At 69.2% G+C, this 109,146-nt stretch carries 104 protein-coding genes and 1 rRNA gene; 76 read left to right on the plus strand and 29 right to left on the minus strand.

Annotation, left to right across the window (positions count from 1 at the left end; translation table 11 throughout):
- Window positions 1–111: 111 nt before the first annotated feature.
- On the minus strand, window positions 112–1,392 hold the full coding sequence (gene aceA, locus VMD91_12305; GenBank protein HTW84846.1) for an isocitrate lyase: 1,281 nt from the start codon (window positions 1,390–1,392) through the stop codon (window positions 112–114).
- Window positions 1,393–1,660: 268 nt separating this feature from the next.
- Between aceA and VMD91_12310 the strand changes: the two genes are divergently transcribed.
- Window positions 1,661–2,719: a CAP domain-containing protein gene (locus VMD91_12310; protein ID HTW84847.1), complete on the plus strand. Its 1,059-nt coding sequence runs from the start codon at window positions 1,661–1,663 to the stop codon at window positions 2,717–2,719.
- Here VMD91_12310 and VMD91_12315 read toward each other — a convergent pair.
- Window positions 2,716–4,002 (minus strand): prepilin-type N-terminal cleavage/methylation domain-containing protein, encoded by a 1,287-nt coding sequence (locus VMD91_12315; protein HTW84848.1) that lies wholly within the window; start codon window positions 4,000–4,002, stop codon window positions 2,716–2,718. The genes VMD91_12310 and VMD91_12315 overlap by 4 nt on opposite strands.
- 42 nt (window positions 4,003–4,044) lie before the next feature.
- Window positions 4,045–6,315 (minus strand): penicillin acylase family protein, encoded by a 2,271-nt coding sequence (locus VMD91_12320; GenBank protein HTW84849.1) that lies wholly within the window; start codon window positions 6,313–6,315, stop codon window positions 4,045–4,047.
- A 238-nt stretch (window positions 6,316–6,553) separates the two neighbouring features.
- On the opposite strand from VMD91_12320, the gene rpoC reads away from it, so the two are divergent.
- Entirely contained in the window at window positions 6,554–10,348 is a 3,795-nt protein-coding gene (rpoC, locus tag VMD91_12325) for a DNA-directed RNA polymerase subunit beta' (protein ID HTW84850.1), read from the plus strand.
- Window positions 10,349–10,399: 51 nt separating this feature from the next.
- Here rpoC and VMD91_12330 read toward each other — a convergent pair whose 3' ends face one another.
- The 4 genes from VMD91_12330 to VMD91_12345 all read right to left on the minus strand — a co-directional run bounded on the left by VMD91_12330 (window position 10,400) and on the right by VMD91_12345 (window position 16,149).
- Window positions 10,400–11,872: a diguanylate cyclase gene (locus tag VMD91_12330; GenBank protein ID HTW84851.1), complete on the minus strand. Its 1,473-nt coding sequence runs from the start codon at window positions 11,870–11,872 to the stop codon at window positions 10,400–10,402.
- A gap of 75 nt (window positions 11,873–11,947) precedes the next feature.
- Window positions 11,948–13,942 (minus strand): S9 family peptidase, encoded by a 1,995-nt coding sequence (locus tag VMD91_12335; protein ID HTW84852.1) that lies wholly within the window; start codon window positions 13,940–13,942, stop codon window positions 11,948–11,950.
- 33 nt (window positions 13,943–13,975) lie between these two features.
- Window positions 13,976–15,124: an enolase C-terminal domain-like protein gene (locus VMD91_12340; GenBank protein ID HTW84853.1), complete on the minus strand. Its 1,149-nt coding sequence runs from the start codon at window positions 15,122–15,124 to the stop codon at window positions 13,976–13,978.
- Window positions 15,121–16,149: a LacI family DNA-binding transcriptional regulator gene (locus VMD91_12345; GenBank protein HTW84854.1), complete on the minus strand. Its 1,029-nt coding sequence runs from the start codon at window positions 16,147–16,149 to the stop codon at window positions 15,121–15,123. The genes VMD91_12340 and VMD91_12345 overlap by 4 nt, the downstream gene beginning before the upstream one ends.
- 87 nt (window positions 16,150–16,236) lie before the next feature.
- On the opposite strand from VMD91_12345, the gene VMD91_12350 reads away from it, so the two are divergent.
- From VMD91_12350 to VMD91_12375, 6 genes are read left to right on the plus strand one after another with little or no spacing between them, the layout of a single operon-like run.
- On the plus strand, window positions 16,237–17,076 hold the full coding sequence (locus VMD91_12350; GenBank protein HTW84855.1) for an ABC transporter permease: 840 nt from the start codon (window positions 16,237–16,239) through the stop codon (window positions 17,074–17,076).
- A 17-nt stretch (window positions 17,077–17,093) separates the two neighbouring features.
- Window positions 17,094–18,092 (plus strand): ABC transporter substrate-binding protein, encoded by a 999-nt coding sequence (locus VMD91_12355; GenBank protein ID HTW84856.1) that lies wholly within the window; start codon window positions 17,094–17,096, stop codon window positions 18,090–18,092.
- Entirely contained in the window at window positions 18,089–18,889 is an 801-nt protein-coding gene (locus VMD91_12360) for an ABC transporter ATP-binding protein (GenBank protein ID HTW84857.1), read from the plus strand. Before VMD91_12355 ends, VMD91_12360 begins: the two co-directional genes overlap by 4 nt.
- A 3-nt stretch (window positions 18,890–18,892) precedes the next feature.
- Entirely contained in the window at window positions 18,893–20,062 is a 1,170-nt protein-coding gene (locus VMD91_12365; protein ID HTW84858.1) for a Gfo/Idh/MocA family oxidoreductase, read from the plus strand.
- Window positions 20,062–21,234 carry a DUF993 family protein gene (locus tag VMD91_12370; protein HTW84859.1) on the plus strand — a complete coding sequence of 391 codons (1,173 nt, stop codon included), beginning with the start codon at window positions 20,062–20,064 and terminating at the stop codon, window positions 21,232–21,234. Before VMD91_12365 ends, VMD91_12370 begins: the two co-directional genes overlap by 1 nt.
- Complete coding sequence (locus VMD91_12375) at window positions 21,234–22,097, plus strand: sugar phosphate isomerase/epimerase family protein (GenBank protein HTW84860.1); 864 nt, start codon at window positions 21,234–21,236, stop codon at window positions 22,095–22,097. Before VMD91_12370 ends, VMD91_12375 begins: the two co-directional genes overlap by 1 nt.
- Here the strand turns inward: VMD91_12375 and VMD91_12380 are convergent.
- From VMD91_12380 to VMD91_12430, 11 genes are all read right to left on the minus strand, one after another.
- Window positions 22,033–23,793, minus strand: a complete 1,761-nt coding sequence (locus tag VMD91_12380; GenBank protein HTW84861.1) for an aspartyl/asparaginyl beta-hydroxylase domain-containing protein — start codon at window positions 23,791–23,793, stop codon at window positions 22,033–22,035. The two genes, VMD91_12375 and VMD91_12380, sit on opposite strands and share 65 nt — an antisense overlap.
- On the minus strand, window positions 23,793–23,975 hold the full coding sequence (locus VMD91_12385) for a hypothetical protein (protein HTW84862.1): 183 nt from the start codon (window positions 23,973–23,975) through the stop codon (window positions 23,793–23,795). The genes VMD91_12380 and VMD91_12385 overlap by 1 nt, the downstream gene beginning before the upstream one ends.
- Before the next feature lie 14 nt (window positions 23,976–23,989).
- Window positions 23,990–24,640, minus strand: coding sequence for a hypothetical protein (locus VMD91_12390; GenBank protein HTW84863.1), 651 nt, complete (start codon window positions 24,638–24,640; stop codon window positions 23,990–23,992).
- Between the two features lie 502 nt (window positions 24,641–25,142).
- Window positions 25,143–25,940, minus strand: a complete 798-nt coding sequence (locus tag VMD91_12395; protein ID HTW84864.1) for an SDR family oxidoreductase — start codon at window positions 25,938–25,940, stop codon at window positions 25,143–25,145.
- 17 nt (window positions 25,941–25,957) lie between these two features.
- Window positions 25,958–26,854 carry an NrfD/PsrC family molybdoenzyme membrane anchor subunit gene (gene nrfD / locus VMD91_12400; GenBank protein ID HTW84865.1) on the minus strand — a complete coding sequence of 299 codons (897 nt, stop codon included), beginning with the start codon at window positions 26,852–26,854 and terminating at the stop codon, window positions 25,958–25,960.
- Window positions 26,851–27,663, minus strand: a complete 813-nt coding sequence (locus tag VMD91_12405) for a 4Fe-4S dicluster domain-containing protein (GenBank protein ID HTW84866.1) — start codon at window positions 27,661–27,663, stop codon at window positions 26,851–26,853. The genes nrfD and VMD91_12405 overlap by 4 nt, the downstream gene beginning before the upstream one ends.
- Window positions 27,663–30,875 (minus strand): formate dehydrogenase, encoded by a 3,213-nt coding sequence (gene fdh / locus VMD91_12410; protein ID HTW84867.1) that lies wholly within the window; start codon window positions 30,873–30,875, stop codon window positions 27,663–27,665. The genes VMD91_12405 and fdh overlap by 1 nt, the downstream gene beginning before the upstream one ends.
- Window positions 30,876–30,903: 28 nt before the next feature.
- Window positions 30,904–31,602: a 1-acyl-sn-glycerol-3-phosphate acyltransferase gene (locus VMD91_12415; protein ID HTW84868.1), complete on the minus strand. Its 699-nt coding sequence runs from the start codon at window positions 31,600–31,602 to the stop codon at window positions 30,904–30,906.
- A complete protein-coding gene (locus VMD91_12420) occupies window positions 31,599–32,438 on the minus strand; it encodes a carotenoid biosynthesis protein (GenBank protein ID HTW84869.1) in 840 nt (279 codons plus the stop codon). Before VMD91_12420 ends, VMD91_12415 begins: the two co-directional genes overlap by 4 nt.
- Window positions 32,435–33,565: a glycosyltransferase family 2 protein gene (locus VMD91_12425; protein ID HTW84870.1), complete on the minus strand. Its 1,131-nt coding sequence runs from the start codon at window positions 33,563–33,565 to the stop codon at window positions 32,435–32,437. Before VMD91_12425 ends, VMD91_12420 begins: the two co-directional genes overlap by 4 nt.
- 43 nt (window positions 33,566–33,608) lie before the next feature.
- Entirely contained in the window at window positions 33,609–34,016 is a 408-nt protein-coding gene (locus VMD91_12430) for a hypothetical protein (GenBank protein HTW84871.1), read from the minus strand.
- 177 nt (window positions 34,017–34,193) lie between these two features.
- Between VMD91_12430 and VMD91_12435 the strand changes: the two genes are divergently transcribed.
- The 3 genes from VMD91_12435 to recQ are packed head-to-tail and all read left to right on the plus strand — an operon-like array spanning window position 34,194 to window position 38,160.
- Window positions 34,194–35,423: a hypothetical protein gene (locus tag VMD91_12435; protein HTW84872.1), complete on the plus strand. Its 1,230-nt coding sequence runs from the start codon at window positions 34,194–34,196 to the stop codon at window positions 35,421–35,423.
- A gap of 38 nt (window positions 35,424–35,461) precedes the next feature.
- Window positions 35,462–36,274, plus strand: coding sequence for a hypothetical protein (locus VMD91_12440; GenBank protein ID HTW84873.1), 813 nt, complete (start codon window positions 35,462–35,464; stop codon window positions 36,272–36,274).
- Window positions 36,275–36,324: 50 nt separating this feature from the next.
- A complete protein-coding gene (recQ, locus tag VMD91_12445; protein HTW84874.1) occupies window positions 36,325–38,160 on the plus strand; it encodes a DNA helicase RecQ in 1,836 nt (611 codons plus the stop codon).
- A 16-nt stretch (window positions 38,161–38,176) separates the two neighbouring features.
- Here the strand turns inward: recQ and VMD91_12450 are convergent, their stop codons facing one another.
- Window positions 38,177–39,133 carry an NADP-dependent oxidoreductase gene (locus VMD91_12450; GenBank protein ID HTW84875.1) on the minus strand — a complete coding sequence of 319 codons (957 nt, stop codon included), beginning with the start codon at window positions 39,131–39,133 and terminating at the stop codon, window positions 38,177–38,179.
- Window positions 39,134–39,325: 192 nt separating this feature from the next.
- Here VMD91_12450 and VMD91_12455 point away from each other — a divergent pair, with 192 nt between their 5' ends.
- The 4 genes from VMD91_12455 (at window position 39,326) to VMD91_12470 (ending at window position 45,440) form a co-directional block, all read left to right on the plus strand.
- A complete protein-coding gene (locus tag VMD91_12455; GenBank protein ID HTW84876.1) occupies window positions 39,326–42,544 on the plus strand; it encodes a TonB-dependent receptor in 3,219 nt (1,072 codons plus the stop codon).
- Window positions 42,545–42,554: 10 nt separating this feature from the next.
- Complete coding sequence (locus VMD91_12460; protein ID HTW84877.1) at window positions 42,555–43,226, plus strand: response regulator transcription factor; 672 nt, start codon at window positions 42,555–42,557, stop codon at window positions 43,224–43,226.
- Between the two features lie 46 nt (window positions 43,227–43,272).
- On the plus strand, window positions 43,273–44,709 hold the full coding sequence (locus VMD91_12465; protein ID HTW84878.1) for a HAMP domain-containing sensor histidine kinase: 1,437 nt from the start codon (window positions 43,273–43,275) through the stop codon (window positions 44,707–44,709).
- Window positions 44,710–44,786: 77 nt separating this feature from the next.
- Window positions 44,787–45,440 carry a DUF892 family protein gene (locus tag VMD91_12470; protein ID HTW84879.1) on the plus strand — a complete coding sequence of 218 codons (654 nt, stop codon included), beginning with the start codon at window positions 44,787–44,789 and terminating at the stop codon, window positions 45,438–45,440.
- Between the two features lie 3 nt (window positions 45,441–45,443).
- On the opposite strand, the gene VMD91_12475 is transcribed toward VMD91_12470, so the two are convergent.
- Window positions 45,444–46,007: a DNA-3-methyladenine glycosylase I gene (locus tag VMD91_12475; GenBank protein ID HTW84880.1), complete on the minus strand. Its 564-nt coding sequence runs from the start codon at window positions 46,005–46,007 to the stop codon at window positions 45,444–45,446.
- A gap of 113 nt (window positions 46,008–46,120) precedes the next feature.
- On the opposite strand from VMD91_12475, the gene VMD91_12480 reads away from it, so the two are divergent.
- From VMD91_12480 to VMD91_12520, 9 genes are all read left to right on the plus strand, one after another.
- Window positions 46,121–47,512 (plus strand): MFS transporter, encoded by a 1,392-nt coding sequence (locus VMD91_12480; GenBank protein ID HTW84881.1) that lies wholly within the window; start codon window positions 46,121–46,123, stop codon window positions 47,510–47,512.
- Window positions 47,505–48,284, plus strand: a complete 780-nt coding sequence (locus VMD91_12485; protein HTW84882.1) for an alpha/beta hydrolase — start codon at window positions 47,505–47,507, stop codon at window positions 48,282–48,284. Before VMD91_12480 ends, VMD91_12485 begins: the two co-directional genes overlap by 8 nt.
- Before the next feature lie 114 nt (window positions 48,285–48,398).
- Complete coding sequence (gene rpsL, locus VMD91_12490; protein ID HTW84883.1) at window positions 48,399–48,842, plus strand: 30S ribosomal protein S12; 444 nt, start codon at window positions 48,399–48,401, stop codon at window positions 48,840–48,842.
- 21 nt (window positions 48,843–48,863) lie between these two features.
- Complete coding sequence (gene rpsG, locus VMD91_12495) at window positions 48,864–49,334, plus strand: 30S ribosomal protein S7 (protein HTW84884.1); 471 nt, start codon at window positions 48,864–48,866, stop codon at window positions 49,332–49,334.
- Window positions 49,335–49,355: 21 nt separating this feature from the next.
- Window positions 49,356–51,464 carry an elongation factor G gene (gene fusA / locus VMD91_12500; GenBank protein ID HTW84885.1) on the plus strand — a complete coding sequence of 703 codons (2,109 nt, stop codon included), beginning with the start codon at window positions 49,356–49,358 and terminating at the stop codon, window positions 51,462–51,464.
- Between the two features lie 55 nt (window positions 51,465–51,519).
- Complete coding sequence (gene tuf, locus VMD91_12505) at window positions 51,520–52,722, plus strand: elongation factor Tu (protein ID HTW84886.1); 1,203 nt, start codon at window positions 51,520–51,522, stop codon at window positions 52,720–52,722.
- Between the two features lie 16 nt (window positions 52,723–52,738).
- Window positions 52,739–53,047, plus strand: coding sequence for a 30S ribosomal protein S10 (gene rpsJ, locus VMD91_12510; protein HTW84887.1), 309 nt, complete (start codon window positions 52,739–52,741; stop codon window positions 53,045–53,047).
- Window positions 53,048–53,082: 35 nt separating this feature from the next.
- Window positions 53,083–53,508 carry a hypothetical protein gene (locus VMD91_12515; GenBank protein HTW84888.1) on the plus strand — a complete coding sequence of 142 codons (426 nt, stop codon included), beginning with the start codon at window positions 53,083–53,085 and terminating at the stop codon, window positions 53,506–53,508.
- A gap of 56 nt (window positions 53,509–53,564) precedes the next feature.
- A complete protein-coding gene (locus tag VMD91_12520; protein HTW84889.1) occupies window positions 53,565–56,435 on the plus strand; it encodes a SpoIIE family protein phosphatase in 2,871 nt (956 codons plus the stop codon).
- On the opposite strand, the gene VMD91_12525 is transcribed toward VMD91_12520, so the two are convergent.
- Window positions 56,428–57,651 (minus strand): acyl-CoA dehydrogenase family protein, encoded by a 1,224-nt coding sequence (locus tag VMD91_12525; GenBank protein ID HTW84890.1) that lies wholly within the window; start codon window positions 57,649–57,651, stop codon window positions 56,428–56,430. The genes VMD91_12520 and VMD91_12525 overlap by 8 nt on opposite strands.
- A gap of 74 nt (window positions 57,652–57,725) precedes the next feature.
- On the opposite strand from VMD91_12525, the gene VMD91_12530 reads away from it, so the two are divergent.
- The 4 genes from VMD91_12530 (at window position 57,726) to nadC (ending at window position 62,065) form a co-directional block, all read left to right on the plus strand.
- On the plus strand, window positions 57,726–58,634 hold the full coding sequence (locus VMD91_12530) for a hypothetical protein (GenBank protein HTW84891.1): 909 nt from the start codon (window positions 57,726–57,728) through the stop codon (window positions 58,632–58,634).
- An 85-nt stretch (window positions 58,635–58,719) separates the two neighbouring features.
- Window positions 58,720–59,718, plus strand: a complete 999-nt coding sequence (nadA, locus tag VMD91_12535; GenBank protein HTW84892.1) for a quinolinate synthase NadA — start codon at window positions 58,720–58,722, stop codon at window positions 59,716–59,718.
- Window positions 59,715–61,235 carry an L-aspartate oxidase gene (locus VMD91_12540; protein HTW84893.1) on the plus strand — a complete coding sequence of 507 codons (1,521 nt, stop codon included), beginning with the start codon at window positions 59,715–59,717 and terminating at the stop codon, window positions 61,233–61,235. The genes nadA and VMD91_12540 overlap by 4 nt, the downstream gene beginning before the upstream one ends.
- The gene (gene nadC, locus VMD91_12545; protein HTW84894.1) at window positions 61,232–62,065 is read left to right on the plus strand and encodes a carboxylating nicotinate-nucleotide diphosphorylase; all 834 of its coding nucleotides are present in this window, start codon (window positions 61,232–61,234) and stop codon (window positions 62,063–62,065) included. The genes VMD91_12540 and nadC overlap by 4 nt, the downstream gene beginning before the upstream one ends.
- A gap of 46 nt (window positions 62,066–62,111) precedes the next feature.
- Here the strand turns inward: nadC and VMD91_12550 are convergent, their stop codons facing one another.
- The gene (locus VMD91_12550) at window positions 62,112–63,017 is read right to left on the minus strand and encodes a manganese catalase family protein (GenBank protein HTW84895.1); all 906 of its coding nucleotides are present in this window, start codon (window positions 63,015–63,017) and stop codon (window positions 62,112–62,114) included.
- A gap of 161 nt (window positions 63,018–63,178) precedes the next feature.
- Here VMD91_12550 and VMD91_12555 point away from each other — a divergent pair, with 161 nt between their 5' ends.
- From VMD91_12555 to VMD91_12680, 26 genes are all read left to right on the plus strand, one after another.
- The gene (locus VMD91_12555) at window positions 63,179–64,471 is read left to right on the plus strand and encodes an Nramp family divalent metal transporter (protein HTW84896.1); all 1,293 of its coding nucleotides are present in this window, start codon (window positions 63,179–63,181) and stop codon (window positions 64,469–64,471) included.
- A gap of 183 nt (window positions 64,472–64,654) precedes the next feature.
- A complete protein-coding gene (gene rplC / locus VMD91_12560) occupies window positions 64,655–65,287 on the plus strand; it encodes a 50S ribosomal protein L3 (protein HTW84897.1) in 633 nt (210 codons plus the stop codon).
- Complete coding sequence (gene rplD / locus VMD91_12565) at window positions 65,287–65,946, plus strand: 50S ribosomal protein L4 (protein HTW84898.1); 660 nt, start codon at window positions 65,287–65,289, stop codon at window positions 65,944–65,946. The genes rplC and rplD overlap by 1 nt, the downstream gene beginning before the upstream one ends.
- Window positions 65,947–66,255 (plus strand): 50S ribosomal protein L23, encoded by a 309-nt coding sequence (gene rplW, locus VMD91_12570; protein ID HTW84899.1) that lies wholly within the window; start codon window positions 65,947–65,949, stop codon window positions 66,253–66,255.
- A gap of 1 nt (window position 66,256) precedes the next feature.
- Complete coding sequence (gene rplB / locus VMD91_12575) at window positions 66,257–67,084, plus strand: 50S ribosomal protein L2 (protein ID HTW84900.1); 828 nt, start codon at window positions 66,257–66,259, stop codon at window positions 67,082–67,084.
- 2 nt (window positions 67,085–67,086) lie between these two features.
- A complete protein-coding gene (rpsS, locus tag VMD91_12580) occupies window positions 67,087–67,362 on the plus strand; it encodes a 30S ribosomal protein S19 (protein ID HTW84901.1) in 276 nt (91 codons plus the stop codon).
- 1 nt (window position 67,363) lies between these two features.
- The gene (rplV, locus tag VMD91_12585) at window positions 67,364–67,915 is read left to right on the plus strand and encodes a 50S ribosomal protein L22 (protein ID HTW84902.1); all 552 of its coding nucleotides are present in this window, start codon (window positions 67,364–67,366) and stop codon (window positions 67,913–67,915) included.
- Between the two features lie 2 nt (window positions 67,916–67,917).
- Window positions 67,918–68,955: a 30S ribosomal protein S3 gene (gene rpsC, locus VMD91_12590; protein HTW84903.1), complete on the plus strand. Its 1,038-nt coding sequence runs from the start codon at window positions 67,918–67,920 to the stop codon at window positions 68,953–68,955.
- Window positions 68,956–68,958: 3 nt separating this feature from the next.
- On the plus strand, window positions 68,959–69,393 hold the full coding sequence (rplP, locus tag VMD91_12595) for a 50S ribosomal protein L16 (protein HTW84904.1): 435 nt from the start codon (window positions 68,959–68,961) through the stop codon (window positions 69,391–69,393).
- Window positions 69,390–69,611 (plus strand): 50S ribosomal protein L29, encoded by a 222-nt coding sequence (gene rpmC / locus VMD91_12600; protein ID HTW84905.1) that lies wholly within the window; start codon window positions 69,390–69,392, stop codon window positions 69,609–69,611. The genes rplP and rpmC overlap by 4 nt, the downstream gene beginning before the upstream one ends.
- On the plus strand, window positions 69,598–69,882 hold the full coding sequence (gene rpsQ / locus VMD91_12605; protein HTW84906.1) for a 30S ribosomal protein S17: 285 nt from the start codon (window positions 69,598–69,600) through the stop codon (window positions 69,880–69,882). Before rpmC ends, rpsQ begins: the two co-directional genes overlap by 14 nt.
- 2 nt (window positions 69,883–69,884) lie before the next feature.
- A complete protein-coding gene (gene rplN, locus VMD91_12610) occupies window positions 69,885–70,262 on the plus strand; it encodes a 50S ribosomal protein L14 (GenBank protein ID HTW84907.1) in 378 nt (125 codons plus the stop codon).
- 1 nt (window position 70,263) lies between these two features.
- Complete coding sequence (rplX, locus tag VMD91_12615; protein ID HTW84908.1) at window positions 70,264–70,632, plus strand: 50S ribosomal protein L24; 369 nt, start codon at window positions 70,264–70,266, stop codon at window positions 70,630–70,632.
- A gap of 2 nt (window positions 70,633–70,634) precedes the next feature.
- Window positions 70,635–71,201: a 50S ribosomal protein L5 gene (gene rplE, locus VMD91_12620; GenBank protein ID HTW84909.1), complete on the plus strand. Its 567-nt coding sequence runs from the start codon at window positions 70,635–70,637 to the stop codon at window positions 71,199–71,201.
- The gene (locus VMD91_12625) at window positions 71,201–71,386 is read left to right on the plus strand and encodes a type Z 30S ribosomal protein S14 (GenBank protein HTW84910.1); all 186 of its coding nucleotides are present in this window, start codon (window positions 71,201–71,203) and stop codon (window positions 71,384–71,386) included. The genes rplE and VMD91_12625 overlap by 1 nt, the downstream gene beginning before the upstream one ends.
- Before the next feature lies 1 nt (window position 71,387).
- Window positions 71,388–71,789: a 30S ribosomal protein S8 gene (rpsH, locus tag VMD91_12630; protein ID HTW84911.1), complete on the plus strand. Its 402-nt coding sequence runs from the start codon at window positions 71,388–71,390 to the stop codon at window positions 71,787–71,789.
- An 8-nt stretch (window positions 71,790–71,797) separates the two neighbouring features.
- Window positions 71,798–72,346 carry a 50S ribosomal protein L6 gene (gene rplF / locus VMD91_12635; GenBank protein ID HTW84912.1) on the plus strand — a complete coding sequence of 183 codons (549 nt, stop codon included), beginning with the start codon at window positions 71,798–71,800 and terminating at the stop codon, window positions 72,344–72,346.
- Window positions 72,346–72,711 carry a 50S ribosomal protein L18 gene (gene rplR / locus VMD91_12640; protein HTW84913.1) on the plus strand — a complete coding sequence of 122 codons (366 nt, stop codon included), beginning with the start codon at window positions 72,346–72,348 and terminating at the stop codon, window positions 72,709–72,711. The genes rplF and rplR overlap by 1 nt, the downstream gene beginning before the upstream one ends.
- Window positions 72,712–72,829: 118 nt before the next feature.
- Complete coding sequence (rpsE, locus tag VMD91_12645) at window positions 72,830–73,339, plus strand: 30S ribosomal protein S5 (protein HTW84914.1); 510 nt, start codon at window positions 72,830–72,832, stop codon at window positions 73,337–73,339.
- 5 nt (window positions 73,340–73,344) lie between these two features.
- Entirely contained in the window at window positions 73,345–73,863 is a 519-nt protein-coding gene (gene rplO / locus VMD91_12650; GenBank protein ID HTW84915.1) for a 50S ribosomal protein L15, read from the plus strand.
- Window positions 73,863–75,161: a preprotein translocase subunit SecY gene (gene secY, locus VMD91_12655; protein HTW84916.1), complete on the plus strand. Its 1,299-nt coding sequence runs from the start codon at window positions 73,863–73,865 to the stop codon at window positions 75,159–75,161. Before rplO ends, secY begins: the two co-directional genes overlap by 1 nt.
- Before the next feature lie 117 nt (window positions 75,162–75,278).
- Window positions 75,279–75,938, plus strand: a complete 660-nt coding sequence (locus VMD91_12660; protein HTW84917.1) for an adenylate kinase — start codon at window positions 75,279–75,281, stop codon at window positions 75,936–75,938.
- A complete protein-coding gene (map, locus tag VMD91_12665) occupies window positions 75,935–76,738 on the plus strand; it encodes a type I methionyl aminopeptidase (protein ID HTW84918.1) in 804 nt (267 codons plus the stop codon). Before VMD91_12660 ends, map begins: the two co-directional genes overlap by 4 nt.
- A 272-nt stretch (window positions 76,739–77,010) precedes the next feature.
- On the plus strand, window positions 77,011–77,388 hold the full coding sequence (gene rpsM, locus VMD91_12670) for a 30S ribosomal protein S13 (protein ID HTW84919.1): 378 nt from the start codon (window positions 77,011–77,013) through the stop codon (window positions 77,386–77,388).
- 169 nt (window positions 77,389–77,557) lie between these two features.
- A complete protein-coding gene (locus VMD91_12675; GenBank protein ID HTW84920.1) occupies window positions 77,558–79,903 on the plus strand; it encodes a methyl-accepting chemotaxis protein in 2,346 nt (781 codons plus the stop codon).
- 3 nt (window positions 79,904–79,906) lie between these two features.
- Window positions 79,907–80,722 (plus strand): methyl-accepting chemotaxis protein, encoded by an 816-nt coding sequence (locus tag VMD91_12680; GenBank protein HTW84921.1) that lies wholly within the window; start codon window positions 79,907–79,909, stop codon window positions 80,720–80,722.
- Here VMD91_12680 and VMD91_12685 read toward each other — a convergent pair.
- From VMD91_12685 to VMD91_12695, 3 genes are read right to left on the minus strand one after another with little or no spacing between them, the layout of a single operon-like run.
- Window positions 80,719–81,672, minus strand: a complete 954-nt coding sequence (locus VMD91_12685) for an ornithine cyclodeaminase family protein (GenBank protein HTW84922.1) — start codon at window positions 81,670–81,672, stop codon at window positions 80,719–80,721. The two genes, VMD91_12680 and VMD91_12685, sit on opposite strands and share 4 nt — an antisense overlap.
- Window positions 81,672–82,520 carry an NAD(P)-dependent oxidoreductase gene (locus VMD91_12690; protein ID HTW84923.1) on the minus strand — a complete coding sequence of 283 codons (849 nt, stop codon included), beginning with the start codon at window positions 82,518–82,520 and terminating at the stop codon, window positions 81,672–81,674. The genes VMD91_12685 and VMD91_12690 overlap by 1 nt, the downstream gene beginning before the upstream one ends.
- Window positions 82,517–83,365 carry an NAD(P)-dependent oxidoreductase gene (locus VMD91_12695; protein HTW84924.1) on the minus strand — a complete coding sequence of 283 codons (849 nt, stop codon included), beginning with the start codon at window positions 83,363–83,365 and terminating at the stop codon, window positions 82,517–82,519. The genes VMD91_12690 and VMD91_12695 overlap by 4 nt, the downstream gene beginning before the upstream one ends.
- Before the next feature lie 207 nt (window positions 83,366–83,572).
- Between VMD91_12695 and VMD91_12700 the strand changes: the two genes are divergently transcribed.
- Genes VMD91_12700 through VMD91_12710 form a run of 3 tightly spaced genes read left to right on the plus strand, consistent with a single transcriptional unit; the run spans window position 83,573 to window position 86,795 of the window.
- Window positions 83,573–84,097, plus strand: coding sequence for a hypothetical protein (locus tag VMD91_12700; protein HTW84925.1), 525 nt, complete (start codon window positions 83,573–83,575; stop codon window positions 84,095–84,097).
- Window positions 84,094–85,407, plus strand: a complete 1,314-nt coding sequence (locus VMD91_12705; protein ID HTW84926.1) for a papain-like cysteine protease family protein — start codon at window positions 84,094–84,096, stop codon at window positions 85,405–85,407. The genes VMD91_12700 and VMD91_12705 overlap by 4 nt, the downstream gene beginning before the upstream one ends.
- Window positions 85,408–85,418: 11 nt before the next feature.
- Window positions 85,419–86,795, plus strand: a complete 1,377-nt coding sequence (locus VMD91_12710; protein ID HTW84927.1) for a hypothetical protein — start codon at window positions 85,419–85,421, stop codon at window positions 86,793–86,795.
- Here the strand turns inward: VMD91_12710 and VMD91_12715 are convergent.
- Window positions 86,729–88,141, minus strand: coding sequence for a DUF2079 domain-containing protein (locus VMD91_12715; protein ID HTW84928.1), 1,413 nt, complete (start codon window positions 88,139–88,141; stop codon window positions 86,729–86,731). The genes VMD91_12710 and VMD91_12715 overlap by 67 nt on opposite strands.
- A gap of 215 nt (window positions 88,142–88,356) precedes the next feature.
- Between VMD91_12715 and rpsK the strand changes: the two genes are divergently transcribed.
- The 17 genes from rpsK (at window position 88,357) to VMD91_12800 (ending at window position 102,697) form a co-directional block, all read left to right on the plus strand.
- Window positions 88,357–88,752: a 30S ribosomal protein S11 gene (gene rpsK, locus VMD91_12720; protein HTW84929.1), complete on the plus strand. Its 396-nt coding sequence runs from the start codon at window positions 88,357–88,359 to the stop codon at window positions 88,750–88,752.
- Between the two features lie 19 nt (window positions 88,753–88,771).
- On the plus strand, window positions 88,772–89,431 hold the full coding sequence (gene rpsD, locus VMD91_12725; protein ID HTW84930.1) for a 30S ribosomal protein S4: 660 nt from the start codon (window positions 88,772–88,774) through the stop codon (window positions 89,429–89,431).
- A gap of 89 nt (window positions 89,432–89,520) precedes the next feature.
- Window positions 89,521–90,447, plus strand: a complete 927-nt coding sequence (locus VMD91_12730; protein HTW84931.1) for a DNA-directed RNA polymerase subunit alpha — start codon at window positions 89,521–89,523, stop codon at window positions 90,445–90,447.
- Window positions 90,448–90,472: 25 nt separating this feature from the next.
- Window positions 90,473–90,826, plus strand: a complete 354-nt coding sequence (rplQ, locus tag VMD91_12735) for a 50S ribosomal protein L17 (protein ID HTW84932.1) — start codon at window positions 90,473–90,475, stop codon at window positions 90,824–90,826.
- 71 nt (window positions 90,827–90,897) lie between these two features.
- Window positions 90,898–92,265 carry a chorismate-binding protein gene (locus VMD91_12740; GenBank protein HTW84933.1) on the plus strand — a complete coding sequence of 456 codons (1,368 nt, stop codon included), beginning with the start codon at window positions 90,898–90,900 and terminating at the stop codon, window positions 92,263–92,265.
- The gene (locus VMD91_12745) at window positions 92,262–92,858 is read left to right on the plus strand and encodes an aminodeoxychorismate/anthranilate synthase component II (protein HTW84934.1); all 597 of its coding nucleotides are present in this window, start codon (window positions 92,262–92,264) and stop codon (window positions 92,856–92,858) included. The genes VMD91_12740 and VMD91_12745 overlap by 4 nt, the downstream gene beginning before the upstream one ends.
- Window positions 92,855–93,877, plus strand: a complete 1,023-nt coding sequence (trpD, locus tag VMD91_12750; protein ID HTW84935.1) for an anthranilate phosphoribosyltransferase — start codon at window positions 92,855–92,857, stop codon at window positions 93,875–93,877. Before VMD91_12745 ends, trpD begins: the two co-directional genes overlap by 4 nt.
- Window positions 93,874–94,671 carry an indole-3-glycerol phosphate synthase TrpC gene (gene trpC, locus VMD91_12755; GenBank protein HTW84936.1) on the plus strand — a complete coding sequence of 266 codons (798 nt, stop codon included), beginning with the start codon at window positions 93,874–93,876 and terminating at the stop codon, window positions 94,669–94,671. Before trpD ends, trpC begins: the two co-directional genes overlap by 4 nt.
- 1 nt (window position 94,672) lies before the next feature.
- Window positions 94,673–95,329 (plus strand): phosphoribosylanthranilate isomerase, encoded by a 657-nt coding sequence (locus tag VMD91_12760; protein HTW84937.1) that lies wholly within the window; start codon window positions 94,673–94,675, stop codon window positions 95,327–95,329.
- Window positions 95,326–96,531 (plus strand): tryptophan synthase subunit beta, encoded by a 1,206-nt coding sequence (trpB, locus tag VMD91_12765; protein ID HTW84938.1) that lies wholly within the window; start codon window positions 95,326–95,328, stop codon window positions 96,529–96,531. Before VMD91_12760 ends, trpB begins: the two co-directional genes overlap by 4 nt.
- Entirely contained in the window at window positions 96,528–97,340 is an 813-nt protein-coding gene (trpA, locus tag VMD91_12770) for a tryptophan synthase subunit alpha (protein ID HTW84939.1), read from the plus strand. The genes trpB and trpA overlap by 4 nt, the downstream gene beginning before the upstream one ends.
- 64 nt (window positions 97,341–97,404) lie before the next feature.
- Window positions 97,405–98,631 (plus strand): amino acid ABC transporter substrate-binding protein, encoded by a 1,227-nt coding sequence (locus VMD91_12775; protein ID HTW84940.1) that lies wholly within the window; start codon window positions 97,405–97,407, stop codon window positions 98,629–98,631.
- Window positions 98,632–98,649: 18 nt separating this feature from the next.
- The gene (locus VMD91_12780; GenBank protein ID HTW84941.1) at window positions 98,650–99,519 is read left to right on the plus strand and encodes a branched-chain amino acid ABC transporter permease; all 870 of its coding nucleotides are present in this window, start codon (window positions 98,650–98,652) and stop codon (window positions 99,517–99,519) included.
- A complete protein-coding gene (locus VMD91_12785) occupies window positions 99,516–100,505 on the plus strand; it encodes a branched-chain amino acid ABC transporter permease (GenBank protein HTW84942.1) in 990 nt (329 codons plus the stop codon). Before VMD91_12780 ends, VMD91_12785 begins: the two co-directional genes overlap by 4 nt.
- Window positions 100,502–101,311, plus strand: coding sequence for an ABC transporter ATP-binding protein (locus VMD91_12790; GenBank protein ID HTW84943.1), 810 nt, complete (start codon window positions 100,502–100,504; stop codon window positions 101,309–101,311). The genes VMD91_12785 and VMD91_12790 overlap by 4 nt, the downstream gene beginning before the upstream one ends.
- Window positions 101,308–102,033 carry an ABC transporter ATP-binding protein gene (locus VMD91_12795; protein ID HTW84944.1) on the plus strand — a complete coding sequence of 242 codons (726 nt, stop codon included), beginning with the start codon at window positions 101,308–101,310 and terminating at the stop codon, window positions 102,031–102,033. The genes VMD91_12790 and VMD91_12795 overlap by 4 nt, the downstream gene beginning before the upstream one ends.
- A gap of 16 nt (window positions 102,034–102,049) precedes the next feature.
- A complete protein-coding gene (locus VMD91_12800; GenBank protein HTW84945.1) occupies window positions 102,050–102,697 on the plus strand; it encodes a hypothetical protein in 648 nt (215 codons plus the stop codon).
- Between the two features lie 7 nt (window positions 102,698–102,704).
- On the opposite strand, the gene add is transcribed toward VMD91_12800, so the two are convergent.
- From add to lhgO, 3 genes are read right to left on the minus strand one after another with little or no spacing between them, the layout of a single operon-like run.
- Window positions 102,705–103,757, minus strand: coding sequence for an adenosine deaminase (add, locus tag VMD91_12805; GenBank protein HTW84946.1), 1,053 nt, complete (start codon window positions 103,755–103,757; stop codon window positions 102,705–102,707).
- A gap of 8 nt (window positions 103,758–103,765) precedes the next feature.
- A complete protein-coding gene (locus tag VMD91_12810) occupies window positions 103,766–104,599 on the minus strand; it encodes a rhodanese-like domain-containing protein (protein HTW84947.1) in 834 nt (277 codons plus the stop codon).
- A gap of 5 nt (window positions 104,600–104,604) precedes the next feature.
- Window positions 104,605–105,825 (minus strand): L-2-hydroxyglutarate oxidase, encoded by a 1,221-nt coding sequence (gene lhgO, locus VMD91_12815; protein HTW84948.1) that lies wholly within the window; start codon window positions 105,823–105,825, stop codon window positions 104,605–104,607.
- Window positions 105,826–105,935: 110 nt separating this feature from the next.
- On the opposite strand from lhgO, the gene pruA reads away from it, so the two are divergent.
- Window positions 105,936–107,546 carry an L-glutamate gamma-semialdehyde dehydrogenase gene (pruA, locus tag VMD91_12820; protein ID HTW84949.1) on the plus strand — a complete coding sequence of 537 codons (1,611 nt, stop codon included), beginning with the start codon at window positions 105,936–105,938 and terminating at the stop codon, window positions 107,544–107,546.
- Between the two features lie 489 nt (window positions 107,547–108,035).
- A 16S ribosomal RNA gene (locus VMD91_12825) occupies window positions 108,036–109,146 on the plus strand; the annotation flags it as partial.

Raw genomic sequence — 109,146 nt, forward strand, 5'->3', positions numbered from 1 at the left:
AGCTCGCGTTCTGCACCTGGTGACGGTGGATTGCCAAGGGGGATGACGTCCGAAGGGCGGTTTGCAACACCAGCCGCGTCGGCGTCACCTCCTTGGAAACGGGCTTCGGGCTTAGGCGACCGCCGCTGTCTTGAACTGCGCCTCTTCGGTCGAGCCGGTGAGGGCCGTCGTCGAGGATTGGCCGCCGCCAACGACCTTCGCGACCTCATCGAAGTAGCCGGTGCCGACTTCGCGCTGGTGACGCGTCGCCGTGTAGCCGCGTGCTTCGCTCGCGAACTCGCGCTCTTGGAAGTCGGCGTAGGCCGACATCCCGCGGCGGCCGTAGTCGTAGGCCAATTCGAACATCGAGTGGTTGAGGGCGTGCCAGCCGGCGAGCGTGATGAACTGGAAGCGGTATCCCATCTTCGCCAGCTCGCTGCGGAAGCTCGCGATCGTCGTTTCGTCGAGCTTGAGCTTCCAGTTGAAGGAGGGCGAGCAGTTGTAGGCCAGCTGCTTGCCCGGGAACTTGGCGTGAATCCCGTCGGCGAACGCCTGCGCTTCCTCGAGCGAGGGATGCGAGGTCTCGCACCAGATCAGATCGCAGTACGGCGCGTAGGCGATCCCGCGCGCGATCGCCTGGTCCAAGCCGGGCTTGACGCGGTAGAAGCCTTCCGGCGTGCGTTCGCCGGTCAGGAACGGCCGATCGCGCTCGTCGATGTCGGACAGCAAGAGATTGGCCGCGTCGGCGTCGGTCCGTGCGATGACGACCGTCGGCACGTCGAGGACGTCCGTCGCCAAACGCGCGGCGATCAGATTGCGGATCGCCTGCTGCGTCGGGATGAGCACCTTGCCGCCGAGATGACCGCACTTCTTCTCGGACGCGAGCTGGTCTTCGAGGTGGACGCCGGCCGCGCCGGCGGCGATCATCGCTTTGGTGAGCTCGAACACGTTCAGCGGGCCGCCGAAGCCGGCTTCCATGTCGGCGACGATCGGCGCGAACCAATCGCGCTCGCCCGAGCGCCCCTCGACCGTGTCGATCTGGTCGGCGCGTGCGAACGCGTTGTTGATCCGCTCGACGACCTTCGGCACCGAGTCGTATGGATACAGCGATTGGTCCGGATAAATTTGACCGGCGGTGTTCGCGTCGGCCGCGACTTGCCAGCCGGAGAGGTAGATCGCTTCGAGCCCGGCCTTGACGGCCTCGACCGCCTGGCCGCCGGTCATGCACCCCAGCGCCACCGCCGGCTGGTCGCCCGCGAGCATGTTGCGCAGTCGCTCCGCGCCGCGGCGCGCCAGCGTGTACTCGATGCGGACGCTGCCCCGGAGCCGCTCGACGTCGGCCTGGGTGTAGGGACGGGTTGCGCCGGTGTGGCCATTCGTGTGGCCATTGGTCGGACGCGGGAGCTCGGACACGACCTCTCCTTCATAAAACAGTTGGATGGTGGTTTGGCCGGGTCACGCCGGATTGATGGCTGGCCCGAGCCGATGCCCGACAGTATATCCCCAAAGACCCATCCGTCAATCCCCCACGAGCAGTCCATTTGTCGGGACCGCGCCGAACGAGCGAGGAAGAGGCGCGCCGTCGCTCGTCGAAACAAGCAAGCAGATCGATACTTTTGCTAGGGGGTGGGCGAAGGGAAGGTCAGCCGTGCGGATTTGGCTCGGGTATGGACTCCCGTTCGTGGCGGGCACGCTGCTCGCCGCGTGTGGGGGCGGCGGTGGCGGCGCGAGGCCCGCGCCGCCGGAAACCTCGAGCTCGACGCCGAGCGCGACGCCGGCTCCAACTCCGACGCCGACGCACGTACCGCAGACCTATCCGGTCGCGGGCACCGTCGTCCAGATCCCGGTCGACGCGTATGGCCCCGCCACGATCGACGGCGTGACCTACCAATCGGCCGACGCCGACCAAACGACTCCGCTGGCCGGCGCCGCCGTGATCATTGGCCCGGTCCCGATCGTCGGCGCTACGGTGCCGCCGACGTTGCCGACCGGCGATGTGGCAGCGACGACGAACGCCAACGGAGCGTTCACCATAACCCTCACAGTCGCGCCCGCCGCGCCGAGCAGCGCCGAACCATTCGTGATCCCGCCACAAAATCTATCGGGCACCATCCCGCCGAGCACCGGATACTACGTGCAGGTGTTTGGCGTAGGCACAGACGGCGTCAGCGCCGGCATGCTCCTCCCGCTGCACCGCTTTCTCGTCGCGAGCACGTCGTTGTCGCTTCGCGTCACCACCGCGTCGCCCGCAGAGGCAACGGCGCTTGCGAACGTCAACAGCGATCGAGCGTCAAACGCCGGCGCCGGTCCGCTGATCTTCGACGAAGAGGAAGAAGAAGTGGCACGTCTTCACGCGAGCGACGAAGCGACAAACAACTATACGTGTCACTATGACCTAAGAAATGTAGGCCCATCATCGAGGTACCTCGCAGTCGGCGGAATCGGGCTCACCGCAGAAAATATTGAGTCCGGCGGGATAGATGGATCGGCAAGCGCAGCTTTCGCGCAAGCCGAGGGCGCCTTTTTGTCCGAAAAAAGTTCGACCGGACCTCATTACTTGAATCTCGTCGACGCAACGCACAATTGGCTCGGCTTAGCAGCGCTACCAATGTCCAGTCTGTCAGGATATTGGGAGGTCGACTACGATTTCGGGACATCGGACGACCTTGGAGCGGCAGCTGCCGCCAGCGGTTACACAAGCGCACTTTGTCCAGCGGGCATAGTCGTGAATGATTCCTAGGTTCCGGGGCAGCTGGTAGCAGCTGCAGACCCGGACCCGCTTGCAGCTTGCAGAATAATGTAGCTGAAGGCGGCGGAGCCTTCAGCGCTCGACCCCAAAGGCATGTCTGCGGCAGCGCTGAGGTCCAACTGTAAGCCATAGCTGCCGGGTCCAAACGGCAGCAAAACATCTGAGTTGACCGCAATCTCGCTGTTTTCGACGTTCATCTGTGTCGATCCTAAGCAGAAGGTTGTGGCCAACCCCGTCGCTGGGTTCGTCGCAATCAAGAGTATAGACGAGTTCCCGTAGTCATAATTCGATACGCCGGGACCGACGAATGTCACGTGGGAGATCACTTGTGCGCTAATGTAAACAGAATCGGTCGTCGAGATGAATTGGACAGTTTCAGAAGCGCCAGCTGCACAAATACTCATCTTTACGCCGTGCACGTCGTCTTCACTGCAGCTCGCCGCCGCAGAGATATCTGGACTTGACCCTTGAGCAATCGGCGACGCTGTCGGTGTCGGGCTGGCGAAGCCTCCCAGCGCGATGCAGTTAGGGTACGTGCCACTATAGCCCGGCGGGCAGGTTGGCGTCGCGGACGGCGCTGGAGTGGGTGCCGGAACACAGCTTGTTGCGTTTGTTTGATTGTAGCCGGGTGGGCAGGTTGTGACGACGTTGGGCGATGGTGGCGGTGAGGGGACGCAGCCGAGGGCGGCGCAGGCGGGGACCGTCGGGGTCGGGAGCGGCGAGGCCGCGGGCGGGTTGTCGTACGAGACGGGGCCGGTAGCGGCGAGTTGGAGCGTGCACGGAATCGTGCGCTGCGCCGTGGAGCCGGCGTAGGCGAAGACGAGCACGTAGTTCCCCGATGCCGGACAAGCGTTTTCACCGGAGGCGCTGCCGGCGAGGACGTCGCCCTTGATGCCGCCGAGTTTGCCGTTGGCGTGCAAAGCGAGAGCGAACGCGGGCGTACCGAGCAACTGCGTCTCGGTCAGCGTCACGCGGCCGTCGAGCGCGGGGAAGTCGGTCGCGAGCAACGTTCCCGTGCTGGGGCGGCGGCCGTACACGCGTGCGGTGAACCCGTCGCCGTACGCGTCGGGCTCGAAGACGATCGTCGCGCCGCCGTCGTATTCGCCGGCGGCGGTCCGTGCTGCGTCGAGCAGCGCGTCGAAGCGCGCGGCGGCGGTACTGACGGCGAGCGAACGTGCGCTCATCGACACGCCGACGGCGCCCGTGGCGACGAGCGCCACGACGGCGACGGCGATGACGACTTCGACTAGCGTGAACCCGCGAGCGCTGCGCACCTCACGATGCGCGGTGCCCTCCCGGTGGGGCGGCCAGTCGGGTCAGCGCGTGAGCGTCAGCGTCTCCGTCGTCGCGCGCCGAACGGCCGCATCGGAGAAGGGCAACGTCGTGCGCTGGAAGTTCGCCCAGTCGGCGGCTTGATCGGTGTAGTGCGGTGAGCCCGGCTCACCGGACTCGCCGGCGTCGACGTTGATGGTGCCGGCGTCCCAGTCGCCGGCGATCCATAGCGCGCGGAACGATTGCCCGTGGCCGTTCCACTGCACGGCCGGCGCGAAGCTGCCGCCGCGCCCCGGGAACGTCGGGCCGTTCCAGTGGGTGAACCCGAACGGTGCGAGCGGATGCGCGATCAGCTGTGCGGCCCAGACGCCGAACGTCGGAATCTCCTTTCCGAACAGCGCGTGGACGGCGCTCATGCCGTCGACGATGAACGCGTCGTAGTCGTCGTTCACGACCCAGCCCTTGGGCCGCTCGCGCAGGGCGCGCAGGACGATCTCGAAGCCCGGGCCGGTCGGCGGATACGCCTGTGCGATCGCGGTCGGGAGATGCGTCGCCGCGATCTCGCCGACCAGGTGCAAGCGGAGCGCGACGATCACCGACGCGCCTTGCGATGCGGGCAAGAGCCGTCCGTCGAAGTTGCGCACCGCGGCGAACAGGGGCGCGAGCGCGGGATTCCGGTCGGCGTGCGTGCGCCGGCCGGCCGCCATGATGAAGTCGCGGAACTCGGCTTCGGAGGGTGAGTCGGCATCGCTCTGCTCGGCGGCGATCGCGTCCGGGCTCGAGCGGTGGTGCGCGTCGGTTGCCGCGCCGAGCGCGCGATGGATCTCGAAGGCGCGGTACGGCGGCGGCCAGAACGGCGCGAGCCGCGGCGCGGCCGCACCGCTGACGCGATTGTTCGACGTCACGATGAGCGCGGTGCGCGCCGGGTCGACGTGCGCGGCACGATCGTACGGCAGGAGCGCGGGTTCGGGTCCGATCGGATCGTCTGCCCAGCGGCCTGCCGACGGCAAGAGCGGAATGCCCCCGGCAAGGTGATAGGCCACCGTACCGCGATCGTCGGCGAACAGCACGTTCAGCGCCGGTTCCGGCAATGCGCGCATCGCGGCGACGCCGTCGGCCGTCGTGCGCGCCGTGAGCAGTCGAAGAAACGGCGCCAGCGGGGAGACAGGCGCGCGGCGCATGCGCCAATCCATCACGTACGCGGCGTCACCGTCGCGCTGGATCACGACGCCGCGCGCGGTCTCGAGGAAATCTTCGTCGATGGTGTGGCCGAAGCGCACGACGATCTGCTCGTGCCGGTGCCGTGCCGTGACCCACCGACCGTTCTCGAGCAGCTGGTCGCCGCGGATGCGTTCGCGCCACACCGGGATCGCGGCGGTCTCGCCGGCGGTCACGCCCCAAGCCAGGTGCTCGTTGTGGCCGAGGGTGACGCCGGGCGTGCCGGCCAGGGCGGCCCCGGCGATGTGCATGCCGGGCGCGCTCGCTTCGACGAGATACCAGATGCCGGGGATCGCCAGGTCGAGGTGCGGGTCGTTGGCGAGGATCGCCTTGCCGTCGGTCGTGCGTTCGGCGCCGGCGGCCCACGCGTTGCTCCCGATCGGGGGGCGCTCGTCAGCCAGTGCGACGCTCGGGGCCGCGTGGGCCGTCGGCAGCGGGGGAAGCGTCGCCAGCACGCCCGGCGCCGAGCCGTCGGTCGGGACGTCGTAGTGCGGGTCCGTCAGCGGATAGAGCGCGTCGGTCCCGGTGGCGCCGAGCAGGCGGCGGATCTGGTCCCGCTCGATCACGTCCTGCGGGCGGTCGTCGAGATCGAGCAAGGTCGCGAAGCCGACCGCCAGGGCGTCCTCCGGCCGCCACGGCTCGAAGTGCGCGAACAGCGCCTTATACTCAGGGGGCACCGGCTGTTGCGTGGCGGCGGCGTTGATGCCGGCAGCGAAGGCGTCCAGGCCCGCTCGCTCCTGAGCGCTCGCGTGCGCGTAGACTTGGGCCGCCAGCTCGCGGATCGCGTACCGGCGCATGAAGCGGTCTACCTTGGTGAGCGGCGACCCGAGGATCTCGGCCAGCCGGCCGTCGACGAAGCGCCGGGTGAGGTCCATCTGGAACAGGCGGTCGCTCGCCATCGCATACCCTTCGGCGACGAACAGGTCATGGACGGTAGCGGCCCGGATGTGCGGGACACCCCGAACGTCCCGGGCGATCGTGACGGGCTGGTCGACCGGTAGGCCGCTTTGCCGGCCGGATTCGACCGCCACGGCACGCTGCGTCGCCAGGGCCAGCCACCATCCGTAGCCAAGCCGGACGGCGAAATACAGGGTCACGAGGGCGACTAAAGCAAGCGCCCCGCGAAGCAGCCAGCGACGTACCACGATCTTGAGTTTCTGCCGGGATCGTGCTATAATACCTGCCTATGCCCTTCGGCCGATAACACGGACCTAAGGAACGTCGAGCCCGGCGTCTCCTGGGTCTCTTCGCGTCTCCCGCGATCTCCCAGGCCACCCGGCCCCCGACGTCACCTCGACCGTGCTCTGCTGCCGACGCGCGAGAGCAAAGGAATCGATGAACCTCCTCGACGTCAACAATTTCGACGCGATGCGGATCGGGCTCGCCAGCCCTGAACAGATCCGCGCGTGGTCTTTCGGTGAAGTAAAGAAGCCGGAGACCATCAACTACCGGACCCTCAAGCCGGAACGCGACGGCCTCTTCTGCGAGAAGATTTTCGGCCCGACCAAAGACTGGGAATGCCACTGCGGCAAGTACAAGCGCATCCGCTTCAAGGGGATGATCTGCGACCGCTGCGGTGTCGAGATCACGCGTGCCAAGGTGCGCCGCGAGCGGATGGGCCACATCGAGTTGGCCACGCCGGTCACGCACATTTGGTATTTCAAGGGCGTGCCCTCGCGTATCGGCATCCTGCTCGACATGTCGCCGCGCCAGCTCGAAAAGGTGATCTATTTCGCCGCGTACGTCGTCACCGATCCGGGTGACACGCCGCTGGTCAAGCGCGAGATCCTCACCGAGCAGAAGTACCGCGAGTCGCGCGAGAAGTACAGCACGCGGTTCAAGGCCGGCATGGGCGCGGAAGCGATCCGCGAGCTGCTGCGCGACCTGAACCTGCGCAAGCTGCAAGAAGACCTGCGCCGCGAGTTCAAGGAGACGACCGGGCAAAAGCGGATCAAGGCGATCAAGCGGCTCGAGGTCGTCGAAGCGTTCTTGCAGAGCGGCAACAAGCCGGAGTGGATGATCCTCTCGGCCGTGCCCGTCATCGCGCCGGAGCTGCGTCCGATGGTTCAGCTCGACGGCGGCCGGTTCGCGACGTCGGACCTCAACGATCTCTATCGCCGCGTCATCAACCGCAACAACCGCCTCAAGCGGCTGCTGGAGCTGAGCGCGCCTGAGATCATCATCAAGAACGAGAAGCGCATGCTGCAAGAAGCAGTCGACGCGCTGATCGACAACGGCCGCCGCGGCCGTCCGGTGACGGGTCCCAACAACCGTCCACTCAAATCGCTCTCGGACATCCTCAAGGGCAAGCAGGGCCGGTTCCGCCAGAACCTGCTCGGCAAGCGCGTCGACTACTCGGGCCGTTCGGTCATCGTGGTCGGCCCGAACCTCAAGCTGCACCAGTGCGGGCTGCCTAAGGAGATGGCGCTCGAGCTCTTCAAGCCGTTCGTGATGAAGAAGCTCGTCGACCGGGCGCAAGCGCACAACATCAAGAGTGCGAAGCGCATGGTCGAGCGCGTGCGTCCCGAGGTCTGGGACGTGCTCGACGAGGTCATTCGCGAGCATCCGGTTCTCCTCAACCGCGCACCGACGCTGCACCGTCTGGGCATCCAGGCGTTCGAGCCGGTGCTGGTCGAGGGCAAGGCCATCCATCTGCACCCGCTCGTCTGCACGCCGTACAACGCGGACTTCGACGGCGACCAGATGGCCGTCCATCTTCCGCTGAGTGCCGGCGCGCAGGCCGAGGCCCGCATCCTGATGCTGTCCTCGAACAACATCCTCCAGCCGTCGTTCGGAAACCCGGTGTCGATCCCGACGCAGGACATGGTCCTGGGTCTGTATTGGCTCACCTTCCAGCCGGAAGAGTACAAGGGGCCGGCGCGCGCGCCGCTCTCCGACGACGCGCTCTACGCGATGCCCGTCGCCCGCAACGGCAAGGCGCGCAAGAATCCGGACGGCACCCCGGCGCTGATCGCTTTCCGCGACGGCGACGAAGCGATCACGGCCTTCAACCATCACATGATCGGTCTGCACGAGTGGATCGAGGTGCGCCTCAACGGGACGCGCATCAAGACCACGGTCGGCCGCGTCATCCTCAACCAGGCGTTCCCGCCGGAGTGGAACTACCCGTACCTCAACGGCATCGTCGACAAGACGGCGCTCAAGAAGCTGATCACCGACTGCTATCGCAAGTTCGGCAACGCCGAGACCGCGTCGTTCCTGGATGCGATCAAGTCGCTGGGCTTCCGTTATGCCACGCAGTCCGGTACGACCGTGTCGATCAGCGACATCGTCGTCCCGACCGCCAAGCACGAGCTGCTCGACAAAGCGCAGCACGAAGTCGACGAGCTCCACTCGCTCTTCGACCAGGGCTTCATCTCCGAGGACGAGCGCTACAACAAGACGATCGAGATCTGGTCGAAGGCCGGTGACGACGTCACGCTCGCGATGCAGCAGGCGCAGAACCCGCTCAACACCGTCTTCATGATGGCGACCTCGGGTGCGCGTGGTTCGATCGCACAGGTCAAGCAGCTCGGCGGTATGCGCGGGCTGATGTCCGACCCGTCGGGCCGCATCCTCGAGATCCCGGTCAAGGCCTCCCTCAAAGAAGGTCTGACCGTCCTCGAGTACTTCATCTCGACGCACGGCGCGCGCAAGGGTCTCGCCGACACCGCGCTGCGCACGGCCGACTCGGGCTACCTGACGCGCCGTCTGGTCGACGTCGCGCAGGACGTCATCATCCGCGAGGAAGACTGCGGCACGGCCAACGGTATCCTGGTCTCCGACATCACCGTCGGCAAGGAAACCATCGAGCCGCTGCTCGACCGCATCGTCGGTCGCCGCTCGGCCGAGGACGTCAAGAACCCCGAGAACTCGCGCGAGAAGATCGTCCGTCGTGACGAAGAGATCGACGAGGAGAAGGCCAAGGCGCTCATCGCGGCCGGCATCAAGCAGGTCAAGATCCGTTCGGTCCTGGTCTGCCAGGCCAAGCACGGCGTCTGCGCGATGTGCTACGGCCGCAATCTCGCGACCGGCAAGAAGGTCGACATCGGCGAGGCGGTGGGTATCATCGCCGCGCAGTCGATCGGCGAGCCGGGCACGCAGCTCACGCTGCGCACCTTCCACACCGGTGGTGTCGCTCAAGAGGACATCATCACCGGTCTGCCGCGTGTCGAGGAAATCTTCGAGGCACGCAAGCCGAAGGGCGAAGCGCCGCTGATCGAGGTCGCCGGCACGATCAAGTTCGCTGAGGAGAAGAACAAGCGCGTCGTTTACGTGACCGACGAACAGGGTGACGACCACGAGGTCGACATCACGCCGGGTCTTCACCTCACGATCGTCGACGGTCAGAAGGTCGAGGCGGGTCAGCCGGTCGCGGACGGCTCCCTCAACCCGCACGACATCCTGCGCATCAAGGGCGAGACTGCGCTGCAGAACTATCTCGTCCAGGAAGTGCAGAAGGTCTACCGCTCGCAAGGCGTCGACATCAACGACAAGCACATCGAAGTCATCGTGCGCTCGATGCTGCGTAAGGTGAAGATCGTCGACGGCGGCGACACGCGGATGCTCCCGGGGCAACTCGTCGAGTCCGCCGCGTTCGCCGAAGAGAACGAGAAGATCAAGGCCGACGGCGGCAAGTTCGCCGAGGGCAGCCCGGTGCTGCTGGGCGTGACGAAGGCGTCGCTCGCGACGGAGTCGTTCCTCTCGGCGGCGTCCTTCCAAGAGACCACGCGCGTCCTCACCGACGCCGCGATCAAGGGCAAGCACGATCCGCTGCTCGGTCTCAAGGAAAACGTCATCATCGGCAAGCTGATCCCGGCCGGCACGGGGATGTCGCGGTACCGCAACCTCCAGATCGAGCCCGAAGGGCAAGACCTGGACGAAGAGGGCCGTCCCCGCAACGTGTTCCTCGACTTCAACCCGAATCCGGAAGAGCTCTCGTCCTACGGCGACGTCGTCGCCCCCAACGGGCAGGAGCTCAATCCGAAGGTGCTCGGCCCGTACGAGCGCCAGCGGATGGCGGAGAACACGGTGCAGTACGAGGGCGACTACGACGCGGAAGCGTCGGTGAGCGCACCGACGCAGCGCACGCAGTACAAGCCGCGCGGCATCAACCCCGAAGACTTGTGAGCGAGACTTCGGCAGAACACGAGAGCCCGGCAGCGATGCCGGGCTCTTCGTTTAGGCGGGGTTCGTGCTCAGCGCTTGAGTGCGGATCTTGGCCCGGTACGCGTGGGCGTCGGCGATGCGCATCGCGTTGTCGAGCGTCAAACCGGCCAGCGGCGCGAAGCCGATCGACGCGCTGACCGCCGGGGTGCGCGTGCGCTCGCCCACGCGCACGGTCGCGATCGACGCGACGAGGTGTTCGGCCAAGCGGTCGGACTCGGCGCGTTCGGTGCCCGGGACGACGATGACGAACTCGTCGCCGCCGACGCGCGCGATCGTCGCGTCCGGGCCCGAGACCTCGCGCATCGTGGTCACCACGGCGCACAGCACTTTGTCGCCGGCGGCGTGACCGTAGCGATCGTTGACGACTTTGAAGCCGTCCAGGTCGACGAAGAACAGTGTCCCCGTCGTCGTGGCGGCGGTCGCGCGCAGCAGACCGCGGCGGTTGAGCGCGCCGGTGAGCGCGTCGTGCTCGGCGGCGTGGGTCGCCTCGTCGAGGCGATGCTCGAGGGTGACGCGCTCGTGCAGCAAGTAGCGCCAGCGCAAGATGACCGCCAGTCCGAAGACGAGCGCGTCGCAGACCGCCGAGACTTCGTAGAACCAGTGGTCGAGCAGCGGCATCCCGAGCGTCGTCGTATCGCGCACCAGCCGGTAGACGAGGTTCAGGGCCAGACAGCACAGCGCGACCAGCAGGTATCGGCCCGGCGGGAACGTGCGCGCGCGGGCCGCGGTGACGCCCAGCAGCACGACCATCCCGAAGCACAGCACGAAGGCGCGCAGCGGCTCGACATACGGATGCAGCGCCGGCACGGCGACCGACGCCAGCGCCAATGCCGTGGTCGGCGCGACGCCGAGCACCTGGAGCCAGAACAAGTCGCGTGCGTCGGTCCACAGCCGCAGGTACACGATGGCGAACGCGAGGTCGAAGACGCCGTTGAGAATGTCGAGCAGCATCACGCCGACCAGCGGCGGGATGCCCGGTCCGAGCGAGATGGCGCCGTCGCGCAACAGCTCGATCAACCCCAGCGTCGCGACGACGCCGATGTAAAGCAGGATGCTCAGGTCGCGGGTGAACGCGAACGCCGCGATCTGCAACAGAATCACCGCCAGCAAGATGCCGAGCATCACACCGCTCAGGCGCGCCCCGTCGATCGCCGCGTCGACGGTTGCATCCTCGGCGACCAAGCGAGGCGATCCCGCCGGGTCGGTCTCGACGCGAATCGGCGTCCCCGCCGCGATCGTGGCGGAAATCGGGACGGCCGGCACGACGTGGCCGAGCCGGCTCATGCCGACCGGCAGCATCGAGCCGGCTTGCACGGTCTGCCCGTCGACCGTCACCCGCATCACGCGCACGTCCGGCGGTCCGACGACGAACGACGCCTGCCCGCTGGCGTGCAGGGTGGTGGTGCCCGTCGAGGCGACGGCGGGACTCAGCGACGCGAAGGCGACGCCGGCCAAAACGGCCGCCGCCCATCCGATTCGTAACATCCGTGTAAATCGGTAATTCGCGTCCGCGGGCGCGTTACCCCGCGCTCATCTGTTTTTCATCTGTTATAAAAGCGTTCATTTTAGCCAACGATCGAACCAACCCACGATGCGCCGGCTGACGTCGCGCTGATCGGCCGGGCGATAGAACTCGTGCCCTTCGCCGGGGTAGATGACCAGCTCGGTCGGCACGTGGAACGCGCGCAGCGCCCGCCAGTACTCGTACGACTGCGTTACCGGTACCTCGGCGTCGCGGTCGCCGTGCAGCATCAGCGTCGGCGTGCGGACAGCCTTAACGAAATTGATAGGTGAGCTGCGCGCGTACACGCCCGGATCGTCGTACACCGAAGCCCCGAAGTACGGTATCATCCACGTGTCGATGTCGTTGGTGCCGTAGTAGCTCAGCCAGTCCGAGAGTCCGGCGCCGGCGACGGCGGCGTGAAAGCGGTGCGTCTGCGTCAGCGCCCACATCGTCATGTAGCCGCCGTAGCTCCAGCCGAAGATGCCGACGCGTTTCGGATCGACCGGCGCGACGTGCGCGACCGCGTCGAGACCGGCCAAGACGTCGCGCAGGTCCCCGTAGCCGAAGTCCTTGACGTTGGCACGCGTGAACGCTTCGCCTTGACCGTAGCTGCCGCGCGGGTTGGGCTCGAAGACGAGGTAGCCACGCGCGGCGAGGGTGGCTTGGAACGCCATTGGGCCGCTCGGGTAGGTCGGGTAATTCGCGAACGCCGGGCCGCCGTGGATGAGCGTGACGAGCGGATAGCGCACGCCGGCCTTCCAGCCGGGCGGATAGATCAGCCAGCCCTGGACGTGCATCCCGTCGCTCGTCCAGGTGATGCTGCGCGCCGCTCCGGTCGTGCGCGGCACCGTGTCGTTGGCGTGCGTCACGCGGCGCATCGCCGTGAGCGGACCGAGCGCGATCTCGGGAGGTGCCGTAATCGACTGGACGATCGTCGCGGCCAGCCGGCCGTCGCGCGAGAGCGAGACGCCGGCGTCTCCCGGCGCCAGCCCGGCGAAGCCGGTCGCGTAGATCGTCGCCTCGGCGCTCCAGAGCGCACGTTGTCGGCGCGCAAGCGTGTCGATCGACGCGATCACGCTGCGGCTTCCCGCCAGTTCCGTCGCCACGATGTTATCGCGCGATCCGTGCCAGGTGATCGTCGTGACGGACGCGTGCAGATTCGGCGTGACGTCCGTCGCCGCGCCGCCGCGCGCCGAGACCACCTCGACGTCGCCGCCGGTGACGGCCTCGTCGCTCATGATGCCGCCGATGTAGGCGATGCGCGTCCCATCGCCGTTCCAGCGCGGTGAGGCCAGCTGGAGCGTGGGGTGGTGGATCTCTTTGGTCGCGCCGCTGCGCGCGTCGATCGTGTAGAGGTCGGCGATCCACCAGTTCGCGTCGCCGTCTCCGTGCGCGGCGCTGACCGCGAAGCGGCGATCGTCGGGCGACCAGTCGTACTCGTACACGTTGAGATCCGCCGGCCCGAGCAGGCGAATCGCTCCGCCGCGCGCGGGCATGACCGCCAGCCGCTGCTCGTAGATTTTCGCACCGACCACGCCGGCGTCGGGTGTCGCCGGGTTGAGCGGGCTCGGCGTTTTCGGCGCACCCGGCGAGTACAGGAACGCGATGCGCGTGCCGTCGTGCGACCAACGCGGCGTGCTCAGTGGACCGCGCGCGTGCGTGAGCACGTGCGTGCGCAGCGTCGCGAGGTCGAGCAGCGCCAGCTGTCCCTGTCCCGTGGCGTCGGTGGTGACGAACGCCAGCGTGCGGCCGTCGGGCGACCAAGCCAGATCGCCCTCGTCGCAGCCGTTGCCGGCGCAGGCGCTCACGCGGCGCGTCGCGGTCGGATGCGCGACCGGCGCCAGCTCGACGTGCCCGGGGCCGCTGCCCTCGCTCTCGACCGACGCGATGTGCAGGCCGTCCGGTGAGAGCGCGACCTGCGCGTACTGGTGCACGGCAGCCAGCGCGGCCTCGATGCGCGGATAGGGTAGCGGGGCCGCTTGCGCGGTCCCGCCGAGCGCCGCGGCTGCCACGCACGCGAGAAGAAGCGCGAGTCGAGAGCGATGCGTCATGCGCGGGCGTTCACCGTCGCGGCGCGGGCACCCTCACAAGCCCGGGAAGGAGACGCGATGTGCGCGCACCCAGTCCTCGTCGACGTCGACGCCCAAGCCGGGACCCGACGGCACGATCGCCCACCCGTCCTCGACGGTGACGGTCGCGCGCGCGTACGGACTGGCGATGAACTGGCGCCCGTTGAGGTCCACCGGCGTGGTGATGCCGAAGGCCGAGAAGAGGTGCAGCGATGCGGCCAGACCGACGTCGGAGTCGGTCAAGCCCGATCCCATCAGCCGCACGCCGGAGTCTTCGGCGTACTGGCACAGGCGTCGCGAGAGCGTCAGGCCCCCGCTGCGCTGCACCTTCGCGATCGCGACGTCGACGGCACCGAGTTTGACGAAGGTCGCCAGGTCGCCGGGGTGGCGCAGCGACTCGTCGAGCGCGATCGGTACCGGCGAGCGGTCCCGCAGGCGGCGCAAGCCGTCGACGTCGTTGGCCGGCACCGGCTGCTCGAACGCTGCGACGCCGAGCGCGTCGAGCGCGCGCGCGACGCGCAACGCTTCGTCGACCGCGTAGCCTTGATTCGCGTCGACCCACAAGAACGCGTCGTCGCCGGCCGCTTCGCGCACGCGCTCGACGGTGCGCACGTCGTCGCGCTCGCCGTGCAGGCCGATCTTGACCTTGAAGGCGCGATAGCCGCGCGAACGGCCCTCGGCGACCGAGGCCGGCGCGCCGCCGGCACCCTCGGTCGACACGATCCAGCCGAGCGCGATGCGCTCGCACCGGCGCGCGCCGAGCAGCGCGGTCACCGGGACGCCGAGCGCGTGGCCCAGCAGGTCGTGCACGGCGACGTCGACCGCCGCTTTCGCCAGCGGCGCGCCGATCGAGAAGCCGCGGTTGATCGCACGATCGAAGGCGCGCGTGAGCCGGTCGAGATCCCACGCGTGTACGCCGAGCGCGACGGGCGCCAGATATCGATCGATCGTCGTCGCGATCGACTCGAGCGTCTCGTAGGTCCACGACGGGATGGGAGTGGCTTCACCCCAGCCGACGGTGCCGTCGGAGCCGGTGACTTTGACCAGCACGCGAACCGACGGGGCGCCGGCGCGCGCGACGCTGCCGCCGCTGACCGCGAAGTCGGCGAGCGTCGGCAGCGCGACGGGGAGCGTTTCGATCTGGGCGATGGTGAGGTCGTTCATCGGTCTTTCGGAGGAGCGGTGCTTTCGCGCAAGACGACGTCGGCGCGCGCGTGCCGCACGCGCAGCTCGCCGGCGGCCGGCTCGAGCGCCAGCTGCACGGCCAGCGCGCCCATCTCGACCAGCGGGATACGCACGGTCGAGATGGTCGGCGAGGCGTCGAGGGTGCCGGGGATGTCGTCGAAGCCGGCCAGCGAGAGCGTCTGCGGGACGCGGATGCCGCGTTCGCGCAGGACGCGCAGCGCACCGAGCGCCATCGCGTCGTTGAGCGCGACGATGCAGGTCGCCGCGCGCGCGCCGCCGCCGTCGAGGAGCGCGCGCATCGCAATCATCCCGCTCTCGCGCGAGAAGTCGCCGGGGACGATCGCCGCCGGGTCGAGCGCGAGCCCGTGCTCGGCGAGCCCTTCGGCGAAGCCGTCGAGCCGATCGCGCGTGGTCGTCAGCAGCGCGGGGCCGCCGATCACCGCGAAGCGGTGGTGGCCGAGCGCCACGAGAGCGCGGGCCAGCGCGCGCGCGCCGCCGACGTTGTCGGGCAGCACCGCGTCGCCGGTGACGTGATGGCGGCCGATGAACACCGGGCGTCCGCCGGTCGCGGCGAAGGCGTCGATCTGCGCGGCGAGGCGCTGGCTGTACGAGCGATCGTCGAGGCCGGACCCGGTCAGGATCAGCGCGTCGACGCGCTGCGAGCGCAACAGCCCCACGTACGCCAGCTCGCGCTCGGGATCGCGGTAGCTGTTGCAGACGGTGACCAGCCGGTCGGCGTCGGCCGCCGCGCGCTGCAGCCCGCGCACGATCTCGGAGAAGTACGGGTCGCTGACGTCGTGGAGGATCGCCCCGATCTGGGCGGTCCCGGCGCGGGCCAGCGCCTGCGCGTGGGCGTTGGGGACGTAGTGCAGCTCCTGGGCGGCCTGCAGCACGGCCTCGCGACGAGCGGGGTGGACCCCATCGGCGCGCCCGGAGATCACGCGTGAGGCGGTCGCGACGGAGACGCCGGCGCGGAGCGCGACGTCGCGGAGGCGGGCCGACATTGTCGCCGATCGTTTGAAAACGCTTTCTCTCAGACCTGCCGCCGGTGGTAGGAAATCGCGTTTTGAGCGTCGATACTGCGGCCGGTAGTGGCTGCAAACGCTTTCACGACCGTCGCCCCGGCGCGCTCCGGACTCGCCACCCGCCTGCTCGACTTGCTCGAGGCCTGGTGGCGCCCGGGGGCGTTTCTGATCGTCTGCCTGCTCGTGTGGTGGCTGGTCACCGCCAACGGCTGGATCAAGCCGTACCTGATCCCCTCGCCGGGTGCGGTCGTCGGCGAGTTCCGCACCGACACCGGCCTGCTGGCCCGGGCCACCGGGATCACGCTCTGGGAGACGGTGCTCGGCTTCGTCGTCTCGGTCGCGGTCGGGCTGGCCTTCGCGGTTGCGATCGTGTACTCGCGCGGCGTCGAGCGTACGCTCTACCCGCTGCTGCTGGCCGCCCAGGTGGTGCCGAAGATCGCGATCGCGCCGCTGTTCGTGGTCTGGCTCGGCTTCGGTCTCGCACCCAAGGTGCTGGTCGCGGTGCTGCTGGCGTTCTTCCCGGTGGTCATCTCGAGCGTCGCCGGCCTGCGCGCGGTCGATCCCGAGCTGCTCGATCTCGCCGCGACGATGGGCGCGACCCCGTGGGACTCGTTCGCGAAGATCCGCTTCCCCGCCGCGCTGCCGCACATCTTCGCCGGCCTCAAGGTCGCCGTCACCTTCGCCGTCGTCGGCGCCGTCGTGGGCGAGTTCGTCGGCGCGAACGCCGGCCTGGGCTATCTCGTGCAGAAGGCCAACGGCGATCTCGACACGCCGCTCTTGTTCGCGGGCCTCATCGCGATGTCGGTGATCGGCATCGTCCTCTTCGCCGTGCTCGAGATCCTCGAGCACCTTGCCGTGCCGTGGCGCACGGCCGTCGCCGAACGCGACCTCTCCGTCACCTCATGACCTCGGAAAGGACTGGAATGCATCGTTTCGTCCGCGCGCTCGTCGCGTCGACCCTGCTCGCCGGCGTGCTCGGCCCGGCCGCCGCCGGCGCGCAGCCCAAGCCGCTCCACAAGCTCACCTTGATGCTCAATTGGTATCCGTACGGCGAGCACGCGGCGTTCTACTACGGGCTCTCCAAGGGCTATTACGCGGACGAAGGGATCGACTTGACGATCCAACCCGGCGGCGGCTCGACGCAGACGGTGCAGGCCGTCGCGGCCGGCAAGGTCGACGTCGGCTACGCCGACACGCCCGCGCTGCTCAAGAACGTCGCGGCCGGGGCCAGCGTGAAGAGCATCGGCGTCATCCTGCAGACGACGCCGGCGGCGATCCAGTTCTTCGACACGCAGCACATCACGTCGGTCGCGCAGATGAAGGGTCACAGCGTCGCCGGCAGCCCGGGCGACGCGGCCTACGAAACGCTCAACGCGGTGCTCGAAGCGAATCACGTCTCGCCCGACGCGGTGCAGCGCATCAACGTCGATCCGTCCGGCAAGCTCGCCGCGGTCATCTCGGGCCGCGCGGACTCGCTGGTCGGCTTCTACAACGATCAGGCGCCGACGATCGAGGCCCGTACCGGCAAGAAGGTCGACCTGCTGCGCTACGTCGACAACGGGGTCAACTTTTACGCCACCGGATTGGTCGCCAACGACGACACGATCGCCAAGCAGAAGCCGCTGCTGCAGGCGTTCCTGCGCGCCACGCAACGCTCGTACGCCGAAGCGATCGCGCACCGCGCCGACGCCGTCGCGGCGGAGGAGAAGCTGGCCGAGAAGCCGCCGGCCGCCGACGTCCTGACCAAGCAGTGGGACGAGACGATTGCGCTGCTGCACACGCCGCGCACCAAGAGTCTGCCGGTCGCGGTCGACGACGAGAACGACTGGAAGACGACCATCGGCGTCGTCGCCAAGTACCTCGGCCTGACGAACCCCGGCGCGCCGAGCGCGTACTGGGACGCGTCGATCGCCCGGAAGTGACGACGGCGGTGGCGACGCGGGTCGGGACGGCGGCGGTCCGCTTCGAGGACGTCGCGGTGCGTTTCTCGACGCGCCGCAAGACGACCGACGCGGTCGGCGGCGTCTCGCTCGACGTCGCGCCGGGTGAGTTCGTCTCGATCCTGGGCCCGTCGGGCTGCGGGAAGTCGACGCTGCTCAAGGTCGCGGCCGGCCTGGTGCGCGCCTCGCACGGGCGGGTCGAGCTGCTCGGCCGCCCGGTCGCGGGACCGCAGCGCGAGATCGGCTTCGTGTTCCAGCGCGCGGCCTTGCTCGAGTGGCGCAGCACGCGCAGCAACATCCTCTTGCAGGCCGAGATCCGTAAGCTCGAGCGGCGCGAAGCCGAGCGGCGCGCCGACGAGCTCATGGAGCTGACCGGTCTGCGCGGGTTCGAGAACGCCTACCCGCACGAGCTCTCGGGCGGCATGCAGCAGCGCGTCTCGCTCTGCCGCGCGCTGCTGCACCGGCCGCCGGTGCTGCTGATGGACGAGCCGTTCGGCGCGCTCGACGCGCTCACGCGCGAGCAGATGAACGTCGAGCTGCGCCGCATCTGGACCGAGACCGCGACCAGCGTCCTGTTCGTGACCCACTCGATCCCTGAGGCCTTCTACCTCGCCAATCGCGTCGTCGTCATGACGCCGCGGCCGGGGACGATCGCGCACGTGTTCGACGTCGATCTGCCGCTCGAGCGCAACTACGCGCAGACCATGACTTCTTCGGTGCTGGCCGAGCTCGGCGAGCACGCGCGCCGGCTGCTCGGCGCGTCCGCCCACACGGAGTAAACGATGTCACGCCGCACCGTCGGGATCGCCATGAACGGCGTCACCGGCCGCATGGGGATGAACCAACATCTGGTCCGCTCGATCGTCGAGATCCGCCGCCGCGGCGGGATCCGGCTCGACGACGGCACCGTCATCTGGCCCGAGCCGGTCCTGGTCGGTCGCGACGCCGGCAAGCTCGAGCGGCTGGCCCGCGAGCACGGTATCGAGCGCTGGACGACCGACGTCGACGCCGCGATCAACGATCCGGCCTGTGAGATCTTCTTCGACAGCGCCACCACCGGCGCACGGCCCGGCCTGATCGAGAAGGCCATCGCCGCGCGCAAGCATGTCTACTGCGAGAAACCGTTGGCGCCCACGCTCGACGAGGCGCTGCGCATCGCGCGGCTGGCGCGCGAGGCCGGGATCAAGAACGGCATCGTGCACGACAAGCTGTTCTTGCCGGGGTTCCGCAAGCTCGCGCGGCTGGTGCAGAGCGGCTTCTTCGGGCGCATCTTGTCCGTGCGCGGCGAGTTCGGGTATTGGGTCTTCGAGGGCGATTGGGGCCAGCCCGCGCAGCGGCCGTCGTGGAACTACAAGCTCGACGAGGGCGGCGGCATCATCCTGGACATGTTCTGCCACTGGCGCTACGTGCTCGAGTTCCTGATCGCGCCGGTGCGCGCGGTCGCGGCGCTGGGCACGACGCACATTCCGACGCGCGTCGACGAGCGCGGGCGCGCCTACGAGGCGACGGCCGACGACGCGGCCTACGGGATCTTCGAGCTGGACGGCGGGATCGTGGCGACCATCAACTCCTCGTGGTGCGTGCGCGTCGACCGGCGCGAGCTGGTCGAGTTCCAGGTCGACGGGACGCACGGCAGCGCGGTCGTCGGCCTGCGCGAGTGCAAGCTCCAGCCGCGCGAGCTGACGCCGCGGCCGGTCTGGAACCCCGACGTCCCCAACCCGATCGACTTCGCGGCCTCGTGGAGCGATGTTCCGGAGAGCGACGAGTTCGACAACGGGTTCCTCGTGCAGTGGGAACAGTTCTTGCGGCACGTCGTGCGCGACGAGCCGTTCCCGTACGACTTCCTTTCGGGCGCGAAAGGCGTGCAGTTGGCCGAGGCCGGTCTGCAGGCATGGCGCGAGCGGCGCTTCGTCGACCTGCCCGCGCTCGCGCTCGAGCCGGTGCCGACGTGATGCCGACGACGACGGTGCTGCGGCTGCCGCGCGCCGATCGCACGCTGGTGCCGTACGTGCCCGCGTCGACGCCCCGGTGGTCGCTCGCGTCGCAACCGCCGGCGCGCACTCGCGTCGCGTACGCCGCGGCGCACGTCGTCGCCGACCCGTTGGCCGACGCCGATCCGGCGAGCGGGGGCGCGATCGACTGGGACGCGACGCTGGCGTATCGCCGGCATCTGTGGTCGTTGGGCTTCGCGGTCGCCGAGGCGATGGATACCGCACAACGCGGAATGGGTCTGGGCTTCGCGGACGCGCAAGAGCTGATTCGGCGCTCGGCCGCCGAGGCGCGCGCCGTCGGCGGCGGCATCGGCTGCGGCGCCTCGACCGACGATCTCGCGCCGGGCGTTGCGCACGACCTGACCGCGATCGAGCGCGCGTACGCCGCCCAGTGCGCGTTCGTGGAGGAGCAGGGCGGCACGGCGATCGTGATGGCCTCGCGGGCGCTGACGCGGGCCGCGCGCGCCGCCGACGACTACCTGCGCGTCTACGGGACCGTGCTCGGCGGCCTGCGGCGGCCGGCGATCTTGCATTGGCTCGGGCCGATGTTCGATCCCGAGCTGACCGGGTATTGGGGCAGCACCGATCTCGATCGCGCGACCGACACCTTCGTCGCGATCGTCACGGCGAACGCGGCCAAGATCGACGGGGTGAAGATCTCGCTGCTCGACGCGCAAGGTGAGATCGCGCTGCGCCGCCGGCTTCCGGCCGGGGTGCGCGTCTACACGGGCGACGACTTCAACTACCCCGAGCTGATCGCCGGCGAGGGCGAGCACCACAGCGATGCGCTGTTGGGCATCTTCGACGCGATCGCGCCCGCCGCGCGCGCCGCGCTGGCGGCGCTCGACGCCGGCGACCTCGAACGCTACGAGCGGATCCTCGCGCCGACGGTCACGCTTTCGCGCGAGCTGTTCCGCGCGCCGACCTCGGCCTACAAGACCGGGATCGTGTTCCTGGCGTACCTGAACGGCTGGCAGGACCACTTCCGGATGCTGGGCGGTGCCGAAGGAGTGCGCTCGGTCGTGCACCTGGCGCGCGTGCTCGAGCTGGCCGACGCGGCCGGCCTCATTTCGGACCAGGAACGTGCCGCGTCACGCGCGGCGCGCGTGTTCGCCACGGCCGGCATCGACTGATGGACCGCGCGCGGCTCTCGCTCAACCAGTACACGGTGCGGCCGTGGTCGCTGGATGCGGCGATCGACGCCTGCGTGCGGCGCGAGATCCCGTCCATCGCCGTGTGGCGCGACAAGCTCGCCGAAGCCGGCGTGGCGGGCGCCGCCGCGCGCCTGCGCGACGCCGGTCTGCGCGTGTCGAGCCTGTGTCGCGGTGGCTTCTTTCCGGCGCCGAGCGCGAACGAGCGCGCGCGCCGCGTCGACGACAACCGCCGTGCGATCGAGGAAGCCGCCGCGATCGGTGCGCCGCTGCTGGTGCTGGTCTGCGGCCCGGCCGAAGGTCAACCGTTACCGGAAGCGCGAGCGCAGGTCGCCGACGGCATCGCGCAGGTCGCGGCCGACGCGTTGGCGGCCGGGGTGCGCCTGGGCATCGAGCCGCTGCACCCGATGATGATCGCCGAACGCTCGGTGATCGCGAGCTTGCGCGAAGCCAACGATCTGGTGGAGCGGATCGGCGCGCCCGGCGTGCGCGTCGTGTGCGATCTCTACCACATCTTTTGGGACGCCCACGTCGAGAGCGAGATCGCGCGCGCCGGCGCCACCATCGCGGGCTGTCACGTCTCCGACTGGACGACGCCGCGCGGCGACGTCACCGCCGATCGCGCCATGCTCGGCGAGGGCTGCATCGACGTCGCCGGCCTGGTCGGGCACGTCGAACGCGCCGGCTACGCCGGCGACATCGAGATCGAGATCCTCAACGCGACCGCGTGGCAGGGCGATCTCGACGCCTGGCTCGACCGCGCGCTCGAGCGCTACCTCACTATAGGTCCAGCTGACGCATGCGTTCAGCTCGATCGTTGTTCGCCCAGTATCGCGAAAGATTGACCCCCACCTCGGCCGTATAACCTTGCAATCCACCGAGGAGCGTGATCTCGTCTTTCGAAAGGTCCGGGTGCCACAGGTCGACGATGAGGACGATGCGTTCCTCATGGCTGGAGTTCCAGGCCTCGTGCACGAACGAATCGTCGAAGACTAGGGTCTTCCCGCGCTCCCAGCGGCGGGTGATCCCGTCTACACGGATGCCGCAATCCAGCGGTACGGAGATGCCCAGGTGACACCGCAACCGCATGTTTGTCGGCCCGCGATGGGGAGCGATCGCCGTGCCGGGAGCCATGCGAGAGAAATACGCGAGCCCGGCGTGTGTCCGGATAACGGCGCTGGAGGAGAGGACTTCCATCGTCGTCGGCACCAGCGCACAGCGCTCCTCGTGGATACGACCACGTTCGAGCAGGAGCATCACGTTCCAGGCGCCCGTGCGGGAGATACGCTCCGTCTCGGAGTGGAAGTGCTCGCTTGCGAGAGCGGTGAGCTCACGACATATCTCCGGTGCCGCGCGTTCGAGGTCTTTCGCCACTGAGAAGCCCGACGCGTCCCACCATGCCTGGGAACGCAGATCCGGATAGAACCGCATCGAGCGCGCCGGATCGGCATCGCGAAGCTGCGCAATGTAGGTCGCGAAGCGCGGCGGTATCGATCCCGACTCCACGAACTCGTCAAGCGGTTTGCTCGGCTTGACCGCGAGTACTTCTGCCGCGGTGACTTTGGGGACCGCGCCTACTCGATCGAGCGCCGCAAAGATCGTAAACGGCTGTGCGGCATGCTCGTTGAGCGAGCGATGCACTTGGGTGGCGAGAAAGGAAAGAGCCTTGTCGTCCAGCTGCGGGAGCGTGGCTAGCAGGTTGGCCAGCGCCAACCACTGCGTGGGCGACAACCGCTTGTCCCATGCGGTGTTCCATGAGCATAGGGCTTCAACCGACGCCCGTCCGTGGCGGGCGGCCTCATCGAAGGAGTTTGCAGCCAGAGCATGGAGGCCGAGCCAGATCAGCGGCTCGGCAACGATCGACGGCCCGAGCGTCGCACCAATCAGTCCTTGGCGAGCAGCCTCGTCGTGGAACGTCGTGGACAACAGCGCCGAATACGCTTCGAGGAGCGATTCCTCGTTCTCGGCCGTGACGTGCTCCGTGCACGAAACCAAGATGGGCGGTAGCCGCGCCCCGAGCTTCCGCGCGGCCCGACCGAGAGCCGCTGCTCGATGAAGCCACGCCGTGGGTCCCTTGTTTTTGGCCTGTTGCTGCTCGGCGAGATTCGCGATATGAAGGACGAGGAGATCACTGGCATCGGACGCCGGAACGCGAATCAACCTGTTCTCGAAACGATCGTAGAGCGTCAGGACGTCCTCGCCGTCCGGCGCCCTCGTCGCCGCCGTCGTCAAGCTCCTACGATCGAGTGCGCAGAACAGGTAGGCGAGTCGCTCCGCTTCCTCACCTGCACAGAGCCGGACGAGGTCACGGTCTGAAAGCGGGATGAGCGAGCTCGCGAACGTGTCGGTCGAGTAGACACTGTGAAGTAAGCCGGCGATGCAGAGGTCGTCGCGACAATCCCACGCTTCGAGGATGCCAAAAGTCTGCGTGAGGTGAACGAAGAGTGACGCCATGCCGTGCGGCATCAAGTGAGCGTCGCGTCGCCGCAGTTCGTCGGCGACGATCGCATACTTGGCCGCTAGAGACGCAACGGTTTCCATCATGCGTCGTTGAGGTGCTTTCGCCGTGCGGAGAAGTATCGCACGTCGAACACGAGGGCGATGAGGGTGACGAGAACCGGGCCCCAAAGGCCCGGTTCGGCGCGATGCGATATCCCCCACGCGATCCAAAGCAGCACCGCGAGCGTGGTTGAGGCGATTCCGCACCAGAGATCGGTCTTCATTCGTTAGGTCATCCTTAGGCGAGTCCGCCGGCGGTAACGCCGCATCCGAAATGTTGGAGGATCGCCGCGACTCCGCCTACCGCTCCGGCAGCCGCGGCTGCCACTTGCATGCCGGGCATGAAGAGCATGACGAGTCCTGCGGCGCCGACAGCCGAACCATAGAAGTCGAGGTCTTCGCACTGTGCCTGGTTGAACGCGATTTCACCGATGTCGTCGTCATCGGCGGACGTGATCTCGCCGAGATCACCTTCATAGCCATCGCCGAAATCCCCGTCGCCGCCATCGTCACCGCCGGACGGTGGCGTAGGCGCCTTGACGATCATGGGCTTTTTGAGGCTCGCGAACGGCGAGGCAATGAGGCCTTGACTCTGCGGATACGCGCCGGCACTCCCGGTGAAATCGTCGTCGCCGCGCCAGAGGCCGACGTTGTCGACGACGGCGGCGATGCGATAGGTTCCATCCGAAGCTCGCATCGAGGCCGCGGCCCGATTTCCGAGCGAGTCGACGACGTGGCACAGGCCGTCGGTAGTGTAATACGCGAGCCGCTGAGTGCCACTAGCGTCCTCCGCCAAGGTCGCGGGGGCTCCGGATTTCATCGCGCCAATCTTGAAGCGACCGCTCGACGTGGTATACCAACCGGGCCGTTTGGGCAGCGCGGCGCTCAACACGAGGCGGCTACCATTCGACGATGTCGAGCGCGTGAATGCGGCGCCGAACGCGAAGCTCCCGAGAAAGTCTCCCGAGGTCGTATGAATCGCGAGCGCGTGCCCGCTTTGACTCGAGCTGACTTGGAACCCGCTATGGCCGAGTGCGGTCGTCCCCTGTCGCGCTGAAATGCGAAGTGACGCGGGATCGGCCGAGCCGGGGGAGCCGGAGGTCGACGGCCGGGGGATTGACCCGCCTCCCGAACAGGACGCCAAGAAGGCACCGCTTGCGGCGACGAACGAAAGGCGCGAGAGACGCATGGAATGTGATTCCACCCGAGTTCTCCTCAACATGGTTTGAAACAATGACGCGTGCGCGTGTGCAATGATCATGACTCGCGTACGCCGTCTTGCGTTTTACGACCGCGTCGAATTGCTGCCTTTTCGTTTCCTTGAAGTCGCTATCGAAAATGAGAGTAGCGCACTCGCGATGCCGTCGCGTATCAGGCTTGAAAAATTCGCGCTACGGGATCGCGCGGACGACGCCTCCGTCCACGCGTAGGGCGGAGCCGCTCGTCCCCGACGCGGCGGGCGTGCAGAGATAGACGATCAGGTTCGCCACCTCGTCGGAGGTGAGGAAGCGCTTGAGCAGCGACGTCGGGCGCGCGGTCTCGAAGAACTGGCGCTCCATCTCGGCTTCGCTCACGCCGCTGCGCTCGGCCAGTTGCTTGACGAACGTGCCGACGCCTTCGGACTTCGTCGGACCGGGCAGCACGCTGTTGACGGTCACGCCGGTACCGGCCACGCTTTCGGCGATGCCGCGCGCCAAGGCGATCTGCGCGGTCTTGGTGACGCCGTAATGGATCATCTCGACGGGGATCTGCAGGCCCGACTCGCTCGAGACGAAGATCACCCGGCCCCAGTTGCGCGCTTTCATCCCCGGTAGGTACGCGCGGGTGAGCCGCACGCCGCTCAGGACGTTGGCCTCGAAGAAGCGCAGCCAGTCCGCGTCGTCGATCTGCTCGAACGGCTTGGGCTCGAAGATGCCGAGGTTGTTGACGAGGACGTCGGCGAGCGGGTGCGCGGCGACGAGCGCCTCGCAGCCGGCCGCGGTGGCGAGATCGCCGGCGAAGCCGCTCACGTCGGCGCGCGGGACCGCGCCGCGAATGCGGGCGATCGCATCGTCGACGCGCGTTCGGGTTCGGCCGGTGACGACGACGCGCGCGCCTTGCGCGGCGAGTCCCTCGGCGGCGGCATAGCCGATGCCGGCCGTCGAGCCGGAGACGACGGCGACTTTTCCGGTGAGATCGAGATCGAGCATCGCGCCGTACGACCCGATCAGGCGGCCGGGGGCTGCGCTTTCTCGCGCGCGGCCATGCGGGCGCGCTGCGGCTCGACGGTGTACTTCGGATCGAGTGCCGATTGCTTGCCGGCCGCCAGCACGGTGAAGCGCTCGCACATCCCGGCCGCCGCGACGCACGCGGCCGCGATCGTCGAGACGGTGCGGCTGCGCCGGCCGAGCAGGCCGAGCACGGCGCCGGTCAGGGCGAGCGTGTTGGTCGCGCGCTGCAGCGCGCCGGCCCGGCCCGTGTGGTACGGCTCGGCGAGCAGCGGCCCCAGCCGTGTCTCCATGATTCCGCCGACGCCGACCATCGCGAGCGCACCGCCGATCATCAGCCGTCGTGCCGATCCGCTTTCGGCGAGCGGCGCGAACGCGACGCCCGCCGAGCCGGCGGCCGCCACCGCGCTCGAGGCGAACAGGAACGGCAGCACGTCGTGCGCTTCGTGCCACGCCGGCGTCGCGGTGTCGGCGACCAGCGCGGCCGTGTACGTCGCCAGCGCCGGGCCGACCAGGCCGGCCAGTGCCTCACCGGCGTACTGGGTGCGCCGCCAGCCCAGCAACTCGGCCAGCGTCGAGCCGCCGAGCGCGGCGCCGTACGCGCTGAAGATCCACGTCCCCACGCTCATCGGCGAGGTCGGCTTGAAGACGCGCAGCATGTTGTAGAAGCGTGCGGGCCGACCGAGGTCGACGATGAGCAGCGGTCCGGCGAGCGCGATCGCGGCCAGCGCCGCGCGCTTCTCGGCGTTCGCGAGCTTGTGCGCGCCGCGCATGCGGGCGCACGCCATCGCGACCGCGCCGGCACCGGCCAAGCCGCCGAGCCAGAAGTAGACGTCGATGTACCAGCCCCAGATGTGCGGCCGCACGATCGGCTTGCCGTAGTACGAGTCGCTCATTGCCGCTTCGTTCCGAGCGCCGCCAGCGCGGTGACGCCGACGATCGCGAGCGCGGCCAGGCCCGCGTGTTTCCAAATCGACAGCAGATCGCGTGTGGTGTCGATCGGATCCGGCGGCAAACCGTAGACCTCGGGCTTGTCGAGCAACAGGAACATCGAACCGCCGCCGCCGATCCCGTCGTTCTGGTCGCGGAGATAGAGCGACGCGTCGGTGTACATCCCGCCTTCGCGCACCTTGGCCAGTCGTGCGTCGGCCCGCGCGCGCAGCTCGTCGAGCTCGCCGAATTGGATCGACTGCGTCGGACAGGCCTTCGCGCAGGAGGGTTCCTCGTTGTCCTTGAGCCGGTCGTAGCAGAGCGTGCACTTGGCGGCGCGGCCGGTCTCTTCGGAGCGCCCGATGACGCCGAACGGGCAGGCCGGCACGCAGTAGCCGCAGCCGTTGCAAACGTCCTGCTGCACGACCACCGTGCCGTGCTCGGTGCGGAAGAGCGCACCGGTCGGGCAGACGTCCAGGCACGCCGCGTGCGTGCAGTGCTTGCAGACGTCGGACTCCATCAGCCAGCGCCCGGACTGTTCGACGAACGCGACGTGGCGCCAGGTGGTCGCGGAGAGCGCGCCGGTGTTGTCGTACGACTCGCCGCTGAAGTCGTAGCCGTCGCTGGGGATCTGGTTCCACTCCTTGCACGCGACCTCGCACGCTTTGCAGCCGATGCACAGCGTCGTGTCGGTGAAGAAGCCCACGCGCGGCTGCGCCTCGTCGCCGTAGGTGGCTTGTTCGCGCGGCGCGCCGGTCGCGTCGAAGAGCTCCATCAGTCCTCCGTCTCCAGTCCCGCGCGGGTGCGGTACTCGTTGAGCAGCTCGACCACCGCGCGTCCGCGCGGCCGCCGGCCGGGACGAATGTCGCAGGTCGTCGCCTTCGACTCGCCGATGTGCACGTTCGGGTCGGCCGTCATCGGCCACAGGTCGTTGGCCGCGTCGCCCGTCACCAGGCCTTGGAAGCCCCAATGGTACGGCAGCCCGACGACGCAGGTCGTGCGGCCCTCGACGCACTCGTCGTGCATACGCTCGGTGACCAGCACGCGCGCCTCAATCGCGCTGCGGGCGGTGATGATCGTCGCCCAGCCGCCGTTCTCGAGGTTGCGCAGGCGCGCCAGCGCGGGGCTGATCTCGCAGAACATCTCCGGCTGCAGCTCGGAGAGATGCGGCACCATGCGCGACATCCCGCCTGCGGTGTGGTGCTCGGTCAGCCGGTAGGTCGTCGTGATGAACGGGTACACGCGCGCGTGCGGATCGCCGTCGACCGGCTGCAGCTCGTTGTGGACGTGCGGCCAGTGCTCGCGGGTCGGGCTGGCGCGCTGCGTGTAGAGCGCGTTCTTGAAGGGCGACTCCTCCGGCTCGTAGTGGGTCGGCAACGGACCGTCGAGCAGCCCGTCGGGCGCGAACAGCCAGCCTTTGCCGTCGCCTTGCATGATGAACGGCGAGACGCCGTCGAGCGCCTTCTCCGCGGTCGCGCCGTCGGGCGGCACGTAGTCGGGTCGCTTCGTCTTGTCGAAGTCGGGGACGTCGGGGCCGGTCCACTCGCCCTTCGCCTCGTCGAACCACATGAGTTTCTTGCGCTCGCTCCACGGTTTGCCGGCCGGATCGGCGGAAGCGCGGTTGTAGAGGATGCGCCGATTGGCCGGCCACGCCCAGCCCCATTCGGGCGCGATCTCGCTCTGCTCGTTGCCGGGCTTCCGTCGGGCTGCCATGTTCTGGCCGTCGGCGTACACGCCGCAGTAGATCCAACAGCCCGCTCGCGTCGAGCCGTCCGCCTTCAGTTGCGTGTAGGTCGAGATCGGCTTGTCCTCGGCGTCGTAGCCGTTGATCTCTTGCAGGACCGCGTCACCGTCGGGATCGTGCTGCGATCCCGTGGTCGGGTAGTCCCAGGTGAGGTCGAGCACCGCGCGGTCCTTCGGGTCGTTCTTCGCGGCCAGCTTGGCGCGGATGCGTTTGCCCAACTCGTAGTAGAACCACAGCTCCGAGCGGCAGTCGCCCACCGGCTCTTTCGCCTGATGGCGCCATTGCAAGAGCCGCTGCGTGTTGGTGAACGAGCCTTTCTTTTCGGTGTGGTCGGCGGCGGGGAGGAAGAAGACTTCGGTCTTGATGTCCTCGGTGCGCAGCTCCCCGCGGTCGATCTCCGGCGAGGTGTGCCAGAACGCCGCACTCTCGATCTCGAACAGGTCGCGCACGACGAGCCAGTCCAGCTTCGCCATCGCGCGGCGATGGAGCGATGCGTTCGCGGAGCCGACCGCCGGGTTCTCGCCGACGACGAAGAAGCCCGGCACCTTGCCGTCGAGCATCGCCAGGATCGACGGATACGTCGAGTGGTCGCCGGTTGCCCGCGGCAGGTAGCCGAAGCAGAACTCGTTCTCCGGCGTGGCGCGATCGCCGTACCACGATTTGAGCAGGCTGACCGTGTAGGCGTCCATGTGCGCCCAGTAGCCGGCCTTCGACGAAACGGCGTCGACGAACGTCTTCAGGTCGGTGTGGTCGACCATCGGCGTCGGGATGTAGCCCGGCAGGATGTCGAACAGCGTGGGGATGTCGGTCGAGCCTTGGATTGAAGCGTGGCCGCGCAGGGCGAGGATGCCGCCGCCGGGGCGCCCGATGTTGCCGAGCAGCAGTTGCAGGATCGAGGCGGTCCGGATGTATTGCACGCCGACGGTGTGCTGCGTCCACCCGACCGCGTAGCAGATGGCGGTCGTCCGTTCGCGCCCGGAGTTCTCGGCCATCGCCTTGGCGACGTTGAGGAAGTCCGCCGCCGGCGTCCCGCAAATCTTCTCCACCATCTCCGGCGTGTAGCGCGCGAAGTGCCGTTTGAGGATCTGGAAGGCGCAGAACGGATCTTGCAGCGTCGGATCGACGTGCGGCGGTTTGCCGTGCTGCAATGTCGGGCCGCTCCCGCCCTTGCCGGAGCCCTCACCGGACTGCGCGCTCGTGCGCTGACCGGCGGCGCCGTGCATCGCAATGCCGCGGTATTGCCACGAGGTGAAGTCGTACTCCCGGGCTGCGGGATCGAAGCCGGAGAAGAGACCGTCGAGCTCCTCGGTGTCGCGGTAGCGCTCGTCGATGATCGTCGACGCGTTGGTGTAGGCCTTGACGTACTCGTCGAACCACAACCCGTTGTCGAGCACGTACTTGATGATGCCGCCCAGGAACGCGATGTCGGAGCCCGGGCGGATGCGTACGAAGTCGTGCGCGACGGCGCTGGTGCGGGTGAAGCGCGGGTCGACGTGGATGACGCGCGCACCGCGCTCGCGCGCTTCCATCACCCATTGGAACCCGACCGGATGGTTCTCCGCCATGTTCGAGCCCATGATGAGGATGCAGTCGCTGTTTTGCAGGTCCGCCGGAAACGTCGTGGCCCCGCCGCGGCCGAATGAGGTGCCTAGACCAGGCACCGTCGAGCTATGTCAAATTCGGGCTTGATTCTCGACTTGCACTATCCCCAAGCCCGTGTAGAGCTTCTTCATGAGATAGTTCTCTTCGTTGTCGAGCGTCGCGCCGCCGAGGCTGGCGATGCCGAGCGTGCGCCGCAGCGGCCGTCCCTGCGCGTCACGGTCTTCCCATGTCTTTTCGCGCGTCGCAATGACGCGGTCGGCGATCATGTCGACGGCCGTGTCGAGGTCGAGCGACTCCCAGCGCGTGCCGTGCGGGCGGCGGTACTTCACCTTGTACTCGCGCAGCGGGCTCTGCGTCATCGTGCGACTCGCGGAGCCTTTTGGACACAAGCGGCCGCGCGAGAGCGGCGAGTCCGGATCGCCCTCGATCTGCACGACCTTGTCGTCTTTGACGTAGATCCGTTGACCGCAGCCGACCGCGCAGTACGGGCACACCGACTGCACGACTTTGTCGGCGGTCGCGGTGCGCGGCGTCAGCGCCGCCGAGGCGTCGGAACGAGCGGCTTCGGCGAGGCCGAAGCGGTCGCGGCCGAGTTGCCGCAGGAACGCCAACGGGGCGCGCGGACGATCCGAAGCATCCATGGCCGAGCGTTACCCACGGAATGGGGCCTCACCCGCTGCTCCCGTCGGCCGCCTGGCTAAGGGCGCGAACGGCGCGTTCGACCGCGTCGGGCGGCGTGTCGGGTGCGAGCGGGGCGCCCAGGCGTGCGTCGATGCGCCAGCGTTCGCCGGTACGCGCGTAGGCGAAGCCGAGCGGCACGAGCGGGACCCTCGCGCCGGCGCGCTGCGCCAGGTTCGCGATCGTTCGGTAGCCGGCCGCGAACGGGAGAAACCCGTCGCCGTCGCGTGCCGGCCGCGGCGCATCGCCCGGCGTGGGATCGACGAGCGGATACCCTTCCGGAAACACCACGACGACGCGGCCGTCGCGCAACAGGTGCGCGGCGTCCCGCAGTCCGCGGCGCAGATAGCCCATCAGCTCGCTCGCCGCGAAGGCGCGCGCGTGCGGGAGCGCGGCTGGCCGCAGGACGACCGGCCAACCGGCCAGCGCGCAGGCGCGCTCCATCCAGCGGCGCTGCCGCGCGTTCGCCGTCCAGTCGAGCGCGACGACGATGTGCACCGGCCGCGGCAGCCGCGTCAACAGCACGGCGCCGTCGAGCAGATGGTGGTAGTGCCGCGCGACGATCAGTGCCGGCCCCGCGCGCGGCAGGTGCTCGAGGCCGCCGACGTCGACGGCGGCGGTCTGCGTCGCGAGCGCCCAGTGCGCGATCAGCCGCGGGCCGAGCGCGCCGAGCGGTGGGTAGCGGCTCACCGGGCGCCGGCGAGCCGCGCGCGCCGCGGCCGCGGCCGCACGGCGAGCGTCGCGGGCGCGAGGCTGAGCGCGACCCCGATCAGCGCGACCGGCCACATTCCCGCCGCCAACGCGAGCACGATCGACCAGGCGACGTTGGTCGCGTAGACGGCGTACGGCATCGCCGCCGGCGAGGCGGGAGCGGAGCGCTCGTGCCACGACCAGCGCGCGAGGCCGATGAACGCCAGGCCCGTGCCGAACCAGCCTGCCAAGTTTCGCAGCGGCATCCCGAAATACGGACCGCGCTCGAACCATTGCCAAAAGTGCAGGTACTGCAACTGCGGCGCCGCCATCGACGGATCGAGCACGAGGTCCCACGCGACCAGGAAGTAGGTGCCCAGGACGATCGACGCGAGCGTGCGGCGCGGTCGCGCGCGCACGATCGTGTCGGCCAGCACGAACGAGGCGAAGCCCATGTAGAACCACGCCAGCGGGATGGTGAACGGCACGCGGCCGAAGAGTTTCGGACCCAGGAACGCCAGGTACGCGTAGCCGCCGAACGGCCATCCGGTCTTCGTTCCAGTCAGCTCGGCGGTCGCCGAGAGCACCGTCGCGGCCACGAAGAAGAGCAGCGTGCGCCGCCAGCCGTACGCCCACCCGCCGTACGCCAGCATCGCCAGCGCGCCGAGGATCATCCCCGTGCCGCCGGCCCGTTCGAGCGCGAAGGTGTAGAACGCCGCGGCACCCGGCGAGTGCGCCCACAGCTCCGGATGCGGGATCGCGATCAGGATGCCGAACAGGCCGAACACCATCGCGACCACGTGCGCGATGACGAGCGCCCACGCGACGCGCTTCACGCCGGCTCGTCCACCAGCGTGCGCCCGCGCCAGGTGTGCCGGCGGCGCAGCGCGCTCGCGCCCAGGAGTGCGAGCGCCGGGAGATCGGCGAGCGGCGAGAGCCAGTAGGTCCACGGCGGGCGCACGTACGCGCGCCGGGTCCCCACCAGCACGCCGACACGCATCGCGACCAGCGCGGTCGCCACCGTGCGCACGAACGCCGCGCCGGTGACCACCTTGCCGGCCGCGAAGGCCAGCACGAGCAGCGGCAACGGCATCCCTTGCGCGAGGACCAGCTCGGCGAACGTCAGCCAAAAGCGCGCCGGCGTCACGTATCGATCGCGCAAGGTCAGCGAACGCGGCCAGCTCGCGGCGCAGTCGCGCCACGAGTCGTGCATCCGCACGACCGCGTCGCCTTCGTAGAAGCCGACCCGACCGCCGTCGGCCGCCAGCGTGCGCGCGATCGTGACGTCCTCGCAGCGCGACGCGCGTGCGGCGCCGATCGCGTCGCACGCCAACAGACCGTTGGTGCGCGCGACGAAGACCTGTCCGTTCGCTTGCACGCGCAGCGGGTCGCGGGTCGCCTGGTTCGGGATGCCGGCGCGGTAGACGAGCGTGGTCAGGAACGCCGGATGCAGCAGCCCGGCGCCCGCGTCGGGCAGACGTTGGCGCGTCGCGACGCTGAGCGCGACCAGGCGCGCATCGCGCAACCGCGCGACGCCGGCGGCCAGCAGGTGCGCGCCGACGCATGCGTCGGCGTCGACGGTGGCGATCCACTGCGTGCGCGTCGCGCGCAAGCCCGTCTCGAGGTTCCACGCCTTGCCGTTCCAGCCGGCCGGCGCCGGTCCGGCGGCGATCAGGCGCAGCCGCGGTTCGTTCGCGGCGAAGCGCTCCACCAGCGTCTCCGTGCCGTCGGTCGAGCCGCCGTCGACGACGAGGATCGCCGCCAGCTCGGGTCCGCACGCCGCCAGCGCCGCGAGCGCCGGGCCGAGGCGGTGCTCTTCGTTCAACACCGGGACGACGGCCGTGATGCGCTGCGTGCCGTCGGCCGGCGCGTCGGTCAGCGGCGTGCCGCCGGCGGTGCGCACCAGCCGCACGCCGACCCGCAGGCCGGCGAGCGCTGCCGCCACCGCGAGCACGACGAGCACCATCGCCGTGCCAGGTGCGCGCGTGGCGGCGGAAGTCCTGGCGTCACTCGAGCATCCACGGCTCGGGAACCGGCCGCCGGCGGCCGCCGACATAGAGGTAGCGCCCCCGGCGTGTCCGGCGCGGCGGGGCGGTGAAGGGCGCCGCGTCGCGGGTCAGCTCGCAGAGCATCTCGTCGTGCCGGCGATAGCGCAGCCGGCGGCCGTCGTCGTCGTCGATCACCTCGCGTGCGCTCGAGCGCTCCAGCTCGAGCTCCAGCAGACGAATGGCGGCGAAGCCGCCGTGCTGCTGCGGCGGGACGAGCGCCCACCCGTGGATCGAGGCCAGGCTGAAGTACGGCCGCAGGATCCCCGCGATCGCGAGCCGGCCGTCGACGGCCGGGACCAGGATCGTCAGGACGCACGGGCGTTCCGCCCATGCGCCGAGCTGCTCGACGAACGCACCGAGTCGCACCGCACACCCTCCGCGGCGACAGGAACGGTACAGGTATACCGAGCGTCGTGCCCGGCCTCCTAGCGGTCACAGTTCTTGCCCTTTGTCAAGTGATCGAACGCATACTAGACGTGGGCGCGGCGATGCGCTCACGATAGGCGTGCACCACCACGTCGATGAGAAGAGCGAGGCGCTCGGGTGAGCCGATCGGTCGTTCTCGTGCGACGGATCGCCTGGCTCGCCATGACGGCGTGCGCGGTTCTCGTGACTGCGGGCCTTGCTGCCTGTGGTCCGGGCAGCGTTGCCTCGGCGGCGCGGCCGTCGGCGACGGCCACCCCGGTCGCGTTGCCGAGCGCGTCGCCGTTCGCGCTGGTGGAACAGACCACGGTCGACCTGGTCGCGACCGGCGCGTCGCCGCCGCCGGTCCCGCTCCCCGCGGGCAACGGCTTCGCGCCGACGCTGCTGCTGCCGGCGCCGCAGACCGCGACCACGGCGACCCTGACCGCGCTGTTGACGAATCAGGCGCTCAGCGGGGTTCCGCCGCTTTGGTACCTGCGGAGCGCGCGGGCTGCACGTGCCGTCGCCGCGCTGAGCACAAGCAACGCCACCGTGCTCGTGTTCCTGCAGCTCTACTTTAGTACGCCGGTGATGCTGCCGTCGGGACCGGCGTTCACTTTCGACGTGCCGGCCGGCGACATCGTCGGCGGCGCGCAGTACTTCGTCGCGCTCTACGATCCGACCCGACCCTCGCTCGGTTGGCAACTGGGCTTCGAAGGTCCCGGCGCGGTGACCGGGACGACGATCGCGTTCGCTCCGAACGCGAGCGCGTTCACGTTCGCGGGCGAAGTCGTGTATTCGTTCGCGTTGCTCGCGCTGCCGGCGTCGCTCGGCGCACCGACGCCCGCGCCGTCCGTCTCGCCGATCGCCGTTCCGCCGCAGACGCCGCCGCCGACTCCGGCACCGACGCCGACTCCGGCGCCGACGCCGACTCCGACGCCGGTTCCGAGCGGCGGGACGATCGGCATCGTGATCCCGATCCCGACGCCGGCGCCGGTCGTGTGCGCGCCGGCGACGCTGGCGCTCGCGCCCGGTACCGTCGTCGTCGTCGCCTGCAGCGAGGCGGGCTACATCGACGGCTTCGCGGTCAGCGCGACCAGCCCGGGCGTCGTCAACGTCGCGGTGCCGACGCCGCGGCCGACGCCCGTCCCCACGGCCGCGCCGACCGGCGCGCCGACGCCGACGTCCGCGCCGACGTCGGCCCCCACGCCCAGCCCGTCGCCGACCGCCGGCGCGACCCCCGCGCCGCCCGCGCCGCCGCCCGTCTTCTCGTTCACCGTCACCGGGGTCGCGCCGGGCGCGACCACGCTGCTGGTGACGAGTCGCAACGGCGGCAGCGCCTCGATCCCCGTGACGGTGAGCTCACCGTGATGCTCGCCGCGACGCTCTCGTCTTGAAAGGACAGTGAGATGAAATCTGGTCTTCTCGCCTCGAGTCTGGCCGCCGCGCTGCTCGCAGCGTGTTCGGGCGCGCCGTCCGGGAGCAGCTCGAGCCCGTCCGCTACCGCGCCGATGGCGGCGCAGCGCGTGCAGGTCACCTTGACCATCAAAGCCCCGGCGACCACCAGCTTCGCGAAGAAGCGGCCGGCCTTCGTCGGCACCGCGACGACCGGCGGCTACGCGCGGGTCGACACGGCGGCGCCGATCGCGCTGAATTGCACCGGCAGCGCGCCGGCCGTCTGCACCGCGACGTTCGACGTGCTGACCGGCACGCACACCTTCGCCGGCGAGTTGAACGACACCAACAACAACGTGCTCTCCGAGGGTTCGACGACGGCCGACATCACCACCGGCTCGCCCAACGTTTCGTTGACGCCGCTCGGCGTCGCCAGCACGGTGAACTTCGATCAAACGATCACCGCGAGCGGCAACGGCGGCACCGGAACGATCACCGCCATCGGTGACGCCGACGGCGACGTGATCAGCGGCACCGCGTTCGACAACCCGGCGCTGACCGTCGTACAGACCGGTGGGGGCGGCGTGGTCACCATCGGGCAACCCGCGATCGACACCAGTCCCGGCGGCTCCGGTGCGTTCACCGTGACCTGCACCACGGCCGGCACGTTCACGCTCGGGGTGACGGCGGGGACGCAGAACACGCTCTTCGGCGACTGGAGCGGCGTGACGCCCAGCCTCGTCTACCCGGCGACCGCAGCGGCCTTGACCGGCGCCAACGGTACCGTGTCGAGCACCTGCGTCCAGGGCAGCGGCAGCTTCAACTGATCGCGGCGAGGGCCTCGCCGAACGGTCGTTTCGTCGCAGACGGCGAAGCGATGAGCTCCATGGCAGTCCAGGCGGCGGAGCTGCGCGAGGCCCTCGAGCGCTGGTTCGGGTTCACCTCGTTTCGACCGTCGCAAGAGGCGATCGTGCGCGACGTCCTCGACGGCCGCGACGTGTTCGCGCTGTTGCCGACCGGCGGCGGCAAGTCGCTCTGTTTCCAGTTGCCGGCGGTGCTGACCGACGGCTTGACGGTCGTCGTCTCGCCGCTGATCGCGCTGATGAAGGATCAAGTCGACGCGCTCGAGACCACCGGCGTGCCGGCGACGGCGCTCAACTCCTCGCTCGAGTGGTCCGAGCTGCGGCGCCGCCTCGACGGGCTCGAGCGCGGCGCCTACAAGCTGCTCTACGTCGCGCCCGAACGCCTGACCGTGCCCGGGTTCACCGACGACCTCGAACGCTGGGGGATCGCGCGCCTGGTCGTCGACGAGGCGCACTGCATCAGCGAGTGGGGCCACGACTTCCGGCCGGAATACCGCCGCATCGCCGGGCTGCGCCAGCGCTTTCCCGGCATACCGTGTTGCGCGTTCACCGCGACCGCGACCGCGCGCGTGCGCGACGACGTCATCGCGCAGCTCGCGCTGCAGCGGCCGGCGGTCCACATCGCCTCGTTCGATCGCCCCAACCTGACCTATCGCGTGCTGCACGCGCCGCGCAGCCTGGACGCGCTGCTGCGCTGGCTGCGCGCGCGGCCGGACGACGAGGCCGGCATCGTGTACGCCGGCAGCCGCGCCAACACCGAGAAGCTGGCCGACGCGCTGGCCGGCGCGGGGATCCCGGCCGTCGCCTACCACGCCGGGCTCGACGCCCAGACCCGCTCGCGCCGGCAAGAAGCGTTCATCCGCGACGACGTGCGCGTCGTCTGCGCGACGATCGCGTTCGGCATGGGCATCGACAAGTCCAACGTGCGGTTCGTCGTGCACTGGGACGTACCGCGCAGTCTCGAAGGCTACTATCAGGAGACGGGCCGCGCGGGACGCGACGGTTTGCCCGCCGAGTGCGCTTGGTTCTTCGCCTACGGCGACATCGCGCGCGTCGAGCGGTTCGTCGCCGAGAAGCCGGAGAGCGAGCAGCCCGCGGCGCGCGAGCAGCTCGAGCGAATCGTCCGGTTCGCGTACTCGAACGACTGCCGGCGGCGCGCGCTGCTGGCGTACTTCGGCGAGACCTATCCGGCGCCGAACTGCGAGGGCTGCGACAACTGCCTGGAACCGCGCGCCTCGTACGATGCGACGCTCGACGCGCAGAAACTGCTCTCGTGCATCTACCGCGTGCGCGAGTCGCACGGCTACGGCGTCGGCATCGCGCACGTCGTCGACGTGCTGGTCGGCGCGCGGACCGAGAAGATCGAGCGCTGGTTCCACGACCGTCTCTCGACCTACGGTATCGGGAAGGACCGCGACCGCACCGCGTGGCGTCACTTGGCCGACGAGCTGTTGCGGCTCGGCCTGATCTCGCAAGATCCGGCCCGGCACAACGTGGTCGGCTTGACCGACGCCGGGCGCCGCGCGCTGGTCGAACGAACGCCGATCGTCGTGCGCGAAGCCGTCGCGCACGTGCCCGCTCGCCGGACGCGCTCCGCGCGCGGCGCCGGCGACGACGCCGCCGAGTACGATCAGAACGTCTTCGGCGTGTTGCGCACGCTGCGCCGCCAGATCGCCGGCGAACGCGACGTCCCGCCGTACGTCGTCTTCAGCGACGCCGTGCTGCGAGCGATGGCGCGCGAGCTGCCGCGCACCGCGGCCCAGCTGCGCGCGATCAGCGGCGTGGGCGAGAAGAAGCTGGCCGACTTCGGGGCACGCTTCCTCGACGCGATCGCGAACGCGTTGCCCTGACCGCGCGCCCCGTTCCCTAGGAGTGGATCTGCAGCACGATCTTGCCCAGCACGTGACCCTGCTCGATGCGGCGGTGCGCGGCCGCGACGTCGGCCAGCGCGAAGCTCTCGACGTGCAGAGGAATCGTGCGGGTCCCGATCGCACGATTGAGCTCCTCGAACGCGGGGCGCGACATCGGACCGTCGGCGCCCAAGGCGCGATGACCGTCGGCGTGCGGTGCGGGCTCGACGCCGTTCGGGAACGCGAACGGGACGCCGTCGCGCAGGTGCGCCAAGAACGCCGCCAGCGTCTCGCCGCCGCTGGTGACGAGCGCGGCGTCGAAGCCGCTCGGCGCGACGCGCGCGATCGCCGGCACGCCGCTGCTGGGATGCGGATCGATCGCGTGCGCGGCGCCGAGGCGGCGGAGATAGTCGTGCGCGTCCGGACGCCCGGTCGCGACGACGTTCTCGCCGCGCGCGCCGGCGGCGAGCCAGACCGCGAGCGAGCCGACGCCGCCGCTCCCGCCGTACACGAGCAACGTCCGCCCCGAGCGCAGGTGCAGCGCATCCAAGCACGCCTGCGCGGTGAGCGCGACGCACGGGATCGCGCCGGCGACCTTTTGGTCGAGTTGGCGGGGAACGTGCCAGACGCGCTCGGCCGAGACGCTCGCGTACTCGGCGTAGAAGCCGCCGTGCGGGTTGTCGTAGCTGTAGGCGTAGACGCGATCGCCGACCCGCAGTCCGGTCACGTCGGCGGCGAGCGTGGCGACGGTGCCGCTGCCGTCGACACCGAGGATCTTCCCGGGGCTCACGGTGCCCCACGCGCCCGAACGCGCCTGGGCGTCCCACGTCCCGACGCTCGCGTAGTCGAGCGCGATCAGCACGTGATTGCGCGTCAAGCGCGGCACCTCGACGGTGCGCAGGTGGAACGCATCGGGCGGTCCGGCACCGTCGAGGACCGCTGCTCGCATCGTGGTCGGGATGCCCGCGCTCATGCCGTCTCCTTCGTCCCTTTATCCTACCGCCGGCGCGCCCCGACGTGAAGCATCGATGAGAGCATATGACGGCCGCTCGCCGTCTCAGAAACAACACAGCGCGCGATGCCAGGATTTCGCACGATGACTCACCGGACGGCGAGCCGTTGTCTTGCCTTCTTGCTTTCGCTCGTCGTGCCCCTCAGCTCGGCGATGCCGATTTTCGCGCAATCCGACTCCGAGGACGGCATCGTGCGCATCGTCGTCGAGGACGACGGGAAGAAGCCGCTCGGCAACGCGCGCGTCTTCCTCTTGGGCCCCAACCAGGCCAGCGCGCTGACCAATCAGACAGGAATCGTCAAGTATACCGACGTGCCGGTGGGCATCTACCGCATTCGGGTCACGCGGCCCGGCTATTTGCCGGTCATCTCGCGCTCGTTCGAAGTGCTCGGCAACAAGCAGGTCGACGTGACGGTCGATCTCGGCGTGCCCAACAATCCGACCGCGGCCGCGTCCGCCGGAACGGGCAACGCCAACACGAGCACGTCAGGCTTGCGGGTCATCGGCACGGTCCGCGCGCGGGCCGTCGTCTCGACCAGCGACGTCGACGACAGCAGTCCGGTGCGACGCATCTCCGACTCGCTTGCCGACGCGCTCAACACGCTGGCCGGCGTCGACGTGACCACGGCGTCGAACGACCCCGATGCGGCGCAGACGATCTCGCTGCACGGCCACGACGAGTCGCAGACCGCGGTGACGCTGGACGGCATCCCGCTCGGCGCGCCCGGCACGGCCGTCAACTTGCGCGGCATCGGGACCGACCTGTTCACCGGCGCCAGCGCGAGCTTCGGCGCGCGCGCCGGCGCGCTCGGCGGCGGCGTCAACTTCACCACCCTGCAGCCCACGCAGAGCTGGCAGTCGCGGCTGAGCGTGGCGGACGGCGCCTTCGACAAATACAACTGGTCGCTCGGCGAGACCGGCTCGATCGGCAAGCTCGGGATCGCGGTGATGACGACCAAACGCGGCGGCAACAACCCGCTCACCTTCCAGGATTACGAGGACGAGAGCGGCCTGACGTATCCCCACGGGGGCGAGTCGACCAGCGCCGGCGATCTGATCAAGCTGCGTTACGAGCTGACCGACACGACCAACGTCATCTATACGGCGCTCGAGAACAACACCGACGTCGCCACGCTGTGCACGCAGTTCACCGGGCCGCTCCCGTGCGGCATCGGACCGAACAACGTGAGCACCGGCAAGTACGGCTTCGATTACCTGACGGTTCAGCAGCTGGCCGGTCTGGTGGCGATCCAAGTCACCGGGTTCGAGTCCTCGCAGCACCAGCTGACCAACGACCTCGATCGCTACATCGCCGGCATCCCCTCGCCGTACTCGGCGCAAACGAGCACCTTGGCGCGCGGCATCGCCGCGCAGGCGACGGTCGCCAAGGACAACCACACCATCACCTTCAACGCGGCGACCTTCGCCGCGCAGACCTCGTTCGATCCGCTGGTCGAAACGGGGACCAGCCTGTTCCAAACCGGTTCGGTCAACGGCGTCGCCGCGTCGACGTACTCGCTGACCGATTCGATCAAGTTGAGCGACAAGATCTCGGTCGGGCCGCAGCTCTCGCTGGCGGACACCACCGGGTCGGGCAGCTCGATCCTGGGCGGCGTCGCCGGCTCGTGGCGGCCGAACGAGCGCGACACCTTCACCGGACAGATGTCGGTCGGCAGCTCGCAGCCGGCACCGGCGATCGTGCGCAGCTACAGCGATCCGAACTCCGCGCGCACGAACTGTTACGCGGGCACGGCGCAGGTCAGCGGTCCGGGCGACCAGCCCACCAAGCAGTCGGCGATCGACTACGAAGCGACCTGGTCGCATGCGTTCGCCGACGGCGCGATCCTCAACGCCGACGTGTACCGCCAGAGCCAAGCCGGTCAGCTCGTCAACGCCGCGGTGACCGCCGCCGCCGCCGGGCTTTCGCCGACCAGCCCGTACTACGGCGCGGTCGTCGGCTACTACTCGAGCGTGTGTCCGGTGCCGCCGTTCTCGGAGCCGAACATCTACGTCAGCGAGCCGGTCAACGACACGACGCGCGTCTATCAGGGCTTCGACATCAGCGGCCGCTTCGGATTGGGACGCGACTTCACGGTCATCCCGTCGTACTCGACCAACTCGTCGTTCTACGCCGCCGCCGATCCGCGCTTCACCGGCGTGGGCAGCACGCTGGTCCTCTTCGAGCAGCTCTACGGCCGGCCGTTGCACAAAGCCAACCTCACGCTGGACGCGTTCAACCCGCCCAGCGGCCTCGAGTTCCTCGCCAACGCGCAGTACGCCGGCATCGACAACAGCCAGCACCTCGCGCCGTACGTCTCGGTGAGCCTGGGCATCTCGCACCCGCTCGGGATCGGGCAGATCACGCTGTTCGAGACCAACGCGTTCAACACCGAAACCGGGTACTTCTCGACGCTCGCGTACGCCGAGCCGGAACCGCTCGTCGGGGCGCCGCCGCTGCTGGTGGCGGCCAATCCGCTGCCGCCGCGCACGCTGCAGCTCTCGTACAGCTTCAACACCGGTGCGCGACCGGGCGCGGGCGGCGCGCACATCCCGGGGATGCGCGGCGGCGGACGGCAGCTGGCGCAAGCCGCGGCGAGCCCGTCGCCCGGTCCGGGCGGGCCGCGCGGCGTGTTCGGCTTCGGCCAGCTGCACTTCGTCGAGCCGCCGGTCGGAACCGATCCGCTCGCGGTCGCGGTCACCCGGCCCGAGTGCACGGCCGACCTGCAGCCGCTGGCGCAGAAGGCGCTCGCGCAGCTGGCGGTCGCGGCGCACGCGTTCGCGGGCGGCGCGACCACGCTGCCGGCCGTCGACGGCGTCGAGGTCACGCCGCACGGCGACGCCAAGGGCGCGTGGTGGTTCGGGCTGGGGCCGCAGATCCCGCCGGGCTTGTTCCGCCGCCCGCAAAACGCGCAGGCCGGAAACGGCGGCGGCGGGCGTCGGGGCGGCTTCGGCGGTCCAGGCGGTCCGGGCGGCCCCGAGGGCCCGCCGGGCGGTTTCCAGCCGGAAGTCGCGGTCGGCCCGAACGCGCAGACCGCTCCGCGGCCGCAGTTCTCGCCCAGCCCCGAGCTGATCGCGGCGTTGCAGCCCTTCCGCGCGCTGGTCTCGTGCTCGTACGGCACCGTGCTCACCCCGGCCGAGGCGACCGCGAAGGGCCTGGACGTCGGCGCGGGCGGCCCCGAGCCGCCGCCGGCGCCCGGCGCGAGCCCCGAGCCCAGACCCTCGCCGTCGCCGGGAGCGAGCCCCCGGCCGGGAGAAGGGCGAGGCCGCGGGGGCCGCGGTGGACGCGGATTCCTGCAGTATGCTCCGAACGTCGGCATCTTCGTGGTGCGGGCGCCGGAGCTCGGCACCGGTGGAGGGAGCGTCAAACAGTAGGATGGCCAGCGTGGCACGAGTCCTGGTGATCGACGACGAGCGGCACCTGCGAGAGCTCCTCGAGCTCGGGCTGGGGGAAGACGGCTTCGAGGTCAAGAGCGCACCCGACGGCCGAACCGGCCTGCAGATCGTGCGCGACTGGCGACCGGATGCGATCGTGCTGGACGTGATGCTGCCGTTCGTCGACGGCCTCGAGCTGTTGCCGATGCTGCGGCGCGTCACCGAGGCGCCGATCCTGATGCTCAGCGCCAAAGCCGACACGGACGACAAGATCACCGGCTTGCGGCGCGGCGCCGACGACTACATCCCCAAGCCCTTCGAGATGACCGAGCTGGTCGCGCGCCTGCAGTCGGCGCTGCGCCGCCCGCGGCTCGAGCAGCCGTCGATCGTCTCGTACGCCGACCTCTCGATCGATCTGGACCGCCGCGACGTCAAGCGCGGCGACCGCCACATCGACCTCTCGGCGCGCGAGTACGCGCTGCTGCTGACGTTCGTGCGCAACCCCGAGCGCGTCTTCACCCGCGACCAGCTGCTCGATCTGGTGTGGGGGACCGATCGCGACGTCGGCCCGGGTGCGGTCGAGACCTACGTCTCGTACCTGCGCGCCAAGATCGACGCCGGCTTCGAACCGAAGCTGATCCGCACGATCCGCGGCGCCGGCTACGCCTTACGGGCACACTAGATACCGGTGATGGACCGAGCGCCGCGGCTCACGGAGCGCCGCTGAAATGTTCACGACCTTCGCGCGTAGGCTGACCTCCTGGTACGTGGTGGCGGGCGTCGCGTTGGTCGTGCTGGTGATGGGCGCGCTGGCCGTCGTCGCGCTGTACTTCTACGTCCAGCTCGTCGACGACGGCGTCGACGCCAACGCACGCGAGGCGGTCGGTTTCAGCGAGCGGGCGCTGCTGCGCCACCAAACGTTCGTCGACTCGGCGCGCGAGCTGGAGGCGCGCTTGTTGCGCAGTGGTATCCGCATCGTCGCCTATCAGTTTCCGCCGCCGCCGCGCGGTAGCGCGCCGCACCAGCACCACGAACCCACCGCGACCATCGTCATGGGCGGCCAAGTGTTCCACGGTGACGTGCGCGAGCACCGCTTGCAGGGTAGCCGCCTGGGGTTGGCGATCCAGACCGCGTTCGGCGGCCGCCGGCAAACGGTCGATTTCGTCGGCGGGTGGATGGACATCTTGCCGGATCCCGACGCGACGCAGCGCGTCGCGCTCTGGCTGCTGGGCGGCTTGGTGATCGTCGGCGGGCTCGCCGGCGCGCTGGCCTGGGCGACGGGGCGCTTCATCACCTCGCAGGCACTGCAGCCGCTGGTCGAGGTGACGCACGCTCTGCAGCGCTTCGCCGCGCGCGACTTCCGGCCGCAGTCGATCGCGGTAGCCGGCAAGAGCGAGTTCGACGCCATCGCGCTGGCGTACAACGCCGCCGCCGCGCAGGTCGCCGCAGCGTTCGCCGAACGCGCGCTGGCCGAGCAGCAGATGCGGCAATTCGTCGCCGACGCCGGTCACGAGCTGCGCACGCCGCTGACGATCGTGCTCGGCTACATCGACCTGTTGCGCCGCCGCGCCGACGAGGGCGACGAGCGCTCGCGCCGGATCTTCACCTCGATCGCGCTCGAAGGCGCGCGCATGCGCACGCTGATCGACAACCTCGTCCTGTTGGCGCGCATGGAAGGCGACGATCGCCGCGAGGTCGAGCCGTTCGAGCTGCGCCCGCTGCTCGAGCAGATCGTCGAAGGCCGCCGGCTGATCGCCCCCGGGCGCCGGCTGGACCTCGACCTGGGCGTCGACGCCACCGTGATCGGCAATCGCGACGAGATCCACGAAGCGATCGCCAACGTGGTCGACAACGCGCTCAAGTACGCGCCGGGCTCGCCGATCGAAGTGCGCGCGCGCGCGGTCGAAGGCGGCGTCGAGATTCGCGTCCGCGACTACGGCCCGGGCATCCATGGCGAGGACCGCGACGCGATCTTCGATCGCTTCTACCGCGGCCGCGAACGCGGCGAGGTCGAAGGTTCGGGGCTCGGCCTGGCGATCGCCAAGCGTGCCGTCGAACGGGCCGGCGGCACGCTGACGCTGGCCGACACCTCACCGGCCGGCACGACGTTCGCGATTCGCTTGCGTGCCGATCAGGCGACGCCCCGCGAACGCGTGCACCTCTAGCGCCGGCACCACACCGCGCGAGCGTGAAGCGGTCGCTCGGCATAGCGGAGCCCGCGCCTGGGCACGTTGAGCGGGCGATGAACGACAGCGACACCTCCGCCCAGACCGTCCGCTACGCTTCGACCGGCGCCGCGAGCGACGAAGCCGACAAGCGCGAGGAGCGCGAGCGGCACTCGCTGCAGGCCTACGTGAGCGATCTCCTGGCACTCGAACGCCACATCGAGAAGCCGCTGGGCAGTCAGCGCAACGCCGAAGCGCTCGGCGCGTACCCCACGGTCGCGGCGACCATCGAACGCGTCGCGAGCCAGAACCGCGCGCACATCGACGCGCTCGAGATCGCGCTGGCGCGCTTGGGCGGCCATCCTGCCGCGCCGCTCAAGTCGGCCTGGATGGCGCTGCTGGGCGATGCGGCCTCGGCGATCGGCGCGACGCGCAAGACGAAGGTCACCAAGTGGCTGCGCGACGACGACACCGCGCTCAACCTCGCCGCGTTCAGCTACGGCCTCTTGCACGCGACCGCGGTCGGCCTGGGCGACGAGGGCGTCGCGGCGCTGGCGCGCGCCGCGATGGCCGACTACGCGCGCTCGGTCATGGAGATCAACCAGATCGTCCCCGACGTCGTCTTGCGCGAGCTGGCACAGGAAGGGAACCTGGTCGTCGCCGGTTCCGCCGAAACGATTCGCGAGCAGACCAACGCGATCTGGCGCCGCGAGTCGGGCGTCGCGCGCTGAGGCTCAGACCTCACGTTTGGCGAGCGTGACCATCTCGCGCATGCGCGGGTGGTCGCGCTCCTGCTGGCGCATCCACTCTTCGAGATCGGGGACTTGGCCGCCGGTGCGGAAGACCCAATAGTACGTGTTGAGGTCGCCCAAATACGCGAAGCGCTTCTTGGTGTCGCGGCGCAACGCGTCGTAGCTCGGAAACGAGCGTTGATAGCTCGCGATCGAGCCGAACTCGGTGGTCAGCTCGAGCAGCGTGCGCGCGTTGCGAACGGTGCCGGCGATCTTCGGTCGCGAGTGAACGATGCCGCCGGCGCGCATCAGCCGCTCGACGTCATCCTCGCCGTACGCGGCGACTTTGTGCACGTCGAACTCGTCGAAGGCGCGGCGATAGTCGTCCCAGTGCGCGTCGACCATCGCCCAGGAAAGGCCCGCTTGAAAGACGGCCCGGCTGATGATCGCCAGGTGATCCGCGAGCGTGGGCTCACGGACGATGCGCGGAATCCGATCGACCGGGGTCGGGCGCTTGGGTACCCGGATCGGCGGCGCCGCTTTGGGTTCTTGCCTCGCTCGTGCCACGTCCGGCCGTACCTTCGCCGTTGGTTGCTCGCTCCTCTTGGCTCGCCAGGCTATCAAAAAGGCAGGGTCGACCCGATCGGGCGGCGCTCTAGTCCGGGGTGCGAGAACGGTGGGTGCTGATCGCGGCCGTCATCGGCTCCGGGATGAGTTTCATCGACCAGACCGCGGTCAACGTCGCGCTGCCGATCATGCAGCGCGACTTGCATGCCGACGCTCGCTCGCTGCAGTGGGTGATCGAGGGCTACACGCTGTTCCTCGCCTCGCTGATCCTGCTCGGCGGCGCGCTCGGCGACCGCTACGGTCGGCGGCTGATGTTCATGATCGGCCTGGCGATCTTCGCGCTGGCGTCGCTCGGGTGTGCGCTGGCCGGCAGCATCGTGGTGGTCAACGCCGCGCGCGCGGTGCAAGGCGTCGGTGCGGCGCTGGCGGTCCCCGAGTCGCTGGCGCTGATCAGCGCGAACTTCTCCGGTGCGGCACGCGGCCGCGCGATCGGGACCTGGTCCGGCTTCGCGTCGGCCACCGGCGCCATCGGTCCGGTCCTGGGCGGCTGGCTCGCCGAGCACTGGTCGTGGCGCGGCGTCTTCCTGATCAATCTTCCGCTGGCGGCGCTGGCGATCGCAATCTGCTGGCTGCGCGTCCCGGAGAGCCGCGACCCCGACGCGCCGCTGCGGCCCGACGTGGTGGGGCCGCTCCTCGCGACCGGCGGTTTGGGTGCCCTCACGTTCGGGCTGGTGCAAGCGCAGAGCGGTCCGATCGACGCCCGTCTGCTCGGCCTGTTCGCGCTGGCGCTGGTGCTGGCGATCGCCTTCGTCGTCGTCGAGCATCGTACGCGCGCGCCGATGATTCCGCTCGATCTGTTTCGTTCGCGAGCCTTCAGCGGCGCCAACATCTACACGCTGTTCCTGTACATGGCGCTCGGCGGCAGCCTGTACTTCGTCCCGTATCTGCTGATCAACGTGCAGCACTACACGCCGGTCGACGCCGGCGCGGCGCTGCTCCCGTTCGTCCTGCTCAACGCGCTGCTCTCGCGCTGGGCGGGCGGCCTGATGGGGCGCATCGGCGCGCGCGTCCCGCTCGTCGTCGGCGCGGCCCTGGTGGCGTGCGGGATGCTGGCCTACGCACGACCCGGCGTCGGTGCTACCAACTATTGGACGACGTACTTCTGGGCCGCGGTCGTGCTCGGCTTGGGCACCGCCTGCTTCGTCGCGCCGCTGACGACGACGGTCTTCGACTGCTCGCCGCCGCAGGACAGTGGCGTGGCGTCGGGCTTCAACAACGCCGTGGCGCGCAGCGCGATGCTGTTCGCGATCGCCGTGTTCGGCATCGTCCTAGTCCGCGTCGCTCCGGGCGCCGCCCGCCTGGGCGCGGGGGACCCGAGCGCCTACCTGCACGGTTTCCGCGCCGTCATGCTCGCTTCGGTGGCGTTGTGCGCGCTCGCGGCGGTGCTCGCCGTCGTCCTGATCCCGGGCCGGCCGCAGCGGCACATTGAGCCGGGCCATGGGTGAGGTCGAGCTGATCACCAACGACGACGTGCAGTTGGCGGTGGAGCGGCGGGGCGGCGGGCCGCGGCGGGTGCTCTTCGCGCATGGTTGGATCTCGGGGCGGCGGATGTGGTACGAGGTCGCGGACCGGCTCGACCCCGCCCGGTTCACCAGCTACGCGCTGGACTTCCGCGGGGCCGGACTGAGCGACCGGCCGATGGCCGGGCACGATCTGGACGGCTACGCCTCCGACCTGCGGGCGGCGCTCGCGGCCGTCGGCCCGGCGGTCGTCGTCGCCCACTCGATGGGGGCCAAAGTCGCGCAATACGTGGCGACCGAGCGGAACGTCGCGATCGAGAAGTTGATCCTGGTCGCGCCGGGAAGCGCCCGCGCCTATCGGGAGGCGCCCAAGCAGCGGGCGCTCGCCGAGGAGGTTTATGGGTCGCGCAAGCGGATCGAGCGCTTCCAACGCGGGGCGATGACCCGGCTGCCGGCGCCGGAGGTCATGGAACGGATCGTCGAGGACGCCCTGATCGCCCAGCGCGAGCACTGGTTCGGCTGGTACGAGCACGGCCGCTCGGCCGAGTTCGTGGATCGGCTCGACCGGATCGACGTCCCGACCCTCGTGGTGGCCGGTGAGAAGGACCCGCTGGCGCCCCCCAGCCGGGTCCGGCGGGACGTCGTGGACCCGATCGCTGGGGCTCTCTTCGTCAACCTGCGCAACGCCGGGCACAACCTGCCGGTTGAAACGCCTGAGGAGCTAGCCGCCATCGTCGAGCGGTTCGCCGCCGGCTGAGCCGGGGCGGACGGGGGGTCCGCTCGTTGACGCCCCCCGTGGCGCATGGTATGCTTCGAGGGTTCCGGCCCACCCGCGCGGTGTGGCCGATTTCGTGTGCGTTCGGAGAACTGAGTGCCAACCATTTCGCAGCTGGTCCGTAAGGGCCGCGAGAAACAGCAGAAAAAGGTGAAAACCCCGGCGTTCCGCGTCGTCTCGACCGGACCCAAGCCGGGTCACCCCGATCTGCCCAACCGCACCTTCGAGGTGCCGGGCAACCCGCAGCGTCGCGGCGTCTGCACTCAGGTCAAGACGATCACCCCCAAGAAGCCGAACTCGGCGCTGCGCAAAGTGGCGCGTGTTCGCCTCACCAACGGTGAGGAAGTGACGGCCTACATCCCGGGGATCGGCCACAACCTCCAGGAGCACTCGGTGGTGCTGATCCGCGGCGGCCGCGTCAAGGATCTGCCCGGCGTGCGCTACCACATCATCCGCGGGACGCTCGACACGTCGGGCGCCGCGAATCGCAAGCAAGGCCGTTCCAAGTACGGCGCCAAGCGCAACGTCAAGAAGAAGTAGAAGAAGGAAGCCTCGAGAGACATGCCGCGTAAGGGCCCGGTTCCCAAGCGTCCCATCCTTCCCGATCCGAAATTCGGGTCGAAAGTGCTCGCGCGCTTCATCAACAAGGTGATGCTGCGTGGGAAGAAGTCCGTCGCCGAGCAGATCACCTACGGTGCGCTCGAGATGATCGCGACCAAGTCGGGTCGCGATCCGATGGACGTCTTCAATCAGGCGCTGGGCAACACGATGCCGCAGGTCGAGGTCCGTCCTCGCCGCGTCGGCGGCGCGACCTATCAGGTCCCGATGGAGGTCCGTCCGGACCGCCGTCAGGCGATGGCGATGCGCTGGCTGATCGGGTACGCGCGTTCGCGTCCCGGCCGCTCGATGACCGAGAAGCTCGCCAACGAGCTGCTCGACGCGTCCAACAACCAGGGTGCCTCGATCAAGAAGCGCGAGGACACTCATAAGATGGCCGAAGCCAACAAGGCCTTCGCGCACTACCGCTGGTAAGGCGGCGCTTCGCTTTCAATCATGGCTCTCAAACGCGAATATCCCCTCGAGCGCACCCGTAACATCGGCATTGCCGCGCACATCGACGCAGGCAAGACGACGGCGACGGAGCGCATCCTTTTCTATACCGGCCGGACGCACAAGATCGGTGAAGTCCACGACGGCGCTGCCACCATGGACTGGATGGTCCAAGAGCAGGAACGCGGGATCACCATCACGTCCGCCGCGACTGCCTGCACCTGGCGCGACACGCGCATCAACATCATCGATACGCCAGGCCACGTGGACTTCACCGTCGAGGTGGAGCGCTCGCTGCGCGTCCTCGACGGCCTGGTCGCGTTGTTCGACTCGGTCGCCGCGGTGCAGCCGCAGTCCGAGACCGTCTGGCGTCAGGCGAACAAGTACGCCGTCCCCCGGGTCATCTTCGTCAACAAGATGGACCGGATGGGCGCCGACTTCTTCAATTGCGTCAAGCAGATCCGCACCCGCCTGGGCGCCCCGGCGACGCCGATCCAAGTGCCGATCGGCGCCGAGGACAAGTTCGAGGGCGTCGTCGACCTGTTCACGATGAGCAAGATCGTCTACACCGACGACCTGGGCTCGACGATGGACCACGTCCCGGTCACCGAGGTGGACGGCGAGTTGTTCACGACCGCGCAAGAGTGGCGCCAAGCGCTGATCGAGGCGATCGCGGAGCAGGACGACGAGCTGCTCGAGCTGTTCTTCGACGGCCAGGAGATCCCGGTCGAGCGTCTGCACAAGGCGCTGCGCGCCGCGACGATCGCCGGCAAGGTGCTGCCGATGCTTTGCGGTTCGGCCTTCAAGAACAAGGGCGTCCAGCCGCTGCTCGACGCGGTCGTCGACTTTCTGCCCTCGCCGCTCGACGCCAAGCCGATCACCGGCAAGGACCCGAAGGACGACGAGACGATCAGCCGTCAGCCCGGCGACGACGAGTACTTCTCGGCGCTGGCGTTCAAGATCGCGACCGATCCGTACGGCAACCTGACGTACTTCCGCGTCTACTCGGGCGTGCTCGAGAAGGGCAGCTACGTCTACAACGCGCGCAGCGGACGCAAGGAGCGCATCGGGCGCATCCTGCGGATGCACGCGAACCACCGCGAGGACATCGACGCCATCGGCGCCGGCGACATCGCCGCGGCGGTCGGTCTGACCGACACGCGCACCGGCGACACGCTGTGCGACGAGAAGCACCCGATCCTGCTCGAGAACATCACCTTCCCGGAGCCCGTCATCTCGCAGGCCATCGAGCCGAAGACGAAGGGCGACCAGGACAAGATGGGCATCGCGCTCACGCGTCTGGCGCAGGAAGATCCGACCTTCCGCATGCGCACGGACGAAGAGACCCAGCAGACGATCATCGCCGGCATGGGTGAGCTGCACCTCGAGATCATCCTCGATCGGCTCAAGCGCGAGTTCAAGGTCGAAGCGAACGTCGGCAAGCCGCAGGTCGCGTACCGCGAAGCGATCACCAAGACCGTCGAGAAGCAGGGCAAGTTCGTCCGGCAGACCGGTGGTAAGGGTCAGTACGGCGACGTGTGGGTCCGCCTCTCGCCGGGTGAAGTCGGTACCGGCTATACCTTCGAGTGGAAGATCGTCGGCGGCGTGATTCCCAAAGAATTCCAGAAGCCGGTCATGGAAGGCATCCGCGAGGCGGCCCAGTCGGGCGTGCTGGCCGGGTTCCCCGTGCTCGACTTCAAGGTCGAAGTCTTCGACGGCTCGTTCCACGACGTCGACTCGAGCGAAATGGCGTTCAAGATCGCCGGCTCGATGGCGTTCAAGGAAGCGAACCGGTCCGCCGGTCCGATCCTGCTCGAGCCGATCATGGGCGTCGAAGTCACCGCGCCGCGCGACTACATGGGCGCGGTCAACGGCGACCTCAACCGCCGTCGCGGTCAGATCCAATCGCAGGACGAAGCCGTCGGCGGCGCGGTCGTCATCAAGGCGAACGTCCCGCTTTCGGAGATGTTCGGCTACGCGACCGATCTGCGTTCGGCGACACAAGGCCGCGCGACCTACACGATGGAGTTCTCGCACTACGAGAAGGCGCCGAAGTCCGTCGAGGAAGAGATCGTCGCAAAGTCTCAGGGCAAGAAGCTCTCACCCGTTTAGCACGAAGAACCTACCAGCAATAACGAAGTAGCAAGGAATACCAGAAAAGGGCATCATGGCAAAGGCAAAGTTCGAGCGGTCGAAGCCGCACGTCAACATCGGGACGACCGGCCACGTCGACCACGGTAAGACGACGCTCACGGCAGCGATCATCAACTGCCTCGCGACGGAGAACTCGAGCATCCAGAAGCGCAACGTCGACGACATCGACAACGCGCCCGAGGAGAAGGAGCGCGGCATCACGATCGCCATCTCGCACCAGGAGTACGAGACCGCGAAGCGTCACTACGCGCACGTCGACTGCCCCGGTCACGCCGACTACATCAAGAACATGATCACCGGCGCGGCGCAGATGGACGGTGCGATCCTGGTCGTCGCGGCGACCGACGGCCCGATGCCCCAGACGCGCGAGCACGTGCTGCTCATGCGCCAGGTCGGCGTGCAGAAGATCGTCGTGTTCCTCAACAAGGTCGACCTGGTCGACGATGAGGAGCTGCTCGAGCTCGTCGAGATGGAAGTCCGCGAGCTGCTCTCGAGCTACGAGTTCCCCGGCGACGAGATCCCGATCATCCGCGGCTCGGCCACCAAGGCCCTGGCCAGCTCGGGCAAGCGCGGGGAGTCCGACGCCGACCCGATCTTCGCTCTGATGGACGCGGTCGACACCTACATCCCGACGCCGGAGCGTCCGGTCGACAAGCCGTTCCTGATGCCGGTCGAAGACGTCTTCACGATCACCGGCCGCGGTACGGTCGGCACCGGCCGCGTCGAGCGCGGCCAGGTCAAGGTCGGTGAGGAAGTCGAGATCGTCGGTCTGAAGGACGAGAGCCGCAAGACCGTCGTCACCGGTATCGAGATGTTCCGCAAGCTGCTCGACGTCGGCATCGCCGGCGACAACGTCGGCGTGCTCCTCCGCGGCGTGGAGCGCAACGACATCGAGCGCGGCCAGGTGCTGGCCAAGCCCGGTTCGATCAAGCCGCACAAGAAGTTCAAGGCCGAGGTCTACGTCCTCTCCAAGGAAGAGGGCGGCCGCCACACGCCGTTCTTCGCGAACTATCGTCCCCAGTTCTACTTCCGCACGACCGACGTGACCGGCACGATCAAGCTGCCGGAAGGCGTCGAGATGGTGATGCCCGGCGACAACGTCCAGATGGACGTCGAGCTGATCACGCCCATCGCGTGTGAGGAAGGCCTCCGCTTCGCGATCCGCGAGGGCGGCCGCACCGTCGGCGCCGGCGTCGTCACCACCGTCGCCGATTAAGTAAGGTTCACCAGAAATGTCGAAGCAGAAGATTCGCATCCGCCTCAAGGCCTACGATCACCGCGTGCTCGACCAGTCGGCCGAGCGCATCGTCGACACGGCGAAGCGCACGGGCGCGTTCGTGAGCGGTCCGGTACCTCTCCCCACGGAGATCAACCGGTTCTGCGTCAACCGTTCGCCGCACGTCGACAAGAAGTCGCGCGAGCACTTCGAGATGCGCACGCACAAGCGGTTGATCGACATCCTGCAGGCGTCGCCCAAGACGATGGATGCGCTCATGCACCTCGACTTGCCGGCCGGCGTCGACATCGAGCTCAAGGCCTGAGCACCCGACCCCGGCGAAATCGCCGGGGTCTTTTTATGCCGAAATCGATCGACGTCGTTCACGAGCGGACGTTCAGCGGAACGCCACGCCGCATCTACCAGCTGCTCTCGGACATCGGCACCTCGCAAGACGCCGTGTGGCCGTTCCCCTCGCAGCCGTTTCTGCGCAGCCCCGGGCCGCTGACCCCGGGGAAGACCGAGGAGTGGCACGGCGGCCTGCACGCGGTGCTCGAGGAGGCGGAGCCCGAGTCGTCCATCCGCTGGCGCGTCGATACGCCAGGGATCGACGGAACGCACGGGTTCACGCTCGAGCCGTCGGGGAAGCGCGTGCTCGTCAGGCACCGGGTGCTCGCAACGCTCAGCGACGACGAAGGTGTTCCGCTGTGGCGCCGGCTCGAAGGCGCGCACGAGATGACGCTCGAGGCGCTCTTCGACAAGCTGGCGCGCGTTCTGAAACGGTAAGCTTTTCGGGCGCGCCCCAGGAGCCGCCCCGTGTGCACGGGTAGACGCGTAGCGTCATGATGTCGCCGGAGCGCCGCGGTGCGCTCGCGTCGCTGGACACCGCCGCGCTCGACCTGCTGCCGGACGCCATTTGGGTGGCCGGCCCGCGCGGCGAGATCGTGCAGGCGAACGTGGCCTGGCGGCGCTTGACGCGCACCGCCGGTGATCGCCTGGCCGACGAGAGCTTCGTCGTGCTGCTGCACCCCGACGATCTGGTGCGCGTCCAGGACCGTTGGCGGGCGCACGTCGCCAGCGGCACGGAGTACGACGACGAATACCGTTTGCTCGACGAGGACGGGCGGTACCGATGGTACCGCGGGCGCGCGGCGGCGATCGGTGACGGCGGTGTGACGCTTGGCTGGATCGGCTCGATCGTCCCCTGCGAGGACGAGCATCGCGCGCGCGAGCGAGCGACCCTGCAGGCCGACGTCAACGCGCTGTTCGCCTCGGTGACCGATCCCGACGCGTTGATCGACGCGCTGCTGGCGCGCGCCGTCCCGGCCCACGCCGACTACGCCGTCATCGATCTCTTCGACGAGCGTGGCTCGTTCGAGCGCGTCGCCAGCGCCGGGCCGCCCAACGTGCGCGAGCTGTTGGGAGCGGCCCGCGAGCGCTATCGGAATGCCAGCTCGATCGTCGGCACGTCGTGGCACGTCGCGGCGACCGGCGAGGCGATGCTGCTGAACCTGCCGACGCAGCGCACCTGGTCCGACGAAGCCGAGCGCCTTTACGGCGACTTGGGCGTGCGCTCCGCGATCATCGTGCCGTTGACCGACGGCGTGCACCGGCTGGGTTCGCTGGCCTTGGGCCGGCTCGGCGAGGATGCGACGCCGTTCGGCGAGGACGATCTGCGCTTCTACGCCGATCTCGCCGCGCGCGCGGCCGCGGTGATCTCGCACGCGCGCACGACGCGCGAGCTGATCGGTTCCGAGCGCCGGTACCGCGCGCTCGCCGACGGCCTGCCGGACCTGATCGCGGTCACCGACGCCGGCGGCCGGCTGGCGTACGTCAACGAGCCCTGGGTGCGCCGCACCGGCTTGCGCGTCGACCCCGGCGGCGAGGACGGCTGGTCCGCTGTCGTGCATCCGGACGATCTGGCCGCGCTGCACGCGATGTTCGACCGGGCCCGCACCGAGCAGCGCGGCTTTGAGGCGCAGCACCGTCTGCGCGGCCGCGACCAGGCGTACCGCTGGTACTTGCACCGGGGCGAGCCGATCCACGCTCGCGACGCGCTGACCGGCTGGATCGGGACGTTGACGGACATCGACGAGCGCAAGCGTGCCGAAGACGCGCTGCGCATCGTCGTCGAAGCCAGCAGCGTCTTCGGCGTCATCGACGGGTCGGCGACGCTGCAAGGGATCGCCGACGTCGCGATCGCCCACCTCGCCGACTGGTGTACGATCTACCTCTACGACGAGGCGCAGCGGCTGCGTCCGGCCGCCGTCGCCCACCGCGATCCGCTGCGCCTGCGGGTCGCGCGCGAGTATTTGCGCCGCTTCCCGGTGCGCGACGACGACGAGCGCGCGCTGGTCGCCTCGACGGGCCGTGCCGTGCGCTTGGATCCGCTCCCGCCGGATTGGCTCGAGAGCGTCGACGACCTCGAGCAGCGCGCGGTCCTGGCGTCCTTGGATCTGGCCGGCTACCTGTTCGTCCCGCTGACGCTCGACGATCAGCGGTTGGGCGTGATGTCGCTGGGGCTCGAGGCGGCCGGCGACCAGCACTTCAACGACGAAGACGAGCAGCTGGCCGTGCTGCTGGCGCAGCGCGCCGCGATCGGCATCGCCAACGCGCGGCTCTACGAGCGCCAGCGCCAGGTCGCGCGCACGCTGCAAGCGGCGTTCTTGCCGGCCGCGCTGCCGGCGGTCAGCGGCGTCGCGTTCGACGGCGTCTACACCGCCGGCACGCAAGACCTGAGCATCGGCGGCGATTGGTACGACGCGCTGACCTACGATGAGACGACGCTGGGCTTCTCGGTCGGCGACGTCGCCGGGCACGGTCTGGAGGCCGCCGTGACGATGGGCAAGATGCGCCAGACGTTTCGCGCGCTGGCCGTCGTCGAACGCGACCCGGCGCGCGTCTTGGCCATCGCCGACAGCGTGCTGCGCCGCGAGCATCCCGACGTCTTCGTGACCGCCTTCGCCGCGACGTACGAGCTGCGCAGCCGCACGCTTCGCTACGCCAACGCCGGCCATCCCGCGCCGTTCGTGCGCGGCGCCGACGGCGCGCTCGATCGGCTCGCGACCGGCGGCATTCCGCTCGGGCTGGCGTCGTTCGACGCGCTGGGCACGCACGCGCGCATGCTCAGTCCCGGTGACCTCATCGTGACCTTCACCGACGGCCTGATCGAGACGACGCGCGACTTGGCCGCCGGCGAGGCGCTGGTCGCGCGCACGCTGGCGCACCCGGCGTTCGCCATCTGCACGACGCCCGCCGCCCTGCTGCGCGCGCTGGTCGTCCCCGACGAGCCGGGCGACGACATCGCGATCCTGACGATGCGCGTCGGCGGCGGTCCCGATTGGAGCTTCGACGCCAACGACTCGAACGCGGCGCAGGCGGCCCGCGCCGCGTTCGTCGCTCGGCTCACCGCGGCCGGCGTCGACGACGAGCTGCGGGTCGCCGGCGAGGTCGTGTTCGGCGAGATCGTCGGCAACATCGCGCGCTACACGCCGGGCACCGTCGATCTCGCGCTGCGCGGCGAACCGCGCGGCCTGGTGCTGGCGGCGCTCGACCGCGGTCCCGGCTTCCACTGGAACGCCATGCCGCCGAAGGCGATGGCGGAGAGCGGCCGGGGACTCTTCCTCATCGAGGCGCTGGCGCGCAGCGTGCGCGCCGAGTATCTGTCCGGCTTCGGCACCTACCTGGAAGTCGTGCTGGCCGCCGTCAGCTGAACGCCTTCTCGCCGGTGATCGCTTGGCCGAGAATCAGCGTGTGTACCTCGCTGGTGCCCTCGTACGTCAGGACGCTCTCGAGGTTGTTCATGTGGCGGATCACCGGGTACTCGAGGGTGATGCCGTTGGCGCCCAGGATCGTGCGCGCTTCGCGGCAGATCGCGAGCGACTCGCGCACGTTGTTGAGCTTGCCGAACGAGACGTGGCTCGGGTGCTGCAGGCCGGCGTCCTTGAGGCGCCCGACGTGCAGCGCCGTCAACATGCCCTTGTTGAGCTCGAGCATCATGTTGACCAGCTTCTCTTGGGTGAGCTGGAAGGCCGCGATCGGCTTGCCGAACTGGATGCGCGTCTTGGCGTAATCGAGCGCGGTCTCGTAACAGGTGCGGGCGGCGCCCAGCGCGCCCCACAGGATCCCGTAGCGCGCTTCGTTGAGGCACGAGAGCGGGCCGCGCATCCCGGTGACGTTGGGCAGCATCGCGTCGGAGGGAAGGCGCACGTCTTCGAGCACCAGCTCCGAGGTCACCGACGCGCGCAGCGAGAGCTTCCGATCGACGTTGCGGGTCGAGAAGCCCTTGCTGCCGGTCGGGACGACGAAGCCGCGCACCGACTTGCCGACCCCGCCGTCGTCTTCGCCCTGCAGCTTCGCCCACACGATCGCGACGTCGGCGACGCCGCCGTTGGTGATCCACATCTTCGTTCCGTTGAGCACGTAGTCGTCGCCGTCGCGGCGCGCGGTCGTGCGCATCCCGGTCGGGTCGCTACCGAAGTCGGGCTCGGTCAAGCCGAAGCAGCCGATGATTTCGCCGGCCGCCATCTGCGGCAGCCATTCGCGCTTCTGTTCCTCCGAGCCGAAGGCCCAGATCGGGAGCATCGCCAGCGATCCTTGCACCGACACGAACGAACGGAACCCGGAGTCGCCGGCTTCCAATTCCAGACAGGCCAGACCGTACGAGACGGCGTTGGTGCCGGCGCACTCGTAGCCTTGCAAGTGCATTCCGAGCAGCCCCAGCTCGCCGAGCTCGCGCGCGATCTCGGCGGGGAAGGCGCCCTCCTCGAACCACTCCGCGATGTCCGGCAGCACGCGATCGCGGACGAACTTGCGCGCGGTGTCGCGGATCAGCCGCTCCTCGTCGTTGAGCAGCGCGTCGATCCCGAGAAAGTCCGTCGGACTGGGCGCCGGCGGGGTGGCGCGGTGGACGGGCGCGATCGTACTCATGGGTGTGTCGGTTCGGTCGGGGACGTTCCCCTCCTGGCACGGAGCCGGCGCCGCCACGGCGAACGTCGGCCGCCATGTCGCGCGATGGGACGGCGGTGCTGCTCGGCCTGGACGCCGTCATCGTCTCCGTCCACGATGAGAGCCCACGCGTGCTCACGCTGGCCGGCGACGCGGCGCCCTCGCTGCCGTCGGGACCGTTCGATCCCGCGCGCGACCGCACGCTCGAGCTGGCGGCGCGGCGGCTGATCGACGAACAGACCGCGCTGCGCGTCGGCTACCTCGAACAGCTCTACACGTTCGGTGATCGCAACCGCGACCCGCGCGAGGTCGCCGGCGGCCCGCGATTGGTCAGCGTCGGCTACCTCGCGCTGGCCGGCGAACGCGCCGCCGAGGAGACGGCCGCGGTCGCTTGGCGGGACTGGTACGCCTTCTTTCCGTGGGAGGACGATCGCGCGGGGCGCGCGCCGGTGCTGGTCGAGCGGGTGCTGCCGTTCGTGGCGCGCCGCTTGGCCGGCCGGCGCGACCCGGGTCTCACCCAGCGGGCGCGGATCGCGTTCGGGCTCGAGGGCGCGGCCTGGAACACCGATGCCGTGCTCGAACGCTTCGAGCTGCTCTTCGAGCTGGGCGGCGTGGCCGAGGCACCGGACCACGCCGAGACGTTCGGCGCGCCGATGGCGGTCGATCACCGGCGCATCCTGGCGACCGCGATCGGGCGGCTGCGCGGCAAGATCAAGTACCGGCCGATCGTCTTCGAGCTGCTCGGGCCGAGCTTCACCCTGACCGAGCTGCAGGGGACGGTCGAGGCGCTGGCCGGGACGCGCCTGCACGGGCCGAACTTCCGCCGGCTCGTCGCCGACACCGGAATCGTCGAGCCGACCGGAGAGCGCCGCCCCACGACCGGGCGCCCGGCGAGCCTCTATCGGTTCCGGCCCGACGTCCTGGCCGAGCGGACCGACTCCGGGGTGGGGGTGCGCCGAAAGTAGCACGCCCTGGGGAGCCGGCTGCGTCATACTCTACGGAACACTTATACTAAAAATGAGTATAAGTAGAAGTTCCGAGGTCTTCTCAATGGTCGAAACCCTGCCTTTCACCCCCGAGATTGCCGAGCGGACGCGTCCGATCTACGACCGGGTCGCGCGCGTCATCCCCGCCGTCGAGTGGCCGGTCCACGCGCCGTACGTCGACGCGATCAACCGGCTCAAGCGCGAGCGCAACGCCGTCATCCTCGCGCACAACTACCAGACGCCGGAGATCTTCCACGGCGTGGCCGACATCGTCGGCGACTCGCTGCAGCTGGCGCGCGAGGCGCAGCGCGCGCAAGCCGACACCATCCTCGTCTGCGGCGTGCACTTCATGGGCGAGACCGCCAAGATCCTCAACCCCAGCCGCCGCGTCATCGTCCCCGACGCGCGCGCCGGCTGCTCGCTGGCGGAGTCGATCACCGCCGCCGACGTGCGCGCGCTGCGCGCGCGACACCCGGGCGTTCCGATCGTGACCTACGTGAACACCTCGGCCGAGGTCAAGGCGGAGTCCGACGTCTGCTGCACGTCCTCGAACGCGGTCCGCGTCGTCGAGGCGCTCGGCGTCCCGACCGTCATCATGATCCCCGACGAGTTCCTGGCCAACTACGTCGCCGCCAACACCAGCGTCGAGATCATCGCGTGGAAGGGCCACTGCGAGGTGCACGAGCGCTTCCGCGGCGTCGACGTCGAGTCGCTGCGCGAGACGGAAGAAGGCGTGCTCGTCATCGCGCACCCGGAGTGCCCGCCGGACGTCATCGCCGCCGCCGACTTCGCCGGCTCGACCGCCGCGATGATCGATTTCGTGCGCGACCGCGCGCCGCAGCGCGTCGTGCTGCTGACCGAGTGCTCGATGAGCGACAACGTCGCGGCGGAGTTCCCCAACGTCGCCTTCGTGCGCCCGTGCAACCTGTGCCCGCACATGCGGCGCAACACGCTGCCGAAGATCTTACGCGCGCTCGAGACGCTACAGGACGAGGTGCTGGTCGACGAATCGGTGCGGGTGCGCGCGCAGGCCTCGCTCGACCGGATGATGGCGATCGCGTGAAGACCGACGTCCTGGTGCTGGGCGCCGGCGTGGCGGGGCTCGCCGCGGCGCTGGCGGTCGAAGGACGTCGCGTGTTCGTCGCCGGCGAGACACCGCTCGGGCGCGACCTCGCCTCCGCCTGGGCGCAGGGCGGCGTCGCCGCCGCGCTCGGCGCGGCCGACTCGCCGCTCCTGCACGCGGCCGACACGCTGGCGGCGGGCGGCGGCATCGCCGAACCCGACGTCGCCGAGACGTTGGCGCGCGAAGCGCCGGCGGCGATCGACGCGCTGGTGCGGCTGGGCGTTCCGTTCGCGCGCGCGGACGACGGCGCCCTCGCGCTGGGGCTCGAGGCCGCGCACAGCCGTCGCCGCATCGTGCACGTCGCCGACGCGACCGGCGCGGCGATCCTCGACGCGCTGCTCGCGCAAGCGCGCCGCCGACCCAACGTGCAGCTGTGCGACGGTCTGCGCGCGAGCGCGCTGCTGGTGCGGCCGGGGCGCGTCGTCGGCGCGGTGCTGGTCACGCCGGCCGGCGATCAGGTCCGGGTCGAGGCCAACGCGGTCGTGCTCGCGACCGGCGGGTTCGGCGGGCTGTACGCGCGCACGACGACGCCGCTCGCCGCGCGCGGCGCCGGCATCGCGCTCGCCGCGCGCGCCGGCGCGACGCTCGCCGATCTGGAGTTCGTGCAGTTCCATCCGACCGCGCTGCGCACGACGGCCGATCCGCTGCCGCTGGTCAGCGAAGCGGTGCGCGGCGAGGGCGCGCTGCTGGTCGATGCCCACGGTACGCGCATCATGGACGGCATCGACGCGCGCGGCGAGCTCGCACCGCGCGACGTCGTCGCGCGGGCGGTCGCCGCGGTCGAAGCTGCCGGCGGCAGCGTCCTTCTCGATGCACGCGAAGCGCTCGGCGAGCGGTTCGCGGCGCGCTTTCCCGGCATCTTCGCGACCGCCCGCCGAGCGGGGATCGACCCACGCACGCAGCCGCTGCCGGTGAAGGCGGTCGCGCACTACACGATCGGCGGCGTCGCGACCGATGCGTATGGCCGCACCAACGTGCCGGGCTTGTGGGCGTGCGGCGAGGTGGCCGCGACCGGACTCCACGGCGCGAACCGGCTGGCCAGCAACTCGCTGGTCGAAGGGCTCGTCTTCGGCGCGCGGGTCGGCGAAGACGTCAGCGCGATCGGCGGCACGCAGAGCGCGAGCGGCGCGCGCAGCGCCGGCGCCCGCGAATCCGTCGCGCACGGAACGGTCGGCGCGGCTCTCCGCGAGCTGCGCGCGACGATGAGCGACGCGCTCGGGGTGGTTCGCGACGAACCCGCGATGCTGCGCGCGCTCGACGCCTTCACCGCCCTCGAGCGGACGGCCACGGACGACCGGATCGCCGACGCGGCGCTGGTCGGCACGCTCGTCGCGCGAGCGGCGCTCGCCCGCCGGGAGAGCCGCGGCGCGCATCAGCGTTCCGACTACGCGGCCAGCGATCCGCGCTGCGCCCAGCGCAGCTTCGTCGCCCCCGCTCGGCTGGCGCGCATCTCGTGATCCCGCTCTTGGTCGACGACCTCGTCCGCAGCGCGCTGCGCGAAGACCTCGGTCGCGCGGGCGACGTGACGACCGACGCGATCGTTCCGGCCGACGCCGTCGGCGAGGCGCGCCTGGTGGCGCGGGAAGAAGGGGTCGTCTCCGGCGTCGCCGTCGCCGAGCGCGTGTTCACGCTGCTCGACCCACGCGTGCGCGTCGAGATCCAGGTGCGTGACGGCGGCCACGTGCAGCGTGGCACCGTGATCGCGACGTTGCGCGGCCCGCTGCGCGCGATCCTGACCGGCGAACGCACGGCGCTCAACCTGGTCGGCCGCTTGTCGGGGATCGCCAGCGCGACGGCTCGCTTGACGGCGCTGGTCGCGGGCACCCGGGCGGCGGTGGTCGACACCCGCAAGACGACGCCCGGCCTGCGCGCGCTCGAGAAAGCGGCCGTCCGCGACGGCGGGGGCGCCAACCACCGCTTCGGCCTCGACGACGCGATCCTGATCAAAGACAACCACGTCGCGATCGCGGGTGGGATCGCGCCGGCGATTCGCGCGGCCCGCGCGCACGCGGGTCACCTGGTGAAGATCGAGGTCGAGGTCGACACCCTCGCCCAGCTCGACGAGGCGCTCGCCGAGCGCGCGGACATCGTGCTGCTCGACAACTTCACCCCCGAGGAGCTGCGCGTCGCGGTCGAGCGAACGGCGGGTCGCGCGCTGCTCGAGGCGTCGGGCAACATCAACGATGCGACGATCGGCGCGGTGGCCCGCAGCGGCGTCGACCTGATCTCGGTCGGTGCGCTCACCCACAGCGTGCGCGCGCTCGACGTCGGGCTGGACATCGACTGAACGCGCGCGGCCGCGGAGCGCGGACGCTCCGCGGCCGCCGCGGTGCCTATTTCTTGCTGGTCGACTTCGTGCGCGAGGAGTGGCCGCTGATCTCGCCCTTGGTGACGCGGCTCGTCTTCGCGAGTGCCTCGTCCTCTTCGTAGGGCTCGAGCGAGCTGACCACCGAGGGCTTCGCATCCGGTAGGTCGGGATCGTTGCCTTCCGGCTTGCCGTCGAGCTGCTCGAACTCCCAGAGTCCCTGCGAAGTCGCCAGGGTGAAGCCCTGATCGGCCTTGCCGTCGGTCGACGTGTTGACGTAGGCATGCGCCCAGCGTTCGTCCGGCTCGATGTTGCCCGGCGGGAAGTTCGGCTCGATCGCGGCCAGTGCCGTCTCGAACATCTTCTGATGCGCGACCTCGCGGGTCATGAGGAACGTGAGCGCGTCGCGCGTTCCCTCGTCCGGACAGAGCTTGATCAACCGTTCGTAGGTGATCTTCGCGCGCGCTTCCGCGGCGATGTCGGAACGCAGATCGGCCAGCGGATGCCCGATCGTGTCGATGTACGCGGCCGTCCACGGGACGCCGCACGAGTCGGTCAGCCGTGGCCCCGAGCCGCCGAGGACGGCTTGCGAGCCCATCCAGGCGATCTGCTGATACTGTTCTTGCTTGCCGTCCAGGAAATCACCGAGGTAGCCGCCTTCGACCTCGTCGATCAGCGCCGTCTTGGTGCCCTTGAGGAGGCCGACGATGATCTGACCGATCATTTCGAGATGGGAGAGCTCTTCGGTGGCGATGTCGAGCAGCATGTCGCGGCGCGGCACGTCGCTCTCCGCCCAACCTTGCGTGAAGTAGCGCATGGCCGCCGCAAGTTCTCCTTGCGGCCCGCCGAACTGCTCGAGGCACAGCTTCGCGAACGCGGGATTCGGTCCATCGACGCGGACCGTGTACTGTAGTTTCTTGTTGTGGAGTAACATGGCACCTTTCTGACGCTCGGCGCGCGTGTCCACAGCGCCGCATGTTGTTTCCGGTGGCTGTTGTGTCCCGGGATGCAGTCGTAAAACACAATCGATTGCCGAGCGCACAAGCGAACGCGAGCCGGGATTCAGCCCGCACGGCGCGCGGAAAGAAGTGGCGCGTGGGCGTCATCGCAGAGTACGTGAACGGGTCCAGCGGCCGAACGCTCGCGGCGGCGCGCGACGTCTTGGCAGGCGGCCGGCGCGGCGTCGCGGCGGCGCTCCCGTTCGTCGGTCCCGCCTTCATCGCATCGGTCGCGTACGTCGACCCGGGCAACTTCGCGACCAACATCGCCGCCGGTTCCGCCTTCGGCTATCGGCTGCTATGGGTCGTGATCGTCGCGAACGTGCTCGCGATGGTGTTCCAGGCGCTCTCCGCGAAACTCGGCGTTGTCACCGCCCGCAACCTGGCCGAGCTGTGCCGCGAACGGCTCCCGGGGCCGGTGACCTGCGGCATGTGGCTCACCAGTGAGGTCGCGGCGATGGCGACCGACCTGGCGGAGTTCCTCGGCGCGGCGCTCGCCTTCCACTTGCTGTTCGGGATCCCGATGGGAGCGGCGGCCGGCCTGACGGCGCTGGTCACGCTGGCGCTCCTCCAGCTGCAGAGCGGTGGCTTCCGGCCGCTCGAGGCCGCGATCGCCGCGCTGGTGGCGGTCATCGGCCTCGCCTACGTCCTCGAGACGCTGGTCGCGCGCCCGTCGTGGCCCGCGATCGCGGCCGGTTCGGTCGTCCCGTGGCTGCACGGCAGCGACAGCGTGCTCGTCGCGGTCGGTATCGTCGGGGCGACCGTCATGCCGCACGCCATCTATCTCCACTCCGCGCTGACCCAGGACCGCGTGCGGCCGGCGCACGAGCGCGAGGCCCGCCGCATCGTGCGGTTCTCGAACCGCGAGGTGGTGGCCGCCTTGACGCTCGCCGGGGCGATCAACCTGGCCATGGTAGTGATGGCCGCGGCGGTGTTCCACGCCCACGGACGGGCGGACGTCGCCACCATCCCAAGCGCCTATCGCACGCTGGTACCGTTGCTGGGCAGCGCCGCCGCCGCGGTCTTCCTGACCGCCCTGCTGGCCTCGGGCATCTCCAGCTCGGCGGTCGGGACGCTGGCGGGCCAGGTGGTCATGCAGGGGTTCGTCGGTTTTACGGTCCCCCTCTGGGTGCGGCGGGTGGTCACCATGGCGCCGGCCCTGGCGGTCGTCGCGGCCGGGATCGATCCGACGCAGGTCCTGGTCCTCAGCCAGGTCGTCCTGAGCCTGACCGTACCGATCCCGATCGCGGCGCTGATCGCCTTCACCGCCAGTCCGGCAGTGATGGGGAGCCTGGCCAACAGCCGCACGACGACGCTGGCGGCGACCCTGGGCGGCCTGCTCATCCTCGGCCTCAACCTCGTGCTGCTGGTGACCCTACTCCCCCACTGACCGAAAACGCCGGCCCCCGTGGACGCGCGGCCGCTCCGGCAGGGGCGGCCTTGACGTGCTGGACGCGCTCGGGTAGACTATGGCGGTTGTGGTCCGCGTCGCGGACGCCGTTTTGGCGTGCGCGACGGAAGGCGATAGTCGAAACGCCTGGGCCCGTGGATATCCTGAGAGGGATCGATCAACGTGAAGAACATCATCGGCCGCAAGGTCGGGATGACCAGCGTGTTCACGGAGGATGGCCGGAGCGTTCCGGTCACCGTGATCCAGGCTGGCCCGTGCACCGTGGTACAGAAGAAGACGAAGGACAGCGACGGCTACGAAGCCGTCGCACTCGCGTACGGCGACGTGAAGCCCTCGCGCCTGAGCAAGGCGCTGCAGGGTCACTACAAGCGCGCCAACCTGACGCCCAAGCGTCACATCCGCGAGTTCCGCACCGGCATCGACGGCGTCGAGCTGGGCGCGACGATAACCGTCGACGGGTTCGCGCAAGGCGACCGCGTCGACGTCGTCGGCATCTCGAAGGGCCACGGCTTCGCCGGCGGCATCAAGCGCTGGAACTTCAGCGGCGGCGGCGCGAGCCACGGCTCGATGATCCACCGTCAGCCGGCCTCCAACGGCGACACCAACGCGGGGCACACGCACCGCGGCAGCCGTCGCCCGGGTCACTACGGCGTGGACCGCGTCACGCACCAGAATCTGGAAGTCGTGCGCGCGGACGCCGAGCGCAATCTGCTGCTCGTTCGCGGCCCCGTCCCGGGTCCGAAGAACGGTTTGGTCATCGTGCAGCAGTCCGTCAAGACGAAGGTGAGCGCCTGATGCCGCAGGTCATCGACGCGAAGGGCAAAGTCGTCCGCGAGCAAGACGTCCCGGCCGCGTTCGCGGGCACGGTCGACGGCAAGCAGAACGCGGTCTTCCGCGCCGTGTTCCGCGAGCTGGCGAATCCGCGCGCGGGAACGGCGAAGACGAAGAAGCGCGACGAGGTTTCCGGCGGCGGCCGCAAGCCGTGGAAGCAGAAGGGAACCGGCCGCGCCCGTCAGGGTTCGACCCGTTCGCCGCAGTGGGCGCACGGCGGCGTCGTGTTCGGCCCGCAGCCGCGCTCGTACGTCAGCCGTCTGAACAAGAAGGAGCGCAAGGGTGCGCTCGTCGCCGCGCTCTCGGACAAGTTCCAGTCGGGCGGCGTCACCGTCCTCGATCCCTCGGGGCTGGGCGAAGCGAAGACCAAGGCGTTCGCGACGCTGCTGTTCGGTTCGGCCAAGGCCGCCAAGACCGGCGATCGCACCCTGGTGGTCTACGCGGGCAGCGAGCTGGCGTCGGTCGGCGCGTCGCTGGACCGCGGGCTGCGTAACCTCGAGCGCGTCACCGTGACGCACACCGGTGCCCTCGACGTCAAGGACGTCGTCGGCTTCGCGCGCCTCGTCCTCACCAGCGCGGCCCACGACGAGCTCGTCACGGCCCACGGCAAGGAGTCCAAGTAGATGGAAGCGCGTGACGTGATTGTCGCTCCGCTGATCACCGAGAAGTCGATGGCTGGGACGGTGGTCCAGCAGTATGCCTTCGAGGTGAACCCGCATGCCACGAAGACGCAGATCAAGCACGCCGTGGCCGAGATCTTCGGCGTCACGGTGCTCAAGGTCAACACCGTCAACGTCGGCGGTAAGAAGAAGAACTTCGCCCGTCGCGGCCGCCGTTCGTCCGGCACGCAGAGCGACTGGAAGAAAGCAATCGTCACCATCGCTCCCGGCGAGAAGATCCAGCTGGGCGGCGTGAACTACTTCGAGCAGTAAGATGGCCGTCAAGAAGTACAAGCCCACCTCGGCCGCGCGCCGCTTCATCACCACCGCCGACTTCTCCGAAGTCTCGAAGAAGGCGCCGGAGAAGTCGCTGCTCGAGGTTCGCAAGAAGCACTCGGGCCGCAACAACAACGGCCACATCACGACGCGGCACAAAGGCGGCGGCTACCGCAAGCAGTACCGCATCATCGACTTCAAGCGCACCAAGGACGCGATTCCGGCCAAGGTCGCTGCGATCGAGTACGATCCCAACCGCACCGCGCGCATCGCGCTGCTCCACTACCGGGACGGCGAGAAGCGCTATATTCTGGCGCCTGTCGGCCTGAAGGTCGGGGACGTGATCGAATCCGGTCCGGCCGCGGACATCAAGATCGGCAACGCGCTGCCGCTGGCGAACATCCCGCTCGGCACGGTCATCCACAACATCGAGCTGCAGCCCGGCCAGGGCGGCAAGCTGGTCCGTTCGGCCGGCGTCGCCGCGCAGCTGATGGCCAAGGAAGACGCCTACGCCCAGGTGCGCATGCCCTCCGGCGAAGTGCGCCGCATCCAGGTCGTCTGCCGCGCCACCATCGGTCAGCTCGGCAACCTCGACCACGAGAACGAAGTGATCGGCAAGGCCGGCCGCCAGCGCCACCTCGGGAAGCGCCCGTCGGTGCGCGGTATCGCGATGAATCCCGTCGACCATCCGCACGGCGGTGGTGAGGCGCGCTCGACCTCGGGCCGTCCGCCGACCACGCCGTGGGGTCAGATGACGATGGGCAAGAAGACGCGCCGCACCAAGCGGACCACGAAGATGATCGTTCGCCGCCGGAAGGGCAAGTAGTCATGGGACGTTCCCTCAAGAAAGGTCCGTTCGTCGCGGATCATCTGATCGCGAAGGTCGAGAAGCTCAACTCGACCCGCGAGAAGCGCGTCATCAAGACGTGGTCGCGCGCCTCGACGATCATCCCGGCGATGGTCGGTCACACGATCTCCGTGCACAACGGCAAGGCCCACATCCCGGTGTTCATCACCGAGAACATGGTCGGGCACAAGCTGGGCGAGTTCTCGCCGACCCGGATCTACAAGGGTCACGGCGGCGACAAGGCGGCGGTGAAGTAAGATGGCCACCGCCACCGCGCAGCGCACCGAAGCCGTCGCGCACCTGAAGTTCGCGCGCATGGGTCCGCGCAAGCTCCGCCGCGTCGCCGACGCGATCCGCGGCAAGAGCGTGCGTGAAGCCCTCGTGCTGCTTCAGTTCGCCGGCGTGTTCGCCGCCGATCCGATCGCCAAGCTCATCAAGAGCGCGGTCGCGAACGCGGAGAACAACCACGACATGAGCTCGGACGGGCTCTTCATCACGCGCATCACCGTCGACGGCGGACCCGGCGGCGGGTTCACCAAGCGCCTCGATCCCCGCGCGCAAGGCCGCGCGGCGTTCAAGCGCAAGCGGCTCTCGCACGTGACGGTCGCCGTCGGCCCGACGCCGCCCAAGCATCAGCCCAAGCAGCGTTCCGGCGCCGCGATCGCGCTCACCACGCGCGAGCAGCGTCAGGCCCGCGTGGCTTCGTCGCGCCCGTCGGCGACGACGCGCCGCAGCAAGAAGCAGACCGCCCCGGCTACGGCCCCGGCGCCCACCCCAGCGCCCGAGCCCGCGACGGAGGCGGCAGAGTAAACATGGGACAGAAGATTCATCCGGTCGGGCTGCGCATCGGCATCACCCGCACCTGGGACAGCCGCTGGTTCGAGAAAAAGCAGTACGCGAACTGGCTGCACGAGGACGTCGCGATCCGGAAGTATTTCGGTCGCATGACGCGTGCGGCCGCGATCTCGCGCGTCGAGATCGAGCGCCGTGCCAACCAGGCGCGCATCATCGTCAATACCGGCAAGCCGGGTATCATCATCGGCAAGCGCGGCGTCGGGATCGACGAGATCCGCCGCAACCTCGAGAAGCTGACCGGCAAGCAAGTCCAGGTCAACGTCGTCGAGATCAAGGTGCCCGAGCTCGACGCTCGTCTGGTCGGCCAGAACATCGTCGACCAGCTCGAGAAGCGCATCGCGTTCCGCCGCGCCATGAAGCAGGCGATCATGCGCACCATGAAGGCCGGCGCGCGCGGCGTCAAGGTGCAGGTTTCGGGTCGCCTGGGCGGCGCCGAGATCGCGCGCACCGAGCGCAACCACGACGGCAAGGTGCCGCTGCACACGCTGCGCGCCGACATCGACTACGCGCACGTCGAAGCGTTCACGACCTTCGGCCGCATCGGCGTCAAGGTGTGGATCTACAAGGGCGAAGTGCTGCCCGACCAGCCGCGCGGCGAGCGCGAGGGGGCGGGCGCCCGCGGTGGCGACCAAGCGCGCTTCCGCGACAACCGTCGCGGCACGCGCGGCGGCCGTGGCCGTGCGGGCGAGGGCGCGCCGCGTCCCGCCGGTCCGCGCCATGCGGGTCAGGAGCGCACCGCCGGCGGTCTGGACCAGACCGAGGCGATGCACGCCGCGACCGCCGACGCGCAGTCGCTCGAGTCGATCACCGACGGCGCGCCGTCGATCGCCGGCGACCGTCACGACGCGCCGCACGGCGGCCGCGCCGTTCACGGTCCCAATGCCGAGCACGGGCACGGCGTAACCAATGAGACGTCCGTCGTTCCGCCGCAGACGCAGGCGACGAACGACTCGGCCGAGCGCCCCGGCGCGCCGTCCGAGAACGAGGGAGCATAAGAGATGCTTACTCCGAAGCGAGTGAAGTGGCGCCGTCAGCACCGCGGCCGCATGCGCGGCAAGGCACTGGTCGGCAACACGCTGACGTTCGGCGAGTTCGGCCTGCAGGCGCTCGAGCCGGTGTGGATGACCAACCGGCAGATCGAAGCGGCGCGTATCGCCATGACCCGTCACATCAAGCGTGGCGGCAAGGTGTGGATCAAGGTGTTCCCCGACAAGTCGGTCACGAAGAAGCCGGCCGAAGTCCGCATGGGCTCCGGTAAGGGCAACCCGGAGTTCTGGGTGGCCGTGGTCCGTCCGGGCCGCGTGCTGTTCGAGCTGGCCGGCGTCGACGAGAAGGTGGCGCGCGAAGCGCTGCGCCTGGCGGCGCAGAAGCTGCCGATCGCGACCAAGATCGTCACCCGTGCCGAGCAGGATGCGGAGGTCGCCACCGCATGAAGCGCACCGATCTGCGCGCCTTGCGCGAACTGACCCTGGCGGAGCTCGAGAAGCGCGCCCGCGAGACCAAGGAAGAGCTCTTCAACCTGCGGTTCTCGCTGCGGACCGGACACCTGTCCGACTTCTCGCGCGTGAAGCAAGTCCGCCGTACCTACGCCCAGATTCAAACCGCGATCTCCGAGAAGCGGCTCACCGAGGCACGTCATGGAGCAGCCTGATCAGAAGGCGGCCGAGAGCCGCATCAACCGCCGCCGCGTCAAGCAGGGCCGCGTCAAGAGCGACAAGATGGACAAGACCATCGTGGTCGTGACCGAGACGCGCGTCCCGCACCCGGTCTACAAGAAGGTCGTCCAGCGGTCGACGCGCTTCAAGGCGCACGACGAGCTCAACGACGCCAAGACCGGCGACCTGGTGCGCATCCAGGAGTGCCGCCCGATGTCGCGCGACAAGCGCTGGCGTCTGGTCGAGATCCTCGAGCGAGCGAAGTAGTCATGATCCAGCAAGAGACGCGGCTCAAAGTGGCCGACAACTCCGGCGCGCGCGAGCTGCTGTGCATCCACATCAGCGGCGGTTCGCGTCATCCCTACGCGCACGTGGGCGACATCATCGTCGGCACGGTCAAGAGCGCGATCCCGGGCGCCGCGGTCAAGAAGGGCCAAGTCGTCAAGGCGGTCGTCGTTCGGGCCTCGGCCCCGATGCGCCGTCCCGACGGCTCGGTCATCAAGTTCGACGAGAACGCCTGCGTGATCATCAAGGGCGAGAAGGACAACCTCGACCCGCGCGGCACGCGCGTGTTCGGTCCCGTCTGCCGCGAGCTGCGCGACCGCGGCTTCTTGAAGATCGCCTCGCTGGCGCCGGAGGTGCTCTGAGATGGGCACGCCGGTGAACCGTCAAGCCGTCCGCAAGCCCAAGATCGTCAAGGGCGACACGGTCATGCTGCGGCGCGGTAAGGAGAAGGGCAAGCGCGGGATCGTCAAGGCGGTCTTCCCGCAGCTCGGCGCCGCCACCGTCGAAGGCCTCAACGTCGTCAAGCGGCACACCAAACCGGGGCAAGCCGGTGGTCCGCAGAGCGGCGGCATCATCGAAAAGGAAGCGCGCATCCCGCTCTCGGCACTGATGGTCGTCGATCCGAAGACCGACAAGCCGACGCGCGTGCGCCGTACCCGCCAGGCCGACGGCACGTCGGTCCGGGTCGGGATCAAGTCGGGCGAGCAGCTGCTCGTCCCCGGGAAGTCGTAGTCATGGCGAATCGTCTCAAAGAGAAGTACCAGAGCCAGGTCCGCGCCCAGCTGCAGGACCGCTTCAAGTACCGCAACCCCATGCAGGTCCCCAAGCTGGAGAAGGTCGTCATCAACATGTCCGTTGGCGACGCCATCCAGAACTCGAAGGCCCTGGATGCGGCCGTTCGCGAGCTCACGCAGATCAGCGGCCAGAAGCCGGTGATCACCAAAGCGCGCAAGTCGATCGCGGCGTTCAAGCTGCGTGAAGGCATGAACATCGGCGCCAAGGTCACCTTGCGCGGCGAGCGGATGTACGACTTCCTCGACAAGCTCTTCAACATCGTGCTGCCGCGCATCCGCGACTTCCGCGGTCTGAACCGCAAGTCGTTCGACGGGCGCGGCAACTACAATCTCGGTCTGCGCGAGCAGCTGGTGTTCCCGGAGATCGAGTTCGACAAGGTCGACAAGGCGCGCGGGATGGACATCGTCATCGTGACGACGGCCAAGAACGACGAAGAAGCGACCGAGTTCCTCACCCAGATGGGGCTGCCGCTGCAGAAGCAGCAGGCCGCCGGAGCGACGCGATAATGGCCAAGACCTCGTTGATCGAAAAATCGAAGCGGACGCCGAAGTTCAGCGTGCGCGCGCACAACCGCTGCAAAGTCTGCGGCCGGCCGCGCGCGTACTATCGCAAGTTCGGCATGTGCCGCATCTGCCTGCGCGAGAACGCCCATCGCGGCTTCATCCCGGGCATCACGAAGGCGAGCTGGTAAGATGGGCGTCGTTACCGATCCGGTCGCGGATTTGCTCACGCGCATCCGCAACGCGAACACCGCCAACCATCAGACCGTCGACATTCCGGCCTCGAAGATGAAGAAGGCCGTCGCGCAGATCCTGCTCGACGAAGGCTTCATCTCCGGCCTCGAGGAGATCAAGGAAGGCCCGCAAGGGACGCTCCGGATCACCCTCAAGTACGGCCCGGAAAAAGAGAAGGTCATCACCGGCCTGCGCCGCATCAGCCGGCCCGGGCTGCGCGTCTACACCTCGAAGACCGAGATTCCGCGGGTCCTGGGCGGCCTGGGTCTGGTCATCATGTCCACGTCCAAGGGCATCATGTCGGGCAAGCGCGCCAAGCGCGAAGGCTTCGGCGGTGAAGTCCTGGCTTACGTCTGGTAATCACCACCATGTCACGCATCGGTAAGCTTCCGGTCCTCGTCCCCAGCGGCGTCGACGTGAAGATCGACGACTCGACGGTCAGCGTCAAGGGCCCCAAGGGCTCGCTCGCGCAGCACGTCCTGCCGGTCGTCACGGTCGCCCTCGAAGACGGCAAGGTCGTCGTCACGCGCAACAACGACGAGAAGTCGGGGCGCTCGGCGCACGGTCTCACCCGCACGCTGGTCGCCAACATGATCCAGGGTGTCACCAAGGGTTTCCGCAAGTCGCTCGAGCTCCAGGGCGTCGGCTACCGCGTCAACAAGGCCGGCAACGACCTCAACTTCTCGCTCGGCTATTCGCACCCGGTGACGTACGCGGCACCGGAAGGCATCACGTTCACCGTCGAGGGCACCAACAAAGTGCACGTCGACGGGATCGACAAGCAACGCGTCGGCCAAGTCGCCGCGGAGATCCGCGGGCTGCGTCCGCCGGAGCCCTACAAGGGCAAGGGCGTGCGCTACGACGGCGAGGTCGTCCGCAAGAAGCTCGGCAAAGCGGGCAAGGCAGGGAAGAAGTAATGGCCGGTACCTCGCGCACGGCGCAGCGCATCAAGCGCCACGACCGGCTGCGCAAGAAGGTCAGCGGGACGACCGAACGTCCGCGCCTGCAGATCTTCCGCAGCCTGCACCACACCTATGCGTTCGTGATCGACGACGCCAAAGGCCACACGCTGGCCTCGGCGTCGACGCGCGAAGGCGTGGTGGCCGAGGGTCTCGGCTCGCGGACCAACATCGAAGCCGCCCAGAAGGTCGGCGCGACGATCGCCCAGCGTGCGAAGGCCGCCGGCGTCGATGCGGTCGTGTTCGACACCTCGGGGCTCAAGTATCACGGCCGCGTCGCGGCGCTCGCCCAGGCGGCGCGCGAAGCGGGACTGGAGTTCTAAGGTGACGGTCATAGAGCGAGCGCAGAACCATCGCGCCTCAACCAACATGTCTATTGCGAGCTCGGTCTGGGGGCCCCACGCAGTGGGGGGCGCGCAGTCCGGGACGGAGCGCCGTTAAATGTACAATCGAGGCGGTCGCGATCGCGACAACCAGGGCTTCGAGGAGTCCGTCGTCCGCATCAACCGCGTGGCGAAGGTCGTCAAGGGCGGTAAGCGGTTCTCGTTCTCGGCGCTGGTCGTCGTGGGCGACAAGAAGGGCCGCGTCGGCTTCGCCATCGGCAAGGCCGGCGAAGTCCCGGAGGCGATCCGCAAGGGCGTCGAGCAAGCGCGCAAGTCGCTCATCACGGTGCCGATGGTCGAGAAGACGATCCCCCATCAGGTCAACGTGCACGTCGGCTCGGGTCACGTGCTGCTCAAGCCCGCCGCGGCCGGCACCGGCGTCATCGCCGGCGGAGCCATGCGTGCGGTCCTCGAGCTGGCCGGGATTCACGACATCGTGACCAAGTCGCTCGGGACCAACAACCCGATCAACGTCGTGCTCGCGACGTTCGAGGCACTCAAGTCGCTCAAGACGGCCGAGAAGGTCGCGCAGCTGCGCGGCAAGACGGTCCAAGAGATCTTCGCGTAAGCATCATGGCCAAAGCCAAGCAACAGCAATCGAAGGCGGCGACGCTCTCGCTCGCCACCCTCAAGCCGAACCCGCACTCCCGCCCGAAGCGCACGCGCGTCGGCCGCGGGCACGGTTCCGGCATGGTCAAGACCGGCGGCGAAGGCGGTAAGGGCCAGACGGTCCGTTCGGGCGGCGGCAAGGGGCCGGCGTTCGAGGGCGGTCAGACGCCGTGGGCGCGGCGCTTGCCGCAGAAGCGCGGCTACTCGCAGAAGTCGCGAGACCTGGGCCACTTCCGCCAGACGTTCGCCGTGGTCAACGTCGGCGCGCTGGCCGGCTGGGACTCGAGCGTCGAAGTCAGCCCGCAGTCGCTCAAGGCGGCCGGGAAGCTCAAGGACCTGCGCGACGGCGTCAAGATCCTGGGCGGCAGCACCAAGACCGCGAACGCCGGCGCCCTCCCGACCGGGCTGCGCTTCCGCGACGTCGTGTTCTCCGCGTCCGCGCGTGAAGCGCTGACCGCCGTCGGCGCCGACCTCGGAGAGTAATGCTCAACACCCTTCGCAACGCGTTGACCGTGCCCGACATCCGCAAGCGGATCGGGTTCGTGTTCTTCGCGTTCGCCCTCTTCGTCTTCATGATCCACGTTCAGCTCCCGAACGTGAACCAGCAGAAGTGGTCGCAGCTCATCCAGAGCGGCGCCTTCTACCAGTTCCTCGGGTTCCTGTCCGGTGGCGCGCTGCAGAAGCTCTCGATCATCGCCATGGGGATCACGCCGTACATCAACGCGTCGATCATCATGCAGCTGATGACGGTGGTCATCCCGCAGCTCGAGGAGATGGCGAAGAAGGGCGGCGAGGAAGGCCGCAAGACGATCGGGCGCTACACGCGCTGGCTGACGATCGTGCTGGCGACGATCCAGGCGACCTCGATGGCGATCGCCATGAACCGCAGCGGCGTCTTCTACGACAGCTCCGTGCTGTTCATCATCTACGCCGTGGTCGCGTTCGTCTCGGGCACGCTGTTCCTGATGTGGCTCGGCGAGCAGATCACCGACAAGGGCATCGGCAACGGCGTCTCGCTGATCATCTTCGTCGGCATCGTGCTGCGCTTCCCGGTCCAGGTGTCCCAGACGTTCTCGCTGGCCAACAAGGGCAACGTGAACTGGCTGGGGCTGGCGCTGTGGGTCGCCATCGCGCTGATCACGATCGTCTCGATCGTGTTCATGTACCAGGGACAGCGCCGCATCCCCGTCCAGCAAGCCCGCCGCGTCGTCGGCCGCAAGCTCTACGCCGGGCGCTCGAGCTACATCCCGCTGCGCCTGAACAACGCCGGCGTCATCTCGATCATCTTCGCGATCTCGATCTTGCTGCTGCCGCAGCAGGCGCTCTCGTGGTTCGGCGGCGCCAACGCGGCCAACAGCCACAGCTGGGCGGCGAACGTGTCGTTCTTCATCCAGACGTACTTCGGGCCCAGCTCGATCCTGTACAACCTGGTCTACTTCTTGCTGGTCGTCATCTTCACGTTCTTCTACTCGGCGATCGTCGTCAACACGCGCGACATCGCCGACAACCTCAAGAAGTCCGGCTCGTTCATCCCCGGCATCCGCCCGGGCCAGCCGACGGTCGACTACATCAACAAGATCCTGGCCCGCATCACGACTGCCTCGGCGATCTACTTGGGCCTGCTGGCCGTGCTGCCCTCGATCCAGCGCAACGCCGGCGTGACCTCGCTCTACATCGGCTCGACCTCGCTGCTGATCGTCGTCGGCGTCGCCCTGGACTCCATCACCCAAATCGAAGCCCGCTTGGCCATGCGCGACTACCGCGGGTTCATAAATAGGTAATGGTCATGGACCGAGCGCTGCAGGACCGCGGCTCATCCGTCATCGCGTTGCGAGGTCGGATCGGGGGGCCCATGCTCTGCATGGGGGGCGCGGAGCCTGGGGCGGAGCTCCGTTAAAATGAACCTGATCTTTCTCGGGCCTCCCGGTGCCGGTAAGGGCACGCAGGCGAAGGTGCTCGAGGAGCGCTATGGCTACCGCCAGATCTCCACGGGCGACATCCTGCGGCGCAACGTGGCCGAAGGGACGCCGCTCGGCGTCGAGGCCAAGGGGTTCATGGATCGCGGCGACCTGGTACCCGACGATCTGATCATCCGCATGATGGAGCACGAGCTGGCCAACCCGGCCGACGTGATCCTCGACGGTTTCCCGCGCACGGTGCCGCAGGCGGAAGCGCTCGACGCGCTCCTCGACCGGCTGCACCGCAGCGCGATCGCGGTCCTGTTCGACGTCGACATGAGCGTCTTGCTCGAGCGTTTGACCGGGCGCTGGACGCACGCCCCGTCGGGCCGCACGTATCACGCCGTGCACAACCCGCCGCGGGTTCCGTTCTGCGACGACGTCACCGGCGAGCCGCTCATCCAGCGGCCCGACGACACGGAAGCGACGATCCGTAAGCGCCTCGCGGTGTACGAAGAGCAGACCGCGCCGCTGATCGCCTACTACGACGACCCCGCCGACGCGCGGCTGGTGCGCGTCGACGCGCTGGCACCGATCGCCGACGTCACCGCCCAGCTGATCGACTTGATCGAGAACGGTCAGCCGGCGGGGGCGCCATGATCACCATCAAGTCGCCGCGCGAGATCGAGATCATGCGCCGCAGCGGCAAGATCACCGCCAAGACGCTGACGACGCTCATGGCCGCCGCCAAGCCCGGGGTCACGACCCGCGAGCTGGACCGCATCGCCGACGAGTCGATCCGCTCGATGGGCGGGGTGCCCACCTTCATCGGCTACAACGGCTATCCGTCGGCGATCTGCGCCTCCGTCAACGACGAGGTCGTCCACGGGATGCCGGGCGATCGCGTGCTGTGCGAGGGCGACCTGCTCTCGATCGACATCGGGACCACGCTCGAGGGCTACGTCTCCGACTCGGCGGTCACGGTGGCCATCGGGACCCCGAGCGAAGCCGCGGCGCGGTTGATGCGGGTGACCCAAGAGTGCCTGATGCTGGGGATCGCCCAGATGCAGGTCGGCAACCACGTCGGCGACATCGGCCACGCGGTCCAGCAGCACGCCGAGTCCAACGGCTACGGCGTCGTGCGGGCCCTGGTCGGCCACGGGGTCGGCCGGAAGATGCACGAGGACCCGCAGGTCCCCAACTACGGCAAGCCGGGGGCCGGCGCCCAACTGCGAGCGGGCCTGGTGCTGGCGGTCGAGCCGATGATCACCCAGGGGACCTGGGAGGTCGAAACCCTGGAGGATGGCTGGACGGTCGTAACCCAGGATGGTAAACTAGCGGCGCACTTCGAGCATACGATCGCGGTCACGGACGATGGTCCGAAGATCCTGACGTTGCGAGAAACCGCCGAGCATCCCGACGTGGAGCGTTATCGGCCACCCCAGGAAGTGGCAGCATGACTTGTCACGTCCACAACCACGTCACCAAAGAGAACATGCCCAATGCGGCCCCCCTCGGGGAATCGCGCTTCTCCGGCTCGCTCGCCGGGGCCGCGCGCCCGGGGGCCCCACGCGTTTGCGTGGGGGGTGCGGAGCCCAGGGCGGAGCACCATTGAAATGAAAGTACGTCCGTCAGTCAAGCGCATCTGCGATGCATGTAAGGTCATTCGGCGAGAAGGCAAAGTCCGCGTGATCTGCAGCGTCAATCCGAAGCACAAGCAGGTTCAGGGATAATGGCTCGTATCTCCGGCATCGATCTGCCGCGCGACAAGCGCATCGAGATCGGTCTCACGTACATCTTCGGCATCGGTCTGCCGACGGCGCAGAAGATCCTCGCGCAGACGGGGGTCAACCCCAGCGTGCGCGTCAAGGACCTCTCGACCGAGGACGAGCAGAAGCTGCGTGAGGTCATCGAGACGCTCAAGGTCGAAGGCGACTTGCGCCGTGAGATCGCCTCGAACATCAAGCGGTTGACCGACATCGGATGCTACCGCGGCTTGCGTCATCGTCGTGGGCTGCCCGTTCGCGGCCAGCGCACGAAGACGAACGCGCGTACCCGCAAGGGTCCCAAGCGCACCGTGGCCGGCAAGAAGAAGGCCACCAAGAAGTAGCTCGCTTACTCGCTTGCATCGTGAAAGGCTCGGTCGACGACCGGGCCTTTTCGTTTGTTGCGCGTTTGTGCCGGGGCCGACAATTTTCCGTATGAGCCCCATCCGGTAAGAGGCACCGCCGCGCGCCCGCCTGGAAGGAAGGGCGCGAACCGGGTGGGTTGGAGGCGGTTTGGTCGAGGTATACCAGTCGGCGGAAATGCCCGACGCGCGGCGTGCCCTGCACGAGCTCGTCGCGTCGGCGGAACGCGCCGCAGGCGACCACGACGCGGCCGTCGATCGGACGCTCGAAGGCACCGAACGACAGCACGCGGCGATCGCCGCGTTGCGGCGCGCCACCGCGAGCTCCGCCCAAGCCGCGCGCGCGGTCGCCGAACACGCGACGCAGTTGGCCGCCGTCGCCGATCGCTTGCCGGGCGATCTGTCGGCCTCGCGCGTCAGCCTCGAAGAGCTCGGCGCCGCCGCGCGCGGGCTGGGGAGCGCGACGAGCACCGGCCGGACCGCGATCGAACGGCTCGACGGCGGTTGGTCGAGCGTCGCCGACGCGATCGAAGAGATCGCGCGCGCGGCGCGTCGCGCGCGCGTGCTGGCGGTCAACGCCTCGATCGAAGCGGCGTACGTCGAGGCGACCGGCTCCGGCTTCGGGATCGTCGCCGAACGGATGCGGGCGCTCTCGACCTCGACGCTCGACGCGGCGCGCGACGTGCGGACCATCGTCACCGACACGCGTAACGAAGCCGCCAAGGTCATCCAGTCCACGCGCATCGCCGAGAGCAGCTGCAACGCCGTCGCCGCGGCGCTCGACCAGGTCATCGCATCCTTCGACGACGGCGTCGCGCGCGGCACCGCCTTCGCCTCCGGCGTCGCGCAGCTCGCGACGATCGCCGACGAGCAGGGAGCCGCCGCTGCGCAGATCGCCGGAACGGTGGAACGTTTGGACGCCTTGGCGCGCGATGCCGGCGACGACGCGCGAGCCGCGGCGCGCGGCGTCGGCGCCAGCGTGGTGCGCGCGCGCGGGGCGTTGGCCGCCGGGAATACCGCCGACGCGGTCGCCGCGCTGACCGACGCCGCGATCGCCGCGGCGCGCGGCGAGAGCGCCTGGCGTGGCGTCGACCACGCGCTGCTCTCGCTGGCGACCGAGTTCCAGCAAGTCTCGGCGGCACTCGAGCAATCGGGCCAAGCGGCGGTCGCGCTCGGTATCGCGGCCGGCGAGATCGTCGTCGCGCTCGATCAGCTCGACGCGTCGCTGCGCGCGGCGGTCGCCGGCTTCGAGCACGCCATCGTCGACGTACGCGCCGCGGAGCAGCACGGCGATCAGGTGCGCACCGGCATCATCTCGATGCACCACGCGACCGATCAGGCCGGTACGATCGTCGAAACCGTCTCGGAGATCAGCGCCGAGTCGGGGTTGCTGGCGATCAACGCCGCGATCGAAGCGGCGCGCGCCGGCGAGCGCGGCCTCGGCTTCACCGTCATCGCCGACGAGATCGGCCGGCTCGCGCGCGGCACGCAAGAGGTGACCGGCAACGTCGGTGAGGCGATCGCCAAGCTGCGCGACCGCGGCACGCGGCTGGAGCGCGCCAGCGCGCAGAGCGCCGGCGAGATGACCGGCTTGGTCGACCGCGCGCAGCGCGGGCGCGGCGCGGTCGACGTGCTGCGCGACTCGATCGCCGCGAACCTCGAGCGCGGCCGTGCGTTGGCCCAGACCGCGCGCCAGCTCGACGCCGGCGCGCGCGCGGTCGTCGAGGAGATCGTTCACGCCCGTTCGGCACTCGGCGCGCTGGGCGCCGACGAACGCGACCGCGCGCGACTGGCGCTCAGCGACGTGCTCGGTCACGCCCAGGATTTGGGCATCGCGTTGGGGGTGCCGCTGCCGCTGGCCCGGTTCCGCACGCTGTTGGCCGGCGTCGCGACGGAGATCGAGGCCGTCTACGGTGCTGCCGTCGCGCAAGGCCGCACGACGCTCGACGGGCTGCGCGCCGCCGACTACGTCGAGCTGCGCGGCGACGAGGTCGCGCACTTGGCACGGTTCGTCGACGTGCGCACCGCGCCGCGCGGCGGCTTCAGTCCGGCGAAATTCCGGACCTCGTCCGACGCGGCGGTCGACCGCGAGGTGATGGCGATCTTCGACCGCGCCATCGCCGCCGAGCCGGCGATCAAGTCGATGGCGGACATGGACCTCAACGGGTTCCTGGTCGCGCTGCCTTCGCACGTCTCGACGACCGTCGACTGGACGCGCAACCGCGCCAAGAAGCTGCTCGAGGACGCCATCAGCATTCGGGTCGCGCGGCTGGGTCTGGGGGCCGGGGCCGAGCACAGCGGGCTGCGGCGTCCCTGGAGCGCGTTCGCGCGCGACGGGTACTCGCTGCAGCGCGTCGAACCGCGGCTCTTCGGTGCGTTCGCCTATCTTCAGGACACCGGGGCCGTCTTCGTCAACGTGGCGACGCCTCTCCACGTCGGGGACGTGCGCGTCGGAACCGTCTCGCTCATCGTGGACGCCGAGAGCGCCCTGGGCTGACCGGTGATCGCCACGTCGGCGGACACGACGTCGGCGATGGAGACGATCGGCGCGGCGGACGAGCTGGTCCGCAAGGTCGTCGAAGCCCTGCGCAGCGGCGAGGTGGCGCTGGGCAAGTTCGACAAGGCCTGGGGGACCGTGGCCGGCGCGGCCGACGGGTTCGCGCGCTCGGCGCGCCAGGCGCGCGTCTTGGCGATCAACGCCTCGATCGAAGCGGCCGCGTTCGACGGCGGCGGCGGCTTCCGCATCGTCGCCGAACGGATGCGCGCGCTCTCGGCGACGACCCAGGAGACGGCGCGCGACGTCGAGGGGATCGCGCAGCGCTCGCGCACCGCGGTCGCGACGACGCTGGCCTCGACCTCGCGCACGCGCGCGGCGCTCGAAGCGATCGACGTCACGCTGACCCGCGTGGGCGCGGATCGTGAGCTTCACGGCGCGGTGGTGGCTGAGGTGTTGGCGTCGATCGAGCAGGCTCGCGGCTACGGCGATGAGGTCGACACCGGCGCGCAGGAGATGCTCGCGGCGACCGATCAGATCGAGGCGCTGGTGAACCGGGTGGCCGACGTCGCCGCCGACGCGCAGCTGCTGGCCATCAACGCCGCGATCGAAGCGGCGCGCGCCGGCGAGCGCGGCTTGGGCTTCACCGTCATCGCCGACGGGATCGCGGCGCTGGCGCACGAGACGGGCGCCAGCAGCGAGAAGCTGGTGCAGACCGTCGTCGCGCTGCGCGACCGCACGCAGCGGTTGCGAGCGGGCAGCGCGCAGCAAGGCGCGACGATGGGCGAGATCGTCACGCTGCTGGAGCGGCTGACGACCTAGGCGGGGATCGGCAGCGGCGTGCCGCGGCCTTCCGCGACGCAGACGTCGTAGACGTAGCCGGCCGCCGCGATGTCCCACAGCCCGATGCCGAGCGACTCGAAGAGCGTGATCTGCCGCTCGTCCGTGCGAGCCGGGGCGAGGTTGGCGACGACGTCGCTGAGCAGCGTGGCGCGATCCCACGACCAGCCCTCGCGTTCGGCGGCCAGCAGGTCGCCGGACTCGACGTGCGCCTGCGCGACGTCCTCGACGGCGATCACGCCGGCGCGGCGCACGGTCTCGACGTCGACCTCTTGCGCGTGCGCGCGATTGGAGCCGGCCGCGTTGACGTGCGTGCCGGGCCGCAACCACGCGCCTTCGAGGACCGGGTGGGTGGAACTGGTCATCGTGCAGACCACGTCCGCTTGCGCGATCGCGTCCCGCGCGCTCTCGACCGCTTCGAGCGGGACGTCGATGCGCTCGCTCATCTGCTCGCAGAACGCGGCCCGGCGCGCCGGGTCGCGCCCGTAGACGAGCACGCGGCGGATCGGCCGCACGCGCACGCAGGCCTCGACTTGCGAGCGCGCCTGCCAGCCGGTGCCGATGATCGCCAGCGTCGCGGCGTCCTCGCGGGCCAGCACGCGCGTCGCGACGCCGGAGGCCGCGCCGGTGCGAATCTGTCCCAGCGCGTCGGCCTCGATCAGCGCCAGCAGCTCGCCGGCCTGGCCGAACAGCGAGACCAGGAAGCGCGCGCCGCGCGCCTTCGAGACCGTGTACGTCTTGTTGCCCAGGCGTCCGCCGTACGCGCCGACCAGCACGTGGATCATCGCGCTGTCGGTCTGCGCGCGCTGGCGCGGACGGTTCTGCGCGCGGCCCTCGGCCAGCGCGCGCGCCGCGTCCTCGATCCGGATCAGCGCCTCGCGCATCGGGAACGTCTCGACGACGTCGCCTTCGGTCAGGTAGATCGGCTGCATCACGCCCGCCCCGACGCGACGATGCCGGAGTCGTCGGCCCCGAACCCGGCTTTGAGGTAACGGTCCTGCAGCGCGGCGACCGCCGGCAAGACGTCGAGCGTCGTGCCGTGGCGCGCGGCCTCTTCGATCATCAGCCGGGCGTCCTTGCGCGCCATCGCCAGCTCGAAGCTGGGCGGCGAGAAGCGCTCCTCGGCGATGCTCTTTGCGCGGTAGCCGATGAAGCCGCCGGGGTTGAACTCGTCGAACAGCGTGCCCGCGTCGCGCGCGTCGATCCCGAGCGACCGCGCCAGCGCGAACATGTCGGCCAGGCCGCCGCTGGCGACCAGGATCACCAGGTTGCCGAACAGCTTGAACGACGCGCCGCGGGTCGGATCGTCGCCCAGCTCGATGACCTTGCCGGTCATCGGCTGCAGCAGCGGCAGCACCGCGGCGCGCACCGCCGGATCGCCCGAGAGCAGCATCAACCCGGTCGCCTCGCGCGCGTTGCGCGGCCCCATGAAGACCGGCGCGTGAACGAACGTGCGGCCGCGCTGCCTCCAGCGTGCGACCCGCTCCCCGGTCGGCGTCGGCGCGGTGGTCGTGTGATCGATGACGAGCGTGGCCGCCGGGATGGCGTCGGCCAGCCGCTCGAGCACGCCGTCGACCGCCGCGTCGTCGCTGAGCGTGAGGTGGATCCGCGCGGCGCCGCGCACGGCATCGCGCGGATCGTCGAAGGCCTTGGCGCCGTCTGCCTCGAGCGCGCGCGCCTTCGCCGGCGTGCGGTTCCACACGTGCACCGTCTCGCCGCGCTCGAGCAGCTTTTGCACGAAGCCCGTGCCGAGCAGGCCGGTTCCCAAATACGCGATCATGCCGGCTCTCTCCGCGCCACGACGCCCACGTCCTGCCCGCCGTAGCCGGCGCGCACGTATTCGTCGAAGTACGCCGCGATCGCCGGCAGCACCGCCAGCGAGGTGCCGTGCCGCTGGGCCTCTTCCATCATCAGCCGCACGTCCTTGCGTGCCATCGAGAGCTCCCACTGCGGCGTGAAGTCGCCGTTGGCCATGGCCTTGCCGCGCAGCTCGAACGTCGCGCCGGGCTTGAAGTCGTCGAACAGCCGCTGTGCTTCGCTCGCCGGGATACCGAGCGACTCCGCGAAGCGGTAACCGTCTGCCAGGCCGGTCACCACGAACACCAGCATCATGTTGCCGAACAGCTTGAACGCCGCGGCGCGGGTCGGGTCGTCGCCGAGCTCGATGACCTTCCCGGTCATCGGGACGATCAGCGGCTTGACGGTGGCGCGATCCTCCGGCGCGGCGGAGAGCAGCATGAAGCCTTGCGCGTTGCGGGCGGCGGCCGGTCCCATGAAGACCGGCGTATGGACGAAGGTGACGCCGCGCTGCTTCCAGCGCGCGACCCGTTCGCCGGTCGGTGTCGGCGCGGTCGTGGTGTGATCGAGGATGATCGTCGACGCACCGATCTCGCCGGCCAGCGGTTCGAGGACCGCGTCGACCGAGGCGTCGTCACTCAGCGTGAGCTGGATTTGATCTGCGCCGCGCACGGCCTCCGCCGCAGTCGCGCAGACGACGGCACCGTCGGCGGCCAGCGCTCGAGCCTTCTCCGGCGTGCGGTTCCAAACACGAACCGTCTCGCCGCGCTCGAGCAGCCTGCGCACGAAGCCGCTGCCGAGCAGGCCGGTCCCAAGGTATGCGATCATGCGCCGTGTTTGCCTGCGTGCGGTCCGCACCCCTCGCGGGCGTTGCGCCGGCATGCAGTAACCGCGCTTTAACCGCCATCGTCGAGGCTGGTCGTACGACGGCTACCGGCGGTGCCACCCGGCACAGCACATGGCCGATCGATTCTCTTTTGCCTGCAAAGGGACATCATGGCTATCCAGACATCTCCTCTCGCACCGACTTGCGTCGTGGTCACGCTGACGATCGGTGGCCAAGCGACGACGCTGGCGCAAGCGCCGCTGACCGGGTACAGTGGCCAGCCGCTGTACTTCCACGTTCAGAGCAACGGCCAGACGCTCTCGATCGTGATCGATGACAAACCGCGCGGCAGCTCCGTCCTCAAGCCGCCGGCAGCCGCTACCGCCGACGTGACCTTCATGCTCAACGGCGCCGTGGTCGAGCACTGGCCCGCAGTCGCAGCCAACTACACTGCCGTGAACGGCTTGAACTTCTCGGCGTCGCTCGACCCGTTGCTGCAAACGCTCGCGCTGTCCGTCGACGACAATCCCCAAGCTGCGACGCAGAACACGGGCGCGCTCGAGTACGTGCTGGTCAAGAGCGCCGCCGGACAGTGGCAGATCAAGTGGCTCGAGCTGGCGCCCGAGGTCGATCTCAACACCACCGGCCTCTCGAACGTCGACCTGATTCCCGCGCCCCCGCCGACCGGCCAGATCGGCGGCGTCTACGGACCGATGGGTTTCGCCGTATCATGAGCGCTTCGATTTATTTCGACGTTCCGTACCATCAACAGGACGCCGACAACTACTGCGGCTTGGCGGCGGCGCAAATGGTCTTGGCCTCGACGGGGGCACCGCCGCTCGATCAGAGCAGTCTGGTCAACGGCGCGCTCGTCATGCCGGGTGGAATCTCGCCGTCGACGCTGGCCGGCGTGCTGAACCATTGGGCGAGCACCATCGGCTTGGCGGCGACCTTCTCCAGCCCGGCGCCGTACGCGGACTACGACAAAGCGCTTCGCGCGGTCGTCGACAACCTCATCCGGACGGGCATCGCCGTCCCCGTGCTCGCGTTCGGCAGCGCCCGGCACTGGCTGGTCGTCAAGGGCGCGGTGCTCGACGGGCCGATCGTGGCGGGCGGAGCGTACGCCGTGCGCGGCCTCATCGTCGCGAACCCCGCGCCGGTGACGGCCGCGGTGAGCGCGACGGACGCCGTGGATCTGGCGACCATCCACGCGACGTACGGCGATCAACCGGTCCCGCACGTGGCCGGTGACGCGTGCGGGAAGGGCGACGTGACGGGCGCCAAGGACGTCTACATCACCGCGGCAGCGTGGCGCGAGTACAACTGGCCGTCGACGCCCGACGGTCAACCCTCGACGTACGTCGTCGTGGCCAACGCCCGCACGACGCCCGTCGCGCTCCCGTCGAGCGCCGTGAAGCAGTTCCGATCGTCGGACGCGGGAGCGGCATTGGCCGCAGCGGCACCCGCCACCGCCGTCATGGCGGCTGCGCAAGCCGGAGTACGCGCGCACGGGCTCGACCAGTGCCCGCCATTCGCTTCCGCGTTCGCCGGCACGCATCCGTCCCAGCCGGTGATGCAAGAAGTCGGGACGACCACCGTACGGCAGTGGCAGTACGTCCAGTTTCTCCGTCCCTCGGCGGTCGCCGGGCAGCCGGACCAGGTGACGGCGGCCGTTTTCGTCGACGCCGACGGAACGTTTCTGGGTGCGCTCGCTCCGCCCTCGCACTTCGTCGACCCGCTCGACTTCGTCGCCCTTGCGCGCCAAGCGCTGATCGCACGGCAGGCTTCGTTCGCGGATCTGCTCGGCCCCGAGCCGATCGCGCAGGACGAGATCGCCATGGTCACACCACGCTTCTGGCAGGCCAGCGCGGAGTCGCTCTCCCCGGACCGCGCGTTCATGCGCGTGCGCGTGCGCGGTCACGAGCTGATCGTCGGCGACGACGGACGCGTGTATCGCCAGCTCACCCCACCTCGTTGCAACATCGTTGCGCTGCCGTCGAACGGCAAGGCCAAGCCGGCGGCGCCGGAGGTCGAGAAAACATGAAAACCCGAGTCATGCGGCTCATCGCTCCGACGATCGCCGCACTGGGCCTCTTCGCGACCAGCGCGGCGGCCGATACGCCGGCGGTGAACCCCGTCGACGTCAGACTGCGCGTCGTCTTTTTGCCGTACGGCACGGCGAGCGATACGTCTGCGACGACCCAGGCCATTCGGACGGGCATCACCAAGCTGGTGGATTCGATCAACCAGCAGAATCCGCTCTACAACGCCTGCAACCAGGCACCGGGAGCGGCGGTCGACGGTGCCGCGTGCGACGCGACGCAGGCGAACCTGATCGTCACCACGGCGTGGCAGAGCGGTGCAGCCGGCGCGTCGATCACCCTGAGCCCGGTCGATCTTCCCGACCATCAATCGTTCGCGCCGGTCGTCCTGACCGTTACGCCCGGCACCGACGATCCCGGCGACGCGAACGCCATCGCCGCCGCGCTTCAGCTCAATGCCACGCAGATCCAAGCGCTGCTAGGCACGCCGACGATCGCCAACGGCCTGCTCTCGACGGCGGCGTACCAGCCGTACGTGCAACTCGTGCCCGACGTGGGCTCGAGCCAGGCGACCCACGTCGACCTGCTTCAGAACTTGCTCGCGCGCCGCGGCATCGCGTCGGTGGCCTCGCAGTTCAACGCCGGCACGGTGACCTCGGGAAAGGTCAGCGCGCAGACGATCTGCGGGCTGGGACAGCGTTATCTGGTGTACTCCTACGCCGAGCGTACCGAAGACCGCATCCTCTCCCTCAACACGCGCGTCGAGACGCGAATGACCGGGCACCTGTACGATTGTCCGACCCGGACGGACCTGCCGTTCGGCAACGACACGCACACCTTCGCGACCAACACCGCGCTCTCGTTCGGCCCGTTCATCAACTTGCTGGCGGTGCTGTTTCTCTCGAAGACGGGATCGTGGACGTACACCGCCGCGGCCGGCGGCCTGGCGTCCAAGATCGTCGATCAGACACCGGCCCAGATCGAAGACCATACCGTCGAGATCACGATGCAGCAATTCGTCGACCATTTCTGCGACAAGCTGCACGACTTGCCGACGCTGGCCCCCGCGACGATCGCTACGCCGGTGCCGATGGTGACGGCGACCCCGACGCCGAGCCCGACACCCACGCCGCCGCCGCCGGGATCGGCGAAATCGTACCGCGTTTTGACCTCCAATGTTCAGCCGCAAAACCAGACTACCGGAGCGGGTGCGACCACAGCGGGGAGCGGCGCTTCGACCGCAACCGCGTCGGCGGCGCAGTCGCTCGACATCGGGCAATTCACCGCGACGACGCCGCCCCCGCTCAAGTGCGGAAAGCCGATCTACGAAGATCCGCCGCCGATTCCGGCCGACGCGCCGCTGTTCACCCGCCGCGATACGCGTTCGTAAGCGGTGACGTTTCCAGCGCGACACAGCTGCCGATAGGTTCCGTTCAGCACCAGTGCTTGGACCTTCGGCAGCACGTTGTCGTGGAAGTCTTGGTTCGGGTAGTCGCTCGCGACGACCAGATACTGCACGTCGAGCGCTTGCGGGTCCTCGCCCAGAACGGTCACGTGCGGTCGGCGCGCGGCGGTCGCGGCGTACCATTCGTCGTGCGTCGCCAGCGTCGCGTCGGGCGGGACGCAGGCCAGCGCGGTGCGCGCGTCGCCGAGCGCGTGGTACGAGGGCCGCAGATAGTGGAGCGGGTGCAGCGGGCTGAAGAAGACCAGCACCAGCGCCGAGAGGACGAACGCGACGCTCGTCCAGCGCCGCGGGACGCGCAGGCTCGCGATCCCGGCGGCGAACGCGATCAGCAGCCACGGGATCCACAGCGCCGCGTAGTGCATGCCCATCCGCCATACCAGGCCGCTGTTCGCCAGCAGCACGATCGCGAAGCCGGGGAGGCACAGCGCGATCAGCCGCGAGCGCAGCGGCACCAGCGCGAGCGGAACGAACGCTTCGAGCAGATACGTCAGGCGCCCGACCGTGAAGATCGCCGCCGCGAACGCCAGCGGGTGGGTGAACGGCGCGAGCACCAGCGCGGCCGGACCGTGCGCGAACGGATACTCGTAGAAGTGCGAAGGCGGCCAGGGTCCGACGCGCGGCAGCACCGCGAAGACGTAGACCGCGTCGGAGGCCAGCGCCGCCGCCGCCGACCCGAAGCCGGCCAGCGCCCAACCACGGTCGCGCCGGACCAGGCCCGCGATGCCGACCCCGGCGCCGATCAGGGCCAGCTCGAGGCAGACGTCCTCGCGCAAGAGCACCAGCAGCGCCGCGGCCGCGGTCAGCCAACCCCACGCGCGGCGCTCGAGCGCCAGCCACCAGCCCAGCGCCAGCGGCGAGAGCAGTCCCAGGTCACGGAACTCGCCGAACCCGACCGCCACCAGCGGCGGATAGACGAGGGCGACCGCGCCGATCCGATCGGCGATCCCGCCCGCGATCCCGCGGGCCCGGGCCAGCGCCGCCAGCAGCGGCGCGCACGCGACCGTCGCCAGCGCCAAGATGGCCTGCAGCACCCAGAGCGAGTGGGTGGCCGCCAGGAACGGCCACAGCAGCGCTAGAGCCGGCGACCAGTGGAAGCGGAAGTGGGTGCCCTGCTCGATCCCGTCCCGCATCCCGCCGAACGCGTCGAGGATGATCTGCACGAAGGTCCCGGTATCGGCTCCGTAGCTCCAGTCGGCGGCCCGGACGGCGGCCAGGGCGGCCAGGACGATGAAGGCGACGACGGTCCAGGCGAGCAGGCGGCGGGAGGGCACGGCGGCGAGGGTTCTCGCCTTGCGTGGGACCTCCGCCTGTGGTAAAGTAAGCCGTTGTGTCTGCCCGCGGACATGACGCGCGTTCGCGCGCTCCACCGCTCTCGCCGTGCGGTCGGACAAGAGGTCGAACGATGGGCAGGTTGCCCGCGTGTCGGTCGAGGCGACGACACCCGGCCGTTCGCCGGGCAGGAAAAGCACCCAGAGCGAGTTTTCTTTTGGCCGCCAAGAAGCAAACCAAGACGCGCAAGAAGCGCGAGTTCAAGAACGTCGGCGCGGGCGTCGCGCACATCCACTCCTCGTTCAACAACACGATCGTCACGATCACGGACAACACCGGGTCGACGATCGCCTGGGCGAGCGCAGGCAACCTCGGGTTCAAGGGCTCGAAGAAGTCGACGCCGTTCGCCGCGCAGATGGCCGCCGAGGCCGTCGCGCGCAAGGCGATGGAGCATGGGATGAAGACCGCCGAGGTCTACGTCAAGGGACCGGGCGCCGGCCGCGAGGCCGCGATCCGTTCGCTCCAGGCTGCCGGCCTCGAAATCACGCTCATCAAAGACGTCACGCCCATCCCGCACAACGGTTGCCGCCCGCCGAAGCGGCGGCGCGTGTAGGGGAGTAGAGTAGAAAAAAATGGCCCGCTACACCCAACCCGTGTGCCGCCTGTGCCGTCGCGAGACCGCGACGTCCAAGACCGGCGAGAAGATCAAGCTCTTCCTTAAGGGCGACCGCTGCCTGTCCAAGAAGTGCGCCGTCGAGCGCCGCGGCACGGCCCCCGGTCAGAAGACGCAGAACACCAAGACCCGCGCGAAGGTCTCGGAGTACGGCCGCCAGCTGCGTGAGAAGCAGAAGATGCGCCGCTACTACGGCGTGCTCGAGACGCAGTTCCAGAACTACTTCCGCGAAGCGCAGCGCGTGAAGGGTCAGACCGGCGCGACGTTCCTGCAGCTGCTCGAGCGGCGCTTGGACAACGTCGTCTACCGTCTGAACCTGGCCCTGAGCCGCGCGCAGGCGCGCCAGCTGGTCACGCACCGCCACTTTATGGTCAACGGCCGCCGCGTCAACATCCCCTCGTACATCCTCAAGGCCGGCGACGTGATCTCGATCGCCGAGGGTTCGAAGAGCTCGGACCTGTTCGCGCAGCTGGTCGAGACCGCCAAGGCGCGCCGCCATCCCGATTGGCTCGAGTTCTCGGAGACCGACAACACCGCCAAGGTGCTGGCGCTCCCCAGCCGCGAGCAGATCGACACCCCGGTCGACGAGCAGCTGATCGTCGAATACTACTCGCGCTAACCCGCAACCACCACCGCCGCTAGACGTCCGATCGTCTCGGGGACCCGAGGCGGATAACGCAAGCGGAGAAAGACCACACCACCACCATCATGACCGTCCTCGAAGCGCCGGCCGGCGCGCAGATCGAAGTTCGCGAGCGTCGCGAGAACTACGCCAAGTTCGTCATCGAGCCGCTGGAGCGCGGCTTCGGGATCACCATGGGCAACGCGCTGCGTCGCGTCCTGCTCTCGTCGATCCCCGGAGCCGCCGTCACCTACGTCAAGATCGACGGCGTGCTGCACGAGTTCTCGACCATCAGCGGCGTCGTCGAAGACACCGTCGACCTGCTCCTGAACCTCAAGGGACTCCCGCTCAAGCTCAACACCGACGATCCGAAGGTGCTCTCGCTCAACGTGAGCGGCGCGCGTGAAGTGACGGCGGGCGACATCGCTCCCGACGCCGACGTCGAGATCCTCCAGCCGAACTACCACATCGCGACGCTGTCCAAGAAGGACGCCAAGCTCTCGATGGAGATCGGCGTGGAGAAGTCGCGCGGCTACGTCACCTCGGACCGTCAGCGCAACATCGAGCACATGATCGGGCTCATCCCGATGGACTCGATCTTCTCGCCGATCCGCAAGGTCAACTTCACCGTCGACGACACCCGCGTCGGCCAGTCGGTCGACTTCGACCGGCTGACCATCGAGATCGAGACCAACGGCTCGATCACGCCCGACGACGCGCTCTCGGAAGCGGCCGAGATCCTGACCGACCAGCTGCACCTGTTCATCGGCTTCTCGACCGAAGAGAAGCCCGTCTCGGCGGCGCCCGCCAGCGAGTGGGACGTCCCGGTCGAGACGCTCAACCTCTCGGTGCGCTCGTTCAACTGCCTCAAGCGGGCCGGCATCTCGAAGGTCTCCGAGCTGCTGGACATGACGGAAGACGAGATCATCAAGATGCGCAACTTCGGCAAGAAGTCGCTCGACGAGATCAAGCAGGTTCTCGAAGAGCGCGGCCTCTCGCTCCGCCAGGCGTGATCATCAGGAACTCTTAGAGGAAACCATGCCGCACCAAGTCGCCAACAAACGCCTCTCGCGCACCGACGGCCACCGCAAGGCGCTGCTCCGCAACCTCGCGACGTCGTTCTTCAAGCACGAGAAGATCGAGACGACCTCGACCAAGGCCAAGGAGATCTCGAAGGTCGTCGACCGCCTGATCACCCAGGCGCGCCGTGGCGATCTGCACTCGCGGCGCCTGGTCGCGTCGTACCTGACCGAAGAGCCGGTCGCGAAGAAGCTGTTCGAGCAGATCGCGCCGGCCCTCAAGGACCGGACCGGCGGCTACACGCGGATCACCAAGACCCGCGTGCGCCCCGGCGACGCGGCCGAGCTCTCGTTGTTGGAGCTGGTCAAGTAGCAGGTCGTTCGTAGCGGAGGCTCCGGTGCAACGCCGGGGCCCCGCCGAGCGGTCACACCAGCTACTACCGTATGCTTACGACCTCGGACGACCCCCTCAGTCTGACCTCCGTCACGCGATCGTTCATCGCGGACAGCATCACGCCGATCTCCGCGTACCTCGCCCTGGCCCAGCCGGGGCGTTCGTGTTTGCTGGAGTCGGTCGAGGGGACGGAGCGGATCAGCCGCTTCTCGTTCATCGGGCTCGACTATCTCGACGTCCTGAGCGTGGACCGCGACGCGGCCATGCTCGACCGCATCCGCACGATGATCGGCCGGTACCGTCTCGATCGCACCGACCTGCCGTTCCCGGGCGGCGCGGTCTGGGCGTTCACCTACGACGCCGCGCGCGTGCTCGAACCGATCGGCGAGGCGCCGCCGCCCGACGTGCGCTTCGGCGACGCGCTGGTGCTCATCCCCGGCACCTGGGTCGTCTTCGATCACTTCACGCACCGCGTCTCGCTGATCGGCCTGTGCGCCGAGGCGGACCGCGCGTCGGTCGAAGCCCGGCTCGACGCGTACGTCGCGCGGCTGCTCGACCAGCGGCCGACGATTCCCGGCGCGGTACGAGCCGACGGTCCGGTGACGGCCTCGATGGACGAGCCGACCTTTCTGGCGCGCGTCGCGCAGGCGAAGGAGTTCATCCGCGAGGGTGAGGCCTACCAGCTGCAGGTGGGAATCCGCTTCTCGTGCCCGCTGGCGGGGACGGCGTTCGACTTCTACCGGCAGATTCGCGCCCGCAACCCCTCGCCGTACATGTTCTTCATCGAGCACGACGGACGCGCGGTGTTCGGCGCCTCACCGGAATTTCTGGTCCGGCTCGACGGGCGCGACGCGCGCATCCGGCCGCTGGCCGGGACGCGGCCGCGCGGCGCCGACGAGGCGAGCGACCAGCGCATCGCCGACGAGCTGCTCGAAGACCCCAAAGAGCGGGCCGAGCACGTCATGCTGGTCGACCTGGCGCGCAACGACTTGGGTGCGGTCTGCGCGACCGGCACCGTCCACGTCGACGAGCTGATGGTCATCGAGCGCTACTCGCACGTCATGCACATCGTCTCCAACGTCGTCGGCGAGCTGCGCCGCGACAAGGACGCGCTCGACCTGTTCGCGGCCTCGTTCCCGGCCGGCACGGTCACCGGCGCGCCGAAGATTCGCGCCATGCAGCTGATCGACCAGCTCGAGCCGGTCGCGCGCGGCTTCTACGCGGGCAGCGTAGGCCACATCGACTTCGACGGCGACATGGACTCGTGCATCGTGCTGCGCTCGGTGGCGGTCGCCAACGGACGGGCCTACTGGCAGGCCTCGGCCGGGATCGTCACCGACAGCAACCCGCAGGCCGAGTACGCCGAGGTCCACCACAAGACCGGCATCGTCCGCGCCGTCTTGGGCATCGCGCCATGACCAAGATACTACTCATCGACAACTACGACTCGTTCAGCTGGAACCTGGCGCATCTGTTCGGCGGGTTGGCCGGCGTCGAGGTCGAGGTGATCCGCAACGACGATCCGCGGTTGGACGACGGCGTCACCGCGCGCTACGACGGCGTCGTGATCGGACCGGGCCCGGGGCGCCCGGCCGACGCGGGACGGACGCCGGCGATCGTGCGCGAGGCGGCGCGCGAGGCGCGTCCGCTGTTCGGCGTGTGCCTCGGACTGCAGGCGATCGGCGAAGCGTTCGGCGGACGAGTGGTGCACGCGCCGCGACAGATGCACGGCAAGGTCTCCGAGATCACCCATGACGGGCGCGGCGTGTTCGCCGGGCTGCCCTCGCCGTTCAGCGCGACGCGGTATCACTCGCTGGTCGTCGACCACGACGGCTTTCCGGCGGTCTTGCGCGCCAACGCCGTCAGCGAGGACGCCGTGATCCAGGGGCTCGAGCACCGCGAGCTGCCGATTGCGGCGGTGCAGTTCCACCCCGAATCGGTCCTGACGGTGCAGGGCCGCGCTCTAGCGGAGAACGTCGTGCGCACGATGCGCGCGCGCCAGCTCGCGTGAGCGACTATCCCGCGCTGCTGCGCCGCCTGATCGCCGGCGAAGACCTGAGCGCGGCCGAGATGGCCGAGACGGTCGGCGGCATCATGGACGAGACGATCTCGTCGGTGCGCGCCGCCGCGCTGCTGGCCGCGCTGGCCGCCAAGGGCGAGACGGTCGACGAAGTGGTCGGCGCGGCGCGCGCGATGCGCGCGCGCAGCATGCGGGTCGAGCACGGCTTGCCGTACGTGCTCGACATCGTCGGGACCGGCGGCGACGGCGCGCACACGATCAACATCTCGACCACGGCCGCCTTCGTGGTCGCCGGCTGCGGCGTTCCCGTCGCCAAGCACGGGAACCGGGCGGCGTCGAGCCTGTGCGGCAGCGCCGACGTCCTCGAAGCGTTGGGCGTGCGTCTCAACCGCAGCCCGCAGCAGACGGCACTTGCGCTGCGCGAGGACGGAATCGCGTTCTTGTTCGCGCAGCACCACCATCCGGCGATGCGCGCGGTCGCGCCGGTGCGACGCGAGTTGGGCGTGCGCACGGTCTTCAACGTGCTCGGGCCACTCACCAACCCCGCCGGCGCGCAGCGCCAGGTGGTCGGCGTCGCGCGCGCCGAGCACGTCGAGCTGATCGCCGACGCGCTGCGGGCGCTGGGCGCGCAAGCGGCCGCGGTGATCCACGGGGAGGACGGGCTCGACGAGATCTCCGGCGAGGCGCCGACGACGGTCGTCCAGTTCGACCGCAACGGCCAGCGCCGCTGGACGCTCGACCCCGGCCGCCACGGCGTCCACACCCCGCGCGCCGCGATCATCGGCGGCGACGCGCGCACCAACGCCGCCGCGCTGGTGGCGATCCTCGAGGGCGAGCGCAGCGCTCGCGCCGACCTGGTGGTCCTCAACGCCGCGCTCGCGCTCGTCGTCGCGGGCGAGGCGATCGACATCGACGACGGGATGGTGCGCGCACGCACGGCCATCGAACGAGGCCGCGCCCGCGCGGCGCTGGACGCGCTGCGCCGGGAGCGCGAGACGGAGTTGGTATGACCGACATGCTGGAGAAGCTCTACGCCGCCAAGGAGGTCGCGCGCGCGGCCGACGAGGCCCGCGAGCCGATGGGCATCCTGCGCGAGCGCGCGCAGAACCGCCTGCGCGAGCGGCGTCCGTTCCGCGCCGCCTTGGCGAGCGCGAGCGGTCCGGCCATCATCGCCGAGATCAAGCGCGCCTCGCCGTCGGTCGGGATCATCGTGCCCAAGCTGGACCCGGCGCAGATCGCGCGCACCTACGCGCAGGCCGGCGCCGACGCGATCAGCGTGCTGACCGAGGCGGACCACTTCTTGGGCGACTTGAGCTACCTCGACGTGGCCCGCGACGCGGCGCCGCTGCCGATCCTGCGCAAGGACTTTCTCTCCACCCGCTACGACGTCGCGCAGTCGGCGGCGTACGGTGCCGACGCGTTCTTGGCGATCGTGGCCGGGCTGAGCGACGAGGTGCTCCACGAGCTGTTCGACGAGGCCAAGCGCTGGGATCTCGACGTGCTGGTCGAGGTGCACACCGACGCCGAGCTGGCGCGGGCGCTGGCCGCCGGTGCGACGCTGCTCGGGATCAACAACCGCAACCTGCGCACCTTCGAGACCGACCTGGCCGTCACCGAGGAGCTGCTGCCGCTGGTGCCGCGCGGCACCGTCGTCATCAGCGAGAGCGGCGTGCGCTCGCAGAAGGACGTACGCCGTCTGGTCGAGCACGGCGCGCGCGGCGTGCTGGTCGGCGAGTCGCTGATGCGCGCCGAGGACAAAGCCGACGCCATCCGTGCCCTCAAGGGAGCGGCGGTCCCGGCCTGACGTGCGCACCCGGATCAAGATCTGCGGCTGCACCAGCGTCGCCGAAGCGCTGCTGGCGGTCGACGCCGGCGCCGACGCGGTCGGCGTGCTGCTGGCCGAAGAGTCGCCGCGGCGCGTGTCGATGCACGTGCTGCACGAGATCGCGGCCGCCATTCCCGCGTTGACCGCGCTGGTCGCGGTGTTCGTCGACCCGCCCTCGGGGCTGGTCGACGAAGCGCTCAAGGTCGGTGCGACGCCGCAGTTCCACGGCTTCGAGAGCGCCGAGACGTGCGAGGTCTTCGCCGCCGGGCCGTACCTCAAGGCCTATCACCTGCGCCCCGACCGCATCCCCAGCGGTCCCGAGTTCGCCGCGTTCGCGCGACCGTTCGCGCACGCGACGTGGCTGTTCGACACCGCCGGCGCCGACGGCCGCAGCGGTGGGACCGGTCGCGTCTTCGACTGGCGTGCGGCACGGCAGCTGGCCGGCGAGCGGCGCTTCGTGGTGAGCGGGGGCTTGACGCCGGCCAACGTCGGCGAGTGCGTGCGCTTGGTCCGGCCGTATGCGGTAGACGTGCGCAGCGGCGTCGAAACCGACGGCGCGAAGGATCCCGACAAGATCCGCGCCTTCGTCCGAGCGGTGCGCGAAGCCGACCTGAGCGAAAAAGACGTGATGAGATGACGACCAACCTGCAGCAGCTTCCCGACGTCCGCGGCTATTACGGCCGCTTCGGCGGAATCTTCGTCCCCGAAGTCCTGGTCGAGGCGCTCGCCCAGCTCGAGCGCGCGATGCGCGACGCCTTCGCCGACGCGGATTTCTGGCGGACCTACGAAGGGCTGCTGCACGACTACGTCGGCCGTCCTTCGCCGATCTACCAGGCCGAGCGGCTCGTCGACGGCCCCCACGCACCGATCGTCTTCAAGCGCGAGGACACCAACCACACCGGCGCGCACAAGATCAACAACACCGTGGGCCAAGCGCTGCTGGCGCAGCGGATGGGCAAGCGGCGCTTGATCGCCGAGACGGGCGCCGGCCAGCACGGCGTGGCCACCGCGACGATCGGCGCCAAGCTCGGGATGCAGGTCGACGTCTACATGGGTGCGGTCGACGTCGAGCGGCAGGCGCTCAACGTCTATCTCATGCGGCTGCTCGGTGCGAACGTGCACCCGGTCGAGAGCGGGACGCGCACGCTCAAGGATGCGACCAACGAGGCGTTCCGCGAGTGGGCGGCCCGGGTCGAGGACACCTTCTACGTCATCGGTTCGGTGGTCGGCGCGCACCCGTACCCGTACCTGGTGCGCGAGTTCCAAAAGGTGATCGGCGTCGAGGCGCGCGCGCAGATGCTCGAGCGCTACGGCCGGCTGCCGACCGACGTCGTCGCGTGCGTCGGCGGCGGCTCCAACGCGATGGGGATCTTTCACGCCTTCGTCGGCGACGCGCAGGTGCGTTTGTGGGGCGTCGAGGCCGCCGGGCACGGCGTGCGGTCGATCGACACCGCCGCCTCGCTCAACGCCGGCTCGGTCGGCATCCTGCACGGCTCGCGCAGCTACGTGCTGCAAGACGATGACGGTCAGGTGCGCGACACGCACTCGATCTCGGCGGGCCTGGACTATCCCGGCGTCGGTCCCGAGCACGCGTGGCTCAAGGACGCCGGCCGCGCCACCTACGTCGCGATCGACGACGCCGACGCGCTGGCGGCCTTTCACCACACCGCGCGGCGCGAGGGGATCGTCCCGGCGCTCGAGTCGGCGCACGCGATCGCCTACGCGCAGCGCCTGGCGGTCGAGCGCGGGCCGGACGGGCTGGTGCTGGTGAGCCTGAGCGGCCGCGGCGACAAGGACGTGCGCACCGTCGCCGCGCTCGAGGGCGAGGTGGCCGGGTGATCGTCAGCGAGGGGATCGAGGCCGTCTTCGCGCGCGCGCGCGCCGAGCGGCGCGCGGCACTCATCCCGTACGTCGTGGCCGGCGATCCGGACCGCGAGACGACGCTGGCGGTGCTCGAAGCGCTGACGGCCGCCGGTGCCGACCTGATCGAGCTGGGCATCCCGTACGGGGACCCGTTGGCCGACGGGCCGACGATCGCGGCCGCCGGGCAGCGCGCGCTCGACGGCGGGACGCGCATGGCCGACGTGCTCGCGCTGGCAACGCGAGCGCGTGAGCGCGGCTGCGCTCCCATCGTTTTCTTCACCTATGTGAACCCCGTCGACCGCTACGGCCCGGAGCGCTTCGCGCGCGATGCCGCCGCGACCGGCGCGGTCGGCGCGATCGTCCCGGACGTCTCGCTCGAGGAGCTCGACGCGTTCGCGCCGCCGTTGCGTGCGGCCGGCCTCGCCATCCCGCTCTTGGTCGCGCCGACGACCCCGCCGGCGCGCGCGGAACGCATCGCCGCCGCGTCGAGCGGCTTCGTCTACCTCGTCTCGCGGCTGGGCGTCACCGGCGCGCGCCGCGAACCCGACACCGGCTGGCTGGCCGGAGCGCTGGCACGCTTGCGCGGGGTGACCTCGCTTCCGTTGGCGGTCGGCTTCGGCATCTCGACGCCGGCGCACGCCGCGGCGGTCGGCGCGCTGGCCGACGGCGTCATCGTCGGCAGCGGCCTGATCGACGCGTACGCCGGAACGCGCGGCGAGGAGGCCGCGCAGCGCGCCGGCGCGTACGTCGCGGCCTTGCGCGCCGCGTTGCCGACGCGCGGGTAGCGAGAAGGAGGAAATCACCGCCGCGAGGCGCACCCTCGGCACAACTTTTGTCGGAGGTGGCTCGATGATTCTTCGTCCTACCGCGGCCCTTGGCGTGCTCGCGCTGGCAGCGACGGTGCTCGTGCCCGGTCTCTCGGCCCGGGCCGATACGGACACGATCGTGTTCGGCTCGCCGATCTCGCTGACCGGTGCCTTGACCAAGGAAGGTCACCTCACGCAAGAGGGCTACGAGTTCTGGAAGACCTACGTCAACGCGCACGGCGGCATCAAGGTCGGCAACAAGTCGTATAAGGTCGACATCAAGTACTACGACGACGAGTCGAAGAACGACACGTCGGCGCAGTTGGCGGAGCGCCTGATCGACCAGGACCACGTCAACTTCTTGCTCGGGCCGTACGGTTCGGGGACGAGCTTCACGGTGGCGGGGATCGCCGAGCGCAAGAAGATCCCGATGGTCGAAGGCAACGGCGCGGCCGAGCGGATCTTCAACCAAGGCTTCAAGTACACGTTCGGCGTGCTCTCGCCGGCGCGCCGCTACCTCGAAGGCGTGCTCGAGATGGCCGTGCACCAAAAGCCGGCCGCCAAGAGCGTCGCGATCACCTCGGCCAGCGACGCCTTCTCGCAGGAGGTCGCGCAAGGCGCGGCCACCTGGGCGCAAGCGCACGGGATGAAGGTCGTCTACGACAACAAGTATCCCGACACCGCGACGGACGTCTCGTCGGTCATCTCCGCGCTCAAGGGGACCAACCCCGACCTGATCGTCAACGCCGGTCACGTGCAGGACGCGCTGCTGGTGCAGAAGGGTCTCAAGGATCAGAACGTGATGGCCGGCGGTTACGGCTACACGGTCGGACCCGACACCCCGGACTTCGCGAACTCGCTGGGCAAGGACGCCAACGACGTCTTCGGCGCCGCGCAGTGGTCGGACGCGGTGAAGTACAAGGGCGAGCCGGGCTTCTACCGCACCGCGCAAGAGTATGCCAAGGCGTTCGAAGCGGCGTATCACCACCGCGCGGACTATCACAACGCGGAGTCGACCGCGGCGTGCCTGGCCTTCCAGTATGCGATCGAGCGCGCCGGTTCGCTGGACCCCGACAAGGTGCGTGACGCGCTGGCGAAGCTCGACGTGGTGACGTTCTACGGCATCCTCAAGTTCGACAGCCGCGGCCTGAACGTGTACAAGCCGATGGTCGTCAATCAGATTCAGAACGGCAAGCTCGTCACCGTTTGGCCGGCGGGCTTGGCCGAAGCGAAGGTCATCTGGCCGGCACCCCCTTGGGGCAAGCGCTAACACTTGGCGCAATATGTGGTGGACGGGATCCTCGCGGGTGGGGTCCTGGCCATCGTCGCCATCGGATTCTCCCTGGTGTGGGGAATCATGAACATCATCAACCTCGCGCACGGCGCGTTCGTGATGCTCGGCGCCTACGTGACCTACGAGCTCTACGCGGTCTACCACGTCGACCCGTTCCTCTCGCTGCCGGTCTCCTTCGTGGTGCTGTTCGCGATCGGCTACGCCGTGCAGCGCTGGATCATCAACTGGGTCGTGCGCGCACCGATCCTGACGACCTTCCTGCTCACCTTCGGACTCTCGCTGCTGATCGTCAACGTCGCGCTCATCATCTGGACCGGCGACCGCCGCGGCATCGAGACCGCGTATAGCGGCACCAACTTCACGCTGCTCGGCGTGACGGTGCCGTGGGTCAAGCTGTTCACGCTGGTCGCGGCGCTGGTCATCACCGGCGCGCTGCAGCTGTGGCTGACCCGCTCGAAGACCGGCCGCGCGATTCGCGCCACCGCGATGGACATCGGCGCGGCGCAGCTCAGCGGGGTGCGGGTGGCGCGTATCTACGCGATCGTGTTCGGCTTGGGCGCGGGTCTGGCCGGCGTCGCCGGCACGCTGATCGCGCTCTCCTCGTCGATCAACCCCAACATGGGCGACCCGTTCCTCATCTCGGCCTTCGCGGTCTGTGTGCTGGGCGGGCTGGGTTCGGTGCAAGGCGCGCTGATCGGCGGTCTGGTCTACGGGGTCATCCAGGCGGTAGCGACCTCGGTGCAGTTCACCGTCGGCGGTCAGCTGATCAGCGGCTCGGGGCTCTCCGACGCCGTCGCCTTCATCGTGCTGCTGCTGGTGCTGATCTTCCGCCCGACCGGTATCATGGGACGCGCGGTCGCGTGAACGCGGCGCTGCGCAGCCTGGGCCTGAGCGGCATCACCGGCAACCCGGTCGCGTTCGCGGTCGCGCTGGCGCTGATGGCGCTCTTGCTGTTCGTGCCGGCGGCGCACAACGACTACTTCAACCTGGTCTTCCGCAACATCCTGATGTACGCCGCGATGGCGTACGGCTGGAATCTGATCGGCGGCTATACCGGCTACGTCTCGTTCGGCAACGTGGCGTTCTTCGGCATCGGCTGTTACTGCTCGGGCGTGCTCTCGACCCACGGTGTCGACAGCCTGCTGGCCGACGTCGCGCTGGCGGTCGCCGTCAACGCGCTCTTCGCCAACCTGCTCGGGCGCGTCGTGCTGCGGCTGCGCGGCCCCTATTTCGGCATCGCGACGCTGGGTATCGGCGTCGCCGTCGCCGAGATCATCGCCAACCTGGACGCGCTGGGCGGTACGAGCGGCCTGGCGCTGCACCAAGTCGACGAGGCGCACTTCGGCGTCTACTACTACGCGATGTGGCTGGTCGCGCTGGCTTCGATGCTGGGCACGTTCTTCATCACGCGCTCGAAGGTGGGCTACGCGTTCGTCGCCGTGCGCGAGAACGAGGACGCGGCGGCCGCGCTGGGCATCCCGGCCACCAAGTACAAGATCCGCGCCTGGATGCTGGGCGCGATGATGGGCGCCGCAGCTGGTGCGGTCTTCGCCCCCGCCAACGGGTTCATCGACCCCTCGATCACCTTCTCGCCCGACTCCAACGTGTTCCCGATCGTGATGACGATCTTGGGCGGGATCGGCACCGTCGCCGGCCCGTTCATCGGCGCGCTGATCCTGGCCGGCGTCAACGAGCTCTTGCAACGCTACATCGTCAACGCGCACACGCTGTTCTTCGGAACGATGATCGTGCTGGTCGTGCTGCTGCTGCCGCGCGGCCTGGTCTGGCTGTTCGGCTTGCGCGGCGGCGTACGGGCCTGGCTGCGCAGCCTGACGGCGTATCGCGCATGAGCACGCCGCTGCGGATCGCGGGCGTCGGCATGCGCTTCGGCGGCTTGTGGGCGCTCAACGAGGTGAGCTTCACCGTCGAGCCGGGAACGATCGTCGGGCTGATCGGTCCCAACGGTTCCGGCAAGACGACGCTGATGAACGTGATCAGCGGCGTTTTCAAGCCGACCAAAGGTGACGTCTTCTACGGCGAGCGCCGCATCGCCGACGTGCCGACCCACGCCATCTGTCGCTTGGGGATCGCGCGCACGTTCCAGATCGTCAAGCCGTTCGCGGCGCTGACGGTGCGCGAGAACGTCGCGGTCGGCGCGATGTACGGCCGCGACGGTGCCAAACGTTCGACCCGCGCGTCGTTCGCGCGCGCCGACGAGCTGCTCGAGACCGTCGGTCTGGCGCGCGTCGCCGGCCGACCCGCCAGCGAGCTGACGATTCCGGACCGCAAACGGCTCGAGGTCGCCAAGGCCCTGGCGCTCGACCCCGAGTTGCTGCTGCTCGACGAGGTGATGGCCGGCCTGAACGCGACCGAGGTCGACGAGGCGCTCGACCTGCTGCGCCGCGTGCACGCGCGCGGCGTCACGCTGATCGTCGTCGAGCACCTGATGAAGGCGATCGTCTCGATCTCGCAGCGCGTGGTCGTGTTGGCGGAAGGGAAGAAGATCGCGGAGGGCTCGCCGTCCGAGGTGCTCAGCGCGCCCAACGTGATCGAGGCCTATCTCGGCTCGCGCTGGGCCAAGCGCCAAGCGGAGCTCCGAGCGATCGACGACGAGCGCCGGGTGGCGCTCGAGGTCGAGCCGCCGGAGGACGCATGAACGCGGAACGTGCGCCGCTCGGGCTGACGGTCGAAGCGCTGTGCGCGGGCTACGGCGACACGCAGGTGCTGTGGGACGTCTCGCTCGAGATCCGGCCCGGTGAGATCGTCGCGCTGGTCGGCTCCAACGGTGCCGGCAAGTCGACGCTGCTCGGTGCGATCAGCGGCGTCGTCTCCACGTGGAGCGGCGGCGCGCGCGTCGGCGATCGAACGCTGACCGGGATGGCGCCCGATCAGATCGTCGCCGCCGGCGTCTTGCAGGTGCCGCAAGGTCGGCGGCTCTTCGGCGGCTTGACGGTCGAGGAGAACCTGCGCATGGGCGCCTACCTGCGCCGCGACCGCGAGGTCGAGGCCGACCTCGAACGCATCCTCGGGCTCTTGCCGCGCTTGCGCGAACGCTACGGCTTCTTGGCCGGCCGGCTGTCGGGCGGCGAGCAGCAGCAAGTGGCGATCGCGCGCGCGCTGATGGCGCGCCCGCGCGTGCTGCTGATCGACGAGATGTCGCTCGGGCTCGCGCCGGTGCTGGTCGACGCGCTGCTGGGGTTGTTGGCGCAGATCAACGCCGGCGGCGTCTCCATCCTGATCGTCGAGCAGGACGTGCAGACCGCGCTCGAGGTCAGCACCCGCGCCTACGTGCTGGAGACCGGGCGCATCGTGCTCAGCGGGCCGTCGGCGCAGCTGCTCGACGACCCGGCGATCCGCAAGGCGTATCTCGGCGTCTGACGGAACCGTCGGCCGCATGAACCAGATCGTCGAGCTGCTCCGCCTCCCCTCGCCGACCCCGACGCCGCAGGCGTTGGCGTTCGACGGCGCGCGCCTGTGGGTCGGCTCGCGCGACACGCACCGCATCCTCTCGATCGATCCGGCCGAGTGGACCGCGCGCGACGAAGGCGAAGCGCCCAACGTCCCGTGGGGCATGACCGCGGTCGCCGAGGAGTTCCGCGTCATCGCCGGCGACGCCGACGGCGACCGTTTCGTGCACCGTTTCGTCCCCGGCCACGGCTTTGCGACCGAGGGGACGTTCCGGGCGCCCGACGGCACCGGCTCGCAGTTGAGCTGGGACGGTGACGTGCTCTACATCAGTCAGTGGTACAAGCAGCAGTTCGTCGGCGTCGACGCCGACGGCGACGTGCTGGGCGTCACCAAAGCACCGCATCAGATCTGCGGCCAGACCATCGTCGACGGCTGCTTCTACGCGGTGACGACCGACGACGAAGAGTCGGGCGTCTATTGGCTCACGCGCGTCGACGCGCGCGGCGCCGAGCCGGTGGCGAGCGACTTGGCGATCATCCCGTTCCCGGCGCGCGCGCTGGCGTTCGACGGCGAACGCTTCTGGACCAACCACCGCGCCGCCGACCAGATCGTCGCTTTCGAACGACCCGACTAAGGAGCGCTCACGCGAGCGGTTCGAGGCCGGCGGCGAAGGCGTCCCACTCGGCGCGGTAGCGCGCCAGCTCGCCGGCGGACAAGAACGACGCCTCGAGCGTCGCCCGGTTGAGCGCCCACAGCTCGTCCCACGAGAAGCCCTGGCGCGCCAGCAGCGCGTACTCGTTGCACAGATCGGTGCCGAACATCGCCGGGTCGTCCGAGTTGAGCGTGCAGCGCAAGCCGGCCGCGAGCATGCGGCGAATCGGGTGCGGTTCGCCGGGCGCGACGATGCCGAGCGCGTAGTTCGAGGTCGGCGAGACCTCGAACGGGAGCGCGCGCGCGGCCAGCCGCGCGGTCAGCGCGTCGTCCTCGAGCGTGCGCACGCCGTGGCCGATGCGCTGCGCGCCGAGCAGCTCGACCGCGTCGCGCACGCTGTCCGGGCCGGCGGTCTCGCCGGCGTGCGCGACGACGCGCAGCCCGGCGGCGCGTGCGCGCGCGAACGACGCGACGAACAGGGCCGGCGGAAAGCCCTGCTCCGGGCCTCCGATTCCCAGGCCGATGACGGCGCCGCGCGCGGCGCCGGCGATGACCAGGTCCGTCACCGCGGCTTGCGTGTGCGGCAGCTCGCGCGAGATGTCGGGGATGAAGGCGGCGCGCACGCCGGTGGCCGCCTCCCCGCGTTCCGCGCCGCGCGCGATCGCTTCGAGCAGCCCCTCGGCGCCGACGGTGGCGAGCGCGAGCGAACCGCTCAGAAAGGCCTCGCAGTAGCGCACGTTCTGCCGCGCCTGGTGCGCGTAGAAGTGCTCGATCATCAGCGCGTAGTCCTCGACCGTGCGCAGCGCGCTGGCGGCCGCGACGTAGACCTCGAGGAAATGCCCGAAGTCGCGGAAGGCGAAGAACGCGCGCCACGCCTCGAGCGAATCGGCCGGCAGCGCGATCCCGTTGCGCTGTGCGATCGTCCAGCTCGTCTCGGGGTCGAGCGTGCCCTCGACGTGCACGTGCAGCTCGGCCTTCGGCATCGCGCGCAGCCGGGCCGCGAGGCGCGGATCGAGCGTCTCGTGCGTTGCGTTGGTCGTCATCCTGTCCTCTACGCGGTGGGTTTTGGCGCGGTCGGGAGCTCGTCGTGCTCCCATTCCATCCATGAGCCGTCGTAGACGGCGACGTCCTGGAAGCCGGCCGCGCGCAGCGCGAGCCAGGCGCCCGACGCCGAGACGCCGCTGCCGCAGCTGACCACGGTGCGTTCGGCCGGATCGAGGCCGGCGACCAGCCCGCGCAGCGCGTCCGCCTCGGCGACGCGGCCGCCGCGCGCGTCCTCGAGCAGCAGGTTGCCGCTCAGGCGCCGCGCGCCGCGGATGTCGCGGTCGCGCTGCGCGTAGGTCTGATCGCGCTGCGTCTCGAGCAGCTGCGCCCGCTCGCGGCCTTCGACGATCGCCAGCACCTCCTCGCGCGACGCGCGCAGCGCCGCTTGCGGCCGCGGCGTGAACGTCGCCGGCGCATGCGGTGCCGGCGCGCCGGTCGCGAGCGCGCGGCCGGCGCCGGTCCAGACGCCGATCCCGCCGGCCAGCACGGCAGCCCGTGCGTGACCGTAGTAGCGCAGCATCCACACCATGCGCGCGGCGAACGGGATCGTGCCGGCATCGTAGGCGACCACGATCGCCTCGTCGTCGATGCCGTGTGCGCCCATCACCGCGGCAAAGCGCTCGGCCGGCGCCACGCGGGTCGCGTACGGCGTCGCCGGATCGCTCAGATCGTCGCCGTAGTCCAAGTGCACCGCGCCCGGGATATGGCCCGCCGCGAACTGCTCGCGCCCGGATGGCATCGCCACCGTCCCGCCGTGCGGCACCGAACGCGCGTCGACGATCCGCAGACGCGGATCGTCCAGCATCGCGATCAGCCGATCGACCTCGATGAAATCGTGCATGCGCGTCAGACCGCCAGCGCTTTGCCCAAACCGAAGCGTGACTCGGCGTCGTCGGCGATGTGCTTGCCGATCGCGAGCGACGACGTCGCGGCGGGAGAGGGCGCGTTGCGCACGTGGACGACGCCGCCCGAGCCCTCGAACACGAAGTCGTCGACCAGCGAGCCGTCGGCGGCCATCGCCTGCGCGCGCACACCCGAGGGGCCGGGCAGACAGTCCTCGGGCTGCAGCTCGGGGATGTAGCGCTGCAGCGCGCCGACGTACGCCGAGCGCACCAGATCGCGGTACATCTCTTCGGCGCCGGTCTTCCAATATTTCGTCGCCAGCTTGAAGAAACCGGGGTACGTCAGCGCGTCCCACAGCTCGGGCGGGTTGATGGTGAAGAACGAGTAGCCTTCGCGCGCGAACGCCAGCACCGCGTTGGGACCCAGCCAGATCGAGCCGTCCATGCGCGGCGTGAAGTGGACGCCCAGGAACGGAAATTCGGGGTCGGGCACGGGGTAGATGTTGCCGCGCACCAGGTCCGACTTCTCGGGCCGCAAGATCAGGTAGTCGCCGCGGAACGGAACGATCTTCGGATCGCGCGCGCCGCCGGTCATCTTCGCCAGCACGTCGCTCTGCAGGCCGCCGCAGGTGATGACGGCCTTGGCTTGGATCTCGCCTTTGGGCGTGCGCAGCACGGTGACGCCGCCGCGCCGCGCGATGCCGGTGACGGTGTGCTCGAGGAACATGTCGGCGCCGGCTTCGCGCGCGTCCTCGCCGTAGCTGCGCGCCACGCTGCCCCAGTCGACGATGCCGGTCACCGGTGAGAAGATCGCCTTGATCCCGCGGCAGTGCGGTTCGCGGGCCGCGATCTGCGCCGCGTCGAGGTACTCGAGGTTCTCGATTCCGTTCTGCACGCCGCGCGCCATCAGGTCGTCGAGCCGTCCCAGCTCCGACTCCTCGGTGGCGACGATCAGCTTGCCGACCTGTTTGTACTCGATGCCCTTGGCCTCGCAGTACGCCCAGGCCAGCTTGCGGCCCTCGACGCACAGCTTGGCTTTGAGCGAGCCGGGCTTGTAGTAGATGCCGGAGTGGATGACGCCGCTGTTGTGGCCGGTCTGGTGCTTGCTCCAGACCGCTTCCTTCTCGACGTTCGCGACGCGCAGCTTGGGATGACGCAGCAGCAGCTCGCGCGTGGTCGCGAGCCCGACGATGCCTCCGCCGACGACGGCGATGTCGTACACCATGATCGTCGCGTATTCTCGCCGATCCGGAAGCGGCCCGCTACGACGTTCCACGACCGAGCGCGCGCGTCGAGGAGGTCCCGCCAGCGGCAGGCGCATAGGCTCGCGGTGAGATGACCACGACCGCCGCACCCCGCACCCTGCCGCCGTTCCGCAACGAGCCGATTCGCGACTTCTCCGATCCCGCCGACCGCGCGTCGCTGGAGGCCGCGCTGGCGCGCGCGCACGACGAGCTTGGCCGCCGCTGGCCGCTGGTGATCGACGGCCGGCGCGTCCACGGTGAGCGAACGATCGCCTCGCGCAACCCGGCTCGGCCCAGCCAAGTGATCGGCGAGGTCGACGAGGCGACGCCGGCGCAGGTCTCCGAGGCACTCGACGTCGCGACCGCCCGCTTCGAGAGCTGGAAGCGCACGACGTTCGCCGAGCGGGCCGAGTTCTTGCTGCGCGCCGCGGCCCACATCCGCGGCGCCAAGGACGACTGGAACGCCCTGCTGGTGCTCGAGGTCGGCAAGCCGTGGATCGAGGCCGACGCCGACACCGCCGAGGCGATCGACTTCCTGGAGTTCTACGCGCGCGAGGCGATCCGGCTGGCGACCCCGCCGCCGCTCACGCCGATCGCCGGCGAGCGCAACCGGCTGGTCTACCTGCCGCTGGGGGTCGGGGTCGTGCTGCCGCCCTGGAACTTCGCCTTCGCGATCATGGCCGGCATGAGCGCCGCGGCCGTCGTCGCCGGCAACACCGTGGTCCTCAAGCCCTCGCCGGACGCGGCGGTCATCGCGGCCCGCTTCGTCGATCTCATGCACGAGCTGGGCTTGCCGCCGGGCGTGCTCAACTTCGTCCCCGGCGACGGGCCGACGGTCGGCGAGGCGCTGGTCACCGACCCGCGCACGCGTTTCGTCTCGTTCACCGGCTCGAAAGCGGTCGGGCTGCGGATCAACGAGCTGGCGGCCAAGACGCCGCCCGGCCAGCGCTGGATCAAGCGCGTGGTCGCCGAGCTGGGCGGCAAGGACGCGATCGTCGTCGCCGACGACGCGGACCTCGACGCCGCGGTGGCGGGCGTGGTCGCCGCTGCCTACGGGTTCTCGGGCCAGAAGTGCTCGGCGTGCTCGCGGGCGATCGTCGACGCCGCCGTCTACGACGCGTTCCTCGAGAAGCTGGTCCCGGCGGTCAAGGGGCTGACGATCGGCGACCCGGCGCAGCCCGGCACCGTCGTCGGGCCGGTCATCAACGAGAAGGCGGTCCAGAAGATCGCCGACTACATGCAGCTGGGCCAGGCCGAGGGCCGGCTGCTGACCGGCGGCAAGCGTGCCGCCGGCGAGGGCTACTTCCTCGAGCCGACCGTGATCGCCGACGTCGACCCCCGCGCCCGCATCGCCCAAGAGGAGATCTTCGGGCCGGTGCTGGCCGTCATCAAAGCCCGGGACTACGACGACGCGCTGCGGATCGCCAACGACACCGAGTTCGGCCTGACCGGCGCGGTCTACACCCGGTCGGCCGAGCGCCTGGAGCGGGCCGAAGCCGATTTCTTCGTCGGCAACCTGTACCTCAACCGCAAGTGCACCGGCGCCTTGGTCGGCGGGCAACCGTTCGGCGGCTTCAAGCTCAGCGGTACCGACTCCAAGGCCGGCGGCCACGACTACCTCTTGCTGTTCACCCAGGGCAAGTCGATCTCGGAGAAGGTCGGCGCGCGGGACGGGGGCGAGCGGGCAGCCGGATTGGCCTGATGTCGGGCAGGCAGGCGTGTGCTCTGGCCCACCTGCTGTGGACAAGCCCGTGGATAAGTCCCCCGTCGAGCCGTTGACATGCTGGACGCGGAGTGGTAGTCTATCCGTCGTTGACTCTGACGCCTCGCTCCTACGGTGCGGTCAGTGATCCGGTCCGAAATGGGCCTGGCGGCAGCGTCCGTTCCTTGAAAACTGAACAGTGCAGTAGCGCATAAGTCTGTGGGTCTCCGCCCCGGCGATGATGCGCGGCTCCGAAAGGACCGCGTTTTTGTTTGCCCGGGAACGAGATTTTAAGATTCGGACCGCGGCTCTTCCGGCTCCACCGGATGTCCGCACCAGGTTCGGATCTCGTACAAGATTAGTGCTGAACCGCCGCGCGCTGAGCGCGACGGTGTGGCCCGGATTCGCAATCCGGGCCCAGTGGGTTCGCCCTTGGGCGAACCCAATCAGTCAGCGGTTTTGAAGAGCCTCAAAGGCTCCGAAAGAAATTTTTCGGAGAGTTTGATCCTGGCTCAGGATTAACGCTGGCGGCGTGCCTAACACATGCAAGTCGAACGAGGTAGCAATACCTAGTGGCAGACGGGTGAGTAACGCGTGGTCAACCTACCGTTGTGTGGGGGATAACTAGCCGAAAGGTTAGCTAATACCGCATACGTCTCCGAGGGGCATCCCTTGGCGATAAAAGGAGCAATCCGCACGACGACGGGACCGCGTCCCATTAGCTAGATGGTGGGGTAATGGCCTACCATGGCACCGATGGGTAGCTGGTTTGAGAGAGCGACCAGCCACACTGGGACTGAGAGACGGCCCAGACTCCTACGGGAGGCAGCAGTGAGGAATTTTCCGCAATGGGCGAAAGCCTGACGGAGCGACGCCGCGTGTGGGAAGAAGGCCCTCGGGTCGTAAACCACTGTCGAAGGGGACGATAATGACGGTACCCTTGGAGGAAGCCCCGGCTAACTACGTGCCAGCAGCCGCGGTAAGACGTAGGGGGCCAGCGTTGCTCGGAATTACTGGGCGTAAAGGGTCCGTAGGCGGTGTGGCAAGTCGGGAGTGAAATCTCTGGGCTTAACCCAGAGGCTGCTTCCGAAACTGCTGTGCTAGAGTGCGAGAGAGGCGAGTGGAATTGCGGGTGTAGCGGTGAAATGCGTAGATATCCGCAGGAACATCCGAGGCGAAAGCGGCTCGCTGGATCGCAACTGACGCTGAGGGACGAAAGCTAGGGGAGCAAACAGGATTAGATACCCTGGTAGTCCTAGCCCTAAACCATCAGGACTTGGGGTTTGCCCTGTACGGGGCAAGTCCCGTAGCTAACGCGTTAAGTCCTGCGCCTGGGGAGTACGGTCGCAAGACTGAAACTCAAAGGAATTGACGGGGGCCCGCACAAGCGGTGGAACATGTGGTTCAATTCGACGCAACGCGAAGAACCTTACCTGGGCTTGAACCGCACAGGACCCTCCCTAGAAATAGGGACTTCCCGCAAGGGACCTGTGTAGAGGTGCTGCATGGCTGTCGTCAGCTCGTGCCGTGAGGTGTTGGGTTAAGTCCCGCAACGAGCGCAACCCTTACTCATAGTTGCTACCCGCAAGGGAGAACTCTA

Origin of the sequence: Candidatus Sulfotelmatobacter sp., from assembly GCA_035504415.1 — a bacterium.
Classification (GTDB): Bacteria; Vulcanimicrobiota; Vulcanimicrobiia; order Vulcanimicrobiales; family Vulcanimicrobiaceae; genus Vulcanimicrobium.

Coding starts and splice junctions, on each gene's coding strand:
- VMD91_12810 (HTW84947.1), bottom strand. CDS start 104,599: ATGCACGATTTCATCGAGGTCGATCGGCTGATCGCGATGCTGGACGAT.
- VMD91_12465 (HTW84878.1), top strand. CDS start 43,273: ATGTTCACGACCTTCGCGCGTAGGCTGACCTCCTGGTACGTGGTGGCG.
- fusA (HTW84885.1), top strand. CDS start 49,356: ATGGCTCTCAAACGCGAATATCCCCTCGAGCGCACCCGTAACATCGGC.
- rplF (HTW84912.1), top strand. CDS start 71,798: ATGTCACGCATCGGTAAGCTTCCGGTCCTCGTCCCCAGCGGCGTCGAC.
- lhgO (HTW84948.1), bottom strand. CDS start 105,825: ATGGTGTACGACATCGCCGTCGTCGGCGGAGGCATCGTCGGGCTCGCG.
- VMD91_12550 (HTW84895.1), bottom strand. CDS start 63,017: ATGTTACTCCACAACAAGAAACTACAGTACACGGTCCGCGTCGATGGA.
- pruA (HTW84949.1), top strand. CDS start 105,936: ATGACCACGACCGCCGCACCCCGCACCCTGCCGCCGTTCCGCAACGAG.
- VMD91_12485 (HTW84882.1), top strand. CDS start 47,505: ATGGGTGAGGTCGAGCTGATCACCAACGACGACGTGCAGTTGGCGGTG.
- VMD91_12795 (HTW84944.1), top strand. CDS start 101,308: ATGAACGCGGAACGTGCGCCGCTCGGGCTGACGGTCGAAGCGCTGTGC.
- VMD91_12745 (HTW84934.1), top strand. CDS start 92,262: ATGACCAAGATACTACTCATCGACAACTACGACTCGTTCAGCTGGAAC.
- VMD91_12450 (HTW84875.1), bottom strand. CDS start 39,133: ATGAGCGCGGGCATCCCGACCACGATGCGAGCAGCGGTCCTCGACGGT.
- VMD91_12340 (HTW84853.1), bottom strand. CDS start 15,124: ATGAACGACCTCACCATCGCCCAGATCGAAACGCTCCCCGTCGCGCTG.
- VMD91_12775 (HTW84940.1), top strand. CDS start 97,405: ATGATTCTTCGTCCTACCGCGGCCCTTGGCGTGCTCGCGCTGGCAGCG.
- VMD91_12355 (HTW84856.1), top strand. CDS start 17,094: ATGCATCGTTTCGTCCGCGCGCTCGTCGCGTCGACCCTGCTCGCCGGC.
- rplR (HTW84913.1), top strand. CDS start 72,346: ATGGCCGGTACCTCGCGCACGGCGCAGCGCATCAAGCGCCACGACCGG.
- VMD91_12790 (HTW84943.1), top strand. CDS start 100,502: ATGAGCACGCCGCTGCGGATCGCGGGCGTCGGCATGCGCTTCGGCGGC.
- rplX (HTW84908.1), top strand. CDS start 70,264: ATGGGCACGCCGGTGAACCGTCAAGCCGTCCGCAAGCCCAAGATCGTC.
- VMD91_12370 (HTW84859.1), top strand. CDS start 20,062: ATGCCGACGACGACGGTGCTGCGGCTGCCGCGCGCCGATCGCACGCTG.
- VMD91_12685 (HTW84922.1), bottom strand. CDS start 81,672: ATGCAGCCGATCTACCTGACCGAAGGCGACGTCGTCGAGACGTTCCCG.
- VMD91_12710 (HTW84927.1), top strand. CDS start 85,419: ATGCGGCTCATCGCTCCGACGATCGCCGCACTGGGCCTCTTCGCGACC.
- VMD91_12525 (HTW84890.1), bottom strand. CDS start 57,651: ATGAGTACGATCGCGCCCGTCCACCGCGCCACCCCGCCGGCGCCCAGT.
- VMD91_12345 (HTW84854.1), bottom strand. CDS start 16,149: ATGTCGGCCCGCCTCCGCGACGTCGCGCTCCGCGCCGGCGTCTCCGTC.
- rplQ (HTW84932.1), top strand. CDS start 90,473: ATGCCGCACCAAGTCGCCAACAAACGCCTCTCGCGCACCGACGGCCAC.
- rplW (HTW84899.1), top strand. CDS start 65,947: ATGGAAGCGCGTGACGTGATTGTCGCTCCGCTGATCACCGAGAAGTCG.
- VMD91_12375 (HTW84860.1), top strand. CDS start 21,234: ATGGACCGCGCGCGGCTCTCGCTCAACCAGTACACGGTGCGGCCGTGG.
- nadA (HTW84892.1), top strand. CDS start 58,720: ATGGTCGAAACCCTGCCTTTCACCCCCGAGATTGCCGAGCGGACGCGT.
- secY (HTW84916.1), top strand. CDS start 73,863: ATGCTCAACACCCTTCGCAACGCGTTGACCGTGCCCGACATCCGCAAG.
- VMD91_12690 (HTW84923.1), bottom strand. CDS start 82,520: ATGATCGCGTATTTGGGAACCGGCCTGCTCGGCACGGGCTTCGTGCAA.
- map (HTW84918.1), top strand. CDS start 75,935: ATGATCACCATCAAGTCGCCGCGCGAGATCGAGATCATGCGCCGCAGC.
- VMD91_12705 (HTW84926.1), top strand. CDS start 84,094: ATGAGCGCTTCGATTTATTTCGACGTTCCGTACCATCAACAGGACGCC.
- VMD91_12470 (HTW84879.1), top strand. CDS start 44,787: ATGAACGACAGCGACACCTCCGCCCAGACCGTCCGCTACGCTTCGACC.
- trpC (HTW84936.1), top strand. CDS start 93,874: ATGACCGACATGCTGGAGAAGCTCTACGCCGCCAAGGAGGTCGCGCGC.
- VMD91_12660 (HTW84917.1), top strand. CDS start 75,279: ATGAACCTGATCTTTCTCGGGCCTCCCGGTGCCGGTAAGGGCACGCAG.
- VMD91_12385 (HTW84862.1), bottom strand. CDS start 23,975: ATGAAGACCGATCTCTGGTGCGGAATCGCCTCAACCACGCTCGCGGTG.
- rpmC (HTW84905.1), top strand. CDS start 69,390: ATGAAGCGCACCGATCTGCGCGCCTTGCGCGAACTGACCCTGGCGGAG.
- VMD91_12330 (HTW84851.1), bottom strand. CDS start 11,872: ATGTTACGAATCGGATGGGCGGCGGCCGTTTTGGCCGGCGTCGCCTTC.
- VMD91_12730 (HTW84931.1), top strand. CDS start 89,521: ATGACCGTCCTCGAAGCGCCGGCCGGCGCGCAGATCGAAGTTCGCGAG.
- VMD91_12800 (HTW84945.1), top strand. CDS start 102,050: ATGAACCAGATCGTCGAGCTGCTCCGCCTCCCCTCGCCGACCCCGACG.
- recQ (HTW84874.1), top strand. CDS start 36,325: ATGAGCTCCATGGCAGTCCAGGCGGCGGAGCTGCGCGAGGCCCTCGAG.
- rplO (HTW84915.1), top strand. CDS start 73,345: ATGGCCAAAGCCAAGCAACAGCAATCGAAGGCGGCGACGCTCTCGCTC.
- VMD91_12395 (HTW84864.1), bottom strand. CDS start 25,940: ATGCTCGATCTCGATCTCACCGGAAAAGTCGCCGTCGTCTCCGGCTCG.
- add (HTW84946.1), bottom strand. CDS start 103,757: ATGACGACCAACGCAACGCACGAGACGCTCGATCCGCGCCTCGCGGCC.
- rplB (HTW84900.1), top strand. CDS start 66,257: ATGGCCGTCAAGAAGTACAAGCCCACCTCGGCCGCGCGCCGCTTCATC.
- rpsC (HTW84903.1), top strand. CDS start 67,918: ATGGGACAGAAGATTCATCCGGTCGGGCTGCGCATCGGCATCACCCGC.
- rplV (HTW84902.1), top strand. CDS start 67,364: ATGGCCACCGCCACCGCGCAGCGCACCGAAGCCGTCGCGCACCTGAAG.
- rplN (HTW84907.1), top strand. CDS start 69,885: ATGATCCAGCAAGAGACGCGGCTCAAAGTGGCCGACAACTCCGGCGCG.
- rplE (HTW84909.1), top strand. CDS start 70,635: ATGGCGAATCGTCTCAAAGAGAAGTACCAGAGCCAGGTCCGCGCCCAG.
- VMD91_12440 (HTW84873.1), top strand. CDS start 35,462: ATGAAATCTGGTCTTCTCGCCTCGAGTCTGGCCGCCGCGCTGCTCGCA.
- VMD91_12380 (HTW84861.1), bottom strand. CDS start 23,793: ATGGAAACCGTTGCGTCTCTAGCGGCCAAGTATGCGATCGTCGCCGAC.
- rpoC (HTW84850.1), top strand. CDS start 6,554: ATGAACCTCCTCGACGTCAACAATTTCGACGCGATGCGGATCGGGCTC.
- VMD91_12335 (HTW84852.1), bottom strand. CDS start 13,942: ATGACGCATCGCTCTCGACTCGCGCTTCTTCTCGCGTGCGTGGCAGCC.
- rpsM (HTW84919.1), top strand. CDS start 77,011: ATGGCTCGTATCTCCGGCATCGATCTGCCGCGCGACAAGCGCATCGAG.
- rpsJ (HTW84887.1), top strand. CDS start 52,739: ATGTCGAAGCAGAAGATTCGCATCCGCCTCAAGGCCTACGATCACCGC.
- VMD91_12515 (HTW84888.1), top strand. CDS start 53,083: ATGCCGAAATCGATCGACGTCGTTCACGAGCGGACGTTCAGCGGAACG.
- rpsD (HTW84930.1), top strand. CDS start 88,772: ATGGCCCGCTACACCCAACCCGTGTGCCGCCTGTGCCGTCGCGAGACC.
- rpsQ (HTW84906.1), top strand. CDS start 69,598: ATGGAGCAGCCTGATCAGAAGGCGGCCGAGAGCCGCATCAACCGCCGC.
- VMD91_12695 (HTW84924.1), bottom strand. CDS start 83,365: ATGATCGCATACCTTGGGACCGGCCTGCTCGGCAGCGGCTTCGTGCGC.
- VMD91_12405 (HTW84866.1), bottom strand. CDS start 27,663: ATGGAGCTCTTCGACGCGACCGGCGCGCCGCGCGAACAAGCCACCTAC.
- tuf (HTW84886.1), top strand. CDS start 51,520: ATGGCAAAGGCAAAGTTCGAGCGGTCGAAGCCGCACGTCAACATCGGG.
- rplD (HTW84898.1), top strand. CDS start 65,287: ATGCCGCAGGTCATCGACGCGAAGGGCAAAGTCGTCCGCGAGCAAGAC.
- VMD91_12520 (HTW84889.1), top strand. CDS start 53,565: ATGATGTCGCCGGAGCGCCGCGGTGCGCTCGCGTCGCTGGACACCGCC.
- rpsG (HTW84884.1), top strand. CDS start 48,864: ATGCCGCGTAAGGGCCCGGTTCCCAAGCGTCCCATCCTTCCCGATCCG.
- trpB (HTW84938.1), top strand. CDS start 95,326: ATGACGACCAACCTGCAGCAGCTTCCCGACGTCCGCGGCTATTACGGC.
- rplP (HTW84904.1), top strand. CDS start 68,959: ATGCTTACTCCGAAGCGAGTGAAGTGGCGCCGTCAGCACCGCGGCCGC.
- rpsE (HTW84914.1), top strand. CDS start 72,830: ATGTACAATCGAGGCGGTCGCGATCGCGACAACCAGGGCTTCGAGGAG.
- VMD91_12455 (HTW84876.1), top strand. CDS start 39,326: ATGCCGATTTTCGCGCAATCCGACTCCGAGGACGGCATCGTGCGCATC.
- VMD91_12530 (HTW84891.1), top strand. CDS start 57,726: ATGTCGCGCGATGGGACGGCGGTGCTGCTCGGCCTGGACGCCGTCATC.
- rpsS (HTW84901.1), top strand. CDS start 67,087: ATGGGACGTTCCCTCAAGAAAGGTCCGTTCGTCGCGGATCATCTGATC.
- rpsH (HTW84911.1), top strand. CDS start 71,388: ATGGGCGTCGTTACCGATCCGGTCGCGGATTTGCTCACGCGCATCCGC.
- VMD91_12740 (HTW84933.1), top strand. CDS start 90,898: ATGCTTACGACCTCGGACGACCCCCTCAGTCTGACCTCCGTCACGCGA.
- VMD91_12625 (HTW84910.1), top strand. CDS start 71,201: ATGGCCAAGACCTCGTTGATCGAAAAATCGAAGCGGACGCCGAAGTTC.
- VMD91_12365 (HTW84858.1), top strand. CDS start 18,893: ATGTCACGCCGCACCGTCGGGATCGCCATGAACGGCGTCACCGGCCGC.
- nrfD (HTW84865.1), bottom strand. CDS start 26,854: ATGAGCGACTCGTACTACGGCAAGCCGATCGTGCGGCCGCACATCTGG.